Here is a 113,505-nt window from a genome sequence, read left to right as displayed (position 1 = left end):
CTGCTGCACCCGTCGAACACGACGCGGATCCGGGGCCTCTTCGCGGCCGGGGGCTGGGCGCACCCCGGCGGCGGTCTGCCGCACGCCGGCATGTCGGGGGCCCTGGTGGCCGGACTGATCGTGGAAGGGCCGGAGTTCCAGGGCTCGCAGTGAACGGCCCGGCGGGCAGCGGCGCGGACAGGCCCCTCAGCCGCTGTCCCGCGGGTCAGTAGCGGTACTGCTCGTCGTACCCGGTGTTGCCGTTGCCGTTGCCGTTGCCCTGGTAGGGGTACTGCTGCTGCTCGGGCGGGAGTTCGCCGCCGTACTCGTCGGTGCGCTGCTGCGGGACCCAGACGCCGCCGGCCGGGGTCTCGCCGCCGTACGTGCCGGTGGCGTACTGGTCCTGGCCGTAGTTCTGCTGCTGCGCGTACCCCTGGTCGCCGCCGTTGTTGTAGGCGCTCTGGTCGTACGTGCCGTTCGGGTAGGCCTGCTGGCCGGTGTACGGGTCCGTGTAGCCGGCGTACTGCTGCTGGCCGTAGCCGTACTGCTGCTGGTCGTAGCCCGTGTAGCCGTCGTACGCGTAGGCCTGCTGGTTCTGGCCCGTCGCGTAGGCCTGCTGGTCCTGACCGGTCGCGTAGGCCTGCTGGTCCTGGGACGGGGACGCGCCGGCGTAGGACTGGTCCGTGGCGGCGGCGTACGCGCCCGAGTCGTAAACCCCGTAGGAGCCGGTGTCCTCGGGCAGCGGCTGCGGCTCGTACACCGAGGTCGTCTCTGCGGCCGTGGGCTCGGCCTGCTCCGGGGGCGCGAACCGGTCGGACGGGGCGGGCGTGAAGACGTCGTCCTCGTCGGCGTACTGGTCCTCGCGCCGGTAGGCGGCCACCTCGACCTCGTCGAGCTCGGGGTCCTCCTCCACCTCGTCCGCGTCCTCAGGCTCGCCGCGGCGGCGCTTGCTGAGCTTGCCGGCCTTGCCCTCCACACCGGGGCCGTTGATGGCCCAGCCCTGCGCGAAGCCCTGGCGGAACGACAGCGTCACGTAGGTCTGGCCGACGGTGAAGGCGGCCGCGCCCAGGCCGATGACGACGACCGAGTGCATCAGGACGCCGAGGACCACACCGAGGAAGCCGACGAAGGCGAGCAGCCGGAAGCGCAGCCGCGCCTTGTACTGCAACAGCACCTCGCCGAGCAGCCACAGCGCGACGATGCCGAATGCCAGATAGAGGACCGTCAAGCCCATGTACGCCCCTCTCCCAGTGGCCGCTACGCAGTGTGTCGTACGCGGGTGCGACCGGTCTAGGCCTGCTGCGGGTGATGCAGGCCCAGATTCTCGTAGATTTCCAGCGTCGCGGTGGAGTTGTTGAGCGTGATGAAGTGCAGCCCGGGGACACCCTCGGTCAGCAGCCTCGCACAGAACTCCGTCGCGAACTCGATCCCAATGGAGCGTACAGCCGCCGGATCGTCTTTGACTGTGAGGATCCGCTCTTTCAGGACGTCCGGGAACGAAGCATTGGAGAGTTTGGGCAGCCGTTCCAACATCTTCACACTTGTCACGGGCATGACTTCCGGGATGACCGGCGTCGCGCAGCCCGCCGCGTCGACGCGGTCACGCAGGCGGAGGTAGGACTCCGGCTGGAAGAACATCTGCGTGATCGCGTAGTCGGCGCCCGCGCGGCACTTGTCGACGAAGTGGGAGACGTCCAGGTCCCACTCCGTGGACCGGGGGTGCATCTCCGGGAAGGCCGCGACCCCGACGCAGAAGTCCCCGGACTCCTTGATGAGGCGCACCAGTTCGGCCGCGTAGGTCAGACCCTGGGGGTGCGGGACCCACTCGCCCATGGGGTCGCCGGGCGGGTCGCCGCGCACCGCGAGCATGTTGCGGATGCCCGCGTCCGCGTACTGCCCGATGATGTTGCGCAGCTCCGCGATCGAGTGATTGACCGCGGTGAGGTGCGCGACCGGGGTGAGCGTCGTGTCGAGGACGATCTGCTCGGTCTCCTTGACCGTGCCGGCCCGCGTGGAGCCGCCGGCTCCGTAGGTCACGGAGACGAAGTCGGGGGCCACGGCCTCGACGCGCCGCAGGGCGTTCCACAGGTTCCGCTCGCCCTTGGGCGTCTTCGGCGCCGAGAACTCGAAGGAAAAGGTCTGTTTGCCGGTCGCGAGCATGTCGCGCACCGTGCGTGCGCGATCAGTCCTGGTGGAAGCAGATCCGAGGGCCATACCCGCAGGTTAGCCAGAGGGCGTCGGTCGCCCAACCGAACCGCTGACTTTTGTCCGATCTGTCGATTTCTTGTCCACCCCTCGGACAGCGTCCCCGCCGGACTCTCGGACAGGAGCCTCACCCGATCGCCGGACAGCGGCCTCGCCCGATCGTCGGACGGCACCCCCGCCCGTTCGCCGGACGGCGCCTTCGCCCGATCGTCGGACGACGGCCCCGCCCGATCGTCGGACAGTGACCCCGCCGAAAAGGCCTCCGCGCGCGGCGGCAGGCCCTCAGATCTCCCGGAGCCGCTTCGCGAACTCGGCCGCCGCGGCGCCCGGGTCGTCCGCCTCGGTGATCGCCCGTACGACGACGACACGGCGGGCGCCCGCTTCGAGCACCTCGTCCAGCCGGCCGAGGTCGATGCCGCCGATCGCGAACCAGGGACGGTCGGTGCCGAGGGCCGCCGTGGCGCGGACCAGGCCGAGTCCGGGCGCGTGGCGGCCGGGCTTGGTGGGGGTGGGCCAGCAGGGGCCGGTGCAGAAGTAGTCCACGCCGTCCTGGACGGCGGCGGCCCGGGCCTCGGCCTCGGAGTGCGTGGAACGGCCGACGATCACGTCGTCGCCGAGGATCGCGCGGGCCGCGGGAACCGGCAGGTCCCCCTGGCCCAGATGCAGGACGCCGGCGCGGGCGGCGTGGGCCACGTCCGCCCGGTCGTTGACCGCGAGGAGCTTGCCGTGCCGGGCGCAGGCGTCCGCGAACACCTCCAGGTGCTCCAGCTCCTCCGCCGCCTCCATGCCCTTGTCGCGGAGCTGCACGATGTCGACACCGCCCGCCAGGACCGCGTCGAGGAACCCGGCGAGGTCGCCCTGGCGCCTGCGGGCGTCGGTGCACAGGTAGACGCGGGCGTCGGCGAGGCGGCCCCGGGCGGTCGTGGCGGCGTTCTCGGGCATGCGTGGTCCCCCGTTGTCGGTGCGCGGGGAGCGCGGCGGCCGGGAGGGTCCCGCCGCCGTGCTCCCCGTGCCGGACGGTCTCGTTCAGGTCAGACGGCGAGCGCCTGGGCGCGGCGCTTCACCTCCGTGCCGCGATTCTCGCTCAGGGCCTGCGCGGGGGTGCCGGGCAGGGTCGGGTCGGGGGTGAAGAGCCATTCAAGGGCCTCTTCGTCGGAGAAACCGTCGTCCCTCAGGAGCGTCAGGGTGCCGACCAGGCCCTTGACGACCTTCTGTTCGTCCACGTCGATGAAGTCGGCGGGGACGTGCAGCGCGCGGTTCTCACCACGGCGTACGGCGATGAGCTGGCCCTCCTTGACCAGCTGCCGGACGCGCGTCACCTCGACGCCGAGCTGCTCGGCGATGTCGGGGAGGGTGAGCCAGGCGGGGACGAGAGCATCGGTCTTTGCGTCAATCTCGGTCACGGGACAAGCCTGCCATCCCGGACCGACAGCCGGAAGCCGAGGGCGTCCGACCCGGGGTGACGGAATCAGGCCGTGGCGCCCTTCAGGGGCCTCGACGGGTCCGCGAGCAGCACCGGATCCATCGTGGCGCCCGCCTCGATCAGCCGGCGGCCCTGGGCGAGATCCCTCGGGCGGCCCACCGCCAGGAGGGCGACGAGCCGCGTCTCGCGGAGCCAGCACACCGACCAGGAGGCGCCCGAGGGGTCGCCGCGCCACACCAGGGTGTCGACGGGCGTGTGGTGGCCGACGTACTGCACGAAACGGCCGAACTGCTCGGACCAGAAGTACGGCACGGGGTCGTAGGCGGCGGGCGTCTGGCCGACGATGTTCAGGGCGACCGTGCGCGGGCCCTGGAGGGCGTTGTCCCAGTGGTGGACGAGGAGGCGTTCCTCGTAGCGGCCGGAGGGGAAGGAGGCGCAGTCGCCGACCGCGTACACGTCCGGCAGGGAGGTGCGCAGATGGTCGTCGGCGACGATCTCACGGTGGGCGCCGAGTGCGATGCCGGAGTCGGCGATCCAGGCGGTGGCCGGCCGCGCGCCGACCCCGACCACGACGGCGCCGGCCGGGACCCGGGAGCCGTCGTCCAGGACCACCGCGCCGGGCTCGACACGCTCCACGCGCGCGCCGGTGCGCAGCGTGGCCCCGCTGTCCGCGTACCAGGCGGCCATCGGGGCGGCCACCTCGGGCGGCAGCGCCCCGGCGAGCGGCCGGTCGGCGGCTTCGACGACGGTGACCGCGCAGCCCGCCTCGCGCGCGGCCGTCGCGAACTCCGCTCCGATCCAGCCCGCTCCGACCACCACGATGTCGTGCTGGCGGGCGAGGACGGGCCGCAGCCGGTCGGCGTCGTCCAGGGTGCGCAGCAGATGCACGCCGGGCACGCCTTCGGCGCCGGGGAGCCGGATCGGTTCGGCGCCGGTGGCGACGACCAGGACGTCGTACGGGACGGGTCCCGCGTCCGTGTCCAGCTCGTGGTCGCCGGCGCGCACGCCGAGCGCCTCGCTGCCGAGCCGGAGATCGATGTCCAGGGCCTCGAAGTCGATGTCGAACGCGGAGCCCTCGGCCTTGCCGAGCAGGACGGCCTTGGACAGCGGCGGCCGGTCGTAGGGCTGATGCGGCTCCGCGCCGATCAGCGTGACGGTGCCCGTGAAGCCCTGTTCGCGCAGGGCGACCGCGGTCTGCACCCCGGCCATGCCCGCGCCCACCACGACGACCCGCCGTGCCGCGGGCCTCTGCGGCTGGGACTGTGCCTGCGTCTGATCGCTCACCTGATCACCATAGACACCTGACAATCCGTCAGTCAGCGGACGTGCTCGGTGACCTGTTGCACACAGCCGGTGTCGGCCGGTTCCTCCACGACGCTCGTCCCGGTGCCCGGCTGCGACTCCCACGTCCAGGTCTCCTCCAGCCGCACCCGGCCGTCGGGCAGGTCCACGACGAGGGACACGCAGTGCCCCGACGCGGTGGTCCCGTCCCGCTTGAGCTGCACGTACCGGAAGTCGAGGCGGTCGCCCTCGCGGGTTCCCACGAGGTGTCCGCGGACGACGTCGCCGCCCGCGTAGTCGGCCCAGACCACGCCGTCCTCCTCGTGATAGGTGAACCGGGTGCGGGTGCCGACCTGGCCCGGGGCCTGGTCGGCGACGGGGGCGAGCACGAGGCCGTCGAGCGGTCGCGCCATGGGCGGAGGCTCCCTTACTGAGACGGACGGGGGCGGGCTAGGGTGGCCAACGTAAAGCACTCGCGGGAGCCCGGACGCACCGGGCTGAGAGGGAGGCTGGGCGGCCTCCGACCGTACGAACCTGATCCGGGTCATGCCGGCGAAGGGAGGGGCTGGACGCCCATGCCGTCTGCACGTTCGTCGGACGTCCTCGTCGTCGGGGGCGGAATCATCGGTCTGGTGACGGCCTGGCGGGCCGCGCAGCGCGGGCTCGCGACCGCGCTCGTGGACCCCGGGCCCGGCGGCGGGGCCGCGCAGGTCGCGGCCGGGATGCTGGCCGCCGTCACCGAGCTGCACTTCGGCGAGGAGACCCTGCTGGGCCTCAACCTCGCCTCCGCCCGCCGTTATCCGGACTTCGCCGCCGAACTCTCCGAGGCGAGCGGCCAGGACCTCGGCTACCGCAGGAGCGGCACGCTGGCCGTCGCGCTGGACGCCGACGACCGCGCCCATCTGCGCGAACTGCACGCGCTCCAGGTCCGCTCGGGGCTGGAGTCGGAGTGGCTGAGCGGCCGTGAGTGCCGCCGCCTCGAGCCGATGCTCGCGCCCGGCGTGCGCGGCGGACTGCGGGTGGACGGCGACCACCAGATCGACCCGCGGCGCCTGGCCGCCGCCCTGGTCACCGCGTGCGAGCGGGCCGGGGTGACCGTGCACCGTACCTGGGCGGAGCGTCTGAGCGTCGTACGGGAGCGGGCCGCCGGGGTCGTCACCGCGGACGGCACCGCCCTCGCCGCGGACCGGGTGGTGCTGGCGGGGGGCAGCTTCAGCGGGCGTCTCGCGGGCGTCCCCGAGGACGCCGTGCCGCCGGTGCGCCCGGTCAAGGGACAGGTGCTGCGGCTGACCGTGCCGCGGCACTTCGCGCCCTTCCTGAACCGCACCGTGCGGGCCGTGGTGCGCGGCAGCCACGTCTACCTGGTGCCGCGCGAGAACGGCGAGCTGGTGGTGGGCGCGACCAGCGAGGAGCTGGGCTGGGACACCACCGTGACGGCGGGCGGCGTGTACGAGCTGCTGCGCGACGCCCACGAGCTGGTCCCCGGGATCACCGAGCTGCCGCTCACCGAGACCCGCGCGGGGCTGCGCCCCGGCTCGCCCGACAACGCGCCGCTGCTCGGCCCGAGCGCGCTGGACGGGCTGCTGCTGGCCACCGGGCACCACCGCAACGGTGTGCTCCTGACGCCGGTGACCGGCGACGTGATGGCCCACGTCCTGACCACGGGCGAACTCCCCGCCGAAGCCCGCCCCTTCACTCCCCTGCGCTTCGGCGCCACGGCCCGCACGGAGCTGCCGGTATGAACATCGTCGTCAACGGGGAGCGGCGCCGGATCGCCGCCGGAACCGCTCTCGACGCGCTCGTCGCGACCCTCACCCCCTCGTCGTCCGGGGTGGCCGCCGCCCTGAACGAGACCGTCGTCCCGCGAGCGCAGTGGCCGTCCACCTCGCTCGCCGAGGGCGACCGCGTCGAGGTCCTCACCGCCGTCCAAGGAGGCTGAACCCATGGCAGACGACCCCTTCGTCCTCGGCGGTACGGCCTACGCGTCCCGGCTCATCATGGGCACGGGCGGCGCGCCCAGCCTCGACGTGCTGGAGCGCTCCCTGGTGGCGTCCGGCACGCAACTGACGACGGTCGCGATGCGGCGCGTGGACGCGTCCGTGCACGGCTCGGTCCTGTCGGTGCTGGCCCGGCTGGACATCCGTGTCCTGCCGAACACGGCCGGCTGCTACACCGCGGGCGAGGCGGTGCTGACGGCCCGTCTGGCGCGCGAGGCGCTGGGCACCGATCTGGTGAAGCTGGAGGTCATCGCCGACGAGCGCACCCTGCTGCCCGATCCGATCGAGCTGCTCGACGCGGCGGAGACGCTGGTCGACGACGGCTTCACCGTGCTGCCGTACACGAACGACGACCCGGTGCTGGCGCGGAAGCTGGAGGACGTCGGCTGCGCGGCGATCATGCCGCTCGGCTCGCCCATCGGGTCCGGGCTCGGGATCCGCAACCCGCACAACTTCGAGCTGATCGTCGAGCACGCGCGCGTGCCGGTGATCCTGGACGCGGGAGCGGGCACGGCGTCGGACGCCGCGCTCGCGATGGAGCTGGGGTGCGCGGGGGTGATGCTGGCCTCGGCGGTGACACGGGCGCAGGAGCCGGTGCTGATGGCGGAGGCCATGCGGCACGCCGTGGAGGCGGGGCGCCTGGCGCGGCGGGCGGGACGCATCCCGCGGCGCCACTTCGCGACGGCGTCCTCGCCGGTGGAGGGCATGGCGGCGCTGGACCCCGAGCGCCCCGCGTTCTGAGCACCGGCCGGCGCGCCGCCGGTCCGCCGGGTCCGCCCGCCGCCGGTTTCCGGCCGGGCGGACGGTGCACGTTGTCGCGCCGGGTGCTTGCGGTCACGGACGGGACATGATCGGACATCCGTACGTCGAACAGGTCTTCGTACGGACGGTGTGCGTCACAGCTCGGCTGCAGTCGGGGCCCCGTATCGGCCGAACGGGGGCCCGTGACAGTGGCGGCTCGTAGACTCACCTGCGTGGATACGACCCTTCAGGACCCGCTTGTCGGACACGTGCTCGACGGCCGCTATCGCGTCGAGGCACGAATCGCGGTCGGCGGGATGGCCACGGTCTACAGGGCCCTGGACACCCGCCTCGACCGCGTGCTCGCGCTCAAGGTGATGCACCCGACGCTGGCCGCCGACGCCTCGTTCGTCGAACGGTTCATCCGCGAGGCCAAGTCGGTGGCCCGGCTGGCGCACCCGAACGTGGTGCAGGTCTTCGACCAGGGGGCGGACGGGTCGTACGTCTACCTGGCCATGGAGTACATCGCCGGGTGCACCCTGCGCGACGTGCTGCGCGAGCGCGGCGCCCTGCAGCCGCGGGCCGCGCTCGACATCCTGGAGCCGGTCCTCGCCGCTCTCGGCGCCGCCCACCGCGCGGGGTTCGTGCACCGGGACATGAAGCCGGAGAACGTCCTGATAGGGGACGACGGCCGGGTCAAGGTGGCGGACTTCGGGCTCGTCCGCGCCGTGGACACGGTGACCAGCACGACGGGCGCCGTCCTCGGCACCGTGTCGTACCTCGCCCCCGAGCAGATCGAGCACGGCACCTCCGACACCCGGGTCGACGTCTACGCCTGCGGTGTCGTCCTCTACGAAATGCTCACCGGCGCCAAGCCGCACACCGCGGACTCCCCCGCCCAGGTGCTCTACCAGCACCTGCACGAGGACGTGCCGCCTCCGTCGGCCGTCGTGCCGGGCCTCGCGTACCCGCTGGACGAGCTGGTGACCGCTGCCACGGCCCGCAACCCCGAGGTCCGCCCGGCCGACGCGGTGTCCCTGCTCGGCCAGGTCCTCGAGGCGCGGGCCGGCCTCACCGCCGACCAGCTGGACGCGATCCCGCCGGGCGCCCTGTCCGTGGGCCACGACAACGCCGACGACCGTACGAGCGTGATCCCGCGCTCGCTGTCCGTCCCCCGTCTGCTGCCCGTGAACGAGGACGACTCCCTCGACCGGACCAGCCGGTTCGAGCAGAGCAGCCCCTTCACCACCGCGCCGGTCCAGCAGCGGGCGGCGGCCACGCGGCCGCCGCGGCGCGGGATGCTGCTGGTCGTCGCCGCGATCGTGGCCGTGCTCGGCCTCGGCGCCGGTGTCTGGTACATCAACTCGGGTCAGTTCACCAAGGTCCCGCCGGTCCTGGCGAAGACGGAGGCGCAGGCCAGAACCCAGCTGCGGGGCGCCGGACTCGACGTCAAGCAGGTCAAGCACGCCTACAGCGACACCGTGAAGCGGGGCACGGTCATCAGCACCGACCCGAACGTCGGCGAGCGCATCCGCGACAACGACTCCGTGACGCTGACCGTCTCCGACGGCCCCAAGACGGTGAAGGTGCCCGACCTCAAGGGCCTCGCCCTGTTCAAGGCCAGGGAGGTCCTCAAGGGCGACGGGCTCGTCGCGGGCATGGTCACGCGCGCGTTCAGCCAGGACGTGACCAAGGGCTTCGTGATCGGTACGGACCCGGCGGCGGGCACCACCCGGCACTCGGGTTCGGCGATCGCGATCGTGGTGAGCAAGGGCAGCCCGGTGGAGCTGCCCGACGTGACCGGCTCCTCGGTCGAGGACGCGACCGCGGAGCTGGAGGGCGCGGGCCTGAAGGTGAGGATCGCCCCGGAGCGGGTCAACTCGGAGTTCGACAAGGGCCAGGTCGCCCAGCAGTCGCCGCGCGCCGGCCGTGAGGCCGCCACGGGCGACACGGTGACCCTGACCCTCTCCAAGGGCCCCGAGATGATCGAGGTCCCGGACGTCGTGGGCGACAGCGTGGACGACGCCACGAAGGCGCTCAAGGACGCCGGGTTCGAGGTCGACGAGGACCGCGGGCTCCTCGGGCTCTTCGGCGACACGGTCAAGAAGCAGTCGGTGGACGGCGGCGACACGGCACCCAAGGGCTCGACGATCACGATCCAGATCCGCTGAGCGGATCCGCCGCGGGGCACCTCACGACGTGTCCGCGGGAGGCTCCACGGACGCGTCGCCGAGCGCCCCACGGGTCCGCCCGTGGGGCGCCCGGCGGCGCGTGACACCCTGACGGGTGTGACCAGCAAGCAGCTCCGCAACCCCGTCGGCGGCCACGTCCCCGTGGCCGGCGGCCTCAACTCCGTCGGCCTGGCCTACGCCCGTGACCTCGCGGCCGAGACCGTCCAGGTCTTCGTCGCCAACCCGCGCGGCTGGGCGACGCCCGCCGGGAACCCCCGGCAGGACGAGGACTTCCGCGCCGCGTGCGCCGCCGGATCGATCCCCGCGTACGTCCATGCCCCGTATCTGATCAACTTCGGTTCGCACACCGAGGCGACGGTCGAGAAGTCGGTGGAGTCGCTGCGGCACTCGCTGCGGCGCGGACGGGAGATCGGCGCCCTGGGAGTGGTCGTGCACACCGGGAGCGCCACCGGCGGCCGGGAACGGTCCGTCGCGCTGCGGCAGGTGCGCGACCGGCTGCTGCCGCTGCTGGACGAACTGACCCACGACGACGACCCGTTCCTGCTGCTGGAGTCGACGGCCGGCCAGGGCTCCTCCCTGTGCTCCCGCACCTGGGACTTCGGACCCTACTTCGAGGCGCTGGACGCGCACCCCAAGCTCGGCGTCTGCCTCGACACCTGCCACATCTTCGCCGCGGGCCACGATCTGACCGGCCCGAGCGGCATGCACCAGACCCTCGATCTGCTGGTCGACACCGTCGGCGAGGGACGGCTGAAGCTGATCCACGCCAACGACTCCAAGGATGTGGTCGGCGCGCACAAGGACCGCCACGAGAACATCGGCTCCGGCCACATAGGCGAGGACCCGTTCCGCGCCCTGATGACCCACCCCGCCACGGAGGGCGTACCGCTGATCATCGAGACGCCCGGCGGGAAGGAGGGCCACGCGGCCGACGTGGAGCGGCTGAAGAAGCTCCGCGACGGATAGTCCTCCGATCCTGCGGAATACCCCAGGGGGGTATACGGTTCCTTCCGTACGAAGGAGCCGTACTCGAACCTGGGGGAATGCATGCGACACGAGGCACACGCCCACGCGGACATACACACGCACACGCACGACCAGCACCGGGGGCCGGCCGCGGCCACCTGGTCCATGGCCGCGACGGCCACCCTGCACTGCCTCACCGGCTGCGCCATCGGCGAGGTGCTCGGCATGGTGGTGGGCACGGCGCTCGGGTGGGGAAACCTGCCGACGACGGTCCTGGCGGTCGCGCTGGCCTTCTTCTTCGGTTACGCCCTCACCCTGCGCGGGGTGCTGCGGGCGGGCGTCGGATTCCGCACCGCCTTCCGCGTCGCACTGGCCGCGGACACCCTGTCCATCGCGGTGATGGAGCTGATCGACAACGGGGTCATCACCCTCTGGCCGGACGCGATGGACGCGCAGCTCGACGACCTGCTGTTCTGGGGGTCGCTGCTGATCTCGCTCGCCGTGGCCTTCGTGGTCACGGCGCCGGTCAACAAGTGGACGATCGGCCGGGGCAAGGGGCACGCGGTGGTGCACCGGTACCACCACTGACCCACCGGGACACCGGCCGGGGAACCGGCACCGGGGACGCGCACCGGCACTCGGGCCGCGGGCTCAGAGCTCGGGGCCGTCCCCGGGTTCCTCCTGGTAGGAGTAGCGCTGCTCGCGCCAGGGGTCACCCACGTTGTGGTAGCCGCGCTCCTCCCAGAAGCCCCGGCGGTCGGCGGTCATGTACTCGACGCCGCGCACCCACTTGGGCCCCTTCCACGCGTACAGATGCGGGACGACCAGGCGCAGCGGGAAGCCGTGCTCCGCCGTCAGCAGCTCGCCGTCCTTGTGGGTGGCGAAGATGGTGCGTTCGGAGGCGAAGTCCGCGAGCCGCAGGTTCGAGCTGAACCCGTACTCGGCCCAGACCATCACATGGGTGACGGCGGGCGCCGGCGGGGCTATCTCCAGGATCGTGGAAGCGCGGACGCCACCCCATTCGGCCCCGAGCATGCTGAACTTCGTGACGCAGTGCAGATCGGCGACGACGGAGGTGTACGGGAGTGCGGTGAACTCGTCGTGGGTCCAGCACTGCTTCCCGCCGTCGGCGGTGGCGCCGAAGACCCGGAACTCCCAGCGCTCGGGGCGGAACTTGGGGACGGGGCCGTAGTGCGTGACCGGCCAGCCGCGCTGGAGTCGCTGTCCCGGCGGGAGCTCCGACGGTGCTGTTTCTCCAGATTCGCGCTCCACCGGCTGACCCATGACTCCATCCTGACAGACGGGGAACAGTGCCCATGACCAGCGCGAGCCGGATCGGGGCAACTCGGAGTAAGCATGCACTTACTGGACGCTCCGGGACACCGGTGCGAAGATGCGGCGCAATCGGCCCAGTACCCCGCTTGGAAGGAGCCTCTGCGATGCAGGGCGACCCCGAAGTCATCGAATTCCTCAATGAACAGCTGACCGGTGAGCTGACCGCGATCAACCAGTACTTCCTGCACGCGAAGATGCAGGAGAACTTCGGCTGGACGAAGCTCGCGAAGTACACCCGGCACGAGTCGTTCGACGAGATGAAGCACGCGGAGGTGCTCACCGACCGGATTCTCTTCCTGGACGGTCTGCCGAACTACCAGCGGCTCTTCCACGTCCGGGTGGGGCAGACCGTCACCGAGATGTTCCAGGCCGACCGGCAGGTGGAGGTCGAGGCGATCGACCGCCTCAAGCGCGGGATCGAGGTGATGCGCGCGAAGGGCGACATCACGTCCGCGAACATCTTCGAGTCGATCCTCGAGGACGAGGAACACCACATCGACTACCTGGACACCCAGCTCGAACTGGTCGAGAAGCTCGGCGAGGCGCTCTACATCGCGCAGCTCATCGAGCAGCCGGAGAGCTAGGAGCGGGACGGCCGGCGAGTCAGCCGGACGGCCGAGGGGTCGAGCGGCCGGAGCCGGTCAGGCGGCCTCGCGGCCCGCGGCCTCGTATTCGGGGGCCTCGCGTCGATCGGCCTCGGCCTCCGCGAGCACCTCGGAGAGCACCGGCATGCCCCGGTCGGCCAGCTCGCGGCGCGGACACGAGCCCCTGCCCAGCAGCGCCTGGATCCGGCGCACGCACGAACCGCAGTCCGTGCCCGCCTTGGAGGCCGACGCTATCTGCCGAGGAGTACAGGCGCCGTCCTCCGCGTGCTTCTTCACCTGCTGTTCGGTGATCCCGAAGCAACTGCAGACGTACACCCGGTTCACCTCCCGCCGGAATCGTGGGGTCGCGCCATCCCGATGATCGGTGAGGCTAACCTAACCTTACCCGTCACATAGGAACCACAAAAGTGGGGTGGGGCGCGGATCGTATGTGATCCGCGCCCCACTTCACGCACCCGTAACAGGCGTCACGCCTGTTGATCTCCTACTGGTCGCGGTACATCTCCGCGACGAGGAAGGCCAGGTCAAGGGACTGGCTGCGGTTCAGACGGGGGTCGCAGGCCGTCTCGTAGCGCTGGTGCAGGTCGTCGACGAAGATCTCGTCGCCGCCGCCCACGCACTCGGTGACGTCGTCACCGGTGAGCTCGACGTGGATGCCGCCGGGGTGGGTGCCGAGACCCTTGTGGACCTCGAAGAAGCCCTTCACCTCGTCGAGCACGTCGTCGAAGCGGCGGGTCTTGTGGCCCGAGGCCGCCTCGAAGGTGTTGCCGTGCATCGGGTCGGTCACCCAGGCCACGGTCGCGCCCGAGGCGGTGACCTTCTCGACCAGCTCGGGCAGCTTGTCGCGGACCTTGTCCGCGCCCATGCGCACGATGAAGGTGAGCCGGCCCGGCTCGCGGTCCGGGTCCAGGCGCTCGATGTACTGCAGCGCCTCCTCGGCCGTCGTCGTCGGGCCCAGCTTGATCCCGACAGGGTTGCGGATCTTCGAGGCGAACTCGATGTGCGCCCCGTCGAGCTGACGGGTGCGCTCGCCGATCCACACCATGTGGCCCGAGACGTCGTACAGATCGCCCGTGCGCGAGTCGACGCGGGTCAGCGCCGACTCGTAGTCGAGGAGCAGCGCCTCGTGGGAGGCGAAGAACTCGACGGTCTTGAACTCCTCCGGGTCCGTGCCGCAGGCCCGCATGAAGTTCATCGCGTTGTCGATCTCACGCGCGAGCTGCTCGTAGCGCTGGCCGGACGGGGACGACTTCACGAAGTCCTGGTTCCAGGCGTGCACCTGGCGCAGGTCGGCGTAGCCGCCGGTGGTGAAGGCGCGGACCAGGTTGAGCGTGGAGGCGGACGCGTTGTACATCCGCTTCAGGCGCTCGGGGTCCGGAATCCGGGCCTTCTCGTTGAAGTCGAAGCCGTTGACCGAGTCGCCCCGGTAGGTCGGCAGGGTCACGCCGTCGCGGGTCTCGGTGCCCTTGGAGCGGGGCTTGGAGTACTGGCCGGCGATCCGGCCGACCTTCACCACCGGTACCGAGGCGGCGTACGTGAGGACGGCGCCCATCTGGAGCAGCGTCTTGAGCTTGTTGCGGATGTGGTCGGCCGACACGGCGTCGAAGGCCTCGGCGCAGTCGCCGCCCTGGAGAAGGAACGCCTCTCCCTTGGCGACGGACGCCATCCGGGCGCGCAGCTGGTCGCACTCGCCCGCGAAGACGAGCGGCGGATACGACTCGAGGTCCGCGATCACATCGCGCAGAGCCTCGGCATCGGGGTACTCGGGCTGCTGCGCCGCGGGCAGGTTTCGCCAGGTGTTGCCAGCGCTCGCGCTGGACTTAGCGTTCACGGTCACCCGGACAACATTACGGGGTCGTGTCGGGCGTCTTGTCCACATGCTCATCAAGTGAGACGAACCGCGCTCGATCGGTGAGTCCCCCGGGCGGCGCCACGGCCCTTCGCGGCGCCGGCCCGGGGACGGGAACGGCGGGCCCTAGTCCACGTCGAGACGGTCGCGGTCGATGGAGATCCGCACACCGCCGTGCGTCTCGGTCGTGTCGCCCACGTACTGGTGGACGCGCTGGTGCTTGGACCACAGCGTCGAGGGGATCGAGGAGTCGGACGTGCTCGACACCCGGTTCCAGCGGGCGAAGTGGATCACGTCGGGCAGGGTGACCCGGCTCTTGTTGGCGATCAGGTCGGACATCAGGGACGAGGTGTTGCCGTACGCGCCGGAGCGGTAGCCGAGCGCGTGCAGCCGCACCGTGTAGGCCTGCAGGTAGGAGAGCACCGAGTCGGTGACCTTGCCTCCGGGCTCGTAGTGCTCCAGGTCGAGGTAGAGCACCGAGCCCTTGCCGAAGCCCAGCGCGGCCGCCTGCCGGACGGCGTCGTCGGCGCCCGCGGTGCCCTGCGACACCGGGCTGGTGATCGCCGCGCAGCCGCCCCCGCAGCTCCCGCCGTCGGAGGAGGGCTGCCGGCCGACGTACAGCGGGAAGAACCTCCAGCCGCGCGTGTACTGCGTGCGCACCCAGGACGCGGTCAGGTGCTGCTGGGCGCAGGCACGGTTGATGCCGCCGATGTAGACACCGATGGCGCCGTACGGGGAGTCGTCGCGCCAGGCGTCCATGGCCGACTGGCTCGGGGCGGTGCAGGCGTCGAAGCCCTCGCCGCGGAAGGAGGTCGCGTTCTTCGGCAGCGCGGCCACCGCGCGCTGCTGCGCCGGCCCCTCGCGCCGCGCCGCGGCGACGGGCAGTCCGGCGCTGCTGAGGACGTCCTGGATGCGCGCGCGGTCGTATCCGTAGGCCGCGGTGACGGCGATGCGGTCGGCGGTGGCCCGGTAGGTGCGGGCGGTGGGGTTCTCGGTGACGGCCTTGGGGGCCACGGCGGCGGGCTGGACCAGCAGCGCCTCGGTACGGCCGCTGGCCCGGGCCGGGCAGTTCTGGTCGGTGCCCGGGGTGCCCAGGTAGACGGCGTGCCGGTCGAAGCGGACACAGGTGTCGGGATGCCTCTTCAGGTCCACGATCCGCCAGGAGTCGGGGACCGTGAAGACGTAGCCGCGGTAGGAGATGTGGGTCAGGTCCTCGGCGTCGCTCGGGCGCGGGGCGGAACTCGCGGGGACGAGCGGTCCGGCGGCCAGGGCGGCCGCCGCGAGGAGCACGGTCAGGGCGCGGGCTCCGGTCCGGCGGGGCTGGGACGTACGGCGTGCGTGCATGGTTCTCGTTTCTCGGTGCGTTCGGGCTGTCTGGCCATCCATGGCCGGTGACCGGACGGTAGGAACGCCCCGCGGGGCCGTTTCACGCTGTTGCCCGCCCCTCACCGTCGGGTAAGGTGCGGCGCATGTTCGCGCATTCGAACCAGAACTGGTGGTGGACCGCTCATCCGGCGGCCCGCTGACTGCGCGTAGACACGACTTCGCGAAGGCCGCCCGAGGGGCGGCCTTCGGTGTTTGCGGACCCGGGTCGTTCCTCTCCGAGATGCACGATCCGAGAGAAGGACCGCACCCGATGAATCTGCTCGACCTGCTGGACGACCCCCGTCCCTTCGCCCTGCTGCGCCGCCGTACCCCGGGCCGTGACCACGACGTGGTCGAACTGCTGCAAGGGCCGGTGCGCGAGGTGGAGCGCCTCGCCGACATCCCCGACGAGGCTCTCGCGCTGATCCCGTTCCGGCAGATCCGGGAGCGCGGTTTCGACGTACGTGACGACGGCACCCCGCTCTCGGTGCTCGTCCCCGAGGAGCGCCGCGAGATCCCGCTCGAACGGGCGCTGGCCCAGCTCCCGGACCACGACGTACGGGTCGAGGGCGGTGGCTTCGACGTCGGTGACGAGGAGTACTCCGGGATCGTCGAGCGGGTGCTGCGCGAGGAGATCGGGCGCGGGGAGGGTGCCAACTTCGTGATCCGGCGGACGTACGAGGGCCGGATCCCGGGGTTCGGACGGGCCGACGCCCTGGCGCTGTTCCGCCGGCTGCTGACCGGCGAGCGGGGCGCGTACTGGACGTTCGTCGTGCATACCGGGAATGAGCAAGGGCCCGAAGGGCCTTCCTCGGAAGGGCGGGGGCGGGAGACGGGTGGGCGGACGCTGGTCGGGGCGAGCCCTGAGGTGCATGTGCGGATGTCGGCCGGGACGGTCGTGATGAACCCGATCAGCGGGACGTACCGCTACCCGGCCGGGGGCCCGACGCCCGAGGACCTGCTGGCGTTCCTCGCCGACGGCAAGGAGATCGAGGAGCTGTCGATGGTCGTCGACGAGGAGCTCAAGATGATGTGCACGGTCGGTGACATGGGCGGGGTGGTGATCGGGCCGCGGCTCAAGGAGATGGCCCATCTCGCGCACACCGAGTACGAGTTGCGGGGCCGCTCCTCGCTGGACGTGCGGGAGGTGCTGCGGGAGACCATGTTCGCGGCGACCGTCACCGGCTCGCCCGTGCAGAACGCCTGCCGGGTCATCGAGCGTCACGAGGTGGGCGGGCGCGGCTACTACGCGGGCGCGCTGGCGCTGGTCGGGCGGCAGCGCGAGGACGGTCCGGGTGGCGGGCCCGGGGCACAGACCCTCGACTCCCCGATCCTCATCCGCACCGCCGACATCGACGCGGACGGCCGGCTGCGGGTGCCGGTGGGCGCCACCCTCGTGCGGGGATCGGACCCGGCGGGCGAGGTCGCCGAGACGCACGCGAAGGCGGCGGGTGTGCTGGCGGCGCTGGGGGTGCGGCCCGGCCGGCCGCGCCCGGCCGGCGCCCGGCCCCGGCTCGGCGACGATCCCCGGGTGCGGGCGTCGCTGGACGGACGGCGGGCCTCGCTGGCGCCGTTCTGGCTGCGGATGCAGGAGCGTTCCCGGGAACTGACCGGGCACGCGCTGGTCGTGGACGCCGAGGACACCTTCACCGCGATGCTCGCGCACGTCCTCAGGTCGTCCGGGCTGGAGGTGACGGTACGCCACTACGACGAACCGGGTCTGCGCGAGGCGGTTCGCGCGCACGAGGGTCCCGTCGTCCTCGGCCCCGGGCCCGGCGATCCCTCCGACACCGCGGACCCCAAGATGCGTTTCCTGCGCGGGCTGACCGCCGAGGTGCTGCGTGAGCACCGGCACGGCGTGCTCGGTGTCTGCCTCGGGCACGAGCTGATCGCGGCCGAGCTGGGGCTGGAGATCGTCCGCAAGGACGTGCCGTACCAGGGCGCGCAGACCCGTATCGACCTCTTCGGGCGGCCCGAGACCGTCGGGTTCTACAACAGCTTCGTCGCGACGTGCGACGACGAGGCGCTGGCGGAGCTGTCCGCGCACGGCGTCGAGGTCAGCCGGGCCGCGAACGGCGAGGTGCACGCGCTGCGCGGTCCCGGCTTCGCGGGCGTGCAGTTCCATCCGGAGTCGGTGCTGACGCTCGACGGCGCGGCCGTGGTGCGGGAGCTGACGGGTCAGCTCCGGGGCACGAGCACGTTCTCCGAGCGGCGGCCCTCCAGGTAGTCGAAGACGTTCGCGGCGGTGGCGTCGACGATCTGGCCGACGGCGTCCCGGGTGTAGTACGCCTGGTGCGAGGTGACCAGGACGTTCGGGAAGGTGACCAGGCGGGCCAGGGTGTCGTCCTCGACGGTCTCCAGGGACTTGTCGAGGAAGAACAGTCCGGCCTCCGCCTCGTACACGTCGAGGCCGACGCCCGTGAAGCGACTCTCGCGCAGCTCGGCGACGAGGGCCTTGCTGTCGATCAGGCCGCCGCGGCTGGAGTTCACCAGGATCGCGTCGTCCTTCATCAGGCGCAGGGCCTCGGCGTCGATGAGGTGCTGCGTCTGCGGCATCAGCGGGACGTGCAGGGTGATGAGGTCGGACTCGGCGAGCAGGTGCTCCTTGGAGACGTACCGCATGCCGAGTCCGAGGCACTCCGGGTTCTCCGCGATGTCCCAGCCCAGCAGGTTCATGCCGAAGCCGTGGGCGATCCGGGTGAAGGCCTCGCCGATCTTCCCGGTGCCGAGGACGCCCACGGTGCGGCCGTGCATGTCACGGCCCATCAGTCCTTCGAGGCGGAAGTCGAAGTCACGGGTGCGGTTGGAGGCGCGGACGATACGGCGGTTGACGGCCATGCCGAGGGTCCAGGCGAACTCTGCGACCGAGTAGGGCGAGTAGGACGAGACCCGGGCGACCGTCATGCCGAGGCGCTCGGCGACTTCGAGGTCGATGTTGTTGAACCCGGTGGAGCGCTGGGCGACGAGCTGGGTGCCGCCCGCCGCCAGGGTCTGCAGGACGCGGTGTCCCAGGGCGCAGTTGACGCTGGTGGAGATCGCCTCGTAGCCGGCGGCGATGGGGGCGGTGTCCTCGCTGAGGAAGACGTCGAGGCAGCGGACCTCGTGGCGTGGATCGAAGGACTTCTCGATCAGGGGCTTCTCGTCGGACTGGACGCCGAACGCCAGAATCTCCACCGGTCTCTCCCGTGCTGGGGTACGGGCCGAACATGCCGAATACGGCGAATATACGGCCCGCACCCCCGGTGCCGCTCGGGCACGGCCGGGCGGCGCCGCCGTCAGCCGAAGAACACCCCGGCCTCCGTGTACAGGGCGGGGTCGACCGTCTTCAGCCTGGCGGTGGCCTCCGCGATCGGGACGCGGACGATGTCGGTGCCGCGCAGCGCCACCATCTTGCCGAAGTCGCCGTCGCGGACGGCCTCGATGGCGTGCAGCCCGAAGCGGGTGGCGAGCCAGCGGTCGAAGGCGCTGGGCGTCCCGCCGCGCTGGACGTGCCCGAGAACCGTGGTGCGGGCCTCCTTGCCGGTGCGCCGCTCGATCTCCTTGGCCAGCCACTCGCCGACTCCGGAGAGCCGGACGTGCCCGAAGGAGTCCAGGCTGCCGTCCTTGAGCACCATGTCGCCGTCCTTGGGCATGGCGCCCTCGGCGACGACGACGATCGGCGCGTACGAGGCCTTGAAGCGCGAGGTCACCCAGGCGCAGACCTGGTCCACGTCGAAGCGCTGCTCGGGGATGAGGATGACGTTCGCGCCGCCGGCCAGCCCCGAGTGGAGGGCGATCCAGCCCGCGTGGCGGCCCATCACCTCGCAGACGAGGACGCGCATGTGCGATTCGGCGGTGGTGTGCAGCCGGTCGAGGGCCTCGGTCGCGATGTTGACCGCCGTGTCGAAGCCGAAGGTGTAGTCGGTGGCGGAGAGGTCGTTGTCGATGGTCTTCGGTACGCCGACGACGTTGATGCCGTACTCGTCGCCGAGGCGCGCGGCGACGCCCAGGGTGTCCTCGCCGCCGATCGCGATGAGCGCCTCGACCTCCTGCTTGACGAGGTTCTCCTTGATTCTGCGGATGCCGTTCTCGTGCTTGAGGGGGTTGGTGCGCGAGGAGCCGAGGATGGTGCCGCCCCGCGGGAGGATCCCGCGCACGGCGGGGATGTCGAGCCGTACGGTGTCGCCTTCGAGCGGCCCCCGCCAGCCGTCCCGGTAGCCGACGAAGTCATAGCCGTACTCCTGCACGCCCTTGCGGACAATGCCCCGGATGACGGCGTTGAGCCCGGGGCAGTCGCCGCCTCCGGTCAGTACTCCGACCCGCATGGAAAGTCCCTTCGCCACGTTTGGCTGTCGGACTCACGCTAATAGTGACCCACGTCACTTCGGCATGGTGCGGACGGGCTGTTCCGGTGAATTGTCGGGTGGTTGACCGATAATCACCCGGAAGACGGCACCGCGGGCGGTCAGGCCCCGTCCAGTCCGCGCTCTATGGCGTAGCGGACCAGCTCGACCCGGTTGTGGAGCTGGAGCTTGCCCAGGGTGTTCTGGACGTGGTTCTGGACGGTGCGGTGGGAGATGACCAGGCGCTCGGCGATCTGCTTGTAGCTCAGGCCCTTGGCGACCAGGCGCAGCACCTCGGTCTCCCGGTCGGTGAGCTGCGGGGCCCTCGGTTCGTCGGTGCCCGTGGCCGGGGCGGGTTCCGAGGCCAGCCGGCGGTACTCGCCGAGGACCAGACCCGCGAGGCCCGGGGTGAACACGGGGTCGCCCGCGGCCGTGCGGCGCACCGCGTCGGTCAGCTCCTCCGCGGACGCCGACTTCAGGAGGTAGCCGGTCGCGCCGGACTTCACCGCCTCCAGCACGTCGGCGTGCTCGCCGCTGGCCGACAGGACCAGGACGCGCAGCGACTGGTCGGCGCCGACCAGTTCCTTGCAGACCTGGACACCGGGCTTGGCGGGCAGGTTCAGATCGAGGACGAGGACGTCGGGTGCGGCCGCCAGCGCGCGGCGCACGGCCTGTTCGCCGTCGCCCGCGGTCGCGACCACGTCGAACCCGGCGGCCTCCAGGTCACGGGCCACGGCGTCGCGCCACATGGGGTGGTCGTCCACGACCATGACCTTGATGGGGTTCTCCCCCGTCCGCGGCTGGTCCGCGGTCCCGCCCGTCATCGTCCTACCGTCGCCTTCGTCATCGCGTCTTCGCCTTCCCCCGCGCGTCCTTCGGTACCTTCAGCTCGACCTCGGTGCCCTGTCCGGGTACGGAGATCAGTTCGGCCGTGCCGCCCAGCTCGCGCAGCCTGCCGCGGATCGAGAGCGCCACTCCGAGCCGCCCCTCGTCCTCGGCCTGGGCGAGCCGCCCCTCCGGAATGCCGGGGCCCTCGTCGCGGACCGTCACGATCACGGCGTCCGGCTCGTCCTCGACCAGGATCCAGGCGCGGGCGTCCTCGCCCACGTGCCTGCGGACATTGTCCAGGGCGGCGCCCACCGCCGCCGCCACCTCCCGCGCGGCCGGCGGGGCGAGCGGCACCGGCGCGCCGGGCTCGGAGAGCGTCACGCGCGCGGTGGCGTACGGGGCGAGCAGAACCCGCAGGTCGAGGGGACCTGCGGGTTCCTCGTCGTCGGGTTCGTCGACGGCGAGCACCAGCGCGCCGAGCGCGGCGTCCTGCGACACCCGGGAGACGGGCACGAGCCCGCCCGACACGAGCGTGCGCAGCGCGGCCTCCTGCTCGCCGGCCATCCGGCCGAGCTCCGCGGCCTCGCCGCCGAGCGCGCTGCCGCGCCGCTGCACCATGGCGAGGACCTGGAGCACACCGTCGTGGATGTCCCGGGCGAGCCGTTCCCGCTCGCGGGTGGCCGCCTCGATCTCCAGGGCACGGGCGAGGGTGCGCTCGGAGGCGCGGGCGACCTCGACGACGTAGCCGATGGCGATGGAGGCGACCCAGACGAGGATCACGTTGTGCACGGTGTCCCGGGTCGGGGAGCCGCGCTCGACGATGTTGGCCGCGGCGACGAGCGTGGAGGCGAAGGCCGCCCACCGCCAGCCGCCCTTGATGGCGAAGGCCAGCACGGCGCCGGCCGTCCAGATCGACGGCAGCGTCGGGCCGCCCGCGTCGATGCGCGAGGCGGAGTCCGCGACGCGGGTGAGCAGGATGCCGGTCAGCGCGACGGTGAGGTCGGCGGCGAGGAACCGCTTGGTGCAGTTGGCCGCGCCGGAGACCCTGGGGAGCGTGGCCAGCGTCCAGACGAGCAGGAACGCGAAGAACGCGACGGCCACCCACGGACGGTCGAACTTGTCGTACGCGGTGGCGAAGAGCCCGATCGCGTACAGCACGGTCAGTACCCGGTAGCCGGTCAGGGCACGCCACAGCGGCTGCTCGACCGACATCCTCATGACTCTCTCGCGCTTGGCCATGCCCCCCACCCCACCCTGCCGACGTCCCTACGGACGCTCCTGGGAGCCGGACCGTTGCCTGTCGGCGGCCCCGGTCTCTCCCCCGTCCCCCGAACCGGCCGGCGGACCGGCCTGTTCCGCGCTCGGTGCCGCGGTCTGCGCCTCGGCGGCGTCCTGCCCGTCGGGCACGGCCGGCTCCCCGGAAGCGGCCTGCTCCCCCGGCCGCTCTCCCGCCGGCTCCTGCTCCGCCGACTCCCGCTGGGCCGACTGCTGCTGGGCCGACTGCTGCTCGGCCTGTGCCTCGGCCTGTTCCCTGGCCGCCTGCTTCTCGGCCTGGGCGAGCGCCGCCCTGGCCGCCTTCTCGGCTTCCTTCTCCGCCTTCGCCGCATCCGCGATCTGCCGCTTCGCGGCCGTCGCGTACATGTCGACGTACTCCTGGCCGGACAGCTTCATGATCTCGTACATGACCTCGTCGGTCACCGCGCGGAGCACGAACCGGTCGTGCTCCATGCCGTGGTACCGGCTGAAGTCCAGCGGCTTGCCGATGCGGATGCCCGGACGCATCAGCTTGGGCATCAGCTTGCCCGGCGGCTGGATCTTCTCGGTGTCGATCATCGCCACCGGGATGACGGGCGCGCCGGTGGCGAGGGCCACGCGCGCGAGGCCGCCGGGCTTGCCGCGGTAGAGGCGGCCGTCGGGCGAACGCGTGCCCTCCGGGTAGATGCCGAACAGCTCACCGCGCTCGATCACGTCGATGCCGCTCTTGATGGCCGCCTCGCCCGCGCCGCGCGCGCCGGAACGGTCCACGGGGAGCTGGCCGACGCCCTTGAAGAAGGCGGCCGTCATCCGGCCCTTGATGCCCGGGGTGGTGAAGTACTCGGCCTTCGCGATGAAGGTCACCTTGCGTTCCAGGACCGCCGGCAGGAAGAACGAGTCCGAGAACGAGAGGTGATTGCTCGCCAGGATCGCCGGGCCCTCGGCGGGGATGTTCTCGAGGCCTTCCACCCAGGGCCTGAAGGCGAGCTTCAGCGGCCCTCCGATGGAAAACTTCATTGCGCCGTAGATCACCCGCGTGCCTCCTGTGTCGTAGATCAGACCTTAACCCGGAGCACCGTCGAAGGACCCGACGACCCTGGTCGGTGTCAGTACGGTCGCGTACGGTGAAGCACACCCGGAGTCGTTTTCCGCCCAACTCATGAACAGGAGACCGAGGTGCCGGTCCTTCCTGGAGCCGAGCCGTTCCGCCACGACGGCGGAGAGGTCGGCGTCCTTCTCTGCCACGGTTTCACCGGCTCCCCGCAGTCACTGCGTCCCTGGGCTGAACATCTCGCCGACCGCGGTCTGACCGTCGCGCTGCCGCTGTTGCCCGGGCACGGCACCCGCTGGGAGGACATGCAGCTCACGGGCTGGCAGGACTGGTACGCAGAGGTCGACCGCGAACTGCGCGCGCTGCGCGCGACCTGCTCGCGCGTCTTCGTCTTCGGGCTCTCGATGGGCGGCGCGCTGGCCCTGCGGCTCGCGGCCAAGCACGGCGACGAGATCGACGGCGTCGTGGTCGTCAATCCGCTGAACAAGGTGCACGGCACCGCCGCGCGCCTACTGCCGGTCCTCAGGCACCTGGTTCCGTCGACGAAGGGCATCGCGAGCGACATCGCGAAGGAGGGCTCCGAGGAGATCGGCTACGGCCGGGTGCCGCTGCACGCCGCGCATTCGATGCGCCGGCTGTGCGCGGTCGTGGACGCGGAGCTGCCGCAGGTCACCCAGCCGCTCCTGCTGCTGCACAGCCTCCAGGACCATGTGGTCTCCCCCGCCGACTCGGCGCGCATCCTCGCGCGGGTGTCCTCCACGGACGTGACGGAGATCGTGCTGGAACAGAGTTACCACGTCGCGACGTTGGACCACGACGCGGACCGGATCTTCGAGGAGAGCCACTCCTTCGTCACCCGGATCGCGCCCGGTGCCGGCAAGGAGGCCGACGCCGGTCGGGTGGGATCGCAGGAAGGGACGGCAGCCGGTGACTGAGCACGACGCGGACCGCGGCGACTCCGAGGAGAAGGGCGTGCCCGTGGGCGAGCCGCTCGACGGGGCTCGCGGCGAGGGGCCCGGCGACGCGCTCACCGGGTCGGCGGGGGCCGGGGACCCGCTCGGCGAATCGTCCGGTGACGCCCGCGGGACGTCCGGGGGCGACGAGCAGAGCGTGCCCTTCGACGAGGAGGCCGCCTGGAAGTCGATCGTCGAGGGATACGGCGAGGAGCCGCCGGACCCGCCCGGCTCGCGGCCGTTCCGGTCGATCGAGGACCTGGCGCTCCCCGAGCCCGGGCCGGACACGGACTCCGGGACCGACGGCGGTGCCGGGGACGGCGCCGGCGAGGACGGCGGCACCCCGGCTCCGGAAGCCGGGTCGTCGCCGGAAGCCTCCGGCGACGGGCCCTCCGCCGTGAAGCCGCTCGGCAGTTCCATCTCGTTCGCGCCCGGTGTCGGCGGCCCGCGGGACTACAGCGCGCCCGAGCCGTCCGAGGACGACTTCGACGGGGACGACGAGGGCCACTTCGTGCCGCCCGAGCCGCCTCCGCTGCCGGCCGCGGACACGACCGCCAAGTTCGCCTGGCTCGGCGTGCTCGGCGGCCCCGCCGTGCTGCTGCTGGCCGTCCTGTTCGGCTGGGACATGACCTGGTGGCTCACCACCCTCGGCATCGGCGGTTTCCTCGGCGGCTTCGCCACCCTGGTGACGCGCATGAAGGACGACGACGAGGACCACGAGGACCCGGGGCGCGGCGCGGTGGTCTGACCGCGCCGGGTACGGCGGATGGGTGCGGGCGCGGTGGGTTCCGGCCCTGGCGGCAGCCGGTGTCGCGGCCGCGGTGAAGGATTTCGGTCCGTTTCCTAGAGGGAGGCGGGCACTCTGAGGGCGGCCAGTACGGGCAGGTGGTCCGTGGCCGCCCTCAGGTCCGTTTCGCTCACGCCGGTCAGGCCCAGCGGCACCCCGCAGCCGAGGACCTCGATCCCGGGCGTGGCGAAGACGGCGTCGATACGCCGATGGGGCCCCGCGAACGTCCAGGTGTGCTCCCCACCCCACGGCCGGGTCGCCCAGCCGTCCTGGAGCGCGCCCGCCAGTCGGCGGAACGTCGGCCCTCCCGGGCCCTCGTTGAGATCTCCGCCCGCGACGGCGTGTGGGGTGCCGAGGCCGGCGAGACGGTCGAGGAGCATGCCGCCCTGCTCCTGGCGCTCGTCCTTCTGGAGCGAGAGATGGCAGCTCAGCACGCCGAGCCGGGCGCCCCCGAACCGCACGACCGCCGTGGCGAAGCCCCGGCGGTGCTGCCCGGGGGTGAGCGGGAGCAGGACGTCCTCGGTGCGTTCCACGGTGGCCCGCAGCGTGCACAGCAGCGCGGGCCCGGAGGCGGTGGCGCCTCCCGACAGGATGACGAGATCGGAGGCGGCCGCGAGCCGTGCCAGCTTCTTGCGCCAGCGGAAGAAGCGGGGCGCCTCCTGGACCAGGACGAGGTCCGGTGCGCAGGCGCTGATCACCCGGGCGAGCGCGTCGGTGTCGTCGCGCATCGAGCGGATGTTGTAGCTGAGCACACGGATGACGGCCGAGCCGTCGGCTTCGGTGCGGGACTCGGGCAGCGGACTGGCGGAGGACCTGGTCGGCATGGCGATCAAGATACGCGCCCGAAGCCCCCGGAACGGGCCGAAGCGGCACATGGCTCACCCTCGGTCGGCACCCCGCAGGTGGAACGGCGTTCCGGACGCGCCGGAGAGCCCCTCGATCGGGTGAGATGGAGGCGAGGGTGTGCAGCGGCGGCCCTGGAGGGGGGTGGGGTGCGGCAGACGCCGGGGGTCTGCCGGGGGTCTGCCCGGGGTCTGCCGGGGGAGAGAACACAGCTGCGCCCGCCGACCTGTGCGGGGGCGGCGGGCGCTGGCGTGCGGTACGGGTGGGATCTACATGATCGGGTCGGGCTCCCGGGCCAGGTCCGCCGCTCCGACGAGACCCGCCTTGTTGCCGAGCTGCGCGGCGATCACATCGGCGACCGGACGCCAGTTGCCGCCGACCAGCCAGCGCTTGTACGACTTGCGGATCGGGTCGAGGACCAGCTCGCCCTCGTCCGACAGACCGCCGCCGACGATGAACGCGGACGGGTCGAAGAGCGAGGCCAGGTCGGCCAGACCCGCGCCGGCCCAGCGGGCCAGCTCACGGTAGGAGTCCACCGCGACGGGGTCGCCCTGCCGGGCCGCCATGGAGATGTGCTTGCCCTCGATGCCGTCCGGCGTGCCGTCGCCGAGCCCCAGGAGGACCTCCGCCGCCTCCGGGGTCGCGTTGGCGCGCTGCTTGGCGTACCGGACGAGCGCGCGCCCGGAGGCGTACTGCTCCCAGCAGCCCTGCGAGCCGCAGCCGCACAGCAGGCCGTCCGGCACCATCCGGATGTGACCGAATTCCGCGGCCACACCGAAGTGGCCGCGGCGCAGCTTGTTGCCGATGATGATGCCGCCGCCGAGGCCCGTGCCCAGGGTGATGCAGATGACGTTGCGGTGGCCCTTGCCCGCGCCGAACTTGTACTCGCCCCAGGCGGCCGCGTTCGCGTCGTTCTCCACGACGACCGGAAGGCCCACACGCCGCTCGACCTCGGCCTTGAGCGGTTCGTTGCGCCAGTCGATGTTCGGGGCGAAGTAGACCGTCGAGCGCTGGCGGTTCACATATCCGGCGGCACCGATGCCGACACCGACGATGTCGTGCCCGGCCCGTGCGCCCTCCACGGCCGAGGCGATGGCGTCCACGATGGCCTGCGGCGTGCCCGGGGTCGGCACCTTGTGGGTCGAGAGGATATTGCCTTCCTCGTCGACCACACCGGCCGCGATCTTCGTGCCGCCGATGTCGACGCCGATGGTGAGTCCCATGAATCCCTCAGTTTCGGTCGAGCCCCGCTACGGCCAACCGTACCCGAGGGGCGATTAGTCCAAGTCGATGTGTTCGCCCGGACCGGACTCGTCGTCGCGGGAAGCCGTGTCCCGAGTGGTCCAGCGACGCTCCTGGTTCTCGACGGCCGAGCGGTACGCGGCGAGCAGTTCCGAGCCGGCGGCGGCGAGATGGTCGAAGACCTCGGGGTTGCGCTCCAGCACCGGTTCCACGGCGGCCTTGGCCTGCTGCACGACCTGGCTGACCATCTGCTGGGCGGTGCCGGAGGCGACCGCGCCGAACAGCGGCGACTGGAGTCCGGAGAGCTTGTCGGCGACGGCGTCGACGAGTTTGCGCAGTTCCTCGGCGGCCGAGCCGGGCGGCGGGCCCTGCTGGGCGCGGCGGCGGGCCTTCTCCTCGGCGAGGTCCTCGGCGCAGGCCGTCGCCCAGGCGTCGTCGTCGGTGGCGTGCGCTTCCTCGACGCGTACCTCGTCGACACGCACCTCGTCGCCCGTATCCTCCTGAGCGGCGTCGGACGGTGGGCGCTCTTCGCTCATGGCGGGACTCCTGCCTACGTTTCCTTGCTCTCGACGTTACCCGAACGGGGGTATCCCGTTCACCGTGCCGGTGCCCCGGATCGGGGCTCCCTCACTTCTCGCGCGGCCACAGCCCGGGGTCCGGCGTGAAGCGGACGCGCAGCTCGCCCTCGCGGAGCGCCGCTCCGGCCACCGTGCAGCGGCGGAGCGCGGAGGGGAGCGGGACGATCCTGCGGAACTGGCCGACGGACACGACGAGTTCGTCGCCGCGCCGGATGAGGTCGAGTTCGTCGCGTATCGCGCCGGGCAGCGGAATGTGCCACACGAGCACGCCGTCGTCGGCGAGACGGTCGGTGACGGGCCACTCGACCGGGGTGGGTGCGGTGTTGACGCCGGGGACGGGAAGCGCGGCGAGGTCGTCCGTGCCGCGCGGGTCGTGGCCGCGGTGCGGGACCTCGTGGACCGCGTACGTCTCGCGCCACTCGTCCAGGGCCTTGCGCTGCTGCGCCGCGAGGGCTCCCAGCCAGGCGTCGTTGGTGGCGCCGGGCAGGACCCGGTTGGCGACGAGGGTGTCGACGGGCAGTCCGCGCAGGGCGAGCGCGGTGGCGGCGGTGCGGACGGCGTCCGTGCCGGCGGGTCCGGGTTCGGCGACCAGCCGTACGGTCGTGGCGCGGTCCTCGACCACCGCCTGCACGGCGGCCAGCTCGATGTCCCAGCGCCCCGCGGTCTCGTACAGCCACTCGGCGGGCATCGGAACGCCCGCGAGCCGCCCGAGGACCGGGCGCAGGGCACGGGCCGCCTGGCGCTCCGGCGGGAGCAGACGGCGCAGGTAGCGGCGCAGTTCCTCGGGCAGGGCGAGGAGGGCGAGGGCCTGGGGGGCCGGGGGCAGGTCCACGACGAGCAGGCCGTACGTCTCCGACAGTGCGGCGTCGCGCAGGGCGCGCAGGAGGGCCAGTTCCTCGGCGCCGGGGAGCGGGGTGACCTCCTCGGCGTCCAGGCGGGAGGCGCCGAGGAGGTCGAGGGCCGTGGTCGCGCGGCGCTGGAAGGCGGTGAGGTCGTCGCGGAAGCGGGCGGCGGCGTCGGGGCGCCAGGCGGTGAGGCCGGGGGCGGCTTCCACGGGGTCGGGGCCGGTGGGGACGCCGAGGGCGGCGCCGAGCGTGTCGGTGCGGTCCGCGGTGAGCACCAGGGTGCGGGTGCCCTCGCGGGCGGCCTGCAGCGCGGTGGCCGCGGCGACGGTGGTACGGCCTGTGCCGCCTTGGCCGGTGATCAGGATGGTGCGCATGGGGCTGAACGCTACCGCTGCGCCGACCTCGCCGGTTCCCGGGACCACCGCTCAGGTGGGTGGACGGGCCGAGGCCGCGTCGGCACAGCCGCCCGTCGGCCTCGGGAGGTCGGGCCCCGTCCGGTGACGGGTCGGGGGCGTGCCGGCAGAACCGCCCGCCGGCCTCGGCGGTTCGGGATCGGTCCGGTGGGTGGGTCGGGGCCGCGCCGGTGCATCAGGCCGCCGCTGTCGGGCAGAGAAGTGACCGTTAGTGGCGACGGCCATCGATGTACCGGCACGTCCCCTCACGCCGGATCCCGACTGCGGGTGCGAGATCCATCCGCACAGGCAACGTTCCGGGCGCCCGGATCCCGACTGCGGGTGCGAGATCCGTCCGCACGGGCGACGTTTCGGGCGCGGGGCAACACTCATCCCCCGCCGGCAAAAGTTCCAGCCCTGGCCAGCAAAGGTTCCAGCCCCGACTGGGCAAGTTCCAGCCCCCGCTGGCGAAGGTTCCAGCCCCGGCCGGGAGAATCCAGCCCCTCCGGGGCGGATCCCCACGCGGTCACCCCTTGAGCGCGGGACCAGATTTCAGCCCCTCCGGCGTTTGAGGAGCGGGGTCTGGGGCGGAGCCCCAGGGGTCGCCTCTCGGGTGCCGGGCAACATCCCAGCCCCTCCGGCGTTTGAGGAGCGGGGACCGGGGCGGAGCCCCAGGGTGGGATGGGTAGGGGCGGAGGGGGCGAGGATGGGGGTGCGGGGGCCGCCGGGACCCCGGGCGGGGGGTGGTGCCGGGGACGAGCGGGCCGGGGGTGAGGGTGGGCCCCCCTGGGGGACTAGGCGGTTTCCTCTACGCGCTTCTTGAGGCCGGCCAGGGCCCGGTCGATGATGACCTTCTCGGCCTTGCGCTTGATCATGCCGAGCATGGGGATCTTGACGTCGACGGTCAGCCGGTAGGTGACCTCGGTCGCCCCCTCGCCCGCGGGCTTGAGAAGGTACGAGCCGTCCAGCGACCGGAGCATCTGGGACTTGACCAGGGTCCAGGAGACCTCGTGGTCCCCGGTCCAGGTGTAACCCAGCGTCTGGTCGTCCTTGATGGCCCCGGCGTCCATGACCAGACGGACCTGCTCGGCACGGCCGAGCTCGTCCGACTTGAGAACCTCCGCCTCCTTCACCTCACCCGTCCAGTCCGGGTACCGGGCGAAGTCGGCGATCACCGCCATGACGTCAGCCGGTGCCGCCTCGATCGTGATGCTCGAACTGGTGTGTTCCGCCATCGCGGTGGCTCCTCCAGATGCGGTCCGGTGAGGGAGGGTGGTGCGCACGTGTGTGCAGCGTGAAGGCTACCGCGCACGGCCGCGGGCGCCGTCACCCCACCTGGCCTTCAGCGCCGTCGCGGCGTCACCACTCCAGCACCCAGGGGCGGCCCGACCCCGCGAAGTGCCCCACATTCACGCATTCCGTCGCCCCCACGCGCATCCGCCGGGCGAGCGGCTGGTGGACGTGGCCGAAGAGCGCGTACCGGGGGCGCGTGCGCCGGATCGCGTCCAGGAGAGCGCGCGAGCCGCGCTCGAAACGGCGCGCCACGGTGTCGTAGACGAGCTCCGGCACCTCCGGCGGAATGTGCGTGCACAGCACGTCGACCTCGCCGACGGCCTCGATCTTGGCCGCGTACTCCTCGTCACTGATCTCGTACGGCGTCCGCATCGGTGTCCGCAGTCCCCCGCCGACGAATCCGAACACGCGGCCGCCGATCTCGACCCGCTCGCCGTCGAGGACGGTGACGCCCGGTCCGGCGTACTCCGGCCACAGGGTCGGCATGTCGACATTGCCGTAGGTCGCGTACGTCGGATTCGGGAAGGCGGCGAACATCTCGGCGTACTGCTTGCGCACCGCCTTCTCGATCACCGCGGCCCGGTCGCTGCCGACGCCCGCCCACAGCCGGGCGCCGAACGCGCGCGCCTCCGCGAAGCGGCGGGCGGTGCGCAGCTCGACGATGCGGTCGGCGTTCTCGACACCGAAGAGGTCCGGGAAGATGCCGCGCGCGTGGTCGGCGTAGTCGAGGAAGAGGACCAGGTCACCGAGGCAGATCAGGGCGTCGGCGCCGTCACCGGCCCGGGCCAGGTCGCGGGCGTTGCCGTGCACGTCACTGACCACATGAATACGCGTCCTCGGACGGCCGACGGGTGTGGATGCCATGACGATCAAGCGTAGGCGGGTGTGGCAAACGTGAACAGAGGCGGCCGGACCTGCGATTACTGGCATGCCCGGAAGGGCGTGGACTACTGTGCGCGCAGGAACGCCACCACGTGTGACGCATGGAACATCTCGCCGGGACCCCCTGTCGAAGAGGCCATACCGGCGGGTAACGTCCGGGCAGTCCAGTCGTACTCAGGATTTCAACAAGTGATCTCTTGAGTACTTGCCCGAGCCTTGGACCGCACCGTCGCATCACACAGAGTCGTGGCGTCGGCGCCCTATGAGGAGCAGCAGTCTTGCGCGAGTTCAGCCTTCCGGCTTTGTACGAGGTCCCTGCGGACGGAAATCTCACGGACATCGTCCGCAGAAACGCCGCGCAGCATCCCGACGTAGCCGTGATCGCCCGCAAGGTGGGCGGCACGTGGACGGACGTCAGCGCCACCACCTTCCTCGCCGAGGTGCGCGCCGCCGCCAAGGGCCTGATCGCCTCGGGCGTGCGGCCCGGTGACCGGGTCGGCCTGATGTCCCGTACCCGCTACGAGTGGACGCTGCTCGACTTCGCGATCTGGAGCGCCGGCGCCGTCACCGTGCCGGTGTACGAGACCAGCTCCCCCGAGCAGGTGCAGTGGATCCTCGGCGACTCGGGCGCGCGGGCCTGCATCGTGGAGCTGCCCGCGCACGCGGCCTCCGTGGAGTCGGTGCGCGACGGGCTGCCCGCCCTCGAGCACGTCTGGCAGATAGAGGCCGGCGGTGTCGAGGAGCTGGGGCGCCTGGGCGCGGACGTCAGCGACGCGACCGTCGAGGAGCGCAGCTCGCTCGCCAAGGCGGACGACCCGGCGACCATCGTCTACACCTCCGGGACGACCGGCCGCCCCAAGGGCTGCGTCCTGACCCACCGCGCCTTCTTCGCGGAGTGCGGCAACATCGTGGAACGGCTGCGCCCGCTGTTCCGCACCGGTGAGTGTTCCGTCCTGCTGTTCCTCCCGCTCGCGCACGTCTTCGGGCGGCTCGTGCAGGTCGCGCCGATGATGGCGCCGATCAAGCTGGGCTGTGTCCCGGACATCAAGAACCTCACGGACGAGCTGGCCGCGTTCCGGCCGACGCTGATCCTCGGCGTGCCGCGCGTCTTCGAGAAGGTCTACAACTCGGCGCGCGCCAAGGCCCAGGCGGACGGCAAGGGCAAGATCTTCGACAAGGCCGCGGACACGGCGATCGCGTACAGCCGCGCGCTGGACACCCCCTCGGGTCCGTCGCTCGGTCTGAAGATCAAGTACAAGACGTTCGACAAGCTCGTCTACAGCAAGCTGCGCGCGGTGCTCGGCGGTCGCGGCGAGTACGCGATCTCGGGCGGTGCCCCGCTGGGCGAGCGGCTCGGCCACTTCTTCCGCGGTATCGGTTTCACGGTCCTGGAGGGCTACGGCCTCACGGAGTCCTGCGCGGCCACGGCCTTCAACCCCTGGGACCGTACGAAGATCGGTACGGTCGGCCAGCCTCTGCCCGGCTCGGTCATCCGTATCGCCGACGACGGCGAGGTGCTGCTGCACGGCGAGCACCTGTTCAAGGAGTACTGGAACAACGAGGCCGCGACCGCCGAGGCGCTGGCCGACGGCTGGTTCCACACCGGTGACATCGGCACCCTCGACGAGGACGGTTACCTCCGGATCACCGGCCGCAAGAAGGAGATCATCGTCACCGCGGGCGGCAAGAACGTCGCCCCGGCCGTCATTGAGGACCGCATCCGTGCGCACGCGCTGGTCGCGGAGTGCATGGTGGTCGGCGACGGGCGTCCGTTCGTGGGCGCGCTGGTCACGGTCGACGAGGAGTTCCTGGGCCGCTGGGCCGCGGAGCACGGGAAGCCGGCCGGGTCCACGGCGGCTTCGCTGCGCGAGGACGCCGACCTGATGGCCGCCATCCAGGACGCCATCGACGACGGCAACGCCGCGGTGTCCAAGGCGGAGTCGGTCCGCAAGTTCCGGATCCTGGCGCACCAGTTCACCGAGGAGTCGGGGCACCTGACGCCGTCGCTGAAGCTGAAGCGGAATGTGGTGGCCAAGGATTACGCGAACGAGATCGAGGCCATCTATCGGGGCTGACGCCCGGGCGACCGATTCCCACCCCGGCCCGAGACAACGGCTCAGCCCCCTCCACTTGAGGGGGCCGAGCCGTTTCCGTCCCCGAGGGCGTTGGCCCGGTTCTGCCGGTCGAGGTTCCGGCTCCCGCCGCGGGGGCAGGGCCCACTCCGGGCATCAGGCACGTCGTGGTTGCTCGCGCAGTTCCCCGCGCCCCTGAACGCCCGCCCTGACGGGCGCCCGCCAGGGCGCTCTCAGGGGCGCGGGACAAGCGCCCCGTCAGGGGCGCGGGGAACTGCGCGGCCAACCCCCCGGGGGCTGCAGCCGCCCGGAGTCCGCAAGCGGCAGCCCGGCGGGCGTGGCGCGCAAGCGCCCGTCAGGGGCGCGGGGAACTGCGCGGCCAACCAACGGCGGGCCGCAGACACCCGGAATCCGGAAGCGGCAGCCCGGCGGGCGCGGCGCGCAAGCGCCCGTCAGGGGCGCGGGGAGCTGCGCGGCGGGCCGCAGGCGACCGGAGGTCGGAAGTGGCAGCCCGGTGGGCGCGGACGGGAAAGGCTAGAGCAGCTGCCGCAGGTGTTCGGCCAAGAGGTCCCAGCGCCACTTCTCCTCGACCCAGGAACGCCCCCGTTCGCCCATGCGGCGGCGGAGTTCCGGGTCACCCAGCAGGGTGACGATGCGGTCGGCGGCCTCCTCGGCGGAGCCGCCGCGGACGACCCAGCCGGTCTCACCGTCGAGCACGGCGTCCGGCGCGCCCCCCGAGTCACCGGCCACCACCGGAAGACCCGTCGCCGACGCCTCCAGGTAGACGATGCCGAGTCCCTCGACGTCGAGTCCGCCCCTGCGCGTCCGGCACGGCATCGCGAACACGTCACCGGCCCCGTAGTGCGCGGGCAGTTCCGACCAGGGCACCGCCCCGGTGAATCGGACCGAGCCCGCGACCCCGGTCTCGTTCGCGAGCTTGCGCAGGTCGTTCTCGTACGGCCCGCCCCCGACGATCAGCAGCACCGCGTCCGGCTCCTTGGCCAGGATCTGCGGCATCGCGAGGACGAGGGTGTCCTGACCCTTGCGCGGGACGAGGCGGGAGACGCAGACGACGACGGGCCGGTCTCTCAGGCCGAGCCGGGCCCGGACCTCGTCTCCGCCCGAGCCGGGGTGGAAGGTCCGCTCGTCGACACCGGGCGGCAGCTGCACCATGCGCGCGGCCGCCTCGGGGCTCAGCGCGGAGGCGATCCGCGAGCGGGTGTACTCCCCGAGGTAGGTGATCGTGTCGGTGGACTCACCGATCCGGCGCAGCAGCGTCCGGGCGGCGGGCAGCTGGGCCCACCCGGCCTCGTGGCCGTGCGTGGTCGCCACGAGGCGGGTCGCGCCGGCTCTGCGCAGGGCCGGCGCCATCAGCCCGAGCGGCGCGGCCGCCCCGAACCACACCGACGTACAGCCGTGCTCCCGCAGCAGGCCGACGGCCCGCCGGGTGGCACCCGGCGTCGGGAGCAGCATGGTCGTTCGGTCCCGTACGACGGTGAAGGGCTGCTCGGCGTCGAACGCGGCGGTCGCCTCGGCGCCCTCCTGCCCGCGCTTCCAGGTCGAGGCGTAGACGACGAGCCGCTCGGGGTCCAGGCGCAGCGCCATGTTGTGCAGAAACGCCTGGATGCCGCCGGGGCGGGGCGGGAAATCGTTCGTCACGATCAGGGTCTTGTGCATCGTGTTCGACACTATCGAACCTATACTCACAGCTCCGCATGGCCGCGCTTGACGGCTCGTACACAGACCGGCGCGTCACCCTGGGTCCGCGAAAAGCGTGGCGGCCGGACGCACAGGGATTCCGGACGATGAGAGCCAGGTGGGCATGACCGGGGCACGGAGCACGAGGTTCCCCTTCGGCATGGCCGCACTCCTCGCGGTCTGGGGCCTGACCAGACTGGCACTGCTGCTCTTCGTGGCCAAGGTGTACGTCTTCCCCGGCCCGGACGTCACGAGCGACGTCTCCGTGATCTACCACGGCTGGTACGAGGTCCTGCGGGACGGCCGTTTCCCGCTGCACGACGTCACCTGGCAGTACCCGCCGGCCGCGTCCCTCGCGATCCTCTCCCCCGGCCTGCTGCCCTTCCTCGACTACGCGCACGCCTTCTTCGTGCTGGCCTTCGTCGCCGACCTGGTCGCCTTCGGGCTGTTCCTGTACGCGGGCTCGCGCCCCGGCAAGAGCGTGCGCGGCGCCTGGGTGTGGGTGATCGGGGTCCCGCTGCTCGGGCCGACGGTGTACGCCCGCTACGACGTGATGGTGACGGCCGTCGCGGTCGCCGCGCTGTTCGCGGGCTCCCGCCACCCCCGGGTGATGGGCTTCCTCACGGGCTTCGGCGCGATGGTGAAGGTGTGGCCGGTGCTGCTCCTGCTCGGCGCCGTGCGCCGCCGGGCCTGGGCCTGGGCGGCGGGGACGGCGACCGGGATCGCGGCGCTGTTCTTCGCGACGATGCCGGGCGCGTTCGCGTTCCTGACCTTCCAGCGCGACCGCGGCACCGAGGTGGAATCGCTCGGCTCCCTGGTCTTCCACGTGGCCAGGCACCACGGCTGGAACGGGCGGGTGCTGCTCAACTACGGCTCGGTGGAGTTCGTCGGTCCCTACGTCGACGTGGTGAGCACGGCGGCCCTGGTCCTGACCGGGATGGCCTTCGGCTGGCTGCTGCTGTGGCGGTTGTGCGCCAAGCGGTTCCTGTCGCACACGCTCGCCGACGCGGCGTTCGTCGCCGTCCTGATGTTCACCACCACGAGCCGGGTCATCAGCCCGCAGTATCTGGTGTGGCTCGTCGGCATCGCCGCGGTCTGCCTGTGCTTCCGGGCGAGCCGGATGCTGCTGCCCGTCCTCCTGGTGCTGGTGGCGTGCTTCGTGACGGTGCTGGAGTTCCCGATCTGGTTCGCGGACGTGGTCAACAGCACGGATCTCGGCATCACCCTCCTCGTGCTGCGCAACGGTCTGCTGGTGGCCGCCTCGGTGCTGGCCGCCCGGGAGCTGTGGCGCTCCACCGTCTCCGGGCCGGCGCCGGACCTCCCCGCTCAGGCGGCCCGCGCCAAGGAGACCCTGGCGTCCTGATGACGCCCGGCCCGCGCGCTCCGCCGGGCCCACAGCCACAGGGCCGCGCACTGCACCGTCATGGACAGCGCGAGGGCCAGGCAGATGCCCGCGAGCCCCAGTCCGGACAGGGCGAGGGCGAGGGGAAGCTGGACGGCCGTGCCGGTCAGGGTCATCCGCAGCAGCACCGGCGCTCCCCCGCTGCCCTCGAAGACCCCGCCGAGGGCGATGAAGCAGGCCATCAGCAGCAGGTAGGGGCCGACGCAGCGCAGGAACAGCACGCCGTCGTGGGCGACGGCGGGGCCGGCGCCGAAGGCCCGCATGATCCAGGGAGCCAGGGCGGCGAGCAGCCCGGCGGCGAGGAGGCCGACGGTCCCCGAGACGAGGACGGCCTGGCGTCCGATGGCGCCCCGCTCGTCACGGCCGGCGCCCCGGCTGTGCGCGGTGTGGATCGAGGCGGCCTGCCGGACCGAGTAGAACGCCATGGTGGCGACGTACATGACCTTGTAGGCGATCGCGTAGGCCGCGACCGCCGTGGTGCCGAGGCGGGCCACGATCGCGACCAGGACCAGGGCGCCGCCCTGCCGCACGGTGAAGTCGGCGGACATGGGCAGTCCGGTGGTGAGGGTGCGGCGCAAGGCGGCGCCGGTGCCCTCGGAGTGCTTCACACCGGCTGCCTGGGAGAGCAGGGGGTTGCGGCGCAGGGCGCGCAGGCCCGCGGCGAGGGCCACCGAGCGGCACAGCACGGTGGACAGGGCGGCGCCCCGGACGCCGTACGCGTGGATCAGGAACGGGTCGAGGCCGAGGATCAGGCCGTTGGCCAGCAGGGCCAGGCGCATGGGGGTGCGGGTGTCGCCGGCGCCCTTGAGGATGCCGTCGACGAGGTTCTGGGCGAAGAAGACGGCGATGCCGGGCAGGGAGATCGCGAAGTACTGGACGGCGAGGGTCAGGGCGTGCCCGTCGCCGCCGAGCACCAGCCGGGCCAGCGGTTCGCGCAGCAGGAAGCCGCCCAGGGCGATCACCGGGGTGACCGCGGCGCAGAGCGCCCAGCCGCCGCGTACGGCGGCGCGGACCGCGCCCGGATCGCGGGCGCCGCGGGCGTGCGCGACCAGGACGGTGGTGCCGGAGGCGAAGACCAGGGCGACGCCGAGCAGCACGTTCTCGGTGTTCGTCGCGACGGCGACGGCGGCCACGGCGTCACCGCCGAGCCGGGAGACCCAGACGGTGTTGATGATCCCGGCGGCGACGGAGGCGAGCAGCGAGAGGTAGACGGGGTGGGCGAGCGCCATGAGCTGCTTACGGTGGGCGTTCACAGGGGCTCCCTCGATACGAGCTACCTCGTTTAGAGGTAGCTCGATAAGAGGTACCATGGGTGGGTGAACCCTGCAACCACCCGGACGCGCCGGCCTCTCGGGGCGTCCACGAGGGAAGGGCCGGCCGGATGCTGGAGCTGTCGATCCTGGGCTTTTTGTACGAGGAGCCGCTGCACGGCTATGAGCTGAAGGAGCGCATCAAGGCGCTCAGCGGCCATGTCCGGCCGGTCAGCGACGGCGCCCTCTACCCGGCGATCACCCGCCTGGTCGACGCGGGCATGCTCGACCAGCACACCGAGCCCGGCAGCGGCGCGGTCCCGCGGCGCACCCTGTCGCTCACCGACAAGGGACGCGCGGACCTGCTGGAGCGGCTGCGCCACCCCAAGCAGGCCGAGATCACCGACCAGGTCCGCTTCAACACCCTGCTGTCGTTCCTGCGCCACCTCGGCGACCCCCGCGAGCAGGCCGCGGTGCTGCGCCGCCGCCAGGAGTTCCTCGAGGCCCCGACGAGCTTCTTCTACGAGGGCGACCGGCCCGTGCGCGCGGAGGAGGCCGGCGATCTGTTCCGCCAGGGCATGCTGCGGGTGGCACGGGCAACCGGCGAGGCGGAACGCACCTGGCTCACGGAGGCCATCCGGCAACTGGAAGGGTGAACGACCCCGATCGCCGGCCCCCCGCCGGAGGGACGTCAGCCCTTGAGTCCCAGGCGTCAGCCCGTGGTGCCGGGGGTCAGCTCAGTTGGTCTCTGAGGTACTGCTGCCATGACTCGGTGAACCGCTCCGGGGTCGTGTGGAGCACCTCTCGCAGCGCGTCCTCGACCGCCCCGGCCCTCTTGCCGTGGTCGCCGACCGCTCGGTAGAAGTCGTTCAGCCGGACCTCGCCCCACCGGTCCGCGATCATCCGGCAGGCCGTCCAGCCGCCCTCGTACGCCCGTGCCAGCCGGTCCGCGTCCCCGGTGAACCCGAACTCCTCGTCCCCGGGCAGCGCGGCCGGGACGTCCCCCTCGGCCACCGCGCGCTGCAGTTCCGGAGCGACCTGCCCGACCGCCCGTCCGGTGCCGCGATAGCCGGCCCAGTCCGCGTATCCCTCGGAGAGCCACAGCGGGGTGGCGGCCGTGGTGTGGGCGCGGGTGGCGACGTGCGTGGTCTCGTGGGTGAGCACGACCTGCTTGCCGAGGTCGCCGAGGACGCCGTACGCGTCCGGGTTGACGATGATCCGGTCCGCGGGCGCCTTCGCCGAGCCTCCCGCCTCACCGGTGGTGACCGCCGCGATCCCCCGGTACCCGGACGCCGGGGCACCGAGCAGCCCCGCCATCCCCTCCAGCGACTTCGGTACGAGGACGACGACGTGCCGCGACCAGTCCGCGCCCCAGGCGTCGGACACGGCCGGCACGGCACGGTCCGCCAGGCCCGCGAAGGCCCGCAGCCGTTCGCCGGACTGGCCGACGCCCAGGACGAGGCTGTGTTCACCCCGTACGGCCGTCACGGTCCCCTCGTCCCACAACTGGTCGCCGCCCTTGCCGGCCGGCTTGTCGGAGGCGACCCGCCAGGTTCCGCCGGCGCGGGTCAGCCGCAGGGTGCGGTCCACCGTGACCGGCGCGGCGTCGTAGCCCGCGATGCGGTAGCGCAGTTCGGCGCGGGCGGTGGCGCGGTCCCCGGAGCGGCTCAGATCGGCCAGCCGGTAGGACCAGGCCGAAAGCGGCACGTCACGCAGGTTCGCGAGGCCCTGTCCGGTGCCGGCCGCCGCTCCGGTGGACCGGAACGCGGCGTCGTCCCGGTCCAGGACCGCGGCCGCCCGCCGGTCCAGGACCCGCTGCACATCGGCGGCCGCCGTGTCCGGCGCGGTCCGGCCGCCGCAGCCGACGAGCCCGGCGAGCAGCAGCACCACACCGAGCCCCGCTCGCGGGGCACTCCTTCGACCGGCCATTCTCCCGATCGTACGGGGCCCGCGCCCGGCCGCCGGAACTCGCGCCCGGACGGTCCGGGGCCGGACCCGCGTGCCGTCAGACCCGGGTGACGGACGAGATCGGCATCATGCCGACCGGGTCGTAGCGCACCGGTGCACCCGGGTAGGGCGCGTGGATCACCTGGCCGTTGCCGACGTACATCCCGACATGGCTGGCGTCGGACCGGTAGGTGACCAGGTCGCCTGGGCGCGCCTGGGAGAGCGGGATCTGCCGTCCGGCGAACCGCTGGGCCTGCGAGGTGCGCGGGAGGCCGACCCCGGCGTGCGCGTAGGACCACTGCATGAGGCCCGAACAGTCGAAGCCGCCGGGTCCGTTGGCGCCCCACACGTAGGGGCGGCCGAGCGCCGAGCGGGCCGCCGCGACGGCGACGGCCGCGCGCGACGAGGAGGCGACGGAGCCGTCGAGGCCGGGCAGGTCGCCGCGGGTGGCGCGCGACGCCCGGTCGTAGGCGGCGCGGTCGGCGTACGGCAGCGAGTTGAGCAGGTGACGCGCCTTGGCCAGTTTGCCCTCGATGACCCGCTTGTTCCGGGCGACGGCCGTGCGGCTGCGCTCCAGTTCGGCCAGTTTCCCGTCCGCCTCACGGCGTTCCTGGGCGAGGTCGCGCAAGGCGGCCTGGAGGTCCCTGAGTTCGCCGGCCTGGCGGGTGCCGATCCGGTCGAGCGCGGAGGCCTTGTCGAGATAGTCGTCCGGGTCGGCGGAAAAGAGCAGCGCGAGGGACGGGTCGAGACCGCCCGTACGGTACTGCGCCCCGGCGAGCGAACCCAGCGCGTCCCGCATGGTGTTGACGCGGTCCTGCTGCCGGGCGATCTCGTCCTGGGCCGTGCCGATCTGCTCGCGCAGCGCGTCACCGCGCTCGTCGGCCTTGTTGTACGCCTCGGTGGCCTTCTCAGCCTGGGCGTAGAGACGGTCCACCTCGGCCCGGGTGTCGTCCTGCGGCGCCGCGGAGGCGGGCAGGGTGCCGAGCGCGGCGGCCGCCGCGGACATCACGCAGGCGGCGACGCCGAAGGCGCCGGCGCCCCGGTCGAAGCCGGTCGGTGCAAGGCGGCGATGGAACCCCACGGGTGGCCGCACTCCCTTCCGCTGACGGTCCCCCGCCGTCGGGGGAACGCGGCAGACAGTAACCGCGCGACCACGCACCGGCCAAAGACCTCCGCGGGCACGCACAGTGACGCCCCGCCGGAGACGCAGGTCACCGACGGGGCGTGGGGTCAGCGCGAGTTGTCGCAATTCGCCCGTTTGGGCGGTGTGGCGGGAGAGCGCTCCGGGCGGCCGGCACCGGATGCCGGGCCGCCCGTGCGGATCAGATCCGGACGCCGAACTGGAAGGGCATGTTGCCGATCGACTCGTAGCGCACGACCGTGCCGGTGCGCGGGGCGTGCAGCACCTGGCCGTTGCCCGCGTAGAGGCCGACGTGGTGCTGGTCGCCGTAGAAGATGACCAGGTCGCCGACCTGCAGGTCGCTCTGCGAGTAGATGCGGGTGCCCGCGTTGGCCTGGGCCTGCGAGGTGCGGGGTATGGTCACGCCGGCCTGGGCGTAGGCCCACGAGGTGAGACCCGAGCAGTCGAACGAGCTGGGGCCGGAGGCGCCGTAGACGTACGGCGAGCCGATCTTGCTCTGGGCGGCGGAGAACGCCGCTCCGGCGCGGCCCGAGGCGGCCTTGGTGTTGCCGAGGTCGACACGCTCGCTGGCGCGGGTGGCCCGCTCCTGCTCCTCGGAGGCCAGCGCCGCCTTCTCCTGCGCGGTCAGCGTGTTGAGGAGCTTCTGCGCGGAGCCCAGCTTGCTCTGGACTTCCTTCTTCTTCTTGGCGAGCTCGGCCCGGGTGTCGGCGAGGTCCTTGAGCTTCGCGGAGGCCTCGGCGCGCTGCTGGGCGAGCGAACGCTGCTTCTCCTGGACCTTCTTGAGCGACTCGACCTGCTGGGCGCTGAGCTGGTCCATGGCCGAGGCCTTGTCCAGGAAGTCGTCCGGGTCGGAGGAGAGGAAGAGCGCCACGGAGGGGTCGATGCCGCCGGTGCGGTACTGGGCGCTGGCCATCGAACCGAGGCCGTCGCGCAGCTCGTTGAGCTCCTCCTGGCCGCGGGCGACGTTGTCCTGGAGAGCGCTGATCTGCTTCTGCAGCTTCTGCTGCTTCTCCTTGGCGCCGTCGAGCTTCTCCGTGGCCTGCTCGGCCTCTTCGTAGAGCTTGTCGACCTTGGTCTTGACCTCGTCCTTGTTGGGCTTCTCGGACGGCGTCGCGTTGGCGGCATTGGCGCTGAGGACAACAGCCGCCGCGGCGGCGGTGGTGAGCACGGTCACACGGGTGCGGCTCGGCTGCTTGGGTCGACGGTGGGACGCCACGAAGGCGAGCTCCTTCTTCCTCCAGCCGCCTGCCGAAAACGCCGACGGGCGGTGCCCCTCCACCGTCACTCCCCATGAGTGATCACCCGAGTTAGAGGTTCGAGGCACGACCCTAGTGACCTACTTGTGATCAGTTCAAATCCAAACCTGAAAATTCTTTGTCACGGAGAGCATTCTTTGCAATCAACTCACCTGCAGTGATGTCCGCTTGACACTACGTCGCGTGAAAGTCCGGCGAATTCGGGCATCAGGCCTAGACGTTACGCATGGTGCGTAGGGGGCTCACGCGACTTACGGAACCGATCGCCGGGCGCGCCGAATCGGACCCACGAAGCGGATCGAAACGGACGAAAGAGGAAAAGAACGCTCAGCCGCGCGAGAAGCGCTTGAGGAGCACCACGGACGCCACCGGCCGGGCACCGGCCTTGGCGATCCCGTCGGCCACCTCACGGTCGGTCGAGACGACGATGACCGGCCGGCCGGGCGGCTCGGCCCGCACGAGCTGACGGATCAGCTCGTCCGCCGTGACACCGGGCTTGGAGAAGAGGACCCGCACCCCGCGCGGGGGCGCGAGCAGCACCGGCGCGGCCAGTTCGGCCCCGTCGAAGACACAGGTGACCTCGGCGCCGGTCTGCGCGGCGAGCTGCGAGAGCTGTCCGAGCAGCCGCAGCCGCTGCTTCTCCAGCGGCATCTGCGGATAGCCGGTCTTGGTGACGTTGTAGCCGTCGACGACCAGGTGCGCCTGGGGCAGCGCGAGCAACTGGTCCAGGATCGCGGGGTCGTTCTCGGACAGCGCGCGGGCGGCGATGTCCTTCGGGGTCATCCGCCCCGGCTCGACCGCCTCGACCGTCTCCGCGGGCCGCACGGAGACGGGAGGCAGCGCCAGTTCCCGGCGCAGCCCCTGGGCCGCCTCCAGGACGGTGTCCAGCAGCAGCCGCACCCGCATGTCCTCGACGCTGCGCCCCTCACGGGCCGCCTTGCGGGTGGCTTCCAGGGCCGCCTCGGCCTCCGAGAGCCGCGCCTTGAGCCGCCGCGTCTCGCTCTCGGCCGCGGACACCTGTGCCTGGCTCTCCGCCTTCGCGCCGTCCGCCTCCGCCTGGAGCTTGCGCAGGGCCGCCTCGCCGCGCTTGACGTCGCTGAGGGCCCCGCGCAGCTTGCGGTGAAGCGATTCCGCTTCCTTCTTGGCCGACTCCAGTTCCGTGCGCAGCCGTTCGGTCTCGGCACGGGTCTGCCCGCGGGCCTCCGTGAGTTCAGCGCGCAGCCGGTCCAGTTCGGCGCGGCTCTCCTCGTCGGCGCGCTCGGCGTCCGCGCGCAGGGCCTCCTCGCCCGCGGCGGTCACGAGCTTCACCCAGCCCGTCGGACGCACGACGTAGGCCGCGGCCGCCACGTCCAGCGGATCCGCGGCCGGGGGCGGCGCGCCCGAGTCGAGAGCCCCGACGAGCTCGGGCTGGGTCTCTCTGAGCTTCTCGGCGATGCGCTGTCTGAACAGCGGGTCCGTCTCCAGGGCCGTCGCCATCGCGTTGCCGGCGAACTTGGCGCGGCGATTGGGGGCGAACCGGGCGTACTGCCTCAGCTGTGCGGGCAGTTCGGACACCGTCAGCCCGCCGAAGCCGTCCGAGACGATCTGCACGACGCGTCGGCGCACGCCGTCGGGCAGCGGACGGTCGAGCACCTCGGCGGTGCCGTCGTCCGGCTCCCCGCCTGTGGTCTCCACCATCCGTTTCACCCCAATATCCGTGCGGGGCCCGCTCCGTCAGGAGCCGGCGCCCGGCCTGTCCACGAGTTCGACCTGATCCACCGCGTTGCACCAGCGGCACCGCACCGACTCGATGGTCTCACTGACCACCTCGCGCTCCTCCACCTTCGGCTCACCGGCCAGGTCCAGGTGCACATACTCGACGACCTTCGACGAGCGGGTCACGTCGAAACGCGTGAGGTTGCCGCAGAGGGTGCAGCGCCAGCGGGTCTTCGCATCGGGCAGGGGAACTGTCATAGGGCAGCCGCTTTCCTTCTAGTGTCCGTCCGGCGCCGGTCTCCCGGTGCTTTGGCTCGTAACCCTACGGCCTGGCGGGTACTCGACGCTCGGGTGTCCACGGCGGCGAGGCGGTCTGTGCGCATCGGTGCGGTTACGTCATGCTCTGCACCATGATCGGCAATTGGAGTGCGACGGTCCGCAGGGCGCTGCGGGGCCGGTCCGCGCCGGTGACGTACGGACTGATCGTCCTGTGCTGTCTGATCTTCGTGATCGGCCCCGCCTCGGGCCTCGATCCCGCGTACGGCACCGGGGACGAACTGCTGGTCGCGCAGCGGGCCTACTTCCGCCGCTGGGGCGTGGTGCCGGCCGCCCTGTTCGACGGGGCCCCGGGCGAGGCGCTCACTCCCGCGACCGCCCTGTTCATCCACGGGAGCTGGCTCCATCTCCTGGGCAACATGCTCTTCTTCTACGTCTTCGGGCTGATGACCGAGGAGCGCATGGGCCATCTGGAGTTCGCCCTGTTCTACCTGGGCTGCGGGTATCTGGCCCTGCTGGGGTACGCCGCCGCGAACGCGACCTCGCAGCAGTCCCTGGTCGGGGCCTCCGGGGCGATCTCCGCGGTGCTCGGCGCCTTTCTGTACCTGTTCCCCGGGGCCCGGGTGACCAGTCTCTTCCCGTTCCTGTTCTTCCTGCCGCTGCGGTTCCCGGCCTGGGTGGTGCTGCCGTTCTGGTTCACCCTGCAGTGGCTCGCGGCGGGCCGCAGCAGCTCGGGCCCCGGGGTCGCCTACCTGGCCCACCTCGTGGGCTTCTCCCTGGGCTTCGTGTACGCGTGGGCGCGCTTCCGGCGGCGTCCGGCCGTCGTGCCCGCCCGGGCGGTGCTGCCGGGGCCCCCGGTGGAGCGGCCGGGTCCGGGGGACCGCGAGTAGGGTGAGATCCCCAGCAGCGGCCCCCTAGGGAGAGAACCAGCCGTGATCACCGCGATCGTCCTCATCAAGACCAGCGTGGACCGCATCCCCGAGATCGCCGAGTCGATCGCGTCGCTGGAGAGCGTCAGCGAGGTCTTCTCGGTCACCGGCACCTACGACCTGATCGCCATGGTCCGGGTCCACGCCCATGACGACCTGGCGGACGTCATCCCCGGCAGGATCAGCAAGATCCCGGGTGTCGAGGCGACGGACACGCACGTGGCGTTCCGTACGTACTCCCAGCACGACCTGGAGGCGGCGTTCGCGATCGGTCTCGACTCCTGACCGACGCGGCGCCGCCTCCGGGCGGGGCGGGGGCGGTCGTCAGACCGCCGGGACGCAGCGGCCGTCCTCGGTGCGGTACTGCCAGCGCGCGCCGTCCTCGACGAGCTCGCGCACCGCGCGGACGAACCGCTCGACGTGCTCGTCGGGGGTCCCGGCCCCGAAGCTGACGCGGATGGCGTTGAGGGACTTCTCGCCGGGGGCCGCCTCGGGGGCTCCGCACTCCCCCGCGGTCTCCGGGTCGCTGCCGAGCAGCGTGCGCACGAGCGGGTGGGCGCAGAAGAGGCCGTCGCGCACCCCGATGCCGTACTCGGCGGACAGCGCGGCAGCGAAGTGCGAGCTGTTCCAGCCCTCGACGACGAAGGAGATGACGCCGACCCGCGGGGCGTCGTCGCCGAAGAGGGAGAGGACCCGGACCTCGGGGACCTCGGCGAGGCCCGCGCGGACGGTACGGATCAGGTGCTGCTCCCGGGCGACGAGCTTGTCGAAGCCCTCGTCGGTGAGCGCCTTGCAGGCCGACGCGATCGAGTAGGCGCCGATGACGTTCGGCGAGCCGGCCTCGTGGCGGGCGGCGCTGTCGTGCCACTCCACGTCCACGCCGCCGTCCGCGCGGCGGGTGACCTTGCGGCTGGCCCCGCCGCCCGCGAGGTACGGGTCGGCCTCGCGCAGCCAGTCGGAGCGGCCCGCGAGGACACCGGAGCCGAAGGGCGCGTACAGCTTGTGCCCGGAGAAGGCGACCCAGTCGACGTCGAGGTCCTGGACCGACAGCGGGTGGTGCGGGGCGAGCTGTGCGGCGTCGAGGACGATGCGGGCTCCGTGGGCGTGGGCGGCCGCGGCCAGCTCGCGCACCGGCCACAGCTCGCCGGTGACGTTCGAGGCGCCGGTGACGCAGACCAGGGCCGGGCCGTAGGGGTCCCGGGCGGCGAGGGCGCGCTCCAGGGTCTCGACCGCCTCGCCGGGGGTGCGCGGGGCGTTCAGGTAGGTGACGCGGGCGTCGCGCCAGGGCAGCAGCGAGGCGTGGTGCTCGGTCTCGAAGACGAAGACCTGGCAGCCGGCCGGGAGGGCCGCGGCGAGCAGGTTGAGCGAGTCGGTGGTGGAGCGGGTGAAGACCACCTGGTCGCCGGCGCGGCAGTCGAGGAACTCCGCGACGGTCCTGCGGGCGTTCTCGAAGAGGTCGGTGGAGAGCTGCGAGAGGCAGCCGGCGCCCCGGTGGACGCTGCCGTAGTAGGGCGCGTACGCGGCCACGTCGTCCCACACGCGCTGGAGGGCGGGCGCGCTGGCGGCATAGTCGAGAGCCGCGTAGGTCACCTCGCCACCGGTGACGAGCGGGACGGTGACATCCCGGCCGAGAACGGGCAGAGGGGCACAAACAGCCTGGTCGGCGGCAACGGTGGAAGCGGACATGGCGAGCTCCTGTGAGAGGCAGGCGGGATCACCGCGCGAGCCGGCCGCCGTCGGGCGTCGCTCAGCGCGGGAAAGGGTGAAAGGGGGTGTGCGGAGGCGGGGCTCGGCGCCCTAACGCATTCGCTTGCTCACAGAAGGCTCCCTCGAACGACCAGGACCCCTGGTTGTCCGCCCGGAGAGCGGGAGGGGTCCGCGCTTGCCGTAGGCCTCGCTGCCTACGGCCTGGTCTTCACCCGGGGCACCCCGCCACGGACGGAGGGTTGCCGGACAGCCGGCCGGGGCCTGATGGCTGTCACTCATGACCTGGTACAGCATCTTGCCAGAGGATCTTCTCCGCGCAAGACGCAGTCCACGATCCGGACTGCGTCTCGCGCGGCGCTCTCGGCGGTCAGGCGTTGCTGGCGGCCACCCAGCGCTCCAGGGTGCGCTTCGCGGCACCGGAGTCGATGGCCTCGGCCGCCCTGTCCATCTGGTCGCGGAGCTGCCCGGCGAGCGGCCCGCCGGTCGGCGACAGGGCCACCAGGGCCGCCGCCGAGTTCAGCAGGACGGCGTCCCGTACGGGCCCCTTCTCGCCGTCCAGCAGGCGTCGGGCGACCTCCGCGTTGTACGAGGCGTCGGCGCCGCGCAGGGCCTCCACCGGGACGATGTCGAGCCCGACGTCGCGGGGGTCGAAGCGCTCCTCGGCGACCTTGCCGTCGCGGACGACCCAGACGTGGGAGCCCCCGGTGGTGGTCAGCTCGTCGAGGCCGTCGTCGCCGCGGAAGACCAGCGAGGAGTTGCCGCGCTCGGCGAACACGCCCGCCACGATGGGCGCCATCCGGGGGTCGGCGACGCCGACCGCCTGGGCCTTCACGCGTGCCGGATTGGTCAGCGGTCCGAGCACGTTGAAGGTGGTGCGGATGCCCAACTGGCCGCGGGCGGCGGCCACATGACGCAGCGCCGGGTGGAACTTGACCGCGAAGCAGAAGGTGATCCCGGCCTCCTCGGCCACCTCGGCGACCCGCTTCACCGGCAGCTGGAGATTGACGCCGAGCTTCTCCAGGACGTCCGAGGAGCCGGACGCGGAGGACGCGGCCCGGTTGCCGTGCTTGACGACCTTGGCGCCGGTGCCGGCCACCACGATCGAGGACATCGTCGAGATGTTGACGGTCTTCGCGCCGTCGCCGCCCGTTCCGACGATGTCGACGGTGTGTCCGGGCACCTCGATCACGTTGGCGTGCTCGTACATAGCGCGGACGAGTCCGGCGATCTCCTGGACGGTCTCGCCCTTGGCCCGCAGGGCCACCACGAAGCCGGCGATCTGCGCGTCGGTCGCCTCGCCGCGCATGATGCGGTCCATCGCCCAGGCCGTGTCGTCCGCACTCTGGTCGCGGCCTTCGAGCAGTCCGTTCAGTACGGCGGGCCAGGAACGGCCCGCCGCGGTGTCGCCTCCAGCGGGGTTCACAGCGCTCATGGTCGCTCCTGGGTTCGTGGGTCACGCGGTCGCGGGTGACACGGGTCGGGGTGACGCGGGGTGGATCGCCCCGCACCACCGGGTGAGTCCACCCTATCCAGCCCGGGGGACGGCAAAGAGCCCCGTCCGTGTCATGGACGGGGCTCCTGCCGTGGCGGACAGCCGGGGATCAGTGGTGGCCGTGGCCGCTCGTGATCTCCTTGTACTCCTCGACGGTGGGCTTGGGGATCTGGCCCTCGTCGCCGTAGAAGCCCTTGCTCATCTTGGCGCGCAGCTTCTGCGTGCCCGAGACCTTGCGCTCGACACCGTTCTCGTCGACCGTCGGGCCGATCTCGGCCGGCTTGTACTGCTCGTGCGCGGTGAGCGTGTGCAGCGCGTCCTGGCTGAGCGGCTCGTGGACCTCGATGAACTCACCGTGCGGCAGGCGCTTGATGATGCCCGACTCGCGGCCGTGCAGCACCTTGTCCCGGTCCCGGCGCTGGAGGCCGAGGCAGATCCGCTTGGTGGCGATGAAGGTCAGCACCGGCACGACGAAGAACGCGATCCGGACGAACCAGGTGATCGAGTTGATCGACAGGTGGAAGTGCGTGGCCCAGAGGTCGTTGCCACCGCCGATGAGCAGGACGAAGTACCAGCTGATCCAGGCGGCGCCGAACGCGGTCCGGGTCGGGACGTTGCGCGGGCGGTCCAGGATGTGGTGCTCGCGCTTGTCGCCGGTGACCCAGCCCTCGATGAACGGGTAGACCGCGATCGCGACCAGGACCAGCGGGAAGATGACCAGCGGGATGAACACACCCAGGACGAGCGTGTGACCCCAGAGGTTGATCTCCCAGCCCGGCATGACACGGATCAGGCCTTCGGAGAAGCCCATGTACCAGTCGGGCTGGGCGCCGGTGGACACCTGGTCCGGACGGTAGGGGCCCAGGGCCCAGATCGGGTTGATCGAGGCGATCGCCGCGATGGCCGCGATGACACCGAAGACCAGGAAGAAGAAGCCTCCGGCCTTGGCCATGTAGACCGGCAGCAGCGGCATGCCGACGACGTTGTTGTTCGTCTTGCCGGGGCCCGCGAACTGCGTGTGCTTGTGGTAGAAGACCAGGATCAGGTGGCCGACGACCAGGCCGAGCATGATGCCCGGCAGCAGCAGCACGTGCACCGAGTAGAAGCGGGCCACGAAGTCGCCGCCCGGGAACTCGCCGCCGAACAGGAAGAACGACAGGTACGTGCCGACGATCGGCACGGACAGGATCGCGCCCTCCATGAAGCGGACACCGGTGCCGGAGAGCAGGTCGTCCGGGAGCGAGTAACCGGTGAAGCCGGTGAACATGCCGAGGACGAACAGCAGGAATCCGAAGACCCAGTTGACCTCACGGGGCTTGCGGAACGCACCCGTGAAGAACACGCGCATCATGTGCACGAACATGCCGGCGAGGAAGATCAGCGCGGCCCAGTGGTGGATCTGACGGATCAGCAGACCACCGCGCACATCGAAGGAGATGTGCATGGTCGAGTTGAACGCCTCGGACATCAGCTGGCCCTGCAGCGGGACGTAGCTGCCGTGGTACTCCACCTCGTTCATCGACGGGTGGAAGAACAGGGTCAGGTACACACCCGTGAGGATGATGATGATGAAGCTGTAGAGGCAGACCTCACCCAACATGAACGACCAGTGGTCGGGGAAGATCTTGCGCATGTTGGACTTGGCCAGGGAGTAGATCCCGAGGCGGCCGTCGGCCCAGTCGGCGACCCGCTCACCGGCGGGTGCCTTCTCGCGCGAGGAGCGCGAGTCGGAGGTGGTGGTAGTGCTCATCCGCGCTCCCAGAATGCAGGACCGACGGGCTCTTCGAAGTCGCTGAGCGCTTCGAGGTAGCCCTCAGCGTTCACGCCGATCTGCAGCTGGGGCAGGGCGTGACCGGCCGGGCCGAAGATGACCCGGGCACCGTCGGAGAGGTCGAAGGTGGACTGGTGGCACGGGCACAGCGCGTGGTGCGTCTGCTGCTCGTACAGGGAGATCGGGCATCCGACGTGGGTGCAGATCTTCGAGTACGCCACGATGCCCTGGTAGGACCACTCGAGTTCCTGCTTGTCCTTGATGTCCTCCGGCTGGAGCCGGATGATCATCAGGGCCGCCTTGGCGATCTCCTTCTGGAAGTCCTCGTCGTGCTCCTCCAGGCCCTCGGGCTTGGCGAAGGTGAGCGAACCGACGGCCAGGTCCGAAGGACGCAGCGGCTCGTTCGTGTTCATGTTGACGAGGAGCTTGCCCTTGGACCACAGCGTGTGGCGCAGCTTCGTGCCGGGCAGCGGACCGAGGTCGCGCAGCAGCATGACGCCGGAGAGCGGGAACAGGGCCAGCGCGCCGAACATCGTGTTGCGGATCAGCTTGCGGCGTCCGAGCGCGGACTCCGTGGCACCGTCCTTGAAGTCGGCCAGGACCTTGGCCTTGACCTCGGGCGCCGCCTCGATCGGGTGACGCTCGTCGGCGATCTCCACGTCGGACATCAGGGTGCGGGCCCAGTGGACCGCGCCCGCGCCGATCGCGAACAGCGCCACACCGAGGCACATGCCCAGCGCGAAGTTCAGCGCGCTGATGTGCCCGATCGGGAACACGTAGATCGACTTGTCGTTCGGGATCGCCACGTACGAGGCGATGAAGCCGACGGTGGCCACCATCGACAGCACGAACAGCATGGCGACCAGACGCTCGGACCGCTTGGCGGCCCGCTCGTCGATGTCCTGGATGCGGTGCTCGTGGGGCGGAAGCCCCGGGTCCGCGAACGGGTTCTGCTCGTCCGCGACGGCTACCGGACCGTGACCGTGACCGGCGTGGTCGTCGGAGGCCCGCTCGGCGGGCACGTTCTCTTCTGGAATGTCTTGGCTACTCATGACTTCTTGGCCTTTGCGGTCCGAGCGGCGACCCAGACGGCGACGGCGACCAGGGTTCCGAGGCCGAAGACCCAGCCGAACAGGCCCTCGCTGACCGGCCCGAGGCCGCCCAGCTCAAGACCGCCGGGGCTCTCGGTGTCGTCACCGTTGACCGCGTCGAGGTACGCGATGATGTCCTGCTTGTTCTTCTCCGTCAGCGTGGTGTCGGGGAAGGACGGCATGTTCTGCGGGCCCGTCTGCATGGCCTCGTAGATGTGCTTCGGGTCGACACCCTCCAGGCTCGGCGCGTACTTGCCGTGCGTCAGCGCGCCGCCCTTGCCGGTGAAGTTGTGGCACTGGGCGCAGTTGGTACGGAAGAGTTCACCGCCCTTGGCGATGTCCGCGCCCTCGGGGCTGACCTGGTTCTTGGTCGGGATCGCGGGGCCGGCGCCGAGCGAGGCGATGTAGGCCGCGAGCTGGTCGATCTCGGCCTGGGTGTAGATCACCTTCTTGCGCGGGATCTGAGCGCCCGGCTGCTGGGCCGGCATACGGCCGGTGCCGACCTGGAAGTCGACCGCCGCGGCGCCCACACCCACCAGGCTCGGACCGTCGGAGCTGCCCTGACCGCCGGTGCCGTGGCAGCTTGCGCAGCCCACGGAGTACAGCTTCTGGCCCTCGGTGATGCCGAGGGACTGGGCGGTTTCATCGGCCTGCGCCTTGCCCGCGGGTGCGAACGCGGCGTACAGCCCCCCGGTGGCCGCCAGCGCGAGGAGTAGGACGACGACCGCCGCCAGCGGATGGCGTCGTCGTGCGGAGAGCTTTTTCACGGATTACCCCGGTGTCAGGATCTTCTGCGTCGGTGCTTCTGGATGTTTCGGGCGGTGGGCCCGATTACTTGATCAGGTAGATCGTGGCGAAAAGGCCGATCCAGACGACATCGACGAAGTGCCAGTAGTAGGACACGACGATGGCGGCGGTCGCCTGCTCGTGAGTGAACCTCCGAGCCGCGTAGGTGCGACCGAGGACCAGCAGGAAGGCGATGAGTCCGCCCGTCACATGCAGTCCGTGGAAGCCGGTGGTCAGGTAGAACACCGAGCCGTACGGGTCGGAGGAGAGCGAGAGCCCGTCCTTCTTGACCAGTTCGGTGTACTCGAAGACCTGACCGCCGATGAAGATCGCACCCATGATGAAGGTGACGATGAACCACATCCTGAGCTTCTTCACGTCCCCGCGCTCGGCGGCGAAGACGCCGAGCTGGCAGGTCAGGGAGGAGAGCACCAGGATCGTGGTGTTCGTCGCCGAGAACGGAAGGTTCAGGCTGGACGCCATTTCCTTCCAGTGATCCGGCCCGGTCACCGATCGCAGGGTGAAGTACATCGCGAAGAGGGCCGCGAAGAACATCAGCTCGGAACTCAGCCAGATGATGGTTCCGACGCTGGTGAGGTTCGGCCGATTGACCGACGGGTGCGCGTGCCCGGTTTCTACTGTCGTTGCTGTCGCCACGACCGACATTATGTCGGTCGCTTATCCCGCCCTCACGCCGGGGGGTGCCGTTCGGGGTGTTGACCGGGTGTGTCCAGCCCGGATGGACCATCGAAGCCGTGTCCGAACCGGTGTTGACGAGGTGTTCAAGGGAGTAGCATCCGCGCATCGGGCCGGGGACGATCAGCCCGGTGCGCACGATGTCCGTACGACGCTGACGTCTCGGAGGAAGAATGCAGCCGACCGCCACGGTGCTGGTCTACAGCGACGACTCCAACACCCGCGCGCAGGTGCGGCTCGCCACCGGGCGCAGGCCCGCCCCGGACGCTCCGCTCGTCGAGTTCGTCGAGTGCGCGACGCCGGCCGCCGTCATCAGGGAGCTCGACAAGGGCGGCATCGACGTCTGCGTCCTGGACGGCGAGGCGGTGCCGATGGGCGGCATGGGGGTGTGCCGGCAGATCAAGGACGAGATCTTCAACTGCCCGCCGGCGCTGGTGCTCATCGGGCGCCCGCAGGACGCCTGGCTGGCCACCTGGAGCCGCGCCGACGCCGCGGTGACGCTTCCGGTCGACCCGGTGGAGTTCGCCGCCTCACTGGCCTCCCTGCTGCGTCGCAGGAACCTTCAGAGCGCCTGAGCCACCCGTGCCCCGCCAGGGCCTGTCCGCACCGCTCCCGTCGTCCGTACGAGGGGAACCGGCGGACAGGCCCCGGGGCGCGTTCTCAGACGCTCTCGGGGCGCAGTCTGGCGCGCTGGGCGGGGCTGGGGGCGTCCGGGGACCCGGCCACGAGCGCGCTGCCCTCACGCCAGTTCTTCCAGTCGAGGTTCCAGTCGCCGAAGCCGTTGCCGAACGCGTCCATCGTCTTGCCGTCGGAGTTGACGACCTTGACGATGTCGCCCTCGTTGAACGTGTTGAAGAACCACTCGGCGTTCTCCGTGCTCATGCCGGTGCAGCCGTGGCTGACGTTGGCGTAGCCCTGGGAGCCGGTCGACCAGGGTGCGGCGTGGACGTACTCACCGCTCCAGGTGACCCGGGTGGCGTAACGCACCTCCAGGTCGTAGGAGTCGGAACTGCCCTCGGCTATGCCGATGCTGGTACCGCGCATCCGTACGAGGGATTCCTTGCCGAGCACGACCTTGACGCCGTTGCGGGTGTCGAAGCCGGGCTTGCCCGTGGTGACGGGGATCTCCTTGATGTCCTGGCCGTTGCGGTAGACGGTCATGGAGTGGGTGGCCGCGTCGGTCAGGGCGACCAGGCTGTCGCCCGTGGTGATCTTCACAGTCTTGGCGTCGCCGCCCCACAGGCGTTCGCCGACCCTGATGCCGCCGAGGTTGCTGTGGGCCGTGATGTCGGCGTGGGCGGGCCAGTACTCCTTCGGGCGGTAGTGCAGCGTCTTGTCGTCCACCCAGTGCCAGGCGCCGTCCACCGCCGGGACGGAGTCGACCCTGAGGGCGCGCTCGACGATCGTGCGGGACGCCTTGTCCTTGACGGGGGCGCTGAGTTCGGCGGTTATCGGCTGGCCGACGCCGTACCTGCCCGTCTTGGGCCCGAACTCGACGTTCAGCAGCTTCTTCGTCTTCGGCGTGCTGGTGTCGAAGCCGATGACCTTGCGGCCGGGCGCGCCGTCCTCGTCCTCGGTGCTCACGCGCACCGTGTAGTGGGCGCCCGCGGCGAGGGGTGAGGTGCTGTGCCAGCGGCTGCCGTCGGCGGCCAGTTCGCCCGCGACGTAGCGCCCCGACGCGTCCGTGGCCGTCACGTCGGTGATGCGCCCCTCGTCACTCTCGGAGGTGATTTCCAGGGGCTTGTCGGGGTCGACCTTGGTCTGCTTCTTGCTGTCCTCGGAGAGGCCCTTGAACGAGATCTGTCCCGCCGCGTCGTACGGCTTCGCCGAGAGCGGGTGGTCGTCGGAGCCGCAGGCGGCGGCGCCGGCGCCGAGGGCGACCACCAGCGCGGTGCAGCTGACGACCGTGCGGATTCGCGGTGAGTGATTCATGAGTCCACGCTATGAACGCCCGTCAAGCACGGCGCGCCGGGTGAGCCGAGCGAGGGACACAAGTCGCGGCAAACGAGGGAGCCCGGACTCTCCTGACGGAGTGTCCGGGCTCTCGCGTGTTCAGCGCGTGCTACTGGGTGCGGTTCTCACCGTGGTAGTACTCGAAGACCCAGCCCCACAGACCGATCATGATCAGCGGTGCCGAGAAGTACAGCAGCCACCAGCCGAAGACGACGCCCATGAAGGCGAGCGCGCCACCGACGCCGAGCGCGAGCGGCTGCCAGCTGTGCGGGCTGAAGAAGCCCACCTCGCCGGCCTCGTCCGCGACGTCGGCCTCCTTGTCGTCCTGCGCCATGGCGTCGACCCGCCGGGCCGTGAAGGCCAGGTAGTAGCCGATCATCATGCTCAGGCCGAAGCCCATGAAGAGGGCCGTGGTGCCGGCCGGCTCCTTGGACCAGACGCCGTAGACGATCCCCATGATGAGGATGAACACCGCCAGCCAGATGAACATCTTGCCTTGGACCTTCACTTGCCGGCCTCCTTTCCGCCAGGAAGGGCCGACGAACCGTGACCGGCGGTCTCGAGCTGGTCGAGAGCGGCGATCTCCGGGTGGTGCAGGTCGAACGCCGGGGATTCACTGCGGATCCGCGGCAGGGTGAGGAAGTTGTGCCGCGGCGGCGGGCAGGAGGTCGCCCACTCGAGCGAACGGCCGTAGCCCCACGGGTCGTCGACCTCGACCTTCTTGCCGTACTTGGCCGTCTTCCACACGTTGTAGAGGAACGGCAGGATCGACAGGCCGAGCAGGAACGAGCTGATCGTCGAGACCGTGTTCAGCGCGGTGAAGCCGTCGGCCGCGAGGTAGTCCGCGTAACGACGCGGCATGCCCTCGGCGCCCAGCCAGTGCTGCACCAGGAACGTGCCGTGGAAGCCCACGAACAGCGTCCAGAAGGTGATCTTGCCCAGACGCTCGTCGAGCATCTTGCCGGTCATCTTCGGCCACCAGAAGTGGAAGCCGGAGAACATCGCGAACACCACGGTGCCGAACACGACGTAGTGGAAGTGCGCCACCACGAAGTAGGAGTCGGACACGTGGAAGTCCATCGGCGGCGAGGCCAGGATGACGCCGGTCAGACCACCGAAGGTGAAGGTGATGAGGAAGCCGACGGCCCAGAGCATCGGTGTCTCGAAGGACAGCGAGCCCTTCCACATCGTTCCGATCCAGTTGAAGAACTTCACGCCGGTCGGTACGGCGATGAGGAACGTCATGAAGGAGAAGAACGGGAGGAGGACGCCTCCGGTGACGTACATGTGGTGCGCCCACACGGTCACGGAGAGACCCGCGATCGCGATGGTCGCGCCGATCAGACCCATGTAGCCGAACATCGGCTTGCGGGAGAACACCGGGATGACTTCGGAGATGATGCCGAAGAACGGCAGGGCGATGATGTACACCTCTGGATGGCCGAAGAACCAGAAGAGGTGTTGCCAGAGCAAGGCTCCGCCGTTTGTCGCGTCGAAGACGTGCGCACCGAATTTACGGTCCGCCTCCAGGGCGAACAGCGCCGCCGCGAGGACGGGGAAGGCCAGCAGCACCAGAACCGCGGTGAGCAGGACGTTCCACACGAAGATCGGCATACGGAACATCGTCATGCCGGGAGCGCGCATGCAGATGATCGTGGTGATGAAGTTGACCGCGCCGAGGATGGTGCCGAAGCCGGAGAAGGCCAGACCCATGATCCACATGTCGGCGCCGATGCCCGGCGAGCGGACCGCGTCCGACAGCGGGCTGTAGGCGAACCAGCCGAAGTCGGCCGCACCCTGCGGGGTGAGGAAGCCGCCGACCGCGATCGTCGAGCCGAAGAGGTACAGCCAGTACGCGAACATGTTCAGCCGCGGGAACGCCACGTCGGGCGCGCCGATCTGCAGCGGCATGATCCAGTTCGTGAAACCGGCGAAGAGCGGCGTCGCGAACATCAGCAGCATGATCGTGCCGTGCATCGTGAACGCCTGGTTGAACTGCTCGTTCGACATGATCTGCAGTCCGGGACGCGCCAGTTCGGCACGCATGAGCAGCGCCATGACGCCGCCGACCAGGAAGAACGCGAACGACGTCACCAGATAGAGCGTGCCGATCGTCTTGTGGTCGGTGGTGGTGAGCCACTTGACCACGACGCTGCCGGGCTGCTTGCGCCGCACCGGCAGCTCGTTCTCGTACGAGTCTTCGGCGGCGGCACCCTGGGGTTCGTTGAGGATGCTCACAGGTTGTTCGTCTCCCGGTTCTTCTCGTGGCCCGTCTGCTCAATGCCGGCCGGGACGTAACCGGTCTGTCCCTTCGCCGCGAGCTCCTTGAGGTGGGCCTCGTAGCGCTCGGGGGAGACGACCTTCACGTTGAAGAGCATCCGGGAGTGGTCGACGCCGCACAGCTCGGCGCACTTGCCCAGGAAGGTGCCCTCACGGTTGGGGGTCACCTGGAAGGAGTTGGTGTGGCCCGGGATGACGTCCTGCTTCATGAGGAACGGCACCACCCAGAAGGAGTGGATGACGTCCCGCGAAGTGAGGATGAATCGGACCGTCTTGCCCTTGGGGAGCCAGAGGGTCGGACCCGGGTTGCCCGTCTGCGGGTTCTTCGTGGCGGGCGTGCCGACGTCGTAGACACCACCGGCGTTCGCCGGGAAGTCTGCCTTGAACCGGTCCGGAATGGCGGCCAGGTTCGGGTCGGTCTTGGCGTTCCCGGAAGAACCGGGGACGTCCTCGACGTAGTTGAAGCCCCAGCTCCACTGGAAGCCGACCACGTTGACCGTGACGTCGGGCTTCGGCTTGAGGCTGAGGAGCTTCGTCTCGTCGCGTGCCGTGAAGTAGAACAGCACGGAGACGATGATGAGCGGGACCACCGTGTACAGCGCCTCGATGGGCATGTTGTACCGGGTCTGCTGAGGAACTTCGACCTTGGTCCGGCTGCGCCGGTGGAAGATGACGCTCCACAGGATCAGGCCCCAGACCAGCACGCCCGTGGCGAGCGCGGCCGCCCACGAGCCCTGCCAGAGGGAGAGGATCCGCGGAGCCTCCTCCGTGACCGGGGTGGGCATACCAAGGCGGGGGAAGTCTTCCCAGTTGTACGAGCAACCAGTGGCTGTCGCCAGGACCAGGCCCGCAGTCATTGCCTGCAGCAGCTTCCGCCGCATCGGGCGCCGCGGCGAGCGGTCGGAGCCGTTGGGACTCACGTAGCGCCTTCCCGAGAGTCTCGCCCGCGCTGTTGGCTGCGGCCTTCTCGCTGGTCGGTCGCCGCCCTGCGTCGGGCAGGGGTTTGGATGTTTATGCGGACCAAACCCTACTGGACGCTATTTGGGGTCGCGCGGGGAGGGTGCCCAACGCGCCGCCCGACTCCCCGAAGGAGTGCTGTTTCGCCTGCGAGGCCACGTCAGAGTACCTGGAATGCCCCAGTCCGGATGGCTTCTGACGCCCCCTTGGAAGGGCCTTCGGCGGGTGGTCGCCGGCCCCCGCGGAGCTAGCGTGGGGGCGTGTCCTACTTCGATGCCGCGTCCGCGGCCCCGCTGCATCCCGTCGCCCGGCAGGCCCTGCAGGCCTCGTTCGACGAGGGGTGGGCCGACCCCGCCCGTCTCTACCGTGAGGGAAGGAGGGCCCGGCTGCTCCTCGACGCGGCGCGCGAGGCGGCGGCCGAGGCGGTGGGCTGCCGCCCCGACGAGCTGGCCTTCACCACCTCCGGCACCCGCGCGGTGCACTCCGGGATCGAGGGCGCCCTGGCCGGCCGGCGGCGCGTCGGAAACCACCTGATCGTGTCAGCCGTCGAACACTCGTCGGTGCTCCATTCGGCGGACGCGCACGAGGCGTCGGGCGGATCGGTGACCCGCGTTCAGGTCGAGCGCACCGGAAGGGTGACCCCTTCCTCCTTCGCCGAGGCCCTGGGCCCCGGCACCGCGCTGGCCTGTCTGCAGTCCGCCAACCACGAGGTGGGCACGGAGCAGCCGGTGGCCGAGGTGGCACAGATGTGCCGGGAGGCAGGCGTGCCGCTCCTGGTGGACGCGGCGCAGTCACTGGGCTGGGGACGGGTGGAGGGCGACTGGTCCCTGCTGACGGCGAGTGCCCACAAATGGGGCGGCCCCTCCGGCGTCGGCCTGCTCGTCGTGCGCAAGGGCGTACGGTTCGCGCCCCAAGGACCCGTGGACGAGCGGGAGTCGGGGCGGGCGGCGGGATTCGAGAACATCCCGGCGATCGTCGCGGCGGCGGCCTCGCTGCGTGCCGTCCGCGCGGAGGCCGCGGAGGAGGCGGGGCGCCTGCGGGAACTGACGGAGCGGATCCGGGCGCGGGTGCCCGCGCTGGTTCCGGACGTCGAGGTGGTCGGCGACCCGGTCCGACGGCTCCCGGGGATCGTCACCTTCTCCTGTCTCTATGTCGATGGAGAGACTCTGCTGCACGAACTGGACCGCGCGGGCTTCTCGGTCTCCTCGGGCTCGTCCTGCACCAGCAGCACCCTGATCCCCAGCCATGTCCTGAAGGCCATGGGCGTCCTGAGCGAGGGCAATGTCCGGGTGTCGCTGCCGCCCGGCACCGGAGAGGAGGACGTCGACCGCTTCCTGTCGGTGCTCCCCGGGCTGGTCTCCGGCGTCCGGGAGAAGCTGGGGGCGCCGACGGCGGTGACGAAGGTGCCCGCGTCCGCCGACGCGCTGGTGGTCGACGCGCTGGGCAGGCGCTGCCCGATCCCCGTCATCGAACTGGCCAAGGTCATCGGGGACGTGCCGGTCGGCGGCACGGTCCGGGTGCTGTCCGACGACGAGGCGGCCCGCCTCGACATCCCCGCCTGGTGCGAGATGCGGGGCCAGGAGTACGTCGGGGAGGAGCCTGCGGACCGCGGCTCGGCCTACGTCGTCCGCCGGCTCTCGTAGAACCGCACCGCGGCCGGACCCCCTGTCTCCGTGGAACAGGCCCGGCCCGCCGCTCCTCCGGACGAGGCTCCGGGCTCGCCTGACCGGACAGGACTCCGTGCTCGCCTGACCCGGACGAGGCTTCGGTCAAGCCTGACCCCGGACAAGACTCCGGGCCCGCCCCCGTCGCACGAGGGCGGGCCCGGACCCGGGTCTGCTGCGCGCGCCCTAGGAAAGGTGCGCCCGGACCTCGACGGCGGCGTCGTCGCCGTACGCCTTGGTGAAGCGCTCCATGAAGTGGGCGCGGCTGAGCTGGTACTCCTGCGTGCCGACCGTCTCGATCACCAGGGTGGCGAGCATGCAGCCGACCTGCGCGGCGCGCTCCAGGCCGACGCCCCAGGCGAGACCGGAGAGGAAGCCGGCGCGGAACGCGTCACCGACACCCGTCGGGTCCGCCTTCAGCTCCTCCTCGGGGCAGCCGACCTCGATCGGGTCGTGGCCGACGCGCTCGATGCGGACACCGCGCGAGCCGAGGGTGGTCACCCGGTGGCCGACCTTGGAGAGGATCTCCGCGTCGCTCCAGCCCGTCTTCGACTCGATGAGCCCCTTCTCGTACTCGTTCGAGAAGAGGTACGTCGCGCCCTCCAGCAGGACCCGGATCTCGTCGCCGTTCATCCGCGCGATCTGCTGCGAGAAGTCGGCGGCGAACGGGATGGAGCGCGTGCGGCACTCCTCGGTGTGGCGGAGCATCCCCTCGGGGTCGTCCGCTCCGATCAGGACGAGGTCGAGACCGCCGACCCGGTCCGCGACGGCCTTGAGCTCGATGAGGCGGGCCTCGCTCATCGCGCCCGTGTAGAACGAGCCGATCTGGTTGTGGTCGGCGTCCGTGGTGCACACGAAGCGCGCGGTGTGCAGCACCTCGGAGATGCGCACGGAGGCGGTGTCGACGCCGTGCCGGTCCAGCCAGGCGCGGTACTCGTCGAAGTCGGAACCGGCGGCTCCGACGAGGATCGGGCGGGTACCGAGCTGACCCATGCCGAACGCGATGTTCGCGCCGACTCCGCCCCGGCGGACATCGAGGTTGTCGACCAGGAAGGAGAGGGAGACCGTGTGCAGCTGGTCCGCGACCAGCTGGTCGGCGAAACGGCCGGGGAAGGTCATGAGGTGGTCGGTGGCGATGGAGCCGGTGACTGCGATACGCACGGCTAGGACACGCTCCTGCGAGGGGAGGGGATTGACAGTTAACGCTACCGGGTCCGCACGCGACCCCTGAAGGGCCAAAACTACCCGATAGTAGATCTTTCTTCGTGACGGCAACGGTGCATACGGTTCCGGTATGACGAACCTCAAGGTCCACGACACCGCTCCGCTCGGCCCGGTCAGCGACCTGGAAGGCGATCTGGCGTCGCTGCGCGGCGACTGCGCCCGGATGGCCGGTCACTGGTCGGCCCCCGCACCCGTTCCCCCGATCCACGTCTCCCCGTCCCTCATCCACGGGGTGACGGTTCCGCCCGCCTCGGCGCGGCTGCTGGACGCGATGTCCGACTACGGCGACTGACCTTCGGCGTCCGTTCGGCGCCGCCGTACGGGTGAGAGCCCGGCGGCGCCGGACGGGTGAGGGTTCGCGCGGCGCCCGACCGGTCGAAGACGGGGTGCGCTCGCAGGGAACCGTGCGCTCCCCCGCTGCGTCCCATCGCCGTCCCCCGTAAAAGGGATGAGCCATACGACCCTGGAGTGCCCGTCATCGACAGGGCCGGGTCGTGGGACAGCAGTGGAGCCGAAGGAGCGATGCGGTGAGCACCGAGCGACCCGACAACGACGCGACCGATCCCGTCGGGAGCCACGCCGAGGGTCCCGCCGAGAAGGCGACCGGACCCGCCCCGGAGGACACCGCGCCGGTTACCGCCGGGGAGCGGCCCGAGAGCCCCGCCGGGGACCGGGTCGAGAACACCGCCGCGGAGCGCGCAGCGGACCTTGCCGACGACACGGCCGCGCCCACCGCCGCGGACTCGGCCGAGGGTTCCGCCGGAGAGCGGAGCGGGGACGCGGGCGCGACGCCCGCCGAGGACCGGCCCGAGGACGCCGCCCCGGACGCTGCCGAGGGTCCCGCCGGAGAGCGGGGCGAGGACGCAGGCGCGGAGGCCGCCGCGGACGTAGTCGCGGCGGCCGCTGAGGTCCGGCCCGAGGACGCTTCCGCGGACCCTGCCGAGGGTTCCGCCGGAGACTTGGACGGGAGCGCAGGCGCGGCGCCCGGCGAGAACGGGCCCGAGGGCGCCGTCGCGGACGCTGCCGAGGGTTCCGCCGGAGAGCGGGGCGTGGGCACGGGCGCGGAGTCCGTGCGAGGTGAGGCGGAGGGCACCGCCGGGCAGCGGGCCGAGGCTCCCGGCGGGGGTGCGGCCGACCGGGTCCTGGAGGATGCCGACGACGTGGGCGCTTCCGGCGCGGGTGGCACCCTGGCCGGTTCCGGTGACGCAGTCGGCGCAGGCTCTGGCGAGACCTCCCCCGATGTCCCTGCTGTCCCTGCTGCCCCTGCCGTCGCCAAGGGTTCCCCCGGAGCGCATCCCGAGGTCGCCGTCCTCGGGGCCGGCTCGGGGGCCGGCGAGGGTGACGGGGCCGGAGGGGGCCGTCGGCGGCGCAGCCCGGTGCTCGTCGCCTCGGTCGTCGCGGCCGTGCTGCTCGTCGGGGGCGGCGGCGCCCTCGTCGCCACGACGGCGTCCGACGGCAACCGTTCCGGCACCCCCGGCGCCGACGGCACTCCGCCGCCCCTCGCCCTCGACGGCTACGTCGCGAGCACGACCGGCGACGGGTCCACGGGCGGTACGGCCGGCATCGCGCCCGGCGAGCCCAACCCCTACGGCACCACCTACCGCGCGAGCGGCACGCTCCCCGCGGGCCCCGGCTCGGCGCACGTGCAGTGGGCCGAGGGCCGGGTGACCCGGGCCGAGGTGGCACGGCTCGCGAAGGCCCTGGGCCTGGCGGGCACCCCCCGGCTCGCCGGGGACGCCTGGACGGTCGGCACCGCCAAGGACGGCACCGAGCCGAATCTGCGGGTGACCGCGGACGCCCCGGGAACCTGGACCTACGCCTCCGCCCTGCCGGGCGGCGACAACTGCGTGAAGGTCACGACGTGCCCTGCAACGGGCCCCGGCTCCTCGGCCGACTCCGCACCGGACCCCGTGGGCGAGGCGGCGGCGAAGCGGGCGGCGGCGCCCGTGCTGAAGGCGGTGGGCCAGGACGACGCCAAGCTGGACGCGAGCCAGCTCATGGACCGGGTGAGGGTCGTGAACGCCGACCCGGTCGTGGGCGGACTCCCCACGTACGGCTGGACGACCGGCCTGCGGATCGGCACGGACGGTCATGTCGTCGGCGGCAGCGGCCAGTTGAAGACGCCGGTGGAGGGAGACGCCTACCCGGTCCTCGGCGCGCGGAAGGCGCTGGACGCGATGAACGCGTCGGCGACCGGAGGCGACCACCGCATGGGCATCGGCGGCTGCGCCAGCCCCGTACCGCTGAAGGACCGCGACGAGGCGCCGTGCGAGCACCCCTCCCCCGGGCCCCGGACCGAGACGGTGACCGTCGAGAAGGCCACCTTCGGACTGGCGGCGCAGCGCGCGAACGGGCGGCAGGCGCTGGTGCCGTCCTGGCTGTTCGAGGTGCGCTCCCCCGGCGCGCAGGACACGTACACCGTGACGCACCCGGCGGTCGACCCGGCGTTCCTGGCCCCGGCGGATCCGCCGGCGCAGCCGAGCGCGGAGCCGACCGTGCCGGCGCCGTCCGGCGAGCCGTCCTCCCCGGCGGCCACGCGTGACGTCGGGGTGCAGGGCTACACGGCCGAGGGCAGGGACCTGACGGTCGGCTTCACCGGCGGGGTGTGCGCCGACTACACGGTGACGGCGAGCGAGAGCTCCGGCAAGGTCACCGTCACGGTGACGGAGAAGCCCTGGAAGAACAAGGTCTGCATCATGATCGCGAAGATCTACGAGAAGACCGTGCGCCTGGACGAGCCGCTGGGCGGCCGTGAGGTCGTCGGGAGCGACGGCAAGGCGGTCCACCAGGGGCTCGTCGAGTTCCCCGAGGCCTCCTCGGCGACGTCGGCGGGGCCCCGGTAGAGGTCGGCCGGCAGGCGTCGGCCGACCCCGGACACGCGAAGGCGGCGTCCCCCTCACAGGGGGACGCCGCCTTCGTCCGTACTCCGCGTGTACGCGCCTTCGCCACGAGCCGTGGACCAGGCCCCGGGGCGGACTAGCTGAAGGAGTCGCCGCAGGCGCAGGAGCCCGTCGCGTTCGGGTTGTCGATCGTGAAGCCCTGCTTCTCGATGGTGTCGACGAAGTCGATCGAGGCGCCACCCAGGTACGGGGCGCTCATGCGGTCGGTGACGACCTTCACACCGTCGAAGTCCTTCACGACGTCGCCGTCGAGCGAGCGCTCGTCGAAGAAGAGCTGGTACCGCAGGCCGGAGCAGCCGCCGGGCTGAACGGCGACGCGCAGCGCCAGGTCCTCGCGGCCTTCCTGGTCGAGCAGGGCCTTGACCTTGGCCGCAGCGGCGTCGGACAGGATGATGCCGTCGTTCACGGTGGTGGTCTCGTCCGATACGGACATCTGCTTCTCTCCCGGGTTGTACGGAGACTGCTTGCCGCAGGTTGCAACCGGCGGGGCCGCGGATTCATTCCGGGCCGAGCTCATGTCTTCTGCCTTCTCTCTTCATGCTCGCACATGCGCCCGCGCACGAACACCGGCCTGTGGACAACCCCACGGACACCCGGGTGTCACCCGCCGGAGAGGCGACCGGGATTCACGTCACATGGACGCTATGGCCATCGTCAACGTGACGTGAAGCGGTTATGATAGATAGCGTCAAATAGACGAAAAGGCATCGTACCGCCGGACCGCTCCCCCGGGAGCCCGGCGACCCGCAGAACAGAAAGGGTGCGTGTCGTGACCACCGCCCAGACCCAGGAGCTCGACGTACAGCCGACGCCCCTCGCCCTGCTGCTGCTCGGCCGCCAGGCCGACCCGAAGAGCGAGCGGGGCGTCGAGTGCCCCGGCGACCTGCCCTCGCCGTCCGACCCGGACCTGGTCGAGCGTGCGCGGGCGGCCAAGGAGAAGCTCGGCGACAAGGTCTTCGTGCTCGGCCACCACTACCAGCGCGACGAGGTCATCCAGTTCGCTGACGTCACGGGTGACTCCTTCAAGCTGGCCCGCGACGCGGCGGCCCGCCCGGAGGCCGAGTACATCGTCTTCTGCGGTGTGCACTTCATGGCGGAGTCGGCCGACATCCTCACGGGCGACGCCCAGAAGGTCGTCCTCCCGGACCTCGCCGCGGGCTGCTCGATGGCCGACATGGCCACCGCCGAGCAGGTCGCCGAGTGCTGGGACGTCCTGACCGAGGCCGGCATCGCCGAGGGGGTCGTGCCCGTCTCGTACATGAACTCGTCCGCGGACATCAAGGCCTTCACCGGCAAGCACGGCGGCACGATCTGCACCTCCTCCAACGCCCAGCGCGCCCTGGAGTGGGCCTTCGAGCAGGGCTCGCAGGTGCTGTTCCTGCCCGACCAGCACCTCGGCCGCAACACCGCCGTCCGCGACATGGGCATGTCCCTGGACGACTGCGTGCTCTACAACCCGCACAAGCCGAACGGCGGCCTGACCGCGGAGGAGCTGCGCGGCGCGAAGATGATCCTGTGGCGCGGGCACTGCTCGGTGCACGGCCGCTTCAGCGTCGACTCGGTCAACGACGTGCGCGAGCGCATCCCGGGCGTCAACGTCCTCGTGCACCCCGAGTGCAAGCACGAGGTCGTCGCGGCGGCGGACTACGTCGGCTCCACCGAGTACATCATCAAGGCGCTGGAGGCCGCCCCGGCCGGCTCCAAGTGGGCGATCGGCACGGAGCTGAACCTCGTACGGCGTCTCGCGAACCGGTTCGCGCCCGAGGGCAAGGAGATCGTCTTCCTCGACAAGACGGTCTGCTTCTGCTCGACGATGAACCGCATCGACCTGCCCCACCTGGTGTGGACCCTGGAGTCCCTCGCCGAGGGCAACCTCGTCAACCGCATCGAGGTCGACAAGGAGACCGAGGCGTTCGCGAAGCTGGCGCTGGAGCGGATGCTGGCGCTGCCGTAGTCGCGGGTAAAGGTGAAGGGGCGCCCCCTGGTGACCGGGGGGCGCCCCTTCGCCGTACGCCTCCCCACCGGTTTGGACGGCGTTCGGCCCAATTCGGAAGTCGGTCGGCCGACTCCGGAACACCCGGCCCGCACGACCTGGCGCCCCGCGCGAGCGCCCGGCCGCGAACGACGGGCCGCGAACGACGGGCCGCAAGAGGCGGGCCCCCGCCCCGGCGCGTGAACGCCGGGGCGGGGGCCCGCCTTCTGGAACCCGATCGGACTCCGCTTCCCGGAAACCCGGTCAGACTCCGGCCGGCTCCGGGGACTTGTCCTCGTCGCCGACGGCACTCTTGTCGGTGCCCGCGCCGGACTTCGCCTCCCGCTTCGCCGCCCGCTTCCTCGCCCGGCGCTCCTTGCGGAGTTCGAGCATCGCGTACAGCGTCGGGACGAGCAGCAGCGTCAGAAGCGTCGACGTGATGAGACCGCCGATCACGACCACCGCGAGCGGCTGCGCGATGAAGCCGCCCTCGCCGGTCACGCCCAGGGCCATCGGCAGCAGCGCGAAGATCGTCGCCAGCGCTGTCATCAGGATCGGGCGGAGCCGGTGCCGGCCGCCCTCGATCACGGCCTCGACCACGCCGTAGCCCTGCGCCCGGTACTGGTTGACGAGGTCGATCAGCACGATCGCGTTCGTCACCACGATGCCGATGAGCATCAGCATGCCGATCATCGCGGGGACACCCATCGGGGTGCCCGTCACGACGAGCAGGCCGATCGCGCCGGTCGCCGCGAACGGGATCGACACGAGCAGGATCAGCGGCTGGACCAGCGAACGGAACGTCGCCACCAGCAGCATGAAGACGATCGCGATCGCCGCGAGCATCGCGAGGCCCAGGTTCTTGAACGCGTCGCTCTGATCCGAGGAGACACCGCCGATCGACGCCGTGGCGCCGGCGGGCAGCTTCAGCTTCGCGAGCTTCGCCGTGAGGTCGTTGCTGACCGCGCCGGTGTTGTCGCCGGTCGGCCTCGCGGTGATCGTGGCGGCCCGCTGGCCGTCGATCCGGGTCATCGAGACCGGCCCGTCGACCAGCTTCACGTCCGCGATGTCACCGAGCTTCACCGCGCCGAGCCGCAGCCCGCGCAGCTCCGCGATCGTGGTGACGGGCTTCGCGGACCTGATGACGACGTCCCGCTCGGTGTCGTCCAGGACCGCCTTGCCGCTGGTGGTGCCGCGTACCGCCTGGCCGACGGCCGCGCCGAGCGTGGCGTCGTCGAAACCGGCCGCCGCCGCCTTGGAGTTGGCCTTGACCGAGATGCGCGGCACGCTCTGGGACAGATCGCTCGTGACGTCGGTGACGTCGTCGAGCTTCGCAACCTCGTCACGGACCTGGCCGGCCGCCTCGCGCAGCACGGCCGCATCCGCCGCCTTCACGACGACCTTGAGGTCCTGGCTGCCGAACCCGTCGCCGGCCGCGACCGTGATGGTGCCGGCCCCGGAGAGCTTGCCGAGCTCCTTCTCCACGCGGTCCTGGACGTCCTTCGAGGACGCGGAGTCCTCCAGCATGATCTGGTACGACGCCTGGTTGGTGTCCGTGCCGCCGCCGAAGGCCGCCATGAAGCCGGAGGAGCCGATGGTGACCTGGTAGTCCTTGACGCCCTTGACTCCGTCGAGGAGCTTCTCGACCTTCGCGGCCTGCGCGTCGGTCGTGGCCAGGCTGGTGCCCGGCTTCAACTGCTGCTTGACGGTGAGGACTTCCTGCTCGCCCTGGTCGAAGAAGTTCGTCTTCAGCAGGGGCGCCATGCCGAACGTGCCGACGAGGATCACGGCCGCGATCAGCAGGCTGGTGAGCCGGCGACGGGTCGCGAAGCGCAGGACGGGGACGTAGACGCGCTGGAGGCGGCTCCGCTCCTCCTTCTCCTCGGCCTTTCGGCGGGCCTCCTCGGCGTCCGCCGGGGTGCCCTTGGGGGCGCGCAGGAACCAGTACGAGAGCACCGGGACGACCGTCAGCGAGACGAGCAGGGACGCGAGGAGCGCCGCCGTGACCGTGAGGCTGAAGGAGCCGAACAGCTCGCCGACCATGCCGCCGGTCAGACCGATCGGCAGGAAGACGGCGACCGTGGTGAGGGTCGAGGAGGTGACCGCTCCGGCCACCTCGCGGACGGCGGTGAGGATCGCCTCCTGGCGCTCCTCGCCGTAGCCGAGGTGCCGCTTGATGTTCTCCAGGACGACGATCGAGTCGTCGACGACCCGGCCGATCGCGATGGTGAGCGCGCCCAGCGTCAGCATGTTGAGCGACAGGTCGCGGGTCCACAGCACGATCAGGGCCAGCACCACGGACAGCGGGATGGAGACCGCGGTGACCAGCGTGGAGCGGACCGAGGCCAGGAAGAGCAGGATGACCAGGACCGCGAACAGCAGGCCGAGGGCGCCCTCGGTGGTCAGCCCGTGGATGGCCTTGGAGACCGCCGGGCCCTGGTCGCTGACGACGGTGATCGTCGCGCCGGAGCCGAGGTCGGTGCGCAGGCCGGGCAGCTTGTCCTCGACCGCTTCGGAGATGGCGACGGCGCTGCCGTCGTGGGCCATGGTGACGGTCACGGACAGGCTCGGGCGGCCGTCGGTGCGCGTGATGGAGTCGGCCTCGGCCTGCTCCTGCCGCACGGTGGCGACGCTGCCGAGGCGCACCGGCTTCTTGCCGGGCTGCCCGGTGACCATCAGGTCCTGGATCTGGGCCAGCGAGGTGAAGCCGCCGCCGACGCGCACGGTGCGGTTGCTGCCGTCCTCGTCGAAGGAGCCGGCGGGGACGGTCGCCCCGCCCGCCTGGAGGGCCTGGCCGAGGGCGGCCGGGGTGAGACCGGCCTTCGCCAGCTTCCTGTCGTCGGGCGTGACGGTGACCTGGAGGTCCCGCACACCGGCGACCTGGACCCGGCCGACGCCCTCGATGCCCTCGAGGGCGGGGACGACGGTGCGGTCGAGGCGGTCGGCCAGCGCCTGCTGGTCCTGACCGGAGGTGACGGCGAGGACGACGGTCGGCATGTCGTCCGTCGAGCCGGCGATGACCTGCGGGTCGACCGCGTCGGGCAGCCGGGCGCCGGCCCGGTTGACGGCCTGCTGGACGTCGGCGACGAGCTGCTTGGTGTCGTTGCCGTAGTCGAAGGACGCCATGATCACGGCGTTGCCCTCGCTCGCGGTGGAGGTGACACCGGTGATGCCGTCGACGCCTTCGAGGCTGTCCTCGATGGGCTCGACGACCTGCTTCTCGACCACGTCGGGAGACGCACCCTGGTACGGCGCGAGGACCGACACCACGGGCAGTTCGATGGTGGGCAGCAACTGCTGCTTGAGCTGCGGGATCGCTATCGCCCCGAAGACGAGCGCGATGATCGACATCAGCCCGATGAGGGCCCGCTGCGCGAGGCTGAATCTGGACAGCCAGGACATGGGTGGTGGGTCTCTCTTCCGTGGTTCGAGCGGAACGCGGGGGACGGGGGAACTCCCCACGTCACACCTTGGGCCATGGACGGGCGGCGAACCGTAGCCCCTGAGTCCATTTCCTTACGCGGAACCTACTCCAGCCGCAGTACGCGCGGGTGACGCTCAGTCCACCCTCGGGCGTACCAGCCCCGACTCGTACGCGATGACCACGAGCTGGGCCCGGTCGCGGGCGCCGAGTTTGGCCATGGCCCGGTTGACGTGCGTCTTCACCGTGAGCGGACTCACTTCGAGACGCTCGGCGATCTCGTCGTTGGAGTGGCCCGCGGCGACCTGTACGAGCACCTCGCGCTCGCGCCCGGTGAGCGCGTCGAGCCGCGCGGAGCGGGCGGTCCCCGGCTCGTCGTCGTCGCCCCGCGCCAGGAACCGGGCGATGAGGCCCTTGGTCGCGGCCGGGGACAGCAGGGCCTCTCCGCCCGCGGCGATCCGGATGGCGTTGAGCAGTTCCTCGGGCTCGGCGCCCTTGCCGAGGAACCCGGACGCGCCGGCGCGCAGCGACTGCACGACGTACTCGTCGACCTCGAAGGTGGTCAGCATCACGACCCGTACGTGCGCCAGGCCGGGGTCGGCGGTGATCTGGCGGGTGGCGGCGAGTCCGTCGGTGCCCGGCATCCTGATGTCCATCAGCACCACGTCGGCCCGCTCCTGGCGGGTCACCGCCACGGCCTGGGCGCCGTCGGACGCCTCCCCCACGACCTCCATGTCGGGCTCCGAGTCGACCAGCACGCGAAAGGCGCTGCGCAGCAGCGCCTGGTCGTCGGCGAGCACGACACGGATCGTCATACGGGGTCCCCCAGGGCAGTCGCGTGGTTCTTGACCGGAAGGATCGCATGGACGCGGAAGCCGCCTCCGTAGCGGGGACCGGCCGTGCAGCTCCCGCCGATCGCGGTGACGCGCTCGCGCATGCCGAGCAGCCCGTGGCCGCCGCCCTCCTGCGGTCCGGTGTCCGCTCCGTGCTCGCCGGCTCCCGGGTCGTACTCCCCTCCCGGGACGGCGTCCCCGTCGGGACCGGTGCCGGGTCCCGGTCCGTTGTCGAGGACGGTCACCTCCACGACCGGCCCGACGCGGACCACGCTGACCTCGGCCTTCGCTCCCGGGCCCGCGTGCTTGCGCACGTTGGTCAGGGCCTCCTGGATCACCCGGTACGCGGCGAGGTCGGCGGCCGCGGGCAGCACCGTGCCGGAGTCGGAGCGGGCCACCTCGACGGGGAGCCCGGCGTTGCGGAAGGTGTCCGCGAGCTCGTCGAGCCGGGCCAGCCCGGGGGCGGGCTCGGTCGGCGCCTCGGGGTCGCCGGACTGACGCAGCAGGCCCACGGTCGCGCGCAGCTCGTTCAGCGCGGACCGGCTGGCCTCCCTTACGTGGGCCAGCGCCTCCTTGGCCTGGTCGGGGCGCTTGTCCATGACGTGGGCGGCGACTCCGGCCTGCACGTTGACGAGGGCGATGTGGTGGGCGACGACGTCGTGCAGATCGCGGGCGATCCGCAGCCGTTCCTCGGCGACCCGGCGGCGCGCCTCCTCCTCCCGGGTGCGCTCGGCCCGCAGGGCGCGTTCCTTGATCGCGTGCACGAAGGCGCGCCGGCTGCGGACGGCGTCACCGGCCGCGGCGGCCATGCCGGTCCACGCGAAGACGCCGAGGTTGTCCTGGGCGTACCAGGGCAGCGGTCCGGCGAGCATGGCGACGGCCGTCAGGACGGTCATGGTGAGGAGGCCGACGCGCCAGGTGGTGGGGCGGTCGGTGGACGAGGCCACGGTGTAGAGGGCGACGACGGCGGACATGGCCACCGGGGCGCGGGGGTCGGCGGTCACGAGTTCCACCAGGGAGATGCCGACGGTCGCCGCGAGGACCTTCATCGGGGCGCGGCGGCGGAAGACGAGGGCCGCGGCCGCGAGGACCATCAGGGCGAGGCTGAGGGCGTCCGGGGTGCGGGCGCTCCAGGTCGTACCGTCGGAGCCGTGCGGGTCGACGAAGGACCCGGCCACCATGGCGACGAGGACGCCGGCCGCGACGGCGGCGTCCAGGGCGAGGCGGTGGCCCCGCAGCCAGTCCCTCATGCGCTCCAGGGTGCTCATCCGGTCCACGGTACGGGGCCCTGCCGGGCTGGGGACCTGTCGGTACGGCACGACTGTGCCCGGGGCCCGCTTTCCGCCCGGGCCGGGGCCGGTCCCGGTGCCCCGGCACGGCCCGCTCCGGGCACGGCCCGTTTCCCGGCCGGTGCCCCGGTCCCGGGCCGCACGCGCGGAGCGTGGGGATGTGACACGGCCGGTGCCGGACCCGGGTGTCCCCGGGCTTCTAGGCCGGCGGGCCATGGGCCCCCGGACCGGTGCCAGGATCCGGTGCCCGTGTCCCGGGCTGGTGCCGGTGCTGGGGTCCAGGGCTGGTGCCCGTTCACGTGCGGAGCGTGGGATGTGACACGGCCGGTGCCGGGCCCGGGTGTCTCCGGGCCGGTGCGGGTCCGGTGACCGTGTCCCGGGGCCCGTCTCCCGGGCCGGTGCCGGGATCCAGGGCTGGTGCCCGTATCCCAGCCGGGGCCGAGGCCCGTGTCTCAGGGCCGCACGTGCGCAGCGTGGGATGTGACACGACCGGTGCCAGCCGGGTGTCTCCGGGCTGCCGGGCCCCGTCTCCGCCTTGCCCCGGCCGGGTGCGTGCCCCGGGCTGCCGGGCCCGTGGGCCTTGGGCTTCCGGGGCGGTGGGCCGTGGTGGAAGGGGTCAGCCGGGGATCAGGCCGTCGTCTCTCAGCATCTCGCGGACCTCTTCGAGGGTGGCGTCCGGAGACGGGAGGATGAGCTCCGACGGTTCCAGCGAGTCGTCGGGAAGCGGGGTCCCGGCGGCACGCACCGCGTCCAGGAGGGCCGCCAGGGTGCGGCGGAAGCCGGACTCGTCACCCCTCTCCATCTCGGTGAGCAGTTCGTCGTCCAGCTTGTTCAGGGTGGTGAGCCGGCCGTCGTCCAGCGTCACCTGCCCCTCCCCCATGATCCGTACGATCATGCCGCCTCCTCAGGCATGGGCCCGCCAGGTCACTGCTTGTCGAAGCGCGGAGTGTCCTGCTGCTGCGAGGACTGGGACTGGCCGTTGCCGCCCTCGATCGCCTGCTGCTGCGACGAGGAACCGCCGGCCAGCTCGGCCTTCATGCGCTGCAGCTCCAGCTCCACGTCCGAGCCGCCGGAGATCCGGTCCAGCTCGCTCTGGATGTCGTCCTTCGCCAGCCCGGACTGGTCGTCCAGGGCCCCGGAGGCGAGCAGTTCGTCGATCGCGCCGGCCCGCGCCTGGAGCTGCGCGGTCTTGTCCTCGGCGCGCTGGATGGCGAGCCCCACGTCGCCCATCTCCTCGGAGATGCCGGAGAAGGCCTCGCCGATCCGGGTCTGCGCCTGGGCCGCCGTGTACGTGGCCTTGATCGTCTCCTTCTTCGTACGGAAGGCGTCGACCTTGGCCTGCAGCCGCTGCGCGGCGAGCGTGAGCTTCTCCTCCTCGCCCTGCAGGGTCTGGTGCTGCGTCTCCAGGTCGGTGACCTGCTGCTGGAGCGCGGCGCGGCGCGACAGCGCCTCACGGGCGAGGTCCTCGCGGCCGAGCGCGAGGGCCTTGCGGCCCTGGTCCTCGAGCTTGGAGGACTGGTTCTGGAGCTGGTTGAGCTGAAGCTCCAGACGCTTGCGGCTGGTCGCCACGTCGGCGACACCGCGGCGGACCTTCTGGAGCAGCTCGAGCTGCTTCTGGTAGGAGTAATCGAGGGTCTCGCGCGGGTCCTCGGCCCGGTCAAGGGCCTTGTTCGCCTTCGCGCGGAAGATCATCCCCATACGCTTCATGACACCGCTCATGGGCTTCGCGCGCCCCCTTCTGACGGACTCCAGCTCCAGGTACTGCAACAGGACCCACAGTACGGGCCCTGCATCCATTACCGCACTGTTCGGGGACGGATGCGCTCATCCCCAAGGACGACTGCGCCCGCCACCGCTCCGGCGTGAGGAGTAGGTGGCACCCGGGGTGCACCCCGGAGCGACGTCCCCTCTGTCCAGCACAGACGCACGGTGTTGCCGGATCGTTCCCCACTCGATCGACGTCCATGCCCGCCGACCCCGTACCCTTGGGTTTTGTGTTCCGTAGCCGTGCGAAGGAAGAGAAGGCCCCCGCCGACAAGGCGCCGGTGACCGACTCCAAAGTGACCCGTGACCCTCAGGCCCCCAAGGGCCGCCCCACGCCCAAGCGCAGTGAGGCCCAGACCCAGCGCCGCAGCGTCGCCCAGACGCCGACGACGCGCAAGGAGGCCGCCAAGCGCCAGCGCGACGACCGCCGCTCCGCGATGGAGCGGCAGCGTCAGGCGCTGGCCAGCGGGGACGAGCGCTATCTGCCCGTGCGCGACAAGGGCAAGGTGCGCCGCTTCGCGCGCGACTACGTGGACTCGCGGCTCTGCATCGCCGAGCTCTTCCTGCCGCTGGCCGTGATCATCCTCATGCTGAGCGTGGTGCCGTCCGCCGTTCTGAAGAACGTGGCGCTGCTGCTCTGGCTGGTCGTCATCGTGATGATCGTGGTCGACTCGTTCGTCATCGCGATCCGCCTGCGGAAGCAGCTCAATGAGCGCTTCCCGGACGAGAACACGAAGGGCGCCGTCCGCTACGCGCTGATGCGCACGCTCCAGATGCGTCGACTCCGGCTGCCGAAGCCGCAGGTCAAGCGCGGAGAGCGGCCCTGAGCACTACGTCGTTCTCCGGGGGCGCGGCGGATGCCTGGCTGAGCAGGCTGGGCGGGCTGCGGGATGTCGTACGACAGGAACTGGTGGCCCGGCAGCTCGATGAGCAGATAGCCGGGCGGTATCCGGTGGGGCAGCGCCTGCGGGTGCTCGACGTCGGCGCGGGCCAGGGCACGCAGGCCCTGCGGCTCGCGCGGGCCGGTCACCAGGTGACCGGTCTGGAGCGGGACGCCACGATGATGTCCGTGGCCCGTGAGGCGCTGGCCGCCGAGCCCGAGGGCATCCGCAGCCGGGTGCGCCTCATCGAGGGCGACGGGCACGAGACCGGTGTGCACTTCCTGCCGGGCAGCTTCGACGTGGTGCTGTGTCACGGCGTCCTGATGTACGTCGAGGAGCCGGACGCCCTGCTGGCCGGGCTGGCGCGGATGCTGGCCCCGGGCGGGCTGCTCTCGCTGCTGGTGCGCAACGCGGACGCGCTGGCCATGCGGCCGGGGATCGGCGGGGACTGGGCGACGGCGCTCGCCTCGTTCGACACGACCGCGTACACGAACCGGCTCGGGCTCGACGTGCGCGCCGACCGTCTCGCCACGCTGACCGGCACGCTCGCCGGGATCGGGGCCCCGCTGCACGCCTGGTACGGGGTGCGCGTCTTCACGGACACGGCGTCCGACGGGGCGCCGGTGCCGCCGGACGCGGCGACGATGCTGGCCGCGGAGGAACGGGCCGGACGGACGGACCCCTACCGCCAGGTGGCGGCCCTCCTTCATCTGTGCGGCGTGCGGGGCTGACGGCCCGCGCCCGCCGACCGGCACCGAGCCGGTGAAGCGGCCCGTCGGCCCGGTCCGGAACCGCAGGCCGGTCCCAGGCGGTCGATCGGTCCCCGGGCCGTCGATCGGTCCCGGGCCGTCGAATCGGCGCGGTTCGCCGAGCGGCCCTGGAGCCCGGCCCGTCCCGGTTCGCCGGACGGCCCGCCGCCGATGTCGCCCGCACGGGTGCCGCGGCCGGCGGCGACGGGTTGCCGGGGTGTGGCCCCGGCAACCCCTACCGGCCTACTCCGCTTCGGCGTGCAGGCTCATCGGGCCGTAGATCTGCGTGCTGTCCTCGAAGAGGAACACCTGGTCGGCGCCCCCCGCCAGAAGGTCCTTCCACACCTCGCCGATCCAGGACTCGGCGTCGCCCTGGGTGGTGAACTCCTCCGGCTGCACCGCGGGTTGGACCTCTGTCCCGTCGGACTTCTCGAACCGCCACGTCCATGCCGCCATGTACGCCTCCAAGGTGTGAGCACACTGCACAGCGGAAGCCGGACAAGATCCGCCTCCCGTCCGAAGCCTAGCCGGACGCGCAAGACGTCCGGGGACACGGAAAAATCGGCGGCGTGGAACTGACTCTGCTCGGCACCGGTGCCCCCGCGGGCCTGCCCCGCCCCGACTGTCCCTGCGCGGCCTGCGCGAGCGCGCTCGGCGAGGAGGCGCGGGCGGCGACCGCCCTGCTCGTGGACGGCACGCTGCTGCTCGACCTGACGCCCGGAGCCGCTTTCGCGGCGGCCCGCGCCGGACACTCGCTGGGCGGCGTACGGCAGGTGCTGCTCTCCCATCCGCACGACGGGCCCGCCGTGGAGGTGCCGGCCGGGCTGCCGCAGCCCGGCCGGGTGCCCGACGGACGGGAGTTGGCGCTGCTGACGGGGCACCGGGTGCGGGCGGTGCCGATGGACGCACCCGGTACGGGGTACGCGGTGACCGGACCGGCCGGGCAGCGGCTGCTGTACCTGCCGCCGGGCGCGGCCCCCGCGGGCCTGGACGAGAACGGCGAGGCGTACCACATGGTGCTCCTCGACGTGGTCGGGCGGCCCGACGCGCTGGCGAGGCTGCGCGCGGCCGGCGCGGTCGACCCGACGACGGACGTGATCGCGGTGCACCTCGACCACGACGTGCCACCGGGCGCCGAACTGCGCAGGCGGCTCGCCGCGGCGGGCGCGCGGGCGGTGCCCGACGGGACGACGCTCGACGTGGGCGTCTACGAGGACGTGCCCGACGTGCCGCGCAGGACGCTGGTGCTCGGCGGCGCGCGTTCGGGCAAGTCGGTGGAGGCGGAACGGCGGATGGAGGCGTTCGCGGACGTCCTGTACGTCGCCACGGGAGGGACGCGCGGCGGGGACTCCGAGTGGGCGCAGCGGGTGAGGGTCCACCGTGAGCGGCGGCCCGGCTCCTGGCAGACCGTCGAGACCTGCGACCTGGTCCCCCTCCTCGCCGAGGAAGGGCCGCCCCTGCTCGTCGACTGTCTCTCGCTGTGGCTGACGGACGCCATGGACGCGGTGAACGCCTGGGACGACGCCGAGTGGTCGGGGGGCGGTGAACGCGCCCTGCGCGCCCGCGTGGAGGAGCTCGTCGCGGCGGTCCGCAGCACCCGCCGCACCCTGGTCGCCGTCTCGAACGAGGTCGGCTCGGGCATCGTGCCGGCCACGGCGTCCGGACGCCGCTACCGCGACGAACTCGGGCGCCTGAACGCGGCCTTCGCCGGGGAGTGCGAGCACGTGCTGCTGGTGGTGGCGGGACAGGCGCTGACCCTGCGGGGCTGAGCGGACGGCGCCGGTTCAGTCCTCCTTGCGGGCCACGATGCGGTACGCGTTCGAGAAGCGGGTGCGGCGCAGCAGGGGGGCCAGCAGCCGGTCCAGCACGGTGGCCGAGGCGAGGAGCGGTGCGGACGCCCGGTTCAGGGCCCGGCGCGCGGTCCGCTGGAGCGGGGTCGGCGGTGCCGGGCGCCAGGGGGCGTCGGGGCCGGGGAGGGCGCGGCCGAGCGCCAGGGCGAGGGCGCCGGAGAGGTCGTGGGGGATGTGCGGCTCGCGCCGGTCCGTGGCGACGACCACGCAGCCGAGGGCCTCCAGTTCGCCGAGCAGATTGGGCAGCGGCATGAGGTGCAGATGGCGCGGCTGGCCGTACGCCGGCCACCACTTGCCGAGCAGCGCGCCGAACGCGCAGTCGGGGTCGGGCACTTCGACCAGGAGGTGTCCACCGGGCCTCAACACCGCCAGCGCGGCGCGCAGTTCCTCGCGCGGTTCGGGTGTGCGCTCCAGTTGGTGGAACATGCTGACGACGTCGTAGCGGGCGCGCAGCCGCTCCGCGATCCGCGGGTCGGCGAGCCGTCCGACGTGCGCCTCCTCCACCCGTCCCGCCGCCCGCGCCCGCTCGACGCGCCGGGTCGGGTCGAGGCCGTCGAAGGACGTGTACGGGTGGACCTCCTTGGCCGCCGCCGGGAAGTGGCCGTGCCCGGTGCCGACGTCGAGCCAGCTCTCCGGTTCCGCGAAGGGCAGCAGGGCGCGGGCCGCCGCGCGGTGGCGTCCGGCCGCGCCGCGGGCGCCGAGCAGCCGTTCGGCGAGGCCGTCGTGGGCGTCCTCGCGCGGCTCCCGCCGGTAGAAGGCCTGTCCCTCGGCGGTGAGGCGGGGATTCTGGAAGGCGTGGGCGCAGTCCCCGCACGCGTCGACGACGAACGTGCCCGGCTTGCGCTGGCGCAGATCCGGTGTGCGCAGCAGGGTCCGCAGGCGCTTGGAGCCGCACCACGGGCAGTCGGCGCGGCGTGGTTCGTGGAACCGGGCGGTGCCCTGGGCGAGTTCGGCCGCGTAGGCGGCACGGCGTTCGGCGATCGGCTGCGGGGTGGGGGGCATGGACACTCCTGTCGGGGGCGAGCCGTACGACAATCCGACACAAACGGTACGTATGCGATGGGGATCCGGGGCGCAACGACGTGGCGCGGACGCGTTCGATCAGTGCCGGTACTGTTCGGCGAATGAGCTCGCTTAATCTCGACGACTTCACCGATCTGATCGAGCGTCCCGACGGAGGCGTACGCCGTGACGCCGAGGCGTACCGGGAGCGCCGGATCGTTCCGCCCGGGGCGCTGGGCCGCCTGGACGACCTGGGTGAATGGCTGGCGGCCGCGCAGTCCGCGGTTCCGGTACGGCCGATCGAGCACCCGCGCGCCGTGCTGTTCGCGGGCGACCACGGCGTCGCCGCCCTCGGTGTGTCGGCACGCCCCGCGGGCGGGGCGGGCCGGCTGGTGCGGGCGGCCCTGGAGGGCGCGAGCCCCGCGTCGGTGCTGGCCCGCGGGCTGGGCGTGCCGGTGCGCGTGATCGACATGTCGCTGGAGTCGGATCCCGAGGGGCTGCCCGACGAGGTCGTACGGCACCGGGTCCGGCGCGGTTCGGGGCGGATCGACGTCGAGGACGCGATGACCCTGGAGGAGGCGGAGGCCGCGTTCCGGGCCGGGGTGGCCGTCGCGGACGAGGAGGCGGACTCCGGTACGGACCTGGTGGTGCTCGGTGACATCAGCGTGGGCGGGACCACGGCCGCGGCCGTCCTGGTCGCGGCGCTGTGCGGGACCGACGCGTCCGTCGTGACCGGGCGGGGCGGCCAGGCGATCGACGACCTCGCGTGGATGCGCAAGTGTGCCGCGGTGCGCGACGCGCTGCGGCGGGCGCGGCCGGTGCTCGGGGACCAGCTCCAGCTGCTGGCGACGGTGGGCGGGCCCGACATGGCGGCGATGACCGGGTTCCTGCTGCAGAGCGCGGTCCGCAAGATGCCGGTGATCCTCGACGGTGTGGTGTCCGCGGCGTGCGCGCTGGTCGGGCAGCGGGTCGCCTTCCGGGCGCCGGACTGGTGGCTCGCCGGGCAGCGGAGCGGGGAGCCGGCGCAGGCGAAGGCGTTGGACCGGATGGCTCTCGAGCCGTTGCTCGATCATGGGGTGACGGTGGGGGAAGGGGTGGGGGCGTTGCTGGCGTTGCCGTTGGTGCGGGCTGCGGCGAGCCTGGCGGCGGAGTTGCCGGAGGCCGTTGTTCCGGCGGCGGAGGAAGCCTCGGAGGATGCTTCCAAGCTCGACTCCGACTCCGACTCTGAGGCCGACTCTGAGGCCGACTCCGGGGCCGGGGCCGGGGCCGAGTCCCTTCCCGGGGCCGGCTCCGACGCCGAGTCCGAGGCGGGCTCCGGCTCCGACGCGCAGGCCTGATCGGGTACCGGCCGGAGCCGGACCCGGGTCGGGTTCCGGTTCCGGTCGGACGGGGTCACCACGGGCTTCTTTCGCCCCCTCCGCCCCTACCCGTCCCGAACCTGGGGCTCCGCCCCAGACCCCGCTCCTCAAACGCCGGAGGGGCTGAAATCTTGCACGGCACCCGAAAGGTGGGCCCCTGGGGCTCCGCCCCGGACCTCGCTCCTCAATCGCCGGAGGGGCTGAACTTTTGCCGGCCGGGGCTGAAATCTTGCACGGCACCCGAAAGGCGGGCCCCTGGGGCTCCGCCCCGGACCTCGCTCCTCAAACGCCGGAGGGCTGAATCTCTCGGGGGTCGGGGGCGTTGATGTCGCCTCCGCCATAGTGGGTCTTCTGGCCCATATCATCCCGGTTCATGGGAGATGTCCGGGTTGCCGTTGGCGTTGCCGTTGATGTGGAGCCGGAGCGGGCCTCGGGGCGCCGGAGTGAGGGGGAACGGCGGTCCACGGCCGGCTCACGGCGGGCCGCCGCCTTCGCGGTGTGGTACCTGCGCGCGGTCACGTTCATCAACTTCCTGAGCGCCGCCTGGGTGTCCCTCGGACAGGACGTGCGGCGGCACAACACCGAGAACTACTTCACGCCCTATCTGCTGACCGCCGGCTTCGCCTCCGGTGTGTTCACGATGTTCCTGGCCACCACGATGCGGCGGCGCAAGCGGGCCGCGTGGATCCTCAACTCCGTGCTCGGCGGGCTGTTCCTGCTGCTGTTCGGCGTCGCGATGGCGTTCCCGGAGATCCGTCAGTACGCACAGAACTGGGTCTCGCTCGCCCTGACCGCGGCCTTCGTGGGGTCCCTGGCCGTGGGCCGCCGGGAGTTCTACGCCAAGGGCGACCGGTCGAACCCGCGGCTCGCCGCGGCCGTAGCGATCGGCGGGCTCCTGGTCGCCTCGCTGCTCGCCGCGCTGCTGGTCACCGTCACCAACAACGCGCACGAAGCGCACCGTTCGACCTTCCTGGACCGCTGGCGCTACGGCACCCTGCGGCTCGTCTCGGTCGCCGCCGACGACTCCCACTACCCCGGGATCGCCACCCCGAACTGGGTCAACGTCAGCATCAACGTGCTGAGCACCCTGCTGGTCCTCGCCGTCCTCTACGCCGCGTTCCGCTCCCGGCGCGCCGTCGACCCGCTCACCGAGGACGACGAGAAGCGGCTGCGCGCGCTGCTGGAGCGCAACGGCGACCGGGACTCGCTCGGCTACTTCTCGCTGCGCCGGGAGAAGAGCGTGGTCTGGTCGCCCACCGGCAAGGCGGCCGTGGCGTACCGGGTGGTGGGCGGGGTCTCCCTGGCGAGCGGCGATCCCATCGGGGACCCCGAGGCATGGCCCGGCGCCATCGAGCCCTGGCTCGCCGAGGCCCGGGAGCACGGCTGGATCCCGGCGGTGATGGGCGCGAGCGAGGAGGCCGGCACCGTCTACTCCCGGCACGGTCTGGACGCCCTGGAACTGGGCGACGAGGCCCTGGTCGAGACGGCGGAGTTCACCCTGGAGGGGCGGGCCATGCGGACCGTCCGGCAGGCCTACAACCGGGTCGCGCGGGCCGGGTACCGGGTGCGCATCCGACGGCACGAGGACATCCCGGCCCCCGAGATGACGTATCTGCTCCAGCGCGCGGACGACTGGCGCGACGGCGCGACCGAGCGCGGTTTCAGCATGGCGCTGGGGCGGCTCGGCGATCCCGGGGACGGGCGCTGCGTGATGCTCGAATGCACGGACGCCGAGGGCGATCTGAGAGCGGTGCTGTCGTTCGTGCCCTGGGGGCCCGAGGGGCTCTCCCTCGACCTGATGCGGCGCGACCGCGACGCGGAGAACGGGCTCATGGAGTTCATGGTGATCGAACTCCTGCGGCGCGCCCGGGAGATCGGGATCACCCAGGTCTCGCTCAACTTCGCGATGTTCCGGTCGGTCTTCGAACGCGGGGCGAGGCTCGGCGCGGGTCCGGTGCTGCGGCTGTGGCGTTCGCTGCTCAGCTTCTTCTCCCGCTGGTGGCAGATCGAGTCGCTGTACCGGGCCAACGCCAAGTACCGGCCCATCTGGGAACCGCGGTTCCTGCTCTTCGAGAAGAGCGCGGACCTGCTGCGCATCGGGGTCGCCTCGGCGCGCGCCGAGGGGTTCCTGGAGGCGCCCGGACTGCCTAAGTGGCTGCACCGCAAGCACCTGGAGTCGCACCGATGAGACCCGCGCGGAGCGGCGCGAGGGGTTGCGCGGGGGCGAGGTGATGGGCGCGCTCGCCCGCCGGTGCCGCGCCGAGTGGGGTCCGCTGTACGCGACCGTGCGCGGGGCCCTGCGGGCGGGACGGTGGCGGGCGGTCCCGATGACCCTCGGCGCGGTGTGCCTGACGGCCGTCCTGCAGTTCGTCCAGAACCGGCCCTGGGGCTACGGGCCGGTGCAGGACGCCGGTGCCGTCCGGGCCGAGGACCCGCTGTGGCTCGCCCTGGTCCGCACCCCGCTGTCGCTGTTCGTGCCGGCACTGGATCTGCCCGTGTGGGGCGCGCTCGCGCAGATCCTGATCGTGTTCGGGATCGCCGAGATCTGCCTGGGCTGGTGGCGCACGCTTGTCGTCGCGTACGTGGCCACGCTGGCCGGGACGCTGTACGCCCGCGTCGGCATCGCGCTCGGCCCGCACCGTCCGCTGGGGCTGCCCGGGGCGGACGCGCTGGTCGTCGACACCGGCCCGTCGGCGGCCGTGGTGGGCCTCGCGGTGTTCCTGTGCTGGCGCCACCGTGCGTACGTGACGGCGGGGATCGTGATCGGGGCGATGGTGGCCGAGGTGATCGTGAAGGACAACCTGGCGGGCAAGGAGCATCTGGCGGCGATCGCCGCGGTGCTGGTGGTGTGCGCCCTGTCCGCCGCGCGTCATCGCCGTTCGGACAGGGAGCGGGCGGGCGCGGGGTCGGGTTTGCCGCCGATCCACTCCTGAAGCCTGCGGACGGGACCCGACCAGCGGCGGTCGTGCCGGTAGGCGCGCAGCCTGGCCCGGGCGCGGGCCCGCGGCCTGTTCCGGTAGAAGCGCTTGGCCCAGGGCGAGGCGGGCTTGGCCAGCCTGACGGCGCCGATGAAGGCGATGAAGGGCACGATCACTCCGAAGATCGCCAGGCGGGCCTTGCCCTTGCTCAGGGCGAGCAGCACGAAGAGGAAGTTCAGGACGATGGTCACGATCGCGCTCGCGCGGTCCTGCGCCTCCTGGTCGCTGACGTCGTTGACGCCGAGCGGCGAGAAGCCGCTGAGCATCAGGCCGAGAAGGGCCGCCGTGACCACCACGACCTCCACGCTCTTGCGTCCGTCCTCGGTCCAGTAGACGTCGTCGAGGTGCAGGATCAGCGCGAACTCGTCGAGCACGAGGCCCGTCCCGATGCCGAACACCACGGCGCTCACGCAGGGCCAGAATCCGTAGCGGCTGCCGGCGACCGCGCCGAAGCCGCCGATCACCGTGAGTACGACTCCGGGGACCACGTGGTGGATGTGCAGATCACCGGCCTTGACGTTGCCGAAGGGCCCTTTGCCCGCGCGGATCATCCGCACGACGACGCGGGTGACCACGAAGGTCACGACGAACGAGGCCAGCGCCAGGAACAGGGGGAGCTTCCCGGGCTCGACGATGTTCCGATACAACCAATGACCCATATGCGAACTTTATCCAGCACCGCTGTTTCCGCCTTCCGGGCGTCCGGGTAGCCTGCGCCGATGTCCAAGACCGCCTCCGGCGCCTCCGTGCCCGACAGCCTCCGCTTCGCCTTCGGCACCCTCACCGTGCTCCCGGTGAAGGTGACCCGCTGGGACCGTGACGCGGCGCGCGGCGGCATGCTGTGCGCCCCACTGGCCGGTCTGGTGGTGGGGGCGGGCGCGGCCCTGGCGGGCGTGGCGCTGCTGGCCATGGGTTCGGGCCCGCTGCTCGCGGCCGTGGCCACCGCCGCCGTACCGGCCGCGCTGACCCGGGGCCTGCATCTCGACGGTCTCGCCGACACCGCCGACGGACTGGGCAGCGGAAAGCCCGCCGAGGACGCGCTGCGGATCATGAAGCAGTCGGACATCGGGCCGTTCGGTGTGATCACCCTCCTGTTCGTCCTGCTCGCCCAGGTGGCCGCACTCGCCCAGGCGTACGAGGTCTCGTGGGGCCGGGGTGTCCTCGCGGCCGTCGTCTCGGCGGTGGCGGCCCGCCTCGCCCTGACGCTCGCCGCCCGCACCGGGGTGCCCGCGGCCCGCCCCGGGGGGCTCGGCGCGGCGGTCGCGGGCACCGTGCCGGTACGGGGCGCGCTGCTGGTGGCGGCGGCCGTGACCGGGGCGGCGGCGGGCGGCGGCGCGCTCGTCGGAACGTACGACGTCGGGCGGGCCGCGGTGGCGGTGGTGCTGTCCGTCCTGGCCGCCGAACTGCTGCTGCGGCACTGCACCGGGCGCTTCGGCGGGATCACCGGCGATGTGTTCGGCGGCCTCGCGGAGACGGCGGCGACGACCGCGCTCGTGGTGCTCTGTCTGGGCTGATCACCGTGGTCACGGGGCGGGAACCAGACCGTGGGGCAGGGTGCCCCACGGATGGTCTCCGGTGCCGGGGACGGCGCAGAACAGCGCGGCCCCCCGTTCCCGCGCCAGCGCCGCCGCGTCGGCTCCGGCCGGTGCCGCGTGGAGGAGATGGCACAGCCTCACGCCGGTGCCGTTCCACGGCGGCGGGGGCTTCCTGCGGTACGTGGCCCAGGTGCCCTCGAAGGTGACGAGTACGTCGGCGATTCCGGCGTACGAAGGGTGCGGTGCCGTGCCGTGGTTGAGGACGAGGGTGCCGCCGCCCAGGCCACGGACCGCGGTCGAGAGCCGCCGGTAGTAGCCGAACTCGCCCTCCGTCGCGGCCACCTGGTCCAGGAAGACGCCGTCGGTGGCGAACCAGTCGCGGTGGCGGGCCAGTTCGTCCTGGACGTCCCCGAGCGGCCTGCGCCCGTACGCCGTGTCCACGTACCCGAGGACGCGGACGTCCGCCGCGCGCAGCCGGGCGGCGACCGCCGCGAACTCCGGGTCGGGGCGGTCGCCGGGTCCGCTGGCCGGGTTGAGCACCACGCCGTGGAGCCGGGGCGCGGCGGCGACGAGCGCGTCCCACTCGGCCGGGCGGACGGCCGGGTGTTCGTAGTACGGGACGAGGAGGGTCTTCACCGGTGGGCCGTCACCTTTCCCAGCCGGGCGCAGACGAGCACGCTCTGCGCGCCCGCCGCCGCGCCGTGGACGATCAGGCCCACCCAGTGGGCGTCGCCCGTGTGCGTGGCCAGCGCCGCGGTCTGGACGAGCGCGGCGGCGCAGACGACGGCGGCGGTGCCGGTGACGGCGCCGAAGGACTGGAGCAGCAGCCCGGTCCACATCACCACCCCCAGCAGGAGCAGTCCGCCGAGTCTGACCCCGTCCGCGGCCGCGGGCGCGTGCGGCCACAGCGCGGAGACGCCGAGACCGAGCACGAGCAGCGCGGCGAGGTAGCCGGTCAGGCACCTCAGGAGCGCGCCGGCGGCGGCCCGCCGGAAACTCCTCGCCGAGGTGCTGGAGCGCAGTCCGGCGAGGCTGCCGCTGCGGAACCGGAACAGCAGCCACTCGGCGGGGCCCATGCTGAGGGTCAGGGCGACCGCGGCCGGTGCGGCGACCGCCGCGCGCGCCCCGGTCAGGACGTCGCCGAGCGCCGCGTACAGCACGAGGACACCGCCGCCGAGCCCGAAGAGGGCGTACGCGACGGTTCCGGCGTGCCGGCGCGGGGCGGACCGGCGGGCGCGCAGCCGTGCGGCGAGGGTGCCGAGGCGGCCCGTGGCCGTCACCGGTTTCCCCGTGGCCGGCCGGCCCGCGGAGGCGGCCCGTGGCTCGCCGGTCCGCGCGGACGGCCCGGCGCCGCCCCGCAGGGTGCCCTGCGGCAGCAGCGCGATCAGTCCCGCACCCCAGCTTCCCTCGCCCAGCTCCCTTACCACCGGGGCGACTTCGAGGAGTCCGAGCAGGGCGACCGCCGCCAGGGAGCCGAGGAGCAGGGTCACGCGCGCCGGGTCGGGGACCGGGTGGAACACGGTGAGGGCCGCGCCCGCCGTCATGGGGGCCAGGGCGGCGAGCAGGGTGCGTTCCCTGCCCATGACCAGCAGAACGGTGGCCGCGCCGAGGTAGCCGGACTGTCCGGCGGCGAAGGCGACGGCGCCCGGGCCGGCCGAGCCCGCCGCCGCGAAGGCCACCAGGGAGCCGAGCAGGACACCCGCCGGGGTGCCGACGAGCAGGGCGCGGCGGGCGGCCGAGCGGTCGCCGAGCCCCATCCAGGTGTACGCGCGGTGGGCGAGCCCCTGGTTCCAGGTCCAGCCGCACAGCGCCCCGGCGAGCATCGGAACGGTCCCGGCCGGCAGGCCGAAGGCGCCCCTCGGGCCGGCGAGGAGCGGTGCGGCGAGGACGTAGCCGAGGCCGGGGAGGGCGAAGACGACGCCCCGCAGGAGACAGCCGATCAGGCCGGTCACCCAGGGGTCGGGGGCCGGTGTCCCGGGTTCGGGATAGGCCCGGTCGACCCGGGCGAACAACTCCTCGGCGAGGGCGAAGGAGTTGGTGACGCCGTACCGTTCACGGATCTGGTCGTCCGAGAGGCCGTCGGATTCGAGGAGCGCGGCCACCTCGTCGGGATGGACGGCGGCGGTGACGAACTCCGCCAGCTTGGCGGCGAGTTCGTCGATCGGGTCGGGCTTTCCCCAGCTCGCCGCGCGGCGCTGGCTCGGCACCAGGGGACGGACGGCCTCGTGGGCTCCGGGCCGGGTGCGCAGGGAGCCGCTCACCAGCCGGTCCCGTCCGTGGCGACGGCCTGGTACCAGGGGTCGCGCAGTTCGAGGGTCCAGTCGTCGACGGTCTCCACGGCGGGTTCGTACACCGTGGGCCGGCCCGCCAGTTCCTGGTAGACCGTCCTGAACGCGTCGACGGAACGGCGCAGGGTGAAGCGGTCGATGACCCTCTGGCGTGACAACTCGCCGAGTTCCAGGCGTCGTTCCTCGTCCCGCAGCAGGGTGAGGGCGGCCGCGGCCATCTTCTCCGGTTCGCGCGGCGGGACGACGATGCCGGTGTCGCCGACGGCCTCGCGGACCCCGCCCACGTCCGTGGAGACCGTCGTACGGCCGCAGGACATGGCCTCGATGATCGAGAACGGGAAGCCCTCCGAGATGGAGGACAGCATGACGACGTGGCCGGCCGCGTAGGCGCGCCACACCTCGGTGATGCGGCCCTCGAAGGTCAGCCCGTCGGTGACGCCCAGTTCCGCGGCGAGCTTCTCCAGCCGGGTGCGGTACGCCTCTCCGCCGGGCGGTACGGGACCGAACAGCCGCAGCCGGGTCTCGGGCAGTTCGGCGCGCACCATGGCGTACGCGCGCAGCAGCGTCTCCAGGTCCTTGATGGGGTCGACGCGGCCGCACCAGGTGAGGGTGGGCACGGCGGGTTCGGGTCCCGCGTGCGGGAAGGCGTGCGGGTCGACTCCGTTGTAGACCGTGCGGATACGGTCCCCGTCGGCGCCGCCGCGCTCCTCCCAGCGGCGGTTGTACTGGTTGCAGGGGGTGATGAGGTCGGCGGCGCGGTAGCCGAGGGAGTTCAGCTCGCGGTAGAAGCCGAGCATGAACGCCTTGACGGGCCAGCGCTGTTCGGCGCCGCGGTAGCCGAGGTAGCGCTCGCGCAGATAGATGCCGTGTTCGGTGAGCAGGAACGGGACGCCGTCCAGGTGGTGCGCGACGAGGGCGGGCAGCGTGGCGAGGCCGCTGCTGACCGCGTGGGCGACGCTGTCCTCGGGAATCCTGACGCCGAGCGGGCGCAGCGCGTGCTCCAGCAGGTCCGTCGCGGTGAGCGCGTCGTGAACGGTGGGCCGGGCGGCGGCCGTCGGCAGATGCGGCATGGTCCAGATCCACATCAGCGAGCGCAGTGCCGATTCGCCGCGCAGGGCGGCCGAGAGGCGGCCGTCGCGGGCGAGTGCGGCCAGCTCGAACAGGGCGTCGCCGAAGTCCTCGGCCGAGTCGGGGTCGAGGAAGGAGAGCAGGAAGCGTTCGTAGATCTCGGCGAAGCGGCGCTGGGCGCGGCCCAGCGGCGGGCGGGCGCGGCCGGGGCGCGGTCCCCAGGTCGGTACGCGGGTGTGCCGGTAGACGTTGGGCGGCAGCTCCCAGGTCACGGGTTCGCGGCCGCTGCCGGTGAGCGAGACGATGTGGAAGTCGACCTCCGGCATGCCCTTGACCAGCTGGTCGCACCAGGTGCTGACCCCGCCGTGGACATGTGGGTAGGTGCCTTCGGTGAGCATGGTGACATGACGGCCGGTGCGCATCATGCGTGGTTCCCCCCTGGGACTGTTTCTTCCGGAGAGCCCCCCGGCTCCCCGTCGCACGGCTCACGAGCGCACCCCGGCCGGTCGGGCCGGGGTGCGCGTCCTGAGCCGCGTTGCCGCCGTGCTTACGCGGGCAGGTTCAGCTTGACCGCGGACTGAAGAAGCTCCGGCTTGGTCCAGTCGTTGCGCGCTCCCGCGTACGCCGTGCCGAACGGGGTGGTGCCGACCACGAGTTGCTTGGTCGTCCCCTCGGGCACGGTCACCGGGATCTGCGTCCCGGACGGGGCGGTGACGGTGACCTGGTTGCCGACGCGGTAGGCCGTGACCCTGCCGCTCGCCAGGGCGGTCTGCCAGTCGGCGCGGCGCTGCAGCTCGGTGCCGATGGCGCTCTGGCGGGGGTTCTGCAGCGGGGTGTTGTCGGCGTAGATCGCCTTGTAGCCGTCGAGCACCTTGTCCAGGACCGGGTAGAGGATGCGGCCCTCGGCCAGGTTGGACTGGTGGACGTAGTGCGGACGCGGGTCGTTGCCGATGGCGTGCCCGAGCGCGGTGCGCGCCTCGGCCGGGACGATGTAGTCGGCGTAGCCGGTGGCCGTGTTCAGCGGGGCCGGCAGGCAGGTCGACGTCGCGTTGTTCTCGCACACGCCGCTGCCGCCGGCGGCCTTCGAGGTGTAGATGTAGTTGTACTCGTCGGCCATCTCCTCGGGCGTGCCGGTGTTGTAGTAGATGTTCATGGGGTAGCGCGGGACGGTCATCACGCCGTTGCCGACCGCACGCTGCTCGGGCTCACGGGAGTTGTCGGACCCGGTCCACTTGACGCCGTTGTCGGACATGGCGCGGGCGAGGTTCGGGTTGTCGACGGGCTGCTGGGGCAGCGTCTTGAGGCCCGAGTGCTCGCCGGTCACCAGCTCGGTGCGGTCGGTGGACAGGCCGTGGGAGGCCGCCCACCTGTTGTTGTCCGAGATCTGCGCGGAGATCTCGGACCGGCTCACGTACTTCGTGGTGCCGTTGGTGTTCTTCGCGCAGGTCCAGGGGACGGTCGTGGTGTCCTGGACGCAGCCGAGGAACGGGTGCGTGTAGGTGTGGTTCATCCAGCGGAACTTGGCCTTGTCGGCGAGCAGGCGGTCCGTGAGGGCGTCGGTGCCGCCGTTCTCGGCCTTCCACTCCTCGCCCGCGCCTCCGTTGAAGACCATGTCGAGCGTGAACCCGCGGTCGGCCTCCCACTGGGCGGCGTAGGCGGCGTCGGCCGCGGTCATCCGGATCGGCGTGGTGGTGTCCTCGCCGTCGCTGCCGGCGCAGTCGATGTCGCCGGGGGTGCAGTTGCGCTCGGAGTCCCAGCGGGCGTCCGGCGCGAAGACGTCGTCGACGTGGACGGAGAAGTAGTTCCTGGCCTGCCCGAGGTGCACTCCCTGGGTGAGCCATTCGACGATTCCGCGTGCCAGGACCTTGAACTGCTTCTGGTACTGGTTGTACGCGAAGGTCACCACGAGTTCGCGGCGCCCGTCGTGCTCGTACTGGCCGAGCATCGAACCGCCGCTGGGCGCGTTCAGGTAGCTGGTGAACCCGTCCCTCGGGTGGGCCGCGTAGCCGTAGGTCTCCTGCACGGCCGGGTCGTTGTCCTCGAAGGTCAGGGGTCCGTCGAGGTAGCGGAACGGGCCGGTCGTGCCCGCCGCGGTGATCTGGGTGGTCTGGCCGTCCAGCACGCCGGACCAGCCGCCGTTCTGGTCGGTGTAGTCGAGACCGACCTCGGGGTGGGCCCAGGTGTAGGCGTCGACCTGCGGGATGCCGAACGTCTTCTCGTAGGTCTCCAGGGCGGTCTGTTCGGCCGAACCCGCCCCGAAGGGCGCCTCGTTCGGCAGGACGACGCCCTGGTACTTGGCGCGCGGGGCGCCGTTCACCGTGTCGCTCAGGAACGTCGCGTTGATGGTCGGGCGGTTCGCGTCGCCCAGGTTGACCGTGGTGTACGGGACACCCTCGTTCTTCAGCTCCGCGGTGATGGCTCCGACCTGGCCCGCGCCGTTGTCCACGACCAGGACCTTGAGATCGATCCGCGGCGTGGCCGCCGCGGTCGCGCCGGGCGCCCCCATGCCCAGCGCGAGGAGTCCGGCGGCCCCCAGGACGGCGGCCGTCCCTCTCCACCGATGCAGACTCTGTGCCATATGTAGCTTTCTCCCCCTCCAGCATTCCCCACGGGTGGAAACCATGGGGAACCTGTGGAAATAGTGCAAAGCAGTGGACGGCGTGCCCACTGAACACGATGAGTGTGTCTCAGGTCACCGGGAGTGAGGGGCGGGATTCCGGCACGGCGCCACCTGTGGGTGAACGACCGCAGGAATGAGCGAAACCCGGCCCCGAGCGTAGGCTCGTCCCGGGTACTCGCCCGGCCCGCCAGGGGCCCCGGCAAGGACCGCCCCCGAGGACGGATCTAGGGTCAGCCGTCGGGCCCGGTCGACCCACCCCTTCTCGGCCACACGAACTTTCAATGGAAGCGGAGATCTCACCACCGTGACTGCTCTCACTCTCAGCACCGCCGCAGCGTCCGGTCTGCGGGCCGACGCGATCGTCGTCGGTGTCGCGAAGGGCCCCAAGGGCCCTGTCGTCGCACCGGGCGCCGAGGCCGTTGACAACGCCTACGACGGCGGGCTCGCCGGAATCCTGGAGACCCTCGGCGCCTCCGGGTCCGAGGGCGAGGTGACCAAGCTGCCCGCGCCGTCCGGATTCAAGGCTCCCGTCGTGGTGGCCGTCGGCCTGGGAGCGGTCCCCGAGGACGAGGCCGGCTACGACGCCGAGGCGCTGCGCCGCGCCGCCGGTGTCGCCGCCCGCGCGCTCGCCGGCGCCAAGAAGGCCGCGTTCGCGCTGCCGGTCTCGGACGCCGCCGACGCCGGTGCCGTCGCCGAGGGCGCCCGCATGGGTGCGTACGGCTTCGACGCCTACAAGGAGACGGGCCGCAACGAGGCCGCCAAGGGCCGCAAGGGTCCGCTCGGCGAGGTGGCCGTCCTCGGCGGCAAGCCCCGGGACGCCGCGTACAAGGCCGCCCTCGCGCGTGCCACCGCCGTGACCGAGGAGCTCAACCGCGCCCGCGACCTCGTCAACACCCCGCCGAACGACCTCAACCCGGAGTCCTTCGCCGCCGTCGCCACCGCGGCCGGCAAGGAGCACGGCATCAAGGTGCAGGTGCTCGACGAGAAGGCGCTGGTCAAGGGCGGCTTCGGCGGCATCCTCGGCGTCGGCGCCGGCTCGGCCGCCGGTCCCCGCCTGGTCAAGCTGTCGTACACCTCCTCGAAGGCCAAGAAGCACCTCGCCTTCGTGGGCAAGGGCATCACCTACGACTCGGGCGGCATCTCGCTCAAGCCCGCCGGGCACAACGAGACGATGAAGTGCGACATGGCCGGCGCCGCCGCGGTCTTCGCCGCCGTGGTCACCGCCGCGCGCCTGGGCCTCGAGGTCAACGTCACCGGCTGGCTCGCGCTCGCCGAGAACATGCCGTCCGGCTCCGCCACCCGTCCGGGTGACGTGCTGCGCATGTACAGCGGCAAGACCGTCGAGGTCCTGAACACCGACGCCGAGGGCCGCCTGGTCCTGGCGGACGCGCTGTGGAAGGCGTCCGAGGAGAAGCCGGACGCGATCGTCGACGTGGCGACGCTGACCGGCGCGATGGTGCTGGCGCTCGGCAACCGCACCTTCGGCGTGATGGCGAACGACGACGCGTTCCGTGCCGCGATCGTCGAGGCCTCCGAGGAGGTCGGCGAGGAGTCCTGGCCGATGCCGCTGCCCGAGCACCTGCGCAAGGGCATGGACTCCCCCACCGCCGACATCGCCAACATGGGCGAGCGCATGGGCGGCGGCCTGGTCGCCGGCCTGTTCCTGCGCGAGTTCGTGGGCGAGGGCATCACCTGGGCGCACCTGGACATCGCGGGCCCCGCGTTCAACGAGGCCGGTCCCTTCGGCTACACCCCCAAGGGCGGCACCGGTTCCGCGGTCCGCACCCTGGTCCGCCTCGCCGAGCTGACGGCGGCGGGCGACCTGGGCTGAGTCCCCGTACGGCACAGCGGCCCCGGGCGTCACGCGCCCGGGGCCGCTCTTATGGCCGAACCGGGGTTTCGCCCACGACGAAATCCGCAGGTTCACCCGGCTCCGCACCCCGTCGACGTGATGGATCAGACGTCCCACACACCGGCCCGGCGTCTCGCTCGCCCTCGACAAGTGCGAAGATGGGTTCTCGGCAGGACAGGGCCCCCACCACAGGGCCGTAGAAAGAGCGGCCGGACACCAGCCGACCGACCGGTCAACCACCCGCAAGGGACAAAGGTGCCCGGCGTAACGGCGCACATGCATGGAGGACGTGACGTGGCGAACGACGCCAGCACCGTTTTCGACCTAGTGATCCTCGGCGGCGGTAGCGGCGGTTACGCCGCGGCCCTGCGCGGAGCGCAGCTTGGCCTGGACGTCGCCCTGATCGAGAAGGACAAGGTCGGCGGTACCTGCCTGCACCGTGGGTGCATCCCCACGAAGGCCCTGCTGCACGCGGGCGAGGTCGCCGACCAGGCCCGCGAGAGCGCGCAGTTCGGCGTCAAGGCCACCTTCGAGGGCATCGACGTACCCGCCGTCCACAAGTACAAGGACGGGGTCATCTCGGGCCTGTACAAGGGTCTGCAGGGTCTCATCGCGTCCCGCAAGGTGACGTACATCGAGGGTGAGGGCCGTCTGTCCTCCCCGACCTCCGTCGACGTGAACGGCCGGCGCATCCAGGGCCGCCACGTGCTCCTCGCGACCGGCTCCGTGCCGAAGTCGCTGCCGGGCCTGGAGATCGACGGCAACCGCATCATCTCCTCGGACCACGCGCTGGTCCTGGACCGCGTGCCCCAGTCCGCGATCATCCTGGGCGGCGGCGTCATCGGCGTCGAGTTCGCCTCGGCGTGGAAGTCCTTCGGTGCCGAGGTGACGGTCATCGAGGGCCTCAAGCACCTCGTCCCGGTCGAGGACGAGAACTCCTCCAAGCTTCTTGAGCGCGCGTTCCGCAAGCGCGGCATCAAGTTCAACCTGGGCACCTTCTTCTCGAAGGCCGAGTACACCGAGAGCGGTGTCAAGGTCACCCTCGCCGACGGCAAGGAGTTCGAGGCCGAGGTCCTGCTCGTCGCCGTCGGCCGCGGCCCGGTCTCCGCCGGTCTCGGCTACGAGGAGCAGGGTGTCGCGATGGACCGCGGCTACGTCCTGGTCGACGAGTACATGCGGACGAACGTCCCCACCATCTCCGCCGTCGGCGACCTCGTCCCGACGCTCCAGCTCGCGCACGTCGGCTTCGCCGAGGGCATGCTGGTCGCGGAGCGGCTGGCCGGTCTGAAGACCGTTCCGATCGACTACGACGGCGTCCCGCGCGTGACGTACTGCCACCCCGAGGTCGCCTCCGTCGGCATCACCGAGGCCAAGGCCAAGGAGATCTACGGTGCGGACAAGGTCGTCGCCCTGAAGTACAGCCTCGCGGGCAACGGCAAGAGCAAGATCCTCAACACCTCGGGCGAGATCAAGCTCGTCCAGGTGAAGGACGGTGCCGTGGTCGGCGTCCACATGGTCGGCGACCGCATGGGCGAGCAGGTCGGCGAAGCCCAGCTCATCTACAACTGGGAAGCGCTGCCCGCCGAGGTCGCCCAGCTCATCCACGCCCACCCGACGCAGAACGAGGCGCTCGGCGAGGCCCACCTCGCGCTCGCGGGCAAGCCGCTGCACGCGCACGACTGACCGGCCCGGCCGGGGGTTCCCCCCGGCCACCGGCCGTTCCCAGTCACCGCGTCGAGCAGGGCTCGACGACGACCACAGACTTCCGCACTTCCCCGAGCCCTCGATCCCGGTCGGGCAGGGGAGACCCCAATAAGGAGCAACAGAAACCATGCCGGTTTCCGTAACCCTTCCGGCACTCGGTGAGAGCGTCACCGAGGGCACTGTCACCCGCTGGCTGAAGGCCGAGGGCGAGCGCGTCGAGGCCGACGAGCCGCTGCTGGAGGTGTCGACGGACAAGGTCGACACCGAGATCCCCTCCCCCGCCGCCGGCATCCTGGCGTCCATCAAGGTCGCCGAGGACGAGACCGTCGAGGTCGGCGCCGAGCTGGCCGTCATCGACGACGGCACGGGCGCGGCCGCCGCCGCCCCGGCTCCCGCCGCCGCCGAGGCTCCGGCCCCGGCCGCCGCTCCGGCCGCCCCCGCCCCGGTCGCCGAGGCCCCCGCGGCCCCGGCCGCCCCCGCGCCGGCCGCCGCCCCCGCCGGTGGCGCCTCCGGCACCGACGTCGTGCTGCCCGCGCTGGGCGAGTCGGTCACCGAGGGCACCGTCACCCGCTGGCTGAAGCAGGTCGGCGAGGAGGTCGCGGAGGACGAGCCGCTGCTCGAGGTCTCCACGGACAAGGTCGACACCGAGATCCCCGCGCCGGTCGCCGGCGTGCTGCTGGAGATCGTGGTCGGCGAGGACGAGACCGCGGAGGTCGGCGCGAAGCTGGCCGTCATCGGCGCTCCCGGTGCCGCTCCGGCCGCCCCCGCGCCGGCCGCACCCGCCGCCCCCGCCCCGGCTCCGGCCGCCCCCGCGGCCCCGGCCCCCGCCGCTCCGGCCGCCCCGGCCGCAGCCGCCCCGGCCCCGGTCCAGCCGGCCGCTCCGGCCGCGCCCGCCGCTCCGGCTCCGGCCCCCGCGCCGGTGGCCGCGCCCGCCCCCGTCACCCCGGCCCCGGCGCCCGCCGCGACCACCGGTGACGACGGCGCGTACGTGACCCCGCTGGTGCGCAAGCTCGCCGCCGAGAACGGCGTCGACCTGGCCACCGTCAAGGGCACCGGCGTCGGCGGCCGTATCCGCAAGCAGGACGTCGTCGCCGCCGCCGAGGCCGCGAAGGCCGCGGTCGCCGCGCAGACTCCGGTCGCTGCCGCCGCCCCGGCCGCCGCCAAGAAGGCGCCGGTCCTGGAGGTCTCCCCGCTGCGCGGCCAGACCGTCAAGATGACCCGTATCCGCAAGGTCATCGGCGACAACATGGTGAAGGCCCTGCACGAGCAGGCGCAGCTCTCCTCGGTCGTCGAGGTCGACATCACCCGCCTGATGAAGCTCCGCGCGCAGGCGAAGGACTCCTTCGCGGCCCGCGAGGGCGTCAAGCTCTCCCCGATGCCGTTCTTCGTGAAGGCGGCGGCCCAGGCGCTGAAGGCCCACCCGGTCATCAACGCCCGGATCAACGAGGCCGAGGGCACGATCACCTACTTCGACGCCGAGAACATCGGTATCGCGGTGGACTCGGAGAAGGGCCTGATGACCCCGGTCATCAAGGGCGCGGGCGACCTCAACATCGCCGGCATCTCGAAGGCCACCGCCGACCTGGCGGGCAAGGTCCGGGCCAACAAGATCACTCCGGACGAGCTGTCCGGCGCGACCTTCACCATCTCCAACACCGGTTCGCGCGGCGCGCTCTTCGACACGATCATCGTGCCGCCGAACCAGGTCGCGATCCTGGGCATCGGTGCCACGGTCAAGCGTCCGGCCGTCATCGAGACGGAGGAGGGCACCGTCATCGGCGTCCGCGACATGACCTACCTGACGCTCTCCTACGACCACCGTCTGGTGGACGGCGCCGACGCCGCCCGCTACCTGACCGCGGTCAAGGCGATCCTGGAGGCGGGCGAGTTCGAGGTCGAGCTCGGCCTGTGACCCGCACCGCCTGCAGGCGGAAAAGCTGACACGGCACCCCCGTCCGGACCTCCGGACGGGGGTGCCGTGTTTGTGCGCGCCGGGGTTCCCCCGGCCACCGTTCTTCCTCCGGACCCCGGATCCGGCCGTCACATCGACGGTACGAATCCGGACTTCACCCGGTACGAGCCCGTACGGCCGGGAACACTCTGACAGCGTGTAAGTCTCGTCTCACCTGCGGGAAAGCGCCGCCATGCACCCGACACCGACAGAGCCACGGCCTTATTGTCTAAAGGTCAAACGCCCAAGGGGGTCTCGCCGCCCCTCCCGAAGGAGCCTTCATGACCGCGCCCGTCGTCCACTCGCTGCGCGAACAGATCCGCGAGCACATCGTGGAGGGGATCGTCAGCGGGCGCTGGAAGCCGGGCGAGCGGATCGTGGAGCGGCGCATCGCCACGGAGCTGGAGGTCAGCCAGACCCCGGTGCGTGAGGCGCTGCGCGAGCTGGAGTCGCTGCGGCTGATCGAGTCGGCGCCGAACAAGGGCGTCCGGGTGCGCAATCTGACCGCCGCCGACCTGGAGGAGAGCTACCCCGTACGAGCCGGTCTGGAGGCCATCGCGGCGGAGCTGGCGGCCGGACGGCTGGCGGAGGACTGCTCGGCCCTGGAGCCGCACGTCGCGGCGCTGTACGAGGCGGACAGGCTGGCCGACGGGACCGGCCAGGTGCGGCACACCGTGGGCTTCCACCGCGAGCTGGTCCGGGCGGCCGGGAACTCCGTGCTCCTGCACACCTGGGAGGGCCTGGGCATCGAGGTCTTCACGGCCCTGTCCATCCGCTGGCTCGGGACCGTGCAGCAGTCGTACGCGGAGGAGCACGAGGCCCTGGTGGACGCCTTCCGGCGGCGCGACCCGCTGATCGCCGACCTCGTGAAGGCCCACGTCCTCGGCTGCGCCCCGCGCCCCTGAGGGGTGCGCCGACGGTGTGGGCGCAGGGGAGCACACCCCCGCTCAACCGTGCCCCCACCTGCGAAAACCATCGATTTTCAAGGCACCCGGTGCCTGCCCCCAAGGCACCCCGTGCCGACTTTCCGATCTGAAGAGGATTTCCCCCGGATTCCTTTGATCGATCATCGATCAGGGGGTTACAGTCCTCGACGGGCTCCCACAAGAGCCCGCCGCCCTGTCCTGCCAAAGACCAAGGGCACCCCCGAAAACCCCTTGCCGATGAGGGAACCCCCCTCCGCATCCGGAAGGCGGCGCAATGACCGACCCCACCGCAATCCAGCCGAGCGAGCTCGACCAGCTCCCGGACCGCGACCCCGAGGAGACCGCCGAATGGCAGGCCTCCCTGGACGCCGTCACCCAGGCGGCCGGGCCGCACCGTGCCGCGTACCTGATGCGCCGCACGCTGGAGCGCGCCGAGGGCAACGGTCTCGCGCTGCCCAAGCTGCTTGAGACCGACTACGTCAACACCATCCCCACCGCCGCCGAGCCCGCCATCGACGGCGACGAGGCGATGGAGACCCGGATCACCGCGTGGAACCGCTGGAACGCGGCCGCGATGGTCACCCGGGGCGCGAAGCACGGCGTCGGCGGCCACATCGCCACCTTCGCCTCCGCGGCCTGGCTCTACGAGACCGGCTTCAACCACTTCTTCAAGGGCAAGGAGGGGGACGGCTCCGGCGACCAGCTCTACATCCAGGGCCACGCCTCCCCGGGCATCTACGCCCGCGCCTTCCTCGACGGCCGCCTGAACGAGCAGCACCTGGACAACTTCCGCCAGGAGTCCGGCGGCAGCGGTCTCCCGTCGTACCCGCACCCGCGCCGGCTGCCCTGGCTGTGGGAGTTCCCGACCGTCTCCATGGGCCTCGGCCCGCTGTCGGCGATCTACCAGGCCCGCTTCAACCGCTACCTCACCAACCGCGGCATCAAGGACGTCTCCGCCTCGCACGTGTGGGCGTTCCTCGGTGACGGCGAGATGGACGAGCCGGAGTCGACGGCGGCACTCGCACTCGCCTCCCGCGAGGGCCTGGACAACCTGACCTTCGTCATCAACTGCAACCTCCAGCGCCTCGACGGCCCGGTCCGGGCGAACTTCAAGATCGTGCAGGAGCTGGAGGCGCAGTTCCGCGGCGCCGGCTGGAACGTCGTGAAGTCGCTGTGGGGCTCGGCCTGGGACGAGCTGTTCCAGCTCGACACCACGGGCGCGCTCGTCCGCCGCCTGCGCCAGGTGCCCGACGCGCAGGTGCAGACGTACCAGACCCGCGACGCCGCCTACATCCGCCAGGACTTCTTCGGCTCCGACCCGGCGCTCGCCGAGATGGCGAAGCTGCTGAGCGACGACAAGATCCTGGAGTGCTTCCACCTGTCCCGCGGCGGCCACGAGGCGCGCAAGGTGTACGCGGCCTACCGCGCCGCCCTCGCGCACAAGGGCGCGCCGACGGTGATCCTGGCCCAGACGGTCAAGGGGCACACCCTCGGCCCGGGCTTCGCGTCGAAGAACGCCAACCACCAGATGAAGAAGCTGTCCACGGACGAGTTCAAGCAGATGCGTGATCTGCTCGAACTGCCGATCTCCGACAGCCAGTTCGTCGACGGTGTGGTGCCCTACGGCCACCCGGGCGCCGACTCCCCCGAGGTCCGTTACCTCCAGGAGCGCCGCGCGGCCCTCGGCGGCCCGGCCCCGGCCCGCCGTACGCACGCGCTGGCCCCCCTGCCGGCCCCCGCCGACAAGGCGTTCGCCTCCTTCGACAAGGGCTCCGGCTCCCAGAACGTGGCGACGACCATGGCGTTCGTCCGCCTCGTCAAGGACCTGGTCCGCGACAAGGAGACCGGCCGCCGCTGGGTGCCGATCGTCCCGGACGAGGCCCGTACCTTCGGCATGGAGTCGCTCTTCCCGTCGCTGGGCATCTACTCGCCCAAGGGCCAGACGTACGAGCCGGTCGACCGCGACCAGCTGATGTACTACAAGGAGGCCAAGGACGGCCAGATCCTCAACGAGGGGATCACCGAGGCCGGCTCCATGGCGGACTTCATCGCCGCGTCCACCGCGTACTCCACGCACGGTGAGGCGATGATCCCCTTCTACATCTTCTACTCGATGTTCGGCTGGCAGCGCACGGCCGACCAGATGTGGCAGCTCGGCGACCAGCTCGGCCGCGGCTTCCTCGTCGGCGCGACGGCCGGCCGCACCACCCTGACCGGTGAGGGCCTCCAGCACGCCGACGGCCACTCCCCCGTCATCGCGGCGACGAACCCGGCGGCCCTGTCCTACGACCCGGCGTTCGCGTACGAGATCGCGACGATCGTCAAGGACGGCCTTCGCCGGATGTACGGCGAGAGCGCCCCGGGCGAGGACCCGGACGTCTTCTACTACCTGACCGTCTACAACGAGCCGAAGCCGCAGCCCGCCAAGCCGTCCGGCCTCGGGATCGACGAGGGCATCGTCAAGGGCCTGTACCGCTTCAACACGGCGGAGTCGGCCGGCCTGAACGTGGCCGCCGCGAACGCCCCGCGCATCCAGCTGCTCGGCTCGGGCACGGCGATCCACTGGACCCTGGAGGCCCAGAAGCTGCTCGCCGAGGAGTGGGGCGTGGCCGCCGACGTGTGGTCCGCGACCTCCTGGACCGAGCTGCGCCGTGACGCGCTGGAGGCCGACGCGGCCCTGCTGCGCGGCGAGGAGCGGGTGCCGTTCGTCCGCCAGGCTCTCCAGGGCGCCGAGGGCCCGGTGCTCGCGGTCTCCGACTACATGCGCCAGGTCCCGGACCAGATCGCGCAGTGGGTCGAGCAGGACTGGTCCTCGCTCGGTGCCGACGGCTTCGGCCTCTCCGACACCCGTGAGGCGGCCCGCCGCCACTTCGGCGTGGACGCGCAGTCGATCGTCGTCGCCGCGCTGGCGCAGCTCGCCCGCCGCGGCGAGGTCAAGGCGTCGGCCGTGAAGGAGGCCCGGGAGCGCTACGGCCTGTAGTGCCCGGAGGGTGACCACGGAGTAGGGGTACGGCGGCCGCCGTACCCCTAGTCGGCTTTCCCGGCTGTCGGTGGGGCCCGGCATGATGAACCCATGCGTGCCGCTCGTCTGATCAAGATGGTGCTGCTGCTCCAGACCCGCGCGTCGATGACCGCCGCCGAGCTGGCGCGGGAGCTGGAGGTGTCCGAGCGCACGGTCGCCCGGGACGCGCAGGCGCTGTCGGAGGCGGGGATCCCGGTGTACGCCGACCGGGGCCGGGCCGGCGGCTACCGCCTGGTCGGCGGGTACCGCACGGGGCTGACGGGGCTGGCGCGGAGCGAGGCGGAGGCGCTGTTCCTGAGCGGGGTGCCGGGGGCGCTGCGCGACATGGGTCTCCAGGACTCGGCGTCGGTGGCCCGGCTGAAGGTGTCGGCGGCCCTGATGCCCTCGCTGCGGGACGCCTCGCGGTCGGCGGCGCAGCGTTTCCATCTGGACGCGCCCGCCTGGTTCAGCGAGCCGGCCACGCCCGGGCTGCTGCCCGCGCTGGCGGACGCGGTGTGGGACGACCGCCCGGTCCTCGCGCGCTACCGGCGCGACGGGCCGGAGGTGGAGCGGACCCTCGAACCGTACGGGCTCGTGCTGAAGGCGGGGGTCTGGTACCTGTGCGCTCGGGTGCCCGACGCGGGGGCCTTCCGGGTCTACAGGATCGACCGGTTCACGGCCGTCGAGCCCGGCCCGGAGCGGTTCCGGCGGGACGACGGGTTCGACCTGCCGGCGTTCTGGGAGGAGCGGGCCGAGGAGTTCGCCCGGTCCGTGCTGCGCTCCGAGGTCGTCGTACGGCTGTCCCCACAGGGTGTGCGGATGCTGCCGTACGCCCTCGGTCCCGTGTCCGCGAAGGAGGCGCTCGGCACGTCCGGCGCCGCCGACGGGCGGGGCTGGGTGACCCTCACCCTGCCGGTCGAGTCCGAGGAGGTCGCCCGCATGCAGCTGCGGGGGCTCGGACCCGAGGTGGAAGTGCTCGCTCCGGCGGCCCTGCGAAAGCTGTGCGCGGAGGACGCGGCGGGGGCGGCGGCGCTCTACGGGTGATCGCGGGACCGGACGGCGGCCCTCTACGCGTGATCGCGGGACCGGACGGCCAGGTCAGCCGGTGATCCGGGCCGGGCGGCGGGCTCCGCCGGTGATCCCGGGACCGGACGGCGGCCCTGTGCAGGTGATCGCGGGACCGGGCGGCGGGCTCCTCTGGTGATCCGGGGCCGGGCGGCGGCGCTCCGCCGGTGATCGCCGGGTGTCGGCGCGCCCCGGGGAACCGCCTGCCTCCGGCCGCTTGAAATCCGTAGGAACCCGGTGGGTTTACCTTCGGCATGTGCATGCATAACAATCTGCTCCGCTCCGCGTGCGTCCCTCCCGCCCAGGCCCGATGCTGGACCCGTGATGGACGAGACGGAGTTCTGGGAGCTGGTGGACACGACCCGCGAGACGGCCGAGGGCGACCCGGAGGAACAGGCCGATCTGCTCGTCGAGCGGCTCGTCCAGCTCGATCCGGACTCCGTCCTGGACTTCGCCCGGCACTTCGAGTCCCGCTACAACCGCGCGTACCGCTGGGATCTGTGGGGCGCCGCCTGGCTGCTGCTCGACGGGGCCAGCGACGACGCCTTCGACTTCTTCCGGTGCTGGCTGATCGGCCAGGGCCGGGACGTCTTCGAGGGGGCCATGCACGACCCCGACACGCTCGCGGAACTCCTGGACGACTTCGACGAGGAGATCGACGGCGACGGCGAGGAGCTGGGGTACGCGGCCGACGAGGCCTACGAGCAGCTCACCGGCGCCGTCGCGCCCGCGCTGGGCATCCCGGCCGCGGCGGCCGAGCCCGAGGGCACCCCGCTCGCGTTCGAGAACGACTCCGTCATCGCGGAGCGCTACCCCAAGCTGTGGGAGCGCTTCAGGGAGGACTGACGGGGCCGGGCTCCCGGGGGTCAGGGGGTGCTCGGGCGGCTCCGGGGTACGGCCGGCGGGCCCGTCCGGTCCGCGGGGACGCGGGCCCGCGGACCGTCGGCCCGTGCCGTGTGATGCTGCGGGGCGGCGTTGGCCTGGTCCAGCGCGGACGCCGTGACCGCCGCCGGGCCCAGGACGACCGTGGCCACGGCGCACACCAGCGCCCACGGACCACGCACCGTCACGACCCGCCCACGGGACGGCTCCCCGGCCCGCGTGTCCTGTCCGCTCCCGGTGCGCCCCGCGTGCGCCCCGCTCCCCGCGCGGCGCGCGGGCTCCCTCCGACTGATCCTCATGATCCCCGCCTCCGGTCAGCGCGTACGACGTCGTGCGACGCCGTGTGACGACGTACGGGGACGCTAGGCCGCGGGCCTCTGGAGACCCTGTGAGCGGCCGGAGGTGTGCCTGTGACCCGCGGGGCCGGACGCGGGGGCTCAGCGGCCCTGGATGCGGGCCGCCAGCTCGCGGATGCCGGGGATGCGGTCGCTGAGGGCGGCGCCCGGACAGCTCGTCATGAAGGCCGCGTCGTGGCCGGAGACGGTGGCGAGCACGGCGGCGGTGCCCGCGGCGTAGCGGCTGAGGCTGTTGCTGGAGACGAGACGGACCGTGCCCCGGGGGTCGACGCCGCTGAGCCCGAGCTTCCAGGCCACGAGACGGGCGATCGCGTCGGTCATGGCCTTCGGCACCTGTGATCCCGCGGTGAAGGTGCCGATCGCGGCGATCCCGGCGGAGCGATGGTTGAAGCCCTGTGTGTGCGCCCCGGTGACGGGCCGGTCGATCCCGCCCGCACGGCCCTCGTAGATAGTGCCGCAGCGGTCGACGAGGAAGTTGTAGCCGATGTCGTCCCAGTCCTTGGCGCCCGTCTGGCCCGCGTACACGTCACGGATGATCCGGGGCACGTCGGCGCAGTCGTAGCCGTTCGGCGAGTCGGTGTGATGGATGAAGACCGCCACGACGCGGTCGTCGTAGCGCGGCGGCGGCTGTTCGCGCGTGCTCGCGGCGTCCAGCCACGCCGTCCGCGGCACGATGGGCGGCCTGGCGACGGGACGGGGAACGGTGATCCGGGCCGCGACCGGGGGCTCGGCGGCGGGCGCCCGGGACGCCGTGCGGTCCACCCCGGCCGCGCACATGACCAGCGCCAGGACCGCGAGCAGACCGGGCGCGCACGCGAGGGCGACGAGGGCGGGCCTCGGCAGCCCCACCGGCGCACGCCGGCGCACACCGGGCGCCGTGGGCGCACGGGGGGCCCGCGCCGCTCCGCCGGTGCGCCTCTCTCGGGCCCGGGGCCCGGGCCCGCCGTGCCGCCCGTGCCGGGGCACCCGCTCCCCGCTCCGTATTCGAGGCCCCCGCGGATTCCGGAAGACACGCATGGAGCCACCCTGACCCGGATCCGCGCGGGCCGCGATGTGTGGTGTGCCACCTGGTGGAACCATCGTGCGTATCCGGGACGTTTTTACAGGTCCACGGGTGTGTGGCCTCTCGCGCGGGCACCGAACGCGCGTGGCTGATCACTGGGCCCGTCCGGCGCGTACTAAGGGGCCCTAGAGAAAGGCGGCTCCGTGGACGTTCTCGACCTCCTGCTGGTGCTGGTCATCCTGGTCTACGCGGCCTCCGGGTACCGCCGCGGCCTGGTGGCCGGCTGTGTCTCGCTGGCCGGCTTCGTGGGCGGCGCCGTCATCGGCGTGTGGGTGCTGCCGTGGATGATGGAGCTGGTCACGGCGGGGACACCGGCGGCGACGGTCACGGCGGTGCTCACGGTGCTGGTGCCCGCCGTCGTGGGCCACGAGCTGGCCGGGCGGCTGGCGCTGAAGCTCCGCCGCGAGCTCGACCAGGGGCCGCTGCGGGTGGCCGACGGGATCGGCGGGGCCGCGGCGAACACCGTCGCCGTGCTGCTGGTGGCCTGGGTGGCGGCGAGCGTCCTGGGCGCGTCCTCGTCGACGGTGGTGACGCAGTCGATCCGCAACTCGGCGCTGCTGGGCGCCGTGCAGAACTCGATGCCGGAGACCACGCCGGCCTGGTTCTCGCGCGCGACCTCCGCCCTCACGGAGGCGGGCTTCCCGCAGGTCTTCAACCCGTTCGAGAACGAACCGACGGCCGGTGTCGCCAAGCCCTCCGGGGACAACGTCACGCCCTCCGCGACGAACGCGGCCAAGCTGAGCACCGTGAAGGTCGAGGGCAGCTCGGGCAACCAGGGCCGCGAGGGCAGCGGCTTCGTCTACGCCCCCCAGCGCGTGATGACCAACGCGCACGTGGTGGCCGGGATCGACAGGCCGACCGTGCGGGTGGGCGGGGTCGGCCGCCCCTACCAGGCGCGGGTGGTGCTCTTCGATCCGCAGAAGGACGTCGCCGTCCTGTACGTTCCGGCGCTGCGGGCTCCCGTCCTCCACTTCGACGGGGTGGCCTCGCGCGGCGACTCCGCGGTGGTCGCGGGCTACCCGCAGGACGGCGGCCTCGACCTCCAGGCGGCCACCGTCGCGAGCCGCATCAACGCCACGGGCCAGAACATCTACAACACGGGCACGGTCACCCGCGAGATCTACGCGATCCGCTCCACCGTCCGTCCCGGCAACTCGGGCGGTCCGCTGCTGACCACCGACGGCGAGGTGTACGGCGTGGTCTTCGCCCGTTCGACCTCGGACGACGAGACCGGCTACGTCCTGACGGCGCACGAGGTCGCGGGCGACGCCCGCAAGGCGGCCCACGCCACGGCCCGCGTGGACACCGGCGACCTCGTCTCGTCCTGACCCCGGGGGCACGCCGGGGCTCCGGCCCCGACCCGCGGTCCGCGGCCCGCTCCGGCGTACGCTCCCCCCGTGAGCAGCCAGCCGTCCCCCGCGCCCGGGGCACCCGCACCGTCGCTGACCGAGCGCCGCAAGGCGGCCACCCGGCTCGACATCGCACGCGCGGCGGCCGAGCTCTTCGCGGAGCACGGCCTGGACGGCACCACGGCGGAGGACATCGCGCGCCGGGCCGGGGTGGGGCCCCGCACCTTCTACCGCTACTTCCGGAACAAGCAGGACGCCGTGGGCCCGCTGCTCGCCGCGGGGAGCGACCACTGGCGTGCGCTGCTCGCGGCGACGGAGCCGGGCACGGCCCTGCCGGTGGCGCTGGAGCGGGCGATCCGGCAGGCGCTGGCCGCCCCCGACGCGCACGCGGCCGAGCGGCTGGAGCAGACCCGCGCGCTGCTGCGGGCGGCCGTCGGCGATCCCGCGCTGCGCGCGGTCTGGTACCGGGTGAACCAGGAGTCGGAGGAGAAGCTGGTCCCGGTGACGGCCCGGCTGACGGGCGGCGGCGCGGACCCGCTGGAGGCCCGGCTGGCCGCCGCCGCGGCCACGGCCGCGATCCGGATCGCCATGGAGACCTGGGCGGGCACGGACGCGCCGGCCGGGGGCCCGGAGTCACCCGCCGAGCTGGCCGTCCGCTGCCTGCGCCGTCTCCTGGCCGGTCCGGCCCCGTCGCACACCGGCGGGCGGGAGCCGTCGGGGCCGTGAGGGCGGGTCAGAGCGGGCGCCCCATGAGGACGTCGTCCACATAGGCGCCGTCCAGCAGGAACTCCCCGGGCAGGATGCCCTCGACGACGAACCCCTCGGACTCGTACAGCGCGCGGGCCGGGGTGTTGTGACCGAGCACGCGCAGCGTGATGCGCCGGGCGCCCTGGCGGCGGGCCTCCTCGCCCGCCGCACGCAGCAGCGCGCGGCCCACCCCGGCGCCGCGGGCGTCGTCGGCGACGGCCAGTCCGAGGATCTGCCGGACGTGCGTGTTGCAGGCCAGCGAGGTCGGGAAACCCATCCGGATGTACCCCACGAGGCGCCCGTCGAGCTCGGCGACGAGATGGTCCCGGGGACCGAACCGCTCGCTGTAGAAGGGTTCGTACGGCGGCCGGGGGCGCGGCATGACCGCGTGCAGCGTTGACCAGGTGTCGCGGTCGATCCGGCCGAGCGCGTCGTCGTCGTCCAGGGTGGCGGTGCGTATCCGAGGAGCAGCTGGCATACCGGTCACTGTACGGCCGCCGCGCTGCGGCCCTTTCCGTGAAGTCCGGGGCTGCGCGGGCAGGATGGACTCATGAGCGACTCACCGCTGTCCCCGGGTTCCCGCATCGTGATCGCCGGCGCGTCCGGCCTGATCGGCTCCGCGCTGGCGCGCTCCCTGAGCGCCGAGGGGCACGAGGTGGTCAGGCTCGTGCGCCGTGAGCCGCGTTCGCCGGACGAGATCCGCTGGGATCCGCAGCGGCAGCGGATCGACGCGGTGGGGCTCATCGGCTGTGCGGCGGTGGTCAACCTGGCGGGGGCCCCGGTCGCGGGGCGGCCGTGGACGCGGGCGTACAAGCAGATGATCCGGGACAGCCGGGTGCTCGGGACGGTGACGCTCGCGGAGGCGGTGGCCTCGCTCGACGAACCGCCGCGGGTGTTCGTCAACGGGAGCGCGATCGGGTTCTACGGCGACACCGGCGACCGGGCGGTGGACGAGTCGGCGCCGCCCGGGGAAGGTTTCCTGCCGTCCGTCTGCGTGGAGTGGGAGGAGGCGACCGCTCCAGCGCAGGAGGCCGGGGTGCGCACGGTGATCCCGAGAACCGGGCTCGTGGTGGCCCGCGAGGGCGGGGCCTGGGCGAGGCTGATCCCGCTGTTCAAGGCGGGTGCCGGGGGGCGGATGGGGAACGGGCGCCAGTACTGGAGCTACATCGCGCTGCACGACGAGGTGGCCGCGATCCGGCATCTCATCGACACGGAGTCGCTGTCCGGGCCGGTGAACCTGACCGCCCCGGACCCGCTCACCAACGGCGAGATCACCGAGGCCATGGGGCGGGTCCTGCACCGCCCGACCCTGCTGACCGCGCCCGCCCCGCTCCTGCGGCTCGCCCTCGGCGACATGGCCGACGACGTCCTGGGCAGCCAGCGCGTCCTGCCCACCCGCCTCCTGGAGTCGGGCTTCACCTTCGCGTTCCCCTCGATCGAGGGATCCCTGAGAGCGACCTTGAGCTGAGTTCGCTTCCCCGGGGCCCTGGAAACTCCGGTCATCTCCCGGGGCCGGGGAGGCGATGCCCCGGCCTCCCCGGGGGCATCGCCGCCGGGTCGCCGCCGTCCCGTGCCTCGGCCCACCCGAGGCGGGACCGGGCCCGGCACGGGCCGCCCGAAGCGCCGGGGCCAGGTCCGGTGAGGGGCAACCGCCTCCGCCGGGCGGGTACATGCACCCCCCATGCCCCCGTGCACGGCCGCCGCGCGGGTTCCGCCGGGCGGCCGAACCTCGCACCCTCGATCCGAACTCGGGCATTCCAGAAGCGTGTTGGGGGCATGACGTCCCCACCGGCCGCGCAACCTCGAGGAGGGGCACGTGCTAGAGCCCGCACGCCACGCCACGCACACGGCGGAGATCACGGAGGACGTCGACGTCGTCGTCGTGGGAGCCGGTGTCGCCGGCCTCGCGGCCGCACGGCATCTGACCTTGGCGGGGCTGAGGACCGCCGTCCTGGAGGCCGCCCCCCATGTGGGCGGTCGCATGTCCACGGAGAAGGTGGACGGCTTCCGGCTGGACCGGCTCGGCCGGCTCCTGTCCACCTCGTACCCGGAACTGCGCCACACCCCGGGCCTGGGCGGCCTCGTCCTGTGCCCGTTCTCGCCGGGCGTGCTGCTGCACAGCGACGGCCACCGCCACCACACGGGCACGCCCGGCACACCCCGGAGCGCGAGGGGCGCACTCACCACCGCGCGCGCCTTCGCGAGCGCCCCCCGGCTTCCGCTGCCCCGGCCCGCGCGCGGCACCACCCGCCCCGGACCGCTCGGCAGCCCCTTCGACCAGGCCCGCCTCGGCGCGGCCCTCGCACGGCTCGCCGCCACCACGCCGGAGCGACTGCTCGCCCGCCCCGATCTCGCCGCGGCGACGGCGCTGACCGCCCGGGGCCTCCCGGCCCGCACGGTCGAAACCTTTCTGCGCCCCCTGCTCGCGGCCCTGCTGTGCGACCCGGAGCTGCGGACGTCGAGCCGGTGCGCCGACCTCGCGCTGCACTCCTTCGCGACCGGCCGGCTGTGCCTGCCCGAGGGCGGCGCGGACGCGCTCCCGGAGCTGCTCGCCGCCGGCCTTCCGCCCGGCACCGTGCACACGGGCGTCCAGGTCACCGCCGTGTCGACGACCCGGGTCACGACGAGGGACCACGGCGAACTCCGCTGCCGGGCCATCCTGCTGGCGACCGGGGCCCGCGCCGCCGCCGGGTTCCTGCCCGGGCTGCACGTGCCCGCCTTCCATCCGGTGACGGTCCTGCACCACACCACGGACGAACCGCCGCCCACCGGTCCGGCGCTGCTGCTGGACGCCGACCGGAGCGGGCCGGTGGCGCACACGGCGGTCGTCAGCCAGGTCGACCCGACCCGGGCACCCGCGGGCCGCGCCCTGATCTCCTCGACCGTGCTCGGCACACCGCCCGCCGCGCCCCACCTGGACGCCACCGTCCGCGCCCAGCTCGCCCGCCTGTACGGCACGTCGACGAGCCGCTGGGAACTGCTGGCGGTCCATCACGAGCCGGAGGCGGTACCGGCGATGCCCCCGCCGCACGATCCGCGCCGCCCCGTGCGGCTGCTCGCGGGCCTGTACGTGTGCGGCGACCACCGGGACACCAGCACGGTGCAGGGTGCGCTGCACTCGGCCCGGCGGGCCGCCCACGCGCTCCTGACGGACCTGGGCGTCCACGCCCCGGCCCCCTCGGCGGAACCCCTGGAACCCGCCGCCGCCTGAACCACCCCACCACTCCGGCCGATTGACGAAAGGCGGCCCCGGTCTTCCGCAGGACAGCCCCCGGCTCCGGTGGGCGGGCCCCACTCCCGCCCGCCGGCCCCGGGTCCCCGACGGACCACCCCCACCCCCGGGAGGCGGCCCCGCCCCCGGGGTGTACGTCGGGCTTCCCGGTCTCCGGTTCCCCAGGCCGGAGACCGGGGACGAACCGGCCGGAGACGCGGGGCTTCGCATGCCCCGGGCCCCCACCGCGCCGTGGACCCGCCGGACAGGTCGCCGGACGGGTCCCCGGGCGGGTCCTCGGGCGGGTCCTCGGGCGGGTCACCGGACAGGCCCTAGCTCAGCGCGGCCACCTTGTCGCGGTAGCCGCGGACAGGGGCGGCGTCCTTGTACGGTTCGAGCCGTTTCTCGAAGTCCCGTACGTACTCGACGGCCCGCGCCGACCGCATCTCCGCCGCCTGGCCCGCGGCCTCCGCGCCGAGCAGACAGGCCTGGTCGAGTTCACCCAGCCCGAGCCGGGCCGAGGCGAGCACCACCCGGCAGAACAGCCGGCTGCGCGCGTATCCGGGCGCCCGCAGCTGGAGCGAGCGCTCCGCGTGCTGCGCCGCCGCCCGGAACTGCTGAAGGTCCCGGTGGCAGTGCCCGAACTCGTCGGCGAGCTGGGCCTCGTCGAAGTACCGGGCCCAGTGCGGGACTTCGTCACCGGTCCGGGACGCCTCCAGCGCCCGCTCGGCCCGGACCAGGGAGGCCGTGCAGGCCCGCACCTCGCCGAGCACTCCGTGGCCGCGCGCCTCGACGGCGTGCAGCAGCGCCTGCACGACCTGCGGGCCCCCCGAGCCGAGGCCCTGCTGCGCGACCCGCGCGAGCTGCACGGCCTCGCGCCCGTGTCCGAGGTAGACGGCCTGCCGGCTCATGGTGATGAGCACGTACGAGCCGTAGACCCGGTCGCCCGCGGCCTGCGCCAGACGCAGCGCCTGGACGAAGTAACGCTGCGCGAGTCCGTGCGCGCCGATGTCGTACGACGTCCAGCCGGCGAGCCGGGTGAGGTCGGCGGCGGCGGCGAACAGGTGGCGGCCGGTCTGCTCGCCGTACGCGCCGCGCAGCATCGGCTCGGCCTCGTGCTCGAGATAGCGGACCAGTGCCTGGCGGGCGTGTCCGCCACCGTAGGCGTGGTCGAGGGCGCGGAACAGTTCGCCGACCGAGCGGAGCGCGGCGATGTCCCCGCCGCTGACCCGCTGGCCGGGGCCCCGCTCGGTCCGGCCGCGCCGGGAGGCGCTTCCCGCCTGCTCGGGCGGTGCCGTGACCCTGGGCGCGGCCGGGCGGCCCTGGGCGGGGATGCGGGAGGGCTGCTCGCCGCGGGCGACCCGGTCGTCCGCCCGGCCGATCAGCCAGTCCCGGCTGGGGACCACGAGCCCGGCCGGAGTGAAGGCGATCTTGCGCAGCTCGGCGTGGCTCCCCGAGTCCTTGCGCCACAGGCCGCTGACGATGTCCACGGCCTCCTCGGGGGTCGCGGCGAACTCCAGCCCCGCGTACACGGGGGCGCAGGCGTCGAGCCCGAGGTCCTGTGCGCTCAGGCGCCGGCCGAGGCGGCGGGTGAACACCTCGGCGATGAGCGCGGGGGTGGTCCCGCGGGGCTGCTGGCCCCGCAGCCACCGGGTCACCGAGGTCTTGTCGTATCTCAGGTCCAGTCCGTGTTCGAGTCCGAGCTGGTCAACGCGACGGGCGAGACCTGCGTTGGAGAACCCCGCTTCTGCGATGAGCGCGGCGAGCTGTCGATTGGGCGTGCGCTGCGCGGGTCGTTCCGTCATCTGCGGTGCGGTCTCCTGCCTTCGGGTCTCCAGGGGGTCTCGGAGCGGCGTGAGAACGTGCTTGCGCCTCCCCGAGGCCCCCCTGTGCCCGGATTGCCTGTGAGCAGCCCTTATGGCCTCGTGAACGGCGCGAATGTAGCGGAGCGTGAGCACGTCATCGCACACATCGACATTCATTCATCCGATCGTGTGAGGATTAGCCTTCGAGCTGACGCGGATCGGACGGACGTACAGTGGCGTGGGCGCGCCACGGACCTGACGAAAGGTTCCTCCGCGTGCCCCGCACGGGGATCACCACGTGCCCGAGGAAGCTTCTAGGGAGGCGCTTGCCGTGAGTGAGTTGCGGTTCGTCCGCATGGGATTCGGTGCCGAGGCCGTCGAGTACCAAGAGGCCTGGGACGAGCAGCGCCGCGTGCACGCGGCCCGGTTCCTGGACGAGGTCCCCGACACCTGCCTGCTCCTGGAGCACCCCCCGGTGTACACCGCGGGCCGGCGCACGGCGGACAGCGAGCGGCCCCTGGACGGCACCCCCGTCATCGACGTGGACCGCGGCGGCAAGATCACCTGGCACGGTCCGGGCCAGCTGGTCGGCTACCCCATCCAGAAGCTGCCGCGCCCCGTGGACGTCGTGGCCCACGTACGCCGTCTGGAAGAGGCGCTCATCCGCACGTGTGCCGACTTCGGCCTGGAGACGAGCCGGGTCGAGGGCCGCAGCGGCGTCTGGGTCCTCGGCGACGCCAAGGACCCCGCCCAGGGGACCTCCGGGCTCGGGGGCCTCTCCCTCGACTTCGACCCCCGGCTCCAGGACGAGGAGTTCGACCCGCGGCTCAACGGCCCGGAGTACGCCCCGTCCAACGCCGGCCAGCGCCGCGAGGACCGCAAGATCGCCGCGATCGGCATCCGCGTCGCCAAGGGCGTCACCATGCACGGCTTCGCGCTGAACGTGAACCCGGACAACGCCTGGTTCGACCGGATCATCCCGTGCGGCATCCGCGACGCGGGCGTCGCCTCGCTCGCCGGCGAGCTGGGCCGCGACGTGACCATCGACGAGGTCCTGCCGGTGGCCGAGAAGCACCTCGGGGACATCCTGGCGAACGCGGACCTGAAGCCGCGCGTCGTGGAACGCACACCGGCCTGAGCCACCGCGCCGCCGTGGGGGCGCGGGCCCGAGCCCCCACGCCCCCACGGCGGAACGCCTCCGGGAATGCACCCCCGCTCCCGAAGGTTGCCCACGTCGGGGGCCGAGCACCACACGGGCGTACCCTGGTGTACGCCGAAGAATCGAAGCTACAGGGAGCCGATGTGTCCGCAGTCGCACCCGACGGACGCAAGATGCTGCGCCTGGAGGTCCGGAACAGCCAGACCCCCATCGAGCGCAAGCCCGAGTGGATCAAGACCCGGGCGAAAATGGGCCCCGAGTACACGAAGATGCAGGGTCTCGTGAAGAGCGAGGGCCTGCACACGGTCTGCCAGGAGGCGGGCTGTCCCAACATCTACGAATGCTGGGAAGACCGCGAGGCCACCTTCCTCATCGGCGGTGACCAGTGCACGCGGCGCTGTGACTTCTGCCAGATCGACACCGGCAAGCCCGAGGCCCTGGACCGCGACGAGCCGCGGCGTGTCGGCGAGTCCGTCGTCACGATGGACCTGAACTACGCCACGATCACCGGCGTCGCCCGCGACGACCTGGAGGACGGCGGCGCCTGGCTGTACGCGGAGACGGTCCGCCAGATCCACGCGCAGACGGCGGGCCGCGAGGCCGGACGCACCAAGGTCGAACTCCTCGCCCCGGACTTCAACGCCGAGCCCGAGCAGCTCGCCGAGGTGTTCTCCTCGCGCCCCGAGGTCTTCGCCCACAACGTCGAGACGGTCCCGCGGATCTTCAAGCGGATCCGTCCGGGCTTCCGCTACGAGCGCTCGCTCAAGGTCATCACCGAGGCCCGTGACTACGGTCTGGTCACGAAATCGAACCTGATCCTCGGCATGGGCGAGACCCGCGAAGAGGTCAGCGAGGCGCTCCAGCAGCTCCACGAGGCGGGCTGCGAGCTCATCACGATCACGCAGTACCTGCGCCCCTCCGTGCGCCACCACCCCGTGGAGCGCTGGGTGAAGCCGCAGGAGTTCGTCGAGCTCAAGGAGGAGGCCGAGGAGATCGGCTTCTCCGGCGTCATGTCGGGCCCGCTCGTCCGCTCCTCGTACCGGGCCGGCCGCCTCTACCAGATGGCCATCGAGAAGCGCGGCGCGTACGTCGCCTCCCAGGCGGTCTGATCCCCCGAACGGCACACGTTGCGAAAGGAAAGCGGTGGCACCCAGTGCCACCGCTTTCGTGTGAATCCGCGCACAAGCAACTCGCTCTTCACAACGGCCCGTTCACACCCCCTCGGGGCATCCCCGCAGTTGAACGCCGCATCAGGAACGGGTCAGGAAAAGGACCCGCGGTATCAAGGTTTCATTGGTGTTTGACCGCTCGGTCACGTACTGGTAACACCAATCAGAGACTCTGGTTCCACGTCCCACCCGTCCCCGTCCGAGCCGTCGATCCCGAGGGGGGATCTCCATCATGCAGGCCGCGCCCGTACGCGCCACCGCGATTCCGTCGTTCACCGATGCACTGCGTGCCGTCGAGTCGTTGCTCATGAGCAGCGGGCAGCGCACCGCGCGCCGCAACGCCTGGACCTCCGTCCTGGAGGACCGCCGCCGCGCCAAGGACCGGGTCGAGGCGCAGCGCGTGCTGGAATCCGTCGTCCGTTCCTGACCGGCGCCGGTCGTCTCCGCCACGGCAGCCCCTCCCCGCTGCCGCGGCCCCCGCTCGCCCGGTACTGCCGTCGTCGGCGCTTCGCGGGCCACGTAGACTCGTGGGCATGGCGAGGAAGGAACCCGCAGCGGACGCTGCGAACCCCGGGCGACTCAAGCAGATCGCCCTGACGTACAAAATGACCCGCAAGGCCGATTCCAAGATCGGTCTTGTACTCGCGGCTGTCGGAATTCTCACCCTCGGTGTTTTCCTCGCGATCGGCTTCTTGATCGGCCACCCGGTCTATCTCGGCATCCTCGGGCTCCTGCTCGCCTTCCTCGCGACGGCGATCGTCTTCGGGCGCAGGGCCGAGCGGGCCGCCTTCGGGCAGATGGAGGGCCAGCCGGGCGCGGCCGCGGCGGTGCTCGACAACATCGGCCGGGGCTGGACCACGACTCCGGCGGTCGCGATGAACCGCAGCCAGGACGTGGTGCACCGCGCGGTCGGCAAGGCCGGCATCGTGCTGGTCGCCGAGGGCAACCCGAACCGGGTGAAGACCCTGCTGGCCGCCGAGAAGAAGAAGATGGCGCGGATCGTGGCCGACGTGCCGGTCCACGACATCCTCGTGGGCACCGGCGAGGGCCAGGTCGAGCTGAAGAAGCTCCGCACGACCATGCTGAAGCTGCCGCGTGTGCTGGCCGGCCCCCAGGTGACCGCGACCAACGACCGGCTGCGCGCGATGGGCGACCTGATGAGCAACATGCCGCTGCCGAAGGGCCCGATGCCCAAGGGCATGCGGATGCCGCGGGGCGGTCCCAAGCGGTGACGCTCGCGCTGGCCTGACCAGTCCTACGACGATGGGGCGCCCGGAAAGTTCCGGGCGCCCCATCGTCGTACCCACCCCGCCGCACCGCCCCGGGACACCGCCGCACCGCTCGGCCCCCACCAAGAGAATCCCTCCCGCTGAGTCGGACCTACCCCACCGCGACGAGCCGACCCGGCCACGCAGCCACGCCCCACTCAGGACCACCCGTGCCGGGGCGGCTCCACTCGGTGGGGTCTCAGATCGGTGGGGCCTCAGAAGGGGGCCGTCAGACGTGCCTGGCTTTTCGGCGTGGAGTGCTTCGCCGCAGAGCTGAGGGCCGCGCTGCGGGACCCTGGGCGGTGGGCCGCCGCCGATTCCGCCGGGCGCCTCAGCCGTGGGTGTCGACCGCCGGCGGTCGCTGTGCCGGGTCGCCGTCCCCGCGGGGGCCCCTCCCGTAGGAGGTGGACCTCGCATCGCAGGGCGTCTCCCTCCCGGAAGGGGGTCGCGCTCGCCCCGCAGGGAGTAGTGGCCCCGCAGGGGGTCGCCCTCCGCGCAGGGGGTAGCTCGTCCCGCACGGATAGCCCCTCCCGAAGGGGGCGCTCTCGCCGCGCAGGGGGTAGCCCCTCCCGCAGGGGCCGCCCTCCCCGCAGGCGATAGCTCGTCCCGCGCGGATAGGCCCTCCCGCAGGAGGTCGCCCTCGCCTCACAGGGAGTCTTCCTCCCCGGAGGGGGTCGCCCTCTCTCTGTAGGGGTAGCCCCTCGCGCAGGGGCGCCCTCTCTGCGCAGGGAGTCTTCCTCGCCGAAGGGGGCCCTCCCCCGCAGGGGTAACCCCCGCCGTGCGGGGAGCTATGTCCGGCCTCGGTGTCGGGGTCGGTGGGGTCAGGTGCGGACTTCGATCGTTCGGGCGAGGCGGTCGTGGAGGCCTCGGCCGTCGCGGTCCCAGATCAGGGCCGGGACGGCGACGCACAGGAGCGCCGTGCGCAGCAGGACGCGCAGCGGATTCAGCCGGCCCCCGCCCTCGGACACGACCCGCAGGCCCAGCAGCCGCTTGC

The 113,505-nt window shown here is 72.0% G+C and carries 100 protein-coding genes, 1 pseudogene and 2 riboswitches (2 of these 103 cut by a window edge); of the genes and pseudogenes, 44 read left to right on the top strand and 57 right to left on the bottom strand.

Annotated features, from left to right (window positions below; all coding sequences use genetic code 11):
* Positions 1–153: the 3' portion of a phytoene desaturase family protein gene (locus ACFYYF_RS24090; RefSeq protein ID WP_388778964.1), read on the top strand. The gene continues 1,395 nt to the left of window position 1, outside the view; the window shows 153 of its 1,548 coding nt (coding positions 1,396–1,548); its start codon lies beyond the left edge, outside the window; the stop codon is at positions 151–153.
* Between the two features lie 52 nt (positions 154–205).
* Here ACFYYF_RS24090 and ACFYYF_RS24085 read toward each other — a convergent pair whose 3' ends face one another.
* From ACFYYF_RS24085 to ACFYYF_RS24060, 6 genes are all read right to left on the bottom strand, one after another.
* A complete protein-coding gene (locus ACFYYF_RS24085; RefSeq protein WP_388778962.1) occupies positions 206–1,213 on the bottom strand; it encodes a hypothetical protein in 1,008 nt (335 codons plus the stop codon).
* 56 nt (positions 1,214–1,269) lie between these two features.
* Entirely contained in the window at positions 1,270–2,193 is a 924-nt protein-coding gene (gene metF, locus ACFYYF_RS24080; RefSeq protein ID WP_361686117.1) for a methylenetetrahydrofolate reductase [NAD(P)H], read from the bottom strand.
* 273 nt (positions 2,194–2,466) lie between these two features.
* Complete coding sequence (gene thiE, locus ACFYYF_RS24075; protein WP_388778959.1) at positions 2,467–3,126, bottom strand: thiamine phosphate synthase; 660 nt, start codon at positions 3,124–3,126, stop codon at positions 2,467–2,469.
* Between the two features lie 89 nt (positions 3,127–3,215).
* Positions 3,216–3,587, bottom strand: a complete 372-nt coding sequence (locus ACFYYF_RS24070) for an Rv2175c family DNA-binding protein (RefSeq protein WP_361686113.1) — start codon at positions 3,585–3,587, stop codon at positions 3,216–3,218.
* A 65-nt stretch (positions 3,588–3,652) separates the two neighbouring features.
* A complete protein-coding gene (locus tag ACFYYF_RS24065) occupies positions 3,653–4,891 on the bottom strand; it encodes an NAD(P)/FAD-dependent oxidoreductase (RefSeq protein WP_388778957.1) in 1,239 nt (412 codons plus the stop codon).
* 32 nt (positions 4,892–4,923) lie between these two features.
* Positions 4,924–5,301, bottom strand: coding sequence for a hypothetical protein (locus tag ACFYYF_RS24060; RefSeq protein WP_388778954.1), 378 nt, complete (start codon positions 5,299–5,301; stop codon positions 4,924–4,926).
* Positions 5,302–5,353: 52 nt separating this feature from the next.
* Positions 5,354–5,466: riboswitch (TPP riboswitch) on the top strand.
* On the opposite strand from ACFYYF_RS24060, the gene thiO reads away from it, so the two are divergent.
* The 6 genes from thiO to ACFYYF_RS24030 all read left to right on the top strand — a co-directional run bounded on the left by thiO (position 5,464) and on the right by ACFYYF_RS24030 (position 11,372).
* Positions 5,464–6,630 (top strand): glycine oxidase ThiO, encoded by a 1,167-nt coding sequence (thiO, locus tag ACFYYF_RS24055; protein ID WP_388778952.1) that lies wholly within the window; start codon positions 5,464–5,466, stop codon positions 6,628–6,630. It overlaps the preceding riboswitch by 3 nt.
* On the top strand, positions 6,627–6,827 hold the full coding sequence (gene thiS, locus ACFYYF_RS24050; protein WP_361686105.1) for a sulfur carrier protein ThiS: 201 nt from the start codon (positions 6,627–6,629) through the stop codon (positions 6,825–6,827). The genes thiO and thiS overlap by 4 nt, the downstream gene beginning before the upstream one ends.
* Before the next feature lie 4 nt (positions 6,828–6,831).
* Positions 6,832–7,626 (top strand): thiazole synthase, encoded by a 795-nt coding sequence (locus ACFYYF_RS24045; RefSeq protein WP_388778949.1) that lies wholly within the window; start codon positions 6,832–6,834, stop codon positions 7,624–7,626.
* 233 nt (positions 7,627–7,859) lie between these two features.
* Positions 7,860–9,797: a Stk1 family PASTA domain-containing Ser/Thr kinase gene (pknB, locus tag ACFYYF_RS24040; RefSeq protein ID WP_388778947.1), complete on the top strand. Its 1,938-nt coding sequence runs from the start codon at positions 7,860–7,862 to the stop codon at positions 9,795–9,797.
* 117 nt (positions 9,798–9,914) lie between these two features.
* Positions 9,915–10,784 carry a deoxyribonuclease IV gene (locus ACFYYF_RS24035; protein ID WP_388778944.1) on the top strand — a complete coding sequence of 290 codons (870 nt, stop codon included), beginning with the start codon at positions 9,915–9,917 and terminating at the stop codon, positions 10,782–10,784.
* Between the two features lie 81 nt (positions 10,785–10,865).
* Positions 10,866–11,372 carry a DUF4396 domain-containing protein gene (locus ACFYYF_RS24030; protein WP_388778942.1) on the top strand — a complete coding sequence of 169 codons (507 nt, stop codon included), beginning with the start codon at positions 10,866–10,868 and terminating at the stop codon, positions 11,370–11,372.
* A 63-nt stretch (positions 11,373–11,435) separates the two neighbouring features.
* Here ACFYYF_RS24030 and ACFYYF_RS24025 read toward each other — a convergent pair whose 3' ends face one another.
* Positions 11,436–12,068 (bottom strand): sulfite oxidase-like oxidoreductase, encoded by a 633-nt coding sequence (locus ACFYYF_RS24025; protein WP_388778940.1) that lies wholly within the window; start codon positions 12,066–12,068, stop codon positions 11,436–11,438.
* A gap of 155 nt (positions 12,069–12,223) precedes the next feature.
* Here ACFYYF_RS24025 and bfr point away from each other — a divergent pair, with 155 nt between their 5' ends.
* Positions 12,224–12,703 carry a bacterioferritin gene (bfr, locus tag ACFYYF_RS24020; RefSeq protein ID WP_361686093.1) on the top strand — a complete coding sequence of 160 codons (480 nt, stop codon included), beginning with the start codon at positions 12,224–12,226 and terminating at the stop codon, positions 12,701–12,703.
* Between the two features lie 57 nt (positions 12,704–12,760).
* Here bfr and ACFYYF_RS24015 read toward each other — a convergent pair whose 3' ends face one another.
* The 3 genes from ACFYYF_RS24015 to ACFYYF_RS24005 all read right to left on the bottom strand — a co-directional run bounded on the left by ACFYYF_RS24015 (position 12,761) and on the right by ACFYYF_RS24005 (position 15,917).
* On the bottom strand, positions 12,761–13,048 hold the full coding sequence (locus ACFYYF_RS24015) for a bacterioferritin-associated ferredoxin (protein WP_388778937.1): 288 nt from the start codon (positions 13,046–13,048) through the stop codon (positions 12,761–12,763).
* A 160-nt stretch (positions 13,049–13,208) separates the two neighbouring features.
* Positions 13,209–14,561, bottom strand: coding sequence for a class II 3-deoxy-7-phosphoheptulonate synthase (locus ACFYYF_RS24010; protein ID WP_365491993.1), 1,353 nt, complete (start codon positions 14,559–14,561; stop codon positions 13,209–13,211).
* Between the two features lie 138 nt (positions 14,562–14,699).
* Positions 14,700–15,917: a glycoside hydrolase domain-containing protein gene (locus ACFYYF_RS24005; protein WP_388778934.1), complete on the bottom strand. Its 1,218-nt coding sequence runs from the start codon at positions 15,915–15,917 to the stop codon at positions 14,700–14,702.
* Between the two features lie 125 nt (positions 15,918–16,042).
* Between ACFYYF_RS24005 and ACFYYF_RS24000 the strand changes: the two genes are divergently transcribed.
* Both ACFYYF_RS24000 and ACFYYF_RS23995 read left to right on the top strand, forming a co-directional pair.
* Complete coding sequence (locus ACFYYF_RS24000; RefSeq protein WP_351867684.1) at positions 16,043–16,099, top strand: trp operon leader peptide; 57 nt, start codon at positions 16,043–16,045, stop codon at positions 16,097–16,099.
* Positions 16,100–16,209: 110 nt separating this feature from the next.
* Positions 16,210–18,165, top strand: a complete 1,956-nt coding sequence (locus tag ACFYYF_RS23995; RefSeq protein WP_388778932.1) for an anthranilate synthase family protein — start codon at positions 16,210–16,212, stop codon at positions 18,163–18,165.
* On the opposite strand, the gene ACFYYF_RS23990 is transcribed toward ACFYYF_RS23995, so the two are convergent.
* From ACFYYF_RS23990 to ACFYYF_RS23970, 5 genes and pseudogenes are all read right to left on the bottom strand, one after another.
* A complete protein-coding gene (locus ACFYYF_RS23990; protein WP_388778929.1) occupies positions 18,117–19,112 on the bottom strand; it encodes a 2-hydroxyacid dehydrogenase in 996 nt (331 codons plus the stop codon). The genes ACFYYF_RS23995 and ACFYYF_RS23990 overlap by 49 nt on opposite strands.
* Positions 19,113–19,213: 101 nt before the next feature.
* Positions 19,214–20,242, bottom strand: a complete 1,029-nt coding sequence (locus ACFYYF_RS23985; protein WP_361686081.1) for a 6-phosphofructokinase — start codon at positions 20,240–20,242, stop codon at positions 19,214–19,216.
* 140 nt (positions 20,243–20,382) lie between these two features.
* Positions 20,383–21,084 (bottom strand): response regulator transcription factor, encoded by a 702-nt coding sequence (locus ACFYYF_RS23980; RefSeq protein ID WP_361686079.1) that lies wholly within the window; start codon positions 21,082–21,084, stop codon positions 20,383–20,385.
* A 19-nt stretch (positions 21,085–21,103) separates the two neighbouring features.
* The gene (macS, locus tag ACFYYF_RS23975) at positions 21,104–22,327 is read right to left on the bottom strand and encodes a MacS family sensor histidine kinase (protein ID WP_388778927.1); all 1,224 of its coding nucleotides are present in this window, start codon (positions 22,325–22,327) and stop codon (positions 21,104–21,106) included.
* A 234-nt stretch (positions 22,328–22,561) separates the two neighbouring features.
* Positions 22,562–23,359, bottom strand: a pseudogene (locus ACFYYF_RS23970) (lysophospholipid acyltransferase family protein); the annotation flags it as partial.
* A gap of 159 nt (positions 23,360–23,518) precedes the next feature.
* On the opposite strand from ACFYYF_RS23970, the gene ACFYYF_RS23965 reads away from it, so the two are divergent.
* Complete coding sequence (locus tag ACFYYF_RS23965) at positions 23,519–24,328, top strand: alpha/beta hydrolase (RefSeq protein WP_388778924.1); 810 nt, start codon at positions 23,519–23,521, stop codon at positions 24,326–24,328.
* Complete coding sequence (locus tag ACFYYF_RS23960) at positions 24,321–25,094, top strand: hypothetical protein (RefSeq protein WP_388778921.1); 774 nt, start codon at positions 24,321–24,323, stop codon at positions 25,092–25,094. The genes ACFYYF_RS23965 and ACFYYF_RS23960 overlap by 8 nt, the downstream gene beginning before the upstream one ends.
* A gap of 95 nt (positions 25,095–25,189) precedes the next feature.
* On the opposite strand, the gene ACFYYF_RS23955 is transcribed toward ACFYYF_RS23960, so the two are convergent.
* The 6 genes from ACFYYF_RS23955 to ACFYYF_RS23930 form a co-directional block, all read right to left on the bottom strand.
* A complete protein-coding gene (locus ACFYYF_RS23955; protein WP_388778919.1) occupies positions 25,190–25,957 on the bottom strand; it encodes an endonuclease/exonuclease/phosphatase family protein in 768 nt (255 codons plus the stop codon).
* A gap of 288 nt (positions 25,958–26,245) precedes the next feature.
* On the bottom strand, positions 26,246–27,199 hold the full coding sequence (locus tag ACFYYF_RS23950) for an ROK family glucokinase (protein WP_361686071.1): 954 nt from the start codon (positions 27,197–27,199) through the stop codon (positions 26,246–26,248).
* 54 nt (positions 27,200–27,253) lie between these two features.
* Positions 27,254–27,754: a DUF5304 domain-containing protein gene (locus tag ACFYYF_RS23945; protein WP_361686069.1), complete on the bottom strand. Its 501-nt coding sequence runs from the start codon at positions 27,752–27,754 to the stop codon at positions 27,254–27,256.
* 91 nt (positions 27,755–27,845) lie between these two features.
* The gene (locus ACFYYF_RS23940; protein WP_365491968.1) at positions 27,846–29,015 is read right to left on the bottom strand and encodes an ArsA-related P-loop ATPase; all 1,170 of its coding nucleotides are present in this window, start codon (positions 29,013–29,015) and stop codon (positions 27,846–27,848) included.
* An 812-nt stretch (positions 29,016–29,827) separates the two neighbouring features.
* Positions 29,828–30,268 carry an SRPBCC family protein gene (locus ACFYYF_RS23935; RefSeq protein ID WP_103552094.1) on the bottom strand — a complete coding sequence of 147 codons (441 nt, stop codon included), beginning with the start codon at positions 30,266–30,268 and terminating at the stop codon, positions 29,828–29,830.
* Between the two features lie 124 nt (positions 30,269–30,392).
* A complete protein-coding gene (locus tag ACFYYF_RS23930; protein ID WP_388779207.1) occupies positions 30,393–31,148 on the bottom strand; it encodes a metallophosphoesterase in 756 nt (251 codons plus the stop codon).
* Positions 31,149–31,486: 338 nt separating this feature from the next.
* On the opposite strand from ACFYYF_RS23930, the gene ACFYYF_RS23925 reads away from it, so the two are divergent.
* Positions 31,487–33,283, top strand: a complete 1,797-nt coding sequence (locus tag ACFYYF_RS23925; protein ID WP_388778914.1) for an AMP-dependent synthetase/ligase — start codon at positions 31,487–31,489, stop codon at positions 33,281–33,283.
* 531 nt (positions 33,284–33,814) lie between these two features.
* On the opposite strand, the gene ACFYYF_RS23920 is transcribed toward ACFYYF_RS23925, so the two are convergent.
* Positions 33,815–34,957, bottom strand: coding sequence for a glycosyltransferase family 4 protein (locus ACFYYF_RS23920; RefSeq protein WP_388778911.1), 1,143 nt, complete (start codon positions 34,955–34,957; stop codon positions 33,815–33,817).
* Between the two features lie 145 nt (positions 34,958–35,102).
* Between ACFYYF_RS23920 and ACFYYF_RS23915 the strand changes: the two genes are divergently transcribed.
* On the top strand, positions 35,103–36,341 hold the full coding sequence (locus tag ACFYYF_RS23915; protein WP_388778910.1) for a glycosyltransferase 87 family protein: 1,239 nt from the start codon (positions 35,103–35,105) through the stop codon (positions 36,339–36,341).
* On the opposite strand, the gene ACFYYF_RS23910 is transcribed toward ACFYYF_RS23915, so the two are convergent.
* On the bottom strand, positions 36,305–37,633 hold the full coding sequence (locus ACFYYF_RS23910; protein WP_388778907.1) for an MATE family efflux transporter: 1,329 nt from the start codon (positions 37,631–37,633) through the stop codon (positions 36,305–36,307). The genes ACFYYF_RS23915 and ACFYYF_RS23910 overlap by 37 nt on opposite strands.
* A 128-nt stretch (positions 37,634–37,761) precedes the next feature.
* Between ACFYYF_RS23910 and ACFYYF_RS23905 the strand changes: the two genes are divergently transcribed.
* Complete coding sequence (locus tag ACFYYF_RS23905; RefSeq protein ID WP_361686056.1) at positions 37,762–38,286, top strand: PadR family transcriptional regulator; 525 nt, start codon at positions 37,762–37,764, stop codon at positions 38,284–38,286.
* A 76-nt stretch (positions 38,287–38,362) separates the two neighbouring features.
* On the opposite strand, the gene ACFYYF_RS23900 is transcribed toward ACFYYF_RS23905, so the two are convergent.
* From ACFYYF_RS23900 to ACFYYF_RS23880, 5 genes are all read right to left on the bottom strand, one after another.
* Positions 38,363–39,559, bottom strand: coding sequence for a hypothetical protein (locus ACFYYF_RS23900; RefSeq protein WP_388778903.1), 1,197 nt, complete (start codon positions 39,557–39,559; stop codon positions 38,363–38,365).
* Between the two features lie 76 nt (positions 39,560–39,635).
* On the bottom strand, positions 39,636–40,658 hold the full coding sequence (locus ACFYYF_RS23895) for an NlpC/P60 family protein (protein WP_388778900.1): 1,023 nt from the start codon (positions 40,656–40,658) through the stop codon (positions 39,636–39,638).
* Between the two features lie 241 nt (positions 40,659–40,899).
* On the bottom strand, positions 40,900–41,934 hold the full coding sequence (locus tag ACFYYF_RS23890) for an NlpC/P60 family protein (protein WP_388778897.1): 1,035 nt from the start codon (positions 41,932–41,934) through the stop codon (positions 40,900–40,902).
* 367 nt (positions 41,935–42,301) lie between these two features.
* A complete protein-coding gene (locus tag ACFYYF_RS23885; protein WP_388778895.1) occupies positions 42,302–43,651 on the bottom strand; it encodes an NYN domain-containing protein in 1,350 nt (449 codons plus the stop codon).
* A gap of 36 nt (positions 43,652–43,687) precedes the next feature.
* Positions 43,688–43,927, bottom strand: coding sequence for a hypothetical protein (locus ACFYYF_RS23880; protein ID WP_037624014.1), 240 nt, complete (start codon positions 43,925–43,927; stop codon positions 43,688–43,690).
* 152 nt (positions 43,928–44,079) lie between these two features.
* Here ACFYYF_RS23880 and ACFYYF_RS23875 point away from each other — a divergent pair, with 152 nt between their 5' ends.
* On the top strand, positions 44,080–44,835 hold the full coding sequence (locus ACFYYF_RS23875) for a rhomboid family intramembrane serine protease (protein WP_388779204.1): 756 nt from the start codon (positions 44,080–44,082) through the stop codon (positions 44,833–44,835).
* Between the two features lie 42 nt (positions 44,836–44,877).
* On the top strand, positions 44,878–45,159 hold the full coding sequence (locus tag ACFYYF_RS23870) for an Lrp/AsnC ligand binding domain-containing protein (protein ID WP_339128929.1): 282 nt from the start codon (positions 44,878–44,880) through the stop codon (positions 45,157–45,159).
* Positions 45,160–45,198: 39 nt separating this feature from the next.
* Here the strand turns inward: ACFYYF_RS23870 and ACFYYF_RS23865 are convergent, their stop codons facing one another.
* The 6 genes from ACFYYF_RS23865 to ACFYYF_RS23840 all read right to left on the bottom strand — a co-directional run bounded on the left by ACFYYF_RS23865 (position 45,199) and on the right by ACFYYF_RS23840 (position 52,387).
* Complete coding sequence (locus ACFYYF_RS23865) at positions 45,199–46,560, bottom strand: aminotransferase class V-fold PLP-dependent enzyme (RefSeq protein ID WP_388778891.1); 1,362 nt, start codon at positions 46,558–46,560, stop codon at positions 45,199–45,201.
* A 187-nt stretch (positions 46,561–46,747) separates the two neighbouring features.
* A riboswitch (SAM riboswitch) is annotated at positions 46,748–46,864 on the bottom strand.
* Between the two features lie 84 nt (positions 46,865–46,948).
* The gene (gene trpD, locus ACFYYF_RS23860; protein ID WP_388778888.1) at positions 46,949–48,013 is read right to left on the bottom strand and encodes an anthranilate phosphoribosyltransferase; all 1,065 of its coding nucleotides are present in this window, start codon (positions 48,011–48,013) and stop codon (positions 46,949–46,951) included.
* 169 nt (positions 48,014–48,182) lie between these two features.
* A complete protein-coding gene (locus ACFYYF_RS23855; protein ID WP_361686039.1) occupies positions 48,183–49,823 on the bottom strand; it encodes a cytochrome bc complex cytochrome b subunit in 1,641 nt (546 codons plus the stop codon).
* Positions 49,820–50,896 (bottom strand): Rieske 2Fe-2S domain-containing protein, encoded by a 1,077-nt coding sequence (locus tag ACFYYF_RS23850; RefSeq protein ID WP_388778884.1) that lies wholly within the window; start codon positions 50,894–50,896, stop codon positions 49,820–49,822. Before ACFYYF_RS23850 ends, ACFYYF_RS23855 begins: the two co-directional genes overlap by 4 nt.
* The gene (locus ACFYYF_RS23845; RefSeq protein WP_361686035.1) at positions 50,893–51,702 is read right to left on the bottom strand and encodes a c-type cytochrome; all 810 of its coding nucleotides are present in this window, start codon (positions 51,700–51,702) and stop codon (positions 50,893–50,895) included. Before ACFYYF_RS23845 ends, ACFYYF_RS23850 begins: the two co-directional genes overlap by 4 nt.
* A gap of 64 nt (positions 51,703–51,766) precedes the next feature.
* The gene (locus tag ACFYYF_RS23840; RefSeq protein ID WP_328453310.1) at positions 51,767–52,387 is read right to left on the bottom strand and encodes a heme-copper oxidase subunit III; all 621 of its coding nucleotides are present in this window, start codon (positions 52,385–52,387) and stop codon (positions 51,767–51,769) included.
* Between the two features lie 203 nt (positions 52,388–52,590).
* Here ACFYYF_RS23840 and ACFYYF_RS23835 point away from each other — a divergent pair, with 203 nt between their 5' ends.
* Positions 52,591–52,992 (top strand): hypothetical protein, encoded by a 402-nt coding sequence (locus ACFYYF_RS23835; RefSeq protein ID WP_361686033.1) that lies wholly within the window; start codon positions 52,591–52,593, stop codon positions 52,990–52,992.
* A gap of 85 nt (positions 52,993–53,077) precedes the next feature.
* Here the strand turns inward: ACFYYF_RS23835 and ACFYYF_RS23830 are convergent, their stop codons facing one another.
* The 4 genes from ACFYYF_RS23830 to coxB form a co-directional block, all read right to left on the bottom strand.
* Entirely contained in the window at positions 53,078–54,349 is a 1,272-nt protein-coding gene (locus ACFYYF_RS23830; protein ID WP_365492318.1) for an Ig-like domain-containing protein, read from the bottom strand.
* 130 nt (positions 54,350–54,479) lie between these two features.
* Positions 54,480–54,878 (bottom strand): cytochrome c oxidase subunit 4, encoded by a 399-nt coding sequence (locus ACFYYF_RS23825; RefSeq protein ID WP_388778881.1) that lies wholly within the window; start codon positions 54,876–54,878, stop codon positions 54,480–54,482.
* Positions 54,875–56,608, bottom strand: a complete 1,734-nt coding sequence (gene ctaD / locus ACFYYF_RS23820; RefSeq protein WP_361686027.1) for a cytochrome c oxidase subunit I — start codon at positions 56,606–56,608, stop codon at positions 54,875–54,877. Before ctaD ends, ACFYYF_RS23825 begins: the two co-directional genes overlap by 4 nt.
* Complete coding sequence (gene coxB / locus ACFYYF_RS23815) at positions 56,605–57,570, bottom strand: cytochrome c oxidase subunit II (protein WP_365492322.1); 966 nt, start codon at positions 57,568–57,570, stop codon at positions 56,605–56,607. The genes ctaD and coxB overlap by 4 nt, the downstream gene beginning before the upstream one ends.
* A 297-nt stretch (positions 57,571–57,867) precedes the next feature.
* Here coxB and ACFYYF_RS23810 point away from each other — a divergent pair, with 297 nt between their 5' ends.
* Positions 57,868–59,250 carry a cysteine desulfurase/sulfurtransferase TusA family protein gene (locus ACFYYF_RS23810; protein WP_388778877.1) on the top strand — a complete coding sequence of 461 codons (1,383 nt, stop codon included), beginning with the start codon at positions 57,868–57,870 and terminating at the stop codon, positions 59,248–59,250.
* A 207-nt stretch (positions 59,251–59,457) separates the two neighbouring features.
* On the opposite strand, the gene ACFYYF_RS23805 is transcribed toward ACFYYF_RS23810, so the two are convergent.
* On the bottom strand, positions 59,458–60,432 hold the full coding sequence (locus ACFYYF_RS23805) for a carbohydrate kinase family protein (protein WP_365492328.1): 975 nt from the start codon (positions 60,430–60,432) through the stop codon (positions 59,458–59,460).
* Positions 60,433–60,565: 133 nt separating this feature from the next.
* Between ACFYYF_RS23805 and ACFYYF_RS23800 the strand changes: the two genes are divergently transcribed.
* Entirely contained in the window at positions 60,566–60,787 is a 222-nt protein-coding gene (locus tag ACFYYF_RS23800) for a hypothetical protein (RefSeq protein WP_361686019.1), read from the top strand.
* Positions 60,788–61,022: 235 nt separating this feature from the next.
* Positions 61,023–63,338, top strand: a complete 2,316-nt coding sequence (locus tag ACFYYF_RS23795) for a hypothetical protein (RefSeq protein WP_388778875.1) — start codon at positions 61,023–61,025, stop codon at positions 63,336–63,338.
* 133 nt (positions 63,339–63,471) lie between these two features.
* Here ACFYYF_RS23795 and erpA read toward each other — a convergent pair whose 3' ends face one another.
* Positions 63,472–63,828 (bottom strand): iron-sulfur cluster insertion protein ErpA, encoded by a 357-nt coding sequence (gene erpA, locus ACFYYF_RS23790; RefSeq protein ID WP_037623995.1) that lies wholly within the window; start codon positions 63,826–63,828, stop codon positions 63,472–63,474.
* Positions 63,829–64,164: 336 nt separating this feature from the next.
* Here erpA and nadA point away from each other — a divergent pair, with 336 nt between their 5' ends.
* Entirely contained in the window at positions 64,165–65,349 is a 1,185-nt protein-coding gene (nadA, locus tag ACFYYF_RS23785; RefSeq protein WP_388778873.1) for a quinolinate synthase NadA, read from the top strand.
* Positions 65,350–65,631: 282 nt separating this feature from the next.
* Here nadA and ACFYYF_RS23780 read toward each other — a convergent pair whose 3' ends face one another.
* From ACFYYF_RS23780 to ACFYYF_RS23760, 5 genes are all read right to left on the bottom strand, one after another.
* On the bottom strand, positions 65,632–68,769 hold the full coding sequence (locus ACFYYF_RS23780) for an efflux RND transporter permease subunit (protein WP_388778871.1): 3,138 nt from the start codon (positions 68,767–68,769) through the stop codon (positions 65,632–65,634).
* Positions 68,770–68,925: 156 nt separating this feature from the next.
* Positions 68,926–69,603: a response regulator transcription factor gene (locus tag ACFYYF_RS23775; protein WP_361691944.1), complete on the bottom strand. Its 678-nt coding sequence runs from the start codon at positions 69,601–69,603 to the stop codon at positions 68,926–68,928.
* The gene (locus tag ACFYYF_RS23770) at positions 69,600–70,889 is read right to left on the bottom strand and encodes a sensor histidine kinase (RefSeq protein ID WP_388778869.1); all 1,290 of its coding nucleotides are present in this window, start codon (positions 70,887–70,889) and stop codon (positions 69,600–69,602) included. The genes ACFYYF_RS23775 and ACFYYF_RS23770 overlap by 4 nt, the downstream gene beginning before the upstream one ends.
* Before the next feature lie 637 nt (positions 70,890–71,526).
* Positions 71,527–71,805, bottom strand: coding sequence for a hypothetical protein (locus tag ACFYYF_RS23765; RefSeq protein ID WP_361691938.1), 279 nt, complete (start codon positions 71,803–71,805; stop codon positions 71,527–71,529).
* A 29-nt stretch (positions 71,806–71,834) separates the two neighbouring features.
* On the bottom strand, positions 71,835–72,629 hold the full coding sequence (locus ACFYYF_RS23760) for a PspA/IM30 family protein (RefSeq protein WP_388779202.1): 795 nt from the start codon (positions 72,627–72,629) through the stop codon (positions 71,835–71,837).
* Positions 72,630–72,874: 245 nt separating this feature from the next.
* Between ACFYYF_RS23760 and ACFYYF_RS23755 the strand changes: the two genes are divergently transcribed.
* Together ACFYYF_RS23755 and ACFYYF_RS23750 are read left to right on the top strand one after the other, a co-directional pair.
* A complete protein-coding gene (locus ACFYYF_RS23755; RefSeq protein WP_388778867.1) occupies positions 72,875–73,501 on the top strand; it encodes a DUF3043 domain-containing protein in 627 nt (208 codons plus the stop codon).
* An 83-nt stretch (positions 73,502–73,584) separates the two neighbouring features.
* On the top strand, positions 73,585–74,286 hold the full coding sequence (locus ACFYYF_RS23750; protein WP_388778864.1) for a class I SAM-dependent methyltransferase: 702 nt from the start codon (positions 73,585–73,587) through the stop codon (positions 74,284–74,286).
* Between the two features lie 261 nt (positions 74,287–74,547).
* Here the strand turns inward: ACFYYF_RS23750 and ACFYYF_RS23745 are convergent, their stop codons facing one another.
* The gene (locus ACFYYF_RS23745; RefSeq protein WP_361691930.1) at positions 74,548–74,760 is read right to left on the bottom strand and encodes a hypothetical protein; all 213 of its coding nucleotides are present in this window, start codon (positions 74,758–74,760) and stop codon (positions 74,548–74,550) included.
* Positions 74,761–74,873: 113 nt separating this feature from the next.
* Between ACFYYF_RS23745 and ACFYYF_RS23740 the strand changes: the two genes are divergently transcribed.
* The gene (locus ACFYYF_RS23740; protein WP_388778860.1) at positions 74,874–76,073 is read left to right on the top strand and encodes a bifunctional adenosylcobinamide kinase/adenosylcobinamide-phosphate guanylyltransferase; all 1,200 of its coding nucleotides are present in this window, start codon (positions 74,874–74,876) and stop codon (positions 76,071–76,073) included.
* A gap of 15 nt (positions 76,074–76,088) precedes the next feature.
* Here the strand turns inward: ACFYYF_RS23740 and ACFYYF_RS23735 are convergent, their stop codons facing one another.
* The gene (locus ACFYYF_RS23735) at positions 76,089–77,156 is read right to left on the bottom strand and encodes a class I SAM-dependent methyltransferase (protein ID WP_388778858.1); all 1,068 of its coding nucleotides are present in this window, start codon (positions 77,154–77,156) and stop codon (positions 76,089–76,091) included.
* A 122-nt stretch (positions 77,157–77,278) separates the two neighbouring features.
* Between ACFYYF_RS23735 and cobT the strand changes: the two genes are divergently transcribed.
* The 3 genes from cobT (at position 77,279) to ACFYYF_RS23720 (ending at position 81,447) form a co-directional block, all read left to right on the top strand.
* Positions 77,279–78,493 carry a nicotinate-nucleotide--dimethylbenzimidazole phosphoribosyltransferase gene (gene cobT, locus ACFYYF_RS23730; protein ID WP_388778857.1) on the top strand — a complete coding sequence of 405 codons (1,215 nt, stop codon included), beginning with the start codon at positions 77,279–77,281 and terminating at the stop codon, positions 78,491–78,493.
* 394 nt (positions 78,494–78,887) lie between these two features.
* Complete coding sequence (locus ACFYYF_RS23725) at positions 78,888–80,702, top strand: phosphatidylglycerol lysyltransferase domain-containing protein (RefSeq protein ID WP_388778855.1); 1,815 nt, start codon at positions 78,888–78,890, stop codon at positions 80,700–80,702.
* Positions 80,703–80,745: 43 nt separating this feature from the next.
* Positions 80,746–81,447, top strand: coding sequence for a hypothetical protein (locus ACFYYF_RS23720; protein WP_388778853.1), 702 nt, complete (start codon positions 80,746–80,748; stop codon positions 81,445–81,447).
* On the opposite strand, the gene ACFYYF_RS23715 is transcribed toward ACFYYF_RS23720, so the two are convergent.
* On the bottom strand, positions 81,384–82,151 hold the full coding sequence (locus ACFYYF_RS23715) for a hypothetical protein (protein WP_388778850.1): 768 nt from the start codon (positions 82,149–82,151) through the stop codon (positions 81,384–81,386). The genes ACFYYF_RS23720 and ACFYYF_RS23715 overlap by 64 nt on opposite strands.
* 60 nt (positions 82,152–82,211) lie before the next feature.
* Here ACFYYF_RS23715 and ACFYYF_RS23710 point away from each other — a divergent pair, with 60 nt between their 5' ends.
* A complete protein-coding gene (locus tag ACFYYF_RS23710; RefSeq protein WP_388778848.1) occupies positions 82,212–83,006 on the top strand; it encodes an adenosylcobinamide-GDP ribazoletransferase in 795 nt (264 codons plus the stop codon).
* A 9-nt stretch (positions 83,007–83,015) separates the two neighbouring features.
* Here ACFYYF_RS23710 and ACFYYF_RS23705 read toward each other — a convergent pair whose 3' ends face one another.
* The 4 genes from ACFYYF_RS23705 to ACFYYF_RS23690 form a co-directional block, all read right to left on the bottom strand.
* Positions 83,016–83,663 (bottom strand): spherulation-specific family 4 protein, encoded by a 648-nt coding sequence (locus ACFYYF_RS23705; RefSeq protein WP_388778845.1) that lies wholly within the window; start codon positions 83,661–83,663, stop codon positions 83,016–83,018.
* On the bottom strand, positions 83,660–85,288 hold the full coding sequence (locus tag ACFYYF_RS23700; RefSeq protein ID WP_388778842.1) for a hypothetical protein: 1,629 nt from the start codon (positions 85,286–85,288) through the stop codon (positions 83,660–83,662). Before ACFYYF_RS23700 ends, ACFYYF_RS23705 begins: the two co-directional genes overlap by 4 nt.
* Entirely contained in the window at positions 85,285–86,808 is a 1,524-nt protein-coding gene (gene pelF, locus ACFYYF_RS23695) for a GT4 family glycosyltransferase PelF (RefSeq protein WP_388778840.1), read from the bottom strand. The genes ACFYYF_RS23700 and pelF overlap by 4 nt, the downstream gene beginning before the upstream one ends.
* Before the next feature lie 122 nt (positions 86,809–86,930).
* Positions 86,931–88,961 carry a hypothetical protein gene (locus ACFYYF_RS23690; protein WP_388778837.1) on the bottom strand — a complete coding sequence of 677 codons (2,031 nt, stop codon included), beginning with the start codon at positions 88,959–88,961 and terminating at the stop codon, positions 86,931–86,933.
* Positions 88,962–89,307: 346 nt separating this feature from the next.
* Between ACFYYF_RS23690 and ACFYYF_RS23685 the strand changes: the two genes are divergently transcribed.
* The 7 genes from ACFYYF_RS23685 (at position 89,308) to ACFYYF_RS23655 (ending at position 100,348) form a co-directional block, all read left to right on the top strand.
* Positions 89,308–90,834 carry a leucyl aminopeptidase gene (locus tag ACFYYF_RS23685; RefSeq protein WP_388778835.1) on the top strand — a complete coding sequence of 509 codons (1,527 nt, stop codon included), beginning with the start codon at positions 89,308–89,310 and terminating at the stop codon, positions 90,832–90,834.
* Between the two features lie 315 nt (positions 90,835–91,149).
* Positions 91,150–92,538: a dihydrolipoyl dehydrogenase gene (lpdA, locus tag ACFYYF_RS23680; protein WP_388778832.1), complete on the top strand. Its 1,389-nt coding sequence runs from the start codon at positions 91,150–91,152 to the stop codon at positions 92,536–92,538.
* Positions 92,539–92,686: 148 nt separating this feature from the next.
* Positions 92,687–94,471 carry a 2-oxoglutarate dehydrogenase, E2 component, dihydrolipoamide succinyltransferase gene (gene sucB, locus ACFYYF_RS23675; protein WP_388778830.1) on the top strand — a complete coding sequence of 595 codons (1,785 nt, stop codon included), beginning with the start codon at positions 92,687–92,689 and terminating at the stop codon, positions 94,469–94,471.
* Positions 94,472–94,791: 320 nt separating this feature from the next.
* On the top strand, positions 94,792–95,415 hold the full coding sequence (locus ACFYYF_RS23670) for a GntR family transcriptional regulator (RefSeq protein WP_355983654.1): 624 nt from the start codon (positions 94,792–94,794) through the stop codon (positions 95,413–95,415).
* 295 nt (positions 95,416–95,710) lie between these two features.
* Positions 95,711–98,416: a pyruvate dehydrogenase (acetyl-transferring), homodimeric type gene (gene aceE / locus ACFYYF_RS23665; protein WP_388778826.1), complete on the top strand. Its 2,706-nt coding sequence runs from the start codon at positions 95,711–95,713 to the stop codon at positions 98,414–98,416.
* A 93-nt stretch (positions 98,417–98,509) separates the two neighbouring features.
* On the top strand, positions 98,510–99,481 hold the full coding sequence (locus ACFYYF_RS23660; RefSeq protein ID WP_388778823.1) for a helix-turn-helix transcriptional regulator: 972 nt from the start codon (positions 98,510–98,512) through the stop codon (positions 99,479–99,481).
* A 345-nt stretch (positions 99,482–99,826) separates the two neighbouring features.
* A complete protein-coding gene (locus ACFYYF_RS23655; RefSeq protein WP_361691959.1) occupies positions 99,827–100,348 on the top strand; it encodes a DUF4240 domain-containing protein in 522 nt (173 codons plus the stop codon).
* Positions 100,349–100,368: 20 nt separating this feature from the next.
* On the opposite strand, the gene ACFYYF_RS23650 is transcribed toward ACFYYF_RS23655, so the two are convergent.
* Together ACFYYF_RS23650 and ACFYYF_RS23645 are read right to left on the bottom strand one after the other, a co-directional pair.
* A complete protein-coding gene (locus tag ACFYYF_RS23650) occupies positions 100,369–100,683 on the bottom strand; it encodes a hypothetical protein (RefSeq protein WP_388778821.1) in 315 nt (104 codons plus the stop codon).
* Between the two features lie 138 nt (positions 100,684–100,821).
* Positions 100,822–101,607: a peptidoglycan recognition protein gene (locus ACFYYF_RS23645; protein WP_388778818.1), complete on the bottom strand. Its 786-nt coding sequence runs from the start codon at positions 101,605–101,607 to the stop codon at positions 100,822–100,824.
* Positions 101,608–101,946: 339 nt separating this feature from the next.
* Between ACFYYF_RS23645 and ACFYYF_RS23640 the strand changes: the two genes are divergently transcribed.
* Positions 101,947–103,131 (top strand): MarP family serine protease, encoded by a 1,185-nt coding sequence (locus ACFYYF_RS23640; protein ID WP_388778816.1) that lies wholly within the window; start codon positions 101,947–101,949, stop codon positions 103,129–103,131.
* A 69-nt stretch (positions 103,132–103,200) separates the two neighbouring features.
* Positions 103,201–103,878 (top strand): TetR/AcrR family transcriptional regulator, encoded by a 678-nt coding sequence (locus ACFYYF_RS23635; RefSeq protein ID WP_388778813.1) that lies wholly within the window; start codon positions 103,201–103,203, stop codon positions 103,876–103,878.
* A gap of 7 nt (positions 103,879–103,885) precedes the next feature.
* Here ACFYYF_RS23635 and ACFYYF_RS23630 read toward each other — a convergent pair whose 3' ends face one another.
* Positions 103,886–104,377 carry a GNAT family N-acetyltransferase gene (locus ACFYYF_RS23630; RefSeq protein WP_388778810.1) on the bottom strand — a complete coding sequence of 164 codons (492 nt, stop codon included), beginning with the start codon at positions 104,375–104,377 and terminating at the stop codon, positions 103,886–103,888.
* A gap of 72 nt (positions 104,378–104,449) precedes the next feature.
* On the opposite strand from ACFYYF_RS23630, the gene ACFYYF_RS23625 reads away from it, so the two are divergent.
* A complete protein-coding gene (locus ACFYYF_RS23625; protein ID WP_388778807.1) occupies positions 104,450–105,367 on the top strand; it encodes a TIGR01777 family oxidoreductase in 918 nt (305 codons plus the stop codon).
* Positions 105,368–105,715: 348 nt separating this feature from the next.
* The gene (locus ACFYYF_RS23620) at positions 105,716–107,110 is read left to right on the top strand and encodes an NAD(P)/FAD-dependent oxidoreductase (protein WP_388778804.1); all 1,395 of its coding nucleotides are present in this window, start codon (positions 105,716–105,718) and stop codon (positions 107,108–107,110) included.
* Positions 107,111–107,442: 332 nt separating this feature from the next.
* Here the strand turns inward: ACFYYF_RS23620 and ACFYYF_RS23615 are convergent, their stop codons facing one another.
* Entirely contained in the window at positions 107,443–108,915 is a 1,473-nt protein-coding gene (locus ACFYYF_RS23615) for a regulator (protein WP_388778801.1), read from the bottom strand.
* Between the two features lie 331 nt (positions 108,916–109,246).
* Between ACFYYF_RS23615 and lipB the strand changes: the two genes are divergently transcribed.
* From lipB to ACFYYF_RS23595, 4 genes are all read left to right on the top strand, one after another.
* Positions 109,247–110,053, top strand: a complete 807-nt coding sequence (lipB, locus tag ACFYYF_RS23610) for a lipoyl(octanoyl) transferase LipB (protein WP_361691860.1) — start codon at positions 109,247–109,249, stop codon at positions 110,051–110,053.
* A gap of 164 nt (positions 110,054–110,217) precedes the next feature.
* Positions 110,218–111,183: a lipoyl synthase gene (lipA, locus tag ACFYYF_RS23605; protein WP_361691857.1), complete on the top strand. Its 966-nt coding sequence runs from the start codon at positions 110,218–110,220 to the stop codon at positions 111,181–111,183.
* Positions 111,184–111,475: 292 nt separating this feature from the next.
* On the top strand, positions 111,476–111,670 hold the full coding sequence (locus ACFYYF_RS23600) for a hypothetical protein (RefSeq protein WP_361691854.1): 195 nt from the start codon (positions 111,476–111,478) through the stop codon (positions 111,668–111,670).
* A 106-nt stretch (positions 111,671–111,776) separates the two neighbouring features.
* Positions 111,777–112,475 carry a DUF4191 domain-containing protein gene (locus tag ACFYYF_RS23595; RefSeq protein WP_361691851.1) on the top strand — a complete coding sequence of 233 codons (699 nt, stop codon included), beginning with the start codon at positions 111,777–111,779 and terminating at the stop codon, positions 112,473–112,475.
* 857 nt (positions 112,476–113,332) lie between these two features.
* On the opposite strand, the gene ACFYYF_RS23590 is transcribed toward ACFYYF_RS23595, so the two are convergent.
* A protein-coding gene (locus tag ACFYYF_RS23590; RefSeq protein WP_388778797.1) for an RDD family protein crosses the window boundary here: on the bottom strand, positions 113,333–113,505 show its end. It continues 295 nt past the right edge of the window; 173 of the gene's 468 nt are visible here — the last part of the coding sequence; its start codon lies beyond the right edge, outside the window — the gene reads right to left on this strand; the stop codon is at positions 113,333–113,335.

The organism is Streptomyces sp. NPDC001914 (genome assembly GCF_042891215.1).
Lineage (GTDB): Bacteria > Actinomycetota > Actinomycetes > Streptomycetales > Streptomycetaceae > Streptomyces.
The sequence above is the reverse complement of the archived record's forward strand: the minus strand, read 5'-3'. Positions and strand labels throughout refer to the sequence as shown.

What these genes read in the sequence shown, in the direction of transcription:
- ACFYYF_RS23985 (WP_361686081.1), bottom strand. Translation starts at nt 20,242, where the DNA reads ATGCGGGTCGGAGTACTGACCGGAGGCGGCGACTGCCCCGGGCTCAAC.
- ACFYYF_RS23900 (WP_388778903.1), bottom strand. Translation starts at nt 39,559, where the DNA reads ATGGCCGGTCGAAGGAGTGCCCCGCGAGCGGGGCTCGGTGTGGTGCTG.
- ACFYYF_RS23770 (WP_388778869.1), bottom strand. Translation starts at nt 70,889, where the DNA reads ATGAGCACCCTGGAGCGCATGAGGGACTGGCTGCGGGGCCACCGCCTC.
- ACFYYF_RS23865 (WP_388778891.1), bottom strand. Translation starts at nt 46,560, where the DNA reads ATGTCCGCTTCCACCGTTGCCGCCGACCAGGCTGTTTGTGCCCCTCTG.
- ACFYYF_RS23945 (WP_361686069.1), bottom strand. Translation starts at nt 27,754, where the DNA reads ATGAGCGAAGAGCGCCCACCGTCCGACGCCGCTCAGGAGGATACGGGC.
- ACFYYF_RS23920 (WP_388778911.1), bottom strand. Translation starts at nt 34,957, where the DNA reads ATGCACAAGACCCTGATCGTGACGAACGATTTCCCGCCCCGCCCCGGC.
- ACFYYF_RS23915 (WP_388778910.1), top strand. Translation starts at nt 35,103, where the DNA reads ATGACCGGGGCACGGAGCACGAGGTTCCCCTTCGGCATGGCCGCACTC.
- thiS (WP_361686105.1), top strand. Translation starts at nt 6,627, where the DNA reads ATGAACATCGTCGTCAACGGGGAGCGGCGCCGGATCGCCGCCGGAACC.
- ACFYYF_RS23650 (WP_388778821.1), bottom strand. Translation starts at nt 100,683, where the DNA reads ATGAGGATCAGTCGGAGGGAGCCCGCGCGCCGCGCGGGGAGCGGGGCG.
- ACFYYF_RS23760 (WP_388779202.1), bottom strand. Translation starts at nt 72,629, where the DNA reads ATGAGCGGTGTCATGAAGCGTATGGGGATGATCTTCCGCGCGAAGGCG.
- cobT (WP_388778857.1), top strand. Translation starts at nt 77,279, where the DNA reads ATGAGCTCGCTTAATCTCGACGACTTCACCGATCTGATCGAGCGTCCC.
- metF (WP_361686117.1), bottom strand. Translation starts at nt 2,193, where the DNA reads ATGGCCCTCGGATCTGCTTCCACCAGGACTGATCGCGCACGCACGGTG.
- ACFYYF_RS23715 (WP_388778850.1), bottom strand. Translation starts at nt 82,151, where the DNA reads ATGGGTCATTGGTTGTATCGGAACATCGTCGAGCCCGGGAAGCTCCCC.
- ACFYYF_RS23725 (WP_388778855.1), top strand. Translation starts at nt 78,888, where the DNA reads ATGGGAGATGTCCGGGTTGCCGTTGGCGTTGCCGTTGATGTGGAGCCG.
- ACFYYF_RS23660 (WP_388778823.1), top strand. Translation starts at nt 98,510, where the DNA reads ATGCGTGCCGCTCGTCTGATCAAGATGGTGCTGCTGCTCCAGACCCGC.
- ACFYYF_RS23830 (WP_365492318.1), bottom strand. Translation starts at nt 54,349, where the DNA reads ATGAATCACTCACCGCGAATCCGCACGGTCGTCAGCTGCACCGCGCTG.
- ACFYYF_RS23655 (WP_361691959.1), top strand. Translation starts at nt 99,827, where the DNA reads ATGGACGAGACGGAGTTCTGGGAGCTGGTGGACACGACCCGCGAGACG.
- ACFYYF_RS23995 (WP_388778932.1), top strand. Translation starts at nt 16,210, where the DNA reads ATGAATCTGCTCGACCTGCTGGACGACCCCCGTCCCTTCGCCCTGCTG.
- ACFYYF_RS23800 (WP_361686019.1), top strand. Translation starts at nt 60,566, where the DNA reads ATGACGAACCTCAAGGTCCACGACACCGCTCCGCTCGGCCCGGTCAGC.
- ACFYYF_RS23880 (WP_037624014.1), bottom strand. Translation starts at nt 43,927, where the DNA reads ATGACAGTTCCCCTGCCCGATGCGAAGACCCGCTGGCGCTGCACCCTC.
- ACFYYF_RS23615 (WP_388778801.1), bottom strand. Translation starts at nt 108,915, where the DNA reads ATGACGGAACGACCCGCGCAGCGCACGCCCAATCGACAGCTCGCCGCG.
- sucB (WP_388778830.1), top strand. Translation starts at nt 92,687, where the DNA reads ATGCCGGTTTCCGTAACCCTTCCGGCACTCGGTGAGAGCGTCACCGAG.
- ACFYYF_RS23625 (WP_388778807.1), top strand. Translation starts at nt 104,450, where the DNA reads ATGAGCGACTCACCGCTGTCCCCGGGTTCCCGCATCGTGATCGCCGGC.
- ACFYYF_RS23670 (WP_355983654.1), top strand. Translation starts at nt 94,792, where the DNA reads ATGACCGCGCCCGTCGTCCACTCGCTGCGCGAACAGATCCGCGAGCAC.
- ACFYYF_RS23735 (WP_388778858.1), bottom strand. Translation starts at nt 77,156, where the DNA reads ATGCCCCCCACCCCGCAGCCGATCGCCGAACGCCGTGCCGCCTACGCG.
- ACFYYF_RS24085 (WP_388778962.1), bottom strand. Translation starts at nt 1,213, where the DNA reads ATGGGCTTGACGGTCCTCTATCTGGCATTCGGCATCGTCGCGCTGTGG.
- ACFYYF_RS23835 (WP_361686033.1), top strand. Translation starts at nt 52,591, where the DNA reads ATGCAGCCGACCGCCACGGTGCTGGTCTACAGCGACGACTCCAACACC.
- ACFYYF_RS23710 (WP_388778848.1), top strand. Translation starts at nt 82,212, where the DNA reads ATGTCCAAGACCGCCTCCGGCGCCTCCGTGCCCGACAGCCTCCGCTTC.
- ACFYYF_RS23840 (WP_328453310.1), bottom strand. Translation starts at nt 52,387, where the DNA reads ATGTCGGTCGTGGCGACAGCAACGACAGTAGAAACCGGGCACGCGCAC.
- aceE (WP_388778826.1), top strand. Translation starts at nt 95,711, where the DNA reads ATGACCGACCCCACCGCAATCCAGCCGAGCGAGCTCGACCAGCTCCCG.
- ACFYYF_RS23905 (WP_361686056.1), top strand. Translation starts at nt 37,762, where the DNA reads ATGCTGGAGCTGTCGATCCTGGGCTTTTTGTACGAGGAGCCGCTGCAC.
- ACFYYF_RS23720 (WP_388778853.1), top strand. Translation starts at nt 80,746, where the DNA reads ATGGGCGCGCTCGCCCGCCGGTGCCGCGCCGAGTGGGGTCCGCTGTAC.
- thiO (WP_388778952.1), top strand. Translation starts at nt 5,464, where the DNA reads ATGCCGTCTGCACGTTCGTCGGACGTCCTCGTCGTCGGGGGCGGAATC.
- ACFYYF_RS23955 (WP_388778919.1), bottom strand. Translation starts at nt 25,957, where the DNA reads ATGCCGACCAGGTCCTCCGCCAGTCCGCTGCCCGAGTCCCGCACCGAA.
- ACFYYF_RS23775 (WP_361691944.1), bottom strand. Translation starts at nt 69,603, where the DNA reads ATGACGATCCGTGTCGTGCTCGCCGACGACCAGGCGCTGCTGCGCAGC.
- ACFYYF_RS23940 (WP_365491968.1), bottom strand. Translation starts at nt 29,015, where the DNA reads ATGCGCACCATCCTGATCACCGGCCAAGGCGGCACAGGCCGTACCACC.
- ACFYYF_RS23745 (WP_361691930.1), bottom strand. Translation starts at nt 74,760, where the DNA reads ATGGCGGCATGGACGTGGCGGTTCGAGAAGTCCGACGGGACAGAGGTC.
- ACFYYF_RS24045 (WP_388778949.1), top strand. Translation starts at nt 6,832, where the DNA reads ATGGCAGACGACCCCTTCGTCCTCGGCGGTACGGCCTACGCGTCCCGG.
- ACFYYF_RS23780 (WP_388778871.1), bottom strand. Translation starts at nt 68,769, where the DNA reads ATGTCCTGGCTGTCCAGATTCAGCCTCGCGCAGCGGGCCCTCATCGGG.
- pelF (WP_388778840.1), bottom strand. Translation starts at nt 86,808, where the DNA reads ATGATGCGCACCGGCCGTCATGTCACCATGCTCACCGAAGGCACCTAC.
- ACFYYF_RS24025 (WP_388778940.1), bottom strand. Translation starts at nt 12,068, where the DNA reads ATGGGTCAGCCGGTGGAGCGCGAATCTGGAGAAACAGCACCGTCGGAG.
- trpD (WP_388778888.1), bottom strand. Translation starts at nt 48,013, where the DNA reads ATGAGCGCTGTGAACCCCGCTGGAGGCGACACCGCGGCGGGCCGTTCC.
- ACFYYF_RS23755 (WP_388778867.1), top strand. Translation starts at nt 72,875, where the DNA reads ATGCCCGCCGACCCCGTACCCTTGGGTTTTGTGTTCCGTAGCCGTGCG.
- ACFYYF_RS23595 (WP_361691851.1), top strand. Translation starts at nt 111,777, where the DNA reads ATGGCGAGGAAGGAACCCGCAGCGGACGCTGCGAACCCCGGGCGACTC.
- thiE (WP_388778959.1), bottom strand. Translation starts at nt 3,126, where the DNA reads ATGCCCGAGAACGCCGCCACGACCGCCCGGGGCCGCCTCGCCGACGCC.
- ACFYYF_RS23855 (WP_361686039.1), bottom strand. Translation starts at nt 49,823, where the DNA reads ATGAGCACTACCACCACCTCCGACTCGCGCTCCTCGCGCGAGAAGGCA.
- ACFYYF_RS23950 (WP_361686071.1), bottom strand. Translation starts at nt 27,199, where the DNA reads ATGGGACTCACCATCGGCGTCGACATCGGCGGCACGAAGATCGCGGCC.
- ACFYYF_RS23600 (WP_361691854.1), top strand. Translation starts at nt 111,476, where the DNA reads ATGCAGGCCGCGCCCGTACGCGCCACCGCGATTCCGTCGTTCACCGAT.
- ACFYYF_RS23850 (WP_388778884.1), bottom strand. Translation starts at nt 50,896, where the DNA reads ATGAGTAGCCAAGACATTCCAGAAGAGAACGTGCCCGCCGAGCGGGCC.
- ACFYYF_RS23690 (WP_388778837.1), bottom strand. Translation starts at nt 88,961, where the DNA reads ATGGCACAGAGTCTGCATCGGTGGAGAGGGACGGCCGCCGTCCTGGGG.
- ACFYYF_RS23875 (WP_388779204.1), top strand. Translation starts at nt 44,080, where the DNA reads ATGATCGGCAATTGGAGTGCGACGGTCCGCAGGGCGCTGCGGGGCCGG.
- erpA (WP_037623995.1), bottom strand. Translation starts at nt 63,828, where the DNA reads ATGTCCGTATCGGACGAGACCACCACCGTGAACGACGGCATCATCCTG.
- ACFYYF_RS23935 (WP_103552094.1), bottom strand. Translation starts at nt 30,268, where the DNA reads ATGGCGGAACACACCAGTTCGAGCATCACGATCGAGGCGGCACCGGCT.
- ACFYYF_RS23765 (WP_361691938.1), bottom strand. Translation starts at nt 71,805, where the DNA reads ATGATCGTACGGATCATGGGGGAGGGGCAGGTGACGCTGGACGACGGC.
- ACFYYF_RS24030 (WP_388778942.1), top strand. Translation starts at nt 10,866, where the DNA reads ATGCGACACGAGGCACACGCCCACGCGGACATACACACGCACACGCAC.
- macS (WP_388778927.1), bottom strand. Translation starts at nt 22,327, where the DNA reads ATGGCCAAGCGCGAGAGAGTCATGAGGATGTCGGTCGAGCAGCCGCTG.
- ACFYYF_RS24060 (WP_388778954.1), bottom strand. Translation starts at nt 5,301, where the DNA reads ATGGCGCGACCGCTCGACGGCCTCGTGCTCGCCCCCGTCGCCGACCAG.
- bfr (WP_361686093.1), top strand. Translation starts at nt 12,224, where the DNA reads ATGCAGGGCGACCCCGAAGTCATCGAATTCCTCAATGAACAGCTGACC.
- ACFYYF_RS23980 (WP_361686079.1), bottom strand. Translation starts at nt 21,084, where the DNA reads ATGACGGGCGGGACCGCGGACCAGCCGCGGACGGGGGAGAACCCCATC.
- ACFYYF_RS23630 (WP_388778810.1), bottom strand. Translation starts at nt 104,377, where the DNA reads ATGCCAGCTGCTCCTCGGATACGCACCGCCACCCTGGACGACGACGAC.
- ACFYYF_RS23885 (WP_388778895.1), bottom strand. Translation starts at nt 43,651, where the DNA reads ATGGTGGAGACCACAGGCGGGGAGCCGGACGACGGCACCGCCGAGGTG.
- ACFYYF_RS24005 (WP_388778934.1), bottom strand. Translation starts at nt 15,917, where the DNA reads ATGCACGCACGCCGTACGTCCCAGCCCCGCCGGACCGGAGCCCGCGCC.